Annotated in this window: 118 protein-coding genes and 3 tRNA genes (2 of these 121 only partly in view); 90 read left to right on the top strand and 31 right to left on the bottom strand. The window is 57.2% G+C overall.

The annotated features are described in order from the left end of the window. The 16 genes from dnaE to FGO67_RS13240 all read left to right on the top strand — a co-directional run. A protein-coding gene (gene dnaE, locus FGO67_RS13315) for a DNA polymerase III subunit alpha (RefSeq protein WP_203301115.1) crosses the window boundary here: on the top strand, positions 1-1741 show its final stretch. The gene continues 1742 nt to the left of window position 1, outside the view; the window shows 1741 of its 3483 coding nt (coding positions 1743-3483); its start codon lies off the left edge, out of view; the stop codon is at positions 1739-1741. A 178-nt stretch (positions 1742-1919) separates the two neighbouring features. Next, positions 1920-2873: an acetyl-CoA carboxylase carboxyl transferase subunit alpha gene (accA, locus tag FGO67_RS13310; RefSeq protein ID WP_041342683.1), complete on the top strand. Its 954-nt coding sequence runs from the start codon at positions 1920-1922 to the stop codon at positions 2871-2873. Beyond that, positions 2857-4221 carry a tRNA lysidine(34) synthetase TilS gene (gene tilS, locus FGO67_RS13305; RefSeq protein WP_203301114.1) on the top strand — a complete coding sequence of 455 codons (1365 nt, stop codon included), beginning with the start codon at positions 2857-2859 and terminating at the stop codon, positions 4219-4221. The genes accA and tilS overlap by 17 nt, the downstream gene beginning before the upstream one ends. Positions 4222-4308: 87 nt before the next feature. Next, a complete protein-coding gene (locus tag FGO67_RS13300) occupies positions 4309-5937 on the top strand; it encodes a CTP synthase (protein WP_203301113.1) in 1629 nt (542 codons plus the stop codon). A 2-nt stretch (positions 5938-5939) separates the two neighbouring features. Next, complete coding sequence (kdsA, locus tag FGO67_RS13295; protein ID WP_203301112.1) at positions 5940-6785, top strand: 3-deoxy-8-phosphooctulonate synthase; 846 nt, start codon at positions 5940-5942, stop codon at positions 6783-6785. A gap of 61 nt (positions 6786-6846) precedes the next feature. Continuing rightward, the gene (eno, locus tag FGO67_RS13290) at positions 6847-8142 is read left to right on the top strand and encodes a phosphopyruvate hydratase (RefSeq protein ID WP_203301111.1); all 1296 of its coding nucleotides are present in this window, start codon (positions 6847-6849) and stop codon (positions 8140-8142) included. Positions 8143-8343: 201 nt separating this feature from the next. Further along, on the top strand, positions 8344-8616 hold the full coding sequence (locus FGO67_RS13285) for a septum formation initiator family protein (RefSeq protein ID WP_203301110.1): 273 nt from the start codon (positions 8344-8346) through the stop codon (positions 8614-8616). A 150-nt stretch (positions 8617-8766) separates the two neighbouring features. Continuing rightward, complete coding sequence (ispD, locus tag FGO67_RS13280; RefSeq protein WP_203301109.1) at positions 8767-9468, top strand: 2-C-methyl-D-erythritol 4-phosphate cytidylyltransferase; 702 nt, start codon at positions 8767-8769, stop codon at positions 9466-9468. Positions 9469-9493: 25 nt separating this feature from the next. Then, entirely contained in the window at positions 9494-9973 is a 480-nt protein-coding gene (gene ispF, locus FGO67_RS13275; protein ID WP_203301108.1) for a 2-C-methyl-D-erythritol 2,4-cyclodiphosphate synthase, read from the top strand. Further along, positions 9970-11070, top strand: coding sequence for a tRNA pseudouridine(13) synthase TruD (gene truD, locus FGO67_RS13270; RefSeq protein ID WP_203301107.1), 1101 nt, complete (start codon positions 9970-9972; stop codon positions 11068-11070). The genes ispF and truD overlap by 4 nt, the downstream gene beginning before the upstream one ends. An 11-nt stretch (positions 11071-11081) precedes the next feature. Further along, positions 11082-11852, top strand: a complete 771-nt coding sequence (gene surE, locus FGO67_RS13265; protein WP_203301106.1) for a 5'/3'-nucleotidase SurE — start codon at positions 11082-11084, stop codon at positions 11850-11852. Then, a complete protein-coding gene (locus FGO67_RS13260) occupies positions 11849-12505 on the top strand; it encodes a protein-L-isoaspartate(D-aspartate) O-methyltransferase (RefSeq protein ID WP_203301105.1) in 657 nt (218 codons plus the stop codon). Before surE ends, FGO67_RS13260 begins: the two co-directional genes overlap by 4 nt. Further along, entirely contained in the window at positions 12502-13470 is a 969-nt protein-coding gene (locus FGO67_RS13255) for a polyprenyl-phosphate transporter (protein WP_476738612.1), read from the top strand. Before FGO67_RS13260 ends, FGO67_RS13255 begins: the two co-directional genes overlap by 4 nt. A 316-nt stretch (positions 13471-13786) precedes the next feature. Then, on the top strand, positions 13787-14563 hold the full coding sequence (locus FGO67_RS17310; protein WP_338039570.1) for a peptidoglycan DD-metalloendopeptidase family protein: 777 nt from the start codon (positions 13787-13789) through the stop codon (positions 14561-14563). Positions 14564-14760: 197 nt separating this feature from the next. Continuing rightward, positions 14761-15756: an RNA polymerase sigma factor RpoS gene (gene rpoS, locus FGO67_RS13245; RefSeq protein ID WP_203301103.1), complete on the top strand. Its 996-nt coding sequence runs from the start codon at positions 14761-14763 to the stop codon at positions 15754-15756. Positions 15757-15957: 201 nt separating this feature from the next. Continuing rightward, on the top strand, positions 15958-16533 hold the full coding sequence (locus FGO67_RS13240; RefSeq protein WP_203301102.1) for a chalcone isomerase family protein: 576 nt from the start codon (positions 15958-15960) through the stop codon (positions 16531-16533). Between the two features lie 83 nt (positions 16534-16616). On the opposite strand, the gene nth is transcribed toward FGO67_RS13240, so the two are convergent. Genes nth through metG form a run of 8 tightly spaced genes read right to left on the bottom strand, consistent with a single transcriptional unit; the run spans position 16617 to position 24870 of the window. After that, a complete protein-coding gene (nth, locus tag FGO67_RS13235; protein ID WP_203301101.1) occupies positions 16617-17255 on the bottom strand; it encodes an endonuclease III in 639 nt (212 codons plus the stop codon). A 28-nt stretch (positions 17256-17283) separates the two neighbouring features. Next, complete coding sequence (locus FGO67_RS13230; protein ID WP_203301100.1) at positions 17284-18000, bottom strand: electron transport complex subunit E; 717 nt, start codon at positions 17998-18000, stop codon at positions 17284-17286. A gap of 1 nt (position 18001) precedes the next feature. Beyond that, the gene (gene rsxG, locus FGO67_RS13225) at positions 18002-18703 is read right to left on the bottom strand and encodes an electron transport complex subunit RsxG (RefSeq protein ID WP_203301099.1); all 702 of its coding nucleotides are present in this window, start codon (positions 18701-18703) and stop codon (positions 18002-18004) included. 3 nt (positions 18704-18706) lie between these two features. After that, positions 18707-19759, bottom strand: coding sequence for an electron transport complex subunit RsxD (gene rsxD / locus FGO67_RS13220; protein WP_203301098.1), 1053 nt, complete (start codon positions 19757-19759; stop codon positions 18707-18709). Positions 19760-19780: 21 nt separating this feature from the next. After that, positions 19781-21619 carry an electron transport complex subunit RsxC gene (rsxC, locus tag FGO67_RS13215; RefSeq protein WP_203301097.1) on the bottom strand — a complete coding sequence of 613 codons (1839 nt, stop codon included), beginning with the start codon at positions 21617-21619 and terminating at the stop codon, positions 19781-19783. Further along, positions 21619-22197: an electron transport complex subunit RsxB gene (rsxB, locus tag FGO67_RS13210; RefSeq protein ID WP_203301096.1), complete on the bottom strand. Its 579-nt coding sequence runs from the start codon at positions 22195-22197 to the stop codon at positions 21619-21621. Before rsxB ends, rsxC begins: the two co-directional genes overlap by 1 nt. A gap of 14 nt (positions 22198-22211) precedes the next feature. Beyond that, positions 22212-22793, bottom strand: a complete 582-nt coding sequence (gene rsxA / locus FGO67_RS13205) for an electron transport complex subunit RsxA (RefSeq protein ID WP_041342626.1) — start codon at positions 22791-22793, stop codon at positions 22212-22214. Positions 22794-22830: 37 nt separating this feature from the next. Further along, positions 22831-24870 (bottom strand): methionine--tRNA ligase, encoded by a 2040-nt coding sequence (gene metG, locus FGO67_RS13200; protein ID WP_203301095.1) that lies wholly within the window; start codon positions 24868-24870, stop codon positions 22831-22833. A 140-nt stretch (positions 24871-25010) separates the two neighbouring features. On the opposite strand from metG, the gene apbC reads away from it, so the two are divergent. From apbC to FGO67_RS13180, 4 genes are all read left to right on the top strand, one after another. Continuing rightward, on the top strand, positions 25011-26111 hold the full coding sequence (apbC, locus tag FGO67_RS13195; RefSeq protein ID WP_203301094.1) for an iron-sulfur cluster carrier protein ApbC: 1101 nt from the start codon (positions 25011-25013) through the stop codon (positions 26109-26111). 241 nt (positions 26112-26352) lie between these two features. Next, positions 26353-26919 carry a dCTP deaminase gene (gene dcd / locus FGO67_RS13190; RefSeq protein ID WP_041342620.1) on the top strand — a complete coding sequence of 189 codons (567 nt, stop codon included), beginning with the start codon at positions 26353-26355 and terminating at the stop codon, positions 26917-26919. After that, positions 26916-27515, top strand: coding sequence for a YjaG family protein (locus FGO67_RS13185; RefSeq protein ID WP_203301093.1), 600 nt, complete (start codon positions 26916-26918; stop codon positions 27513-27515). The genes dcd and FGO67_RS13185 overlap by 4 nt, the downstream gene beginning before the upstream one ends. Positions 27516-27606: 91 nt before the next feature. After that, on the top strand, positions 27607-28884 hold the full coding sequence (locus tag FGO67_RS13180) for a valine--pyruvate transaminase (protein WP_203301092.1): 1278 nt from the start codon (positions 27607-27609) through the stop codon (positions 28882-28884). Here the strand turns inward: FGO67_RS13180 and FGO67_RS13175 are convergent. The 3 genes from FGO67_RS13175 to purM form a co-directional block, all read right to left on the bottom strand. After that, complete coding sequence (locus FGO67_RS13175) at positions 28881-29663, bottom strand: DUF3108 domain-containing protein (protein ID WP_203301091.1); 783 nt, start codon at positions 29661-29663, stop codon at positions 28881-28883. The genes FGO67_RS13180 and FGO67_RS13175 overlap by 4 nt on opposite strands. Positions 29664-29752: 89 nt before the next feature. Then, complete coding sequence (purN, locus tag FGO67_RS13170) at positions 29753-30415, bottom strand: phosphoribosylglycinamide formyltransferase (RefSeq protein ID WP_203301090.1); 663 nt, start codon at positions 30413-30415, stop codon at positions 29753-29755. Further along, complete coding sequence (gene purM, locus FGO67_RS13165; protein WP_203301089.1) at positions 30412-31476, bottom strand: phosphoribosylformylglycinamidine cyclo-ligase; 1065 nt, start codon at positions 31474-31476, stop codon at positions 30412-30414. The genes purN and purM overlap by 4 nt, the downstream gene beginning before the upstream one ends. A gap of 213 nt (positions 31477-31689) precedes the next feature. Between purM and FGO67_RS13160 the strand changes: the two genes are divergently transcribed. From FGO67_RS13160 to FGO67_RS13140, 5 genes are read left to right on the top strand one after another with little or no spacing between them, the layout of a single operon-like run. Further along, on the top strand, positions 31690-33069 hold the full coding sequence (locus FGO67_RS13160) for a DUF2066 domain-containing protein (RefSeq protein WP_238942361.1): 1380 nt from the start codon (positions 31690-31692) through the stop codon (positions 33067-33069). Positions 33070-33090: 21 nt separating this feature from the next. Further along, a complete protein-coding gene (locus FGO67_RS13155) occupies positions 33091-33651 on the top strand; it encodes a CDP-alcohol phosphatidyltransferase family protein (RefSeq protein WP_203301088.1) in 561 nt (186 codons plus the stop codon). Then, positions 33648-34346 (top strand): DnaA regulatory inactivator Hda, encoded by a 699-nt coding sequence (gene hda, locus FGO67_RS13150; RefSeq protein ID WP_203301087.1) that lies wholly within the window; start codon positions 33648-33650, stop codon positions 34344-34346. The genes FGO67_RS13155 and hda overlap by 4 nt, the downstream gene beginning before the upstream one ends. Before the next feature lie 45 nt (positions 34347-34391). Further along, positions 34392-35189 carry a ParA family protein gene (locus FGO67_RS13145; protein ID WP_203301086.1) on the top strand — a complete coding sequence of 266 codons (798 nt, stop codon included), beginning with the start codon at positions 34392-34394 and terminating at the stop codon, positions 35187-35189. 12 nt (positions 35190-35201) lie between these two features. After that, complete coding sequence (locus FGO67_RS13140) at positions 35202-35537, top strand: YqcC family protein (RefSeq protein WP_203301085.1); 336 nt, start codon at positions 35202-35204, stop codon at positions 35535-35537. Positions 35538-35558: 21 nt separating this feature from the next. Here FGO67_RS13140 and nadC read toward each other — a convergent pair whose 3' ends face one another. Then, a complete protein-coding gene (gene nadC / locus FGO67_RS13135; protein ID WP_203301084.1) occupies positions 35559-36398 on the bottom strand; it encodes a carboxylating nicotinate-nucleotide diphosphorylase in 840 nt (279 codons plus the stop codon). Between the two features lie 222 nt (positions 36399-36620). Between nadC and FGO67_RS13130 the strand changes: the two genes are divergently transcribed. The 4 genes from FGO67_RS13130 (at position 36621) to FGO67_RS13115 (ending at position 42681) form a co-directional block, all read left to right on the top strand. Next, positions 36621-38924, top strand: a complete 2304-nt coding sequence (locus FGO67_RS13130) for a DUF1631 domain-containing protein (protein WP_203301083.1) — start codon at positions 36621-36623, stop codon at positions 38922-38924. 136 nt (positions 38925-39060) lie between these two features. Then, on the top strand, positions 39061-39630 hold the full coding sequence (ampD, locus tag FGO67_RS13125; protein ID WP_203301220.1) for a 1,6-anhydro-N-acetylmuramyl-L-alanine amidase AmpD: 570 nt from the start codon (positions 39061-39063) through the stop codon (positions 39628-39630). A 6-nt stretch (positions 39631-39636) separates the two neighbouring features. Then, on the top strand, positions 39637-40524 hold the full coding sequence (locus FGO67_RS13120) for a histidine kinase (protein WP_203301082.1): 888 nt from the start codon (positions 39637-39639) through the stop codon (positions 40522-40524). A gap of 126 nt (positions 40525-40650) precedes the next feature. Further along, positions 40651-42681, top strand: coding sequence for a methyl-accepting chemotaxis protein (locus FGO67_RS13115; RefSeq protein ID WP_203301081.1), 2031 nt, complete (start codon positions 40651-40653; stop codon positions 42679-42681). A 28-nt stretch (positions 42682-42709) separates the two neighbouring features. On the opposite strand, the gene FGO67_RS13110 is transcribed toward FGO67_RS13115, so the two are convergent. From FGO67_RS13110 to FGO67_RS13090, 5 genes are all read right to left on the bottom strand, one after another. Continuing rightward, entirely contained in the window at positions 42710-43267 is a 558-nt protein-coding gene (locus tag FGO67_RS13110) for a cob(I)yrinic acid a,c-diamide adenosyltransferase (protein WP_203301080.1), read from the bottom strand. A gap of 13 nt (positions 43268-43280) precedes the next feature. Further along, on the bottom strand, positions 43281-44174 hold the full coding sequence (locus FGO67_RS13105; protein ID WP_203301079.1) for a ketopantoate reductase family protein: 894 nt from the start codon (positions 44172-44174) through the stop codon (positions 43281-43283). Positions 44175-44178: 4 nt separating this feature from the next. Further along, entirely contained in the window at positions 44179-47031 is a 2853-nt protein-coding gene (locus tag FGO67_RS13100) for a valine--tRNA ligase (protein ID WP_203301078.1), read from the bottom strand. A gap of 86 nt (positions 47032-47117) precedes the next feature. Continuing rightward, entirely contained in the window at positions 47118-47645 is a 528-nt protein-coding gene (locus tag FGO67_RS13095; RefSeq protein WP_203301077.1) for a DNA polymerase III subunit chi, read from the bottom strand. Then, positions 47632-49125: a leucyl aminopeptidase gene (locus FGO67_RS13090; RefSeq protein ID WP_203301076.1), complete on the bottom strand. Its 1494-nt coding sequence runs from the start codon at positions 49123-49125 to the stop codon at positions 47632-47634. Before FGO67_RS13090 ends, FGO67_RS13095 begins: the two co-directional genes overlap by 14 nt. Positions 49126-49394: 269 nt before the next feature. Between FGO67_RS13090 and lptF the strand changes: the two genes are divergently transcribed. Both lptF and lptG read left to right on the top strand, forming a co-directional pair. Further along, entirely contained in the window at positions 49395-50498 is a 1104-nt protein-coding gene (lptF, locus tag FGO67_RS13085; RefSeq protein WP_203301075.1) for an LPS export ABC transporter permease LptF, read from the top strand. Beyond that, the gene (lptG, locus tag FGO67_RS13080; RefSeq protein ID WP_203301074.1) at positions 50491-51552 is read left to right on the top strand and encodes an LPS export ABC transporter permease LptG; all 1062 of its coding nucleotides are present in this window, start codon (positions 50491-50493) and stop codon (positions 51550-51552) included. The genes lptF and lptG overlap by 8 nt, the downstream gene beginning before the upstream one ends. A 15-nt stretch (positions 51553-51567) precedes the next feature. On the opposite strand, the gene FGO67_RS13075 is transcribed toward lptG, so the two are convergent. Next, a complete protein-coding gene (locus FGO67_RS13075; RefSeq protein WP_203301073.1) occupies positions 51568-52101 on the bottom strand; it encodes an RDD family protein in 534 nt (177 codons plus the stop codon). A gap of 140 nt (positions 52102-52241) precedes the next feature. Between FGO67_RS13075 and alaS the strand changes: the two genes are divergently transcribed. From alaS to FGO67_RS13045, 6 genes are all read left to right on the top strand, one after another. Beyond that, positions 52242-54872, top strand: a complete 2631-nt coding sequence (alaS, locus tag FGO67_RS13070; protein WP_203301072.1) for an alanine--tRNA ligase — start codon at positions 52242-52244, stop codon at positions 54870-54872. Between the two features lie 108 nt (positions 54873-54980). Further along, positions 54981-56219 (top strand): aspartate kinase, encoded by a 1239-nt coding sequence (locus FGO67_RS13065; RefSeq protein WP_203301071.1) that lies wholly within the window; start codon positions 54981-54983, stop codon positions 56217-56219. 189 nt (positions 56220-56408) lie between these two features. Beyond that, positions 56409-56606 (top strand): carbon storage regulator CsrA, encoded by a 198-nt coding sequence (gene csrA / locus FGO67_RS13060; RefSeq protein ID WP_007155535.1) that lies wholly within the window; start codon positions 56409-56411, stop codon positions 56604-56606. Between the two features lie 126 nt (positions 56607-56732). Continuing rightward, positions 56733-56822 (top strand) — tRNA-Ser (locus tag FGO67_RS13055). 62 nt (positions 56823-56884) lie between these two features. After that, a tRNA-Arg gene (locus tag FGO67_RS13050) sits at positions 56885-56961 on the top strand. A 27-nt stretch (positions 56962-56988) separates the two neighbouring features. Next, positions 56989-57065, top strand: a tRNA-Arg gene (locus tag FGO67_RS13045). Between the two features lie 60 nt (positions 57066-57125). Here FGO67_RS13045 and FGO67_RS13040 read toward each other — a convergent pair. Continuing rightward, positions 57126-57626 carry a CHRD domain-containing protein gene (locus FGO67_RS13040; RefSeq protein WP_338039569.1) on the bottom strand — a complete coding sequence of 167 codons (501 nt, stop codon included), beginning with the start codon at positions 57624-57626 and terminating at the stop codon, positions 57126-57128. Between the two features lie 150 nt (positions 57627-57776). Beyond that, the gene (locus FGO67_RS13035) at positions 57777-58313 is read right to left on the bottom strand and encodes a DUF2058 domain-containing protein (RefSeq protein ID WP_203301070.1); all 537 of its coding nucleotides are present in this window, start codon (positions 58311-58313) and stop codon (positions 57777-57779) included. Between the two features lie 127 nt (positions 58314-58440). On the opposite strand from FGO67_RS13035, the gene dbpA reads away from it, so the two are divergent. The 4 genes from dbpA to FGO67_RS13015 all read left to right on the top strand — a co-directional run bounded on the left by dbpA (position 58441) and on the right by FGO67_RS13015 (position 63470). Further along, the gene (gene dbpA / locus FGO67_RS13030; protein WP_203301069.1) at positions 58441-59814 is read left to right on the top strand and encodes an ATP-dependent RNA helicase DbpA; all 1374 of its coding nucleotides are present in this window, start codon (positions 58441-58443) and stop codon (positions 59812-59814) included. 224 nt (positions 59815-60038) lie between these two features. Further along, the gene (locus tag FGO67_RS13025) at positions 60039-60290 is read left to right on the top strand and encodes an OadG family protein (protein ID WP_203301068.1); all 252 of its coding nucleotides are present in this window, start codon (positions 60039-60041) and stop codon (positions 60288-60290) included. A gap of 40 nt (positions 60291-60330) precedes the next feature. Beyond that, positions 60331-62121 carry a sodium-extruding oxaloacetate decarboxylase subunit alpha gene (gene oadA / locus FGO67_RS13020; RefSeq protein WP_203301067.1) on the top strand — a complete coding sequence of 597 codons (1791 nt, stop codon included), beginning with the start codon at positions 60331-60333 and terminating at the stop codon, positions 62119-62121. 14 nt (positions 62122-62135) lie between these two features. Next, the gene (locus FGO67_RS13015; protein ID WP_238942359.1) at positions 62136-63470 is read left to right on the top strand and encodes a sodium ion-translocating decarboxylase subunit beta; all 1335 of its coding nucleotides are present in this window, start codon (positions 62136-62138) and stop codon (positions 63468-63470) included. Between the two features lie 221 nt (positions 63471-63691). Here FGO67_RS13015 and FGO67_RS13010 read toward each other — a convergent pair whose 3' ends face one another. The 3 genes from FGO67_RS13010 to imuA are packed head-to-tail and all read right to left on the bottom strand — an operon-like array spanning position 63692 to position 68926. Beyond that, positions 63692-66811, bottom strand: a complete 3120-nt coding sequence (locus FGO67_RS13010; protein ID WP_203301065.1) for an error-prone DNA polymerase — start codon at positions 66809-66811, stop codon at positions 63692-63694. Continuing rightward, a complete protein-coding gene (locus FGO67_RS13005) occupies positions 66811-68229 on the bottom strand; it encodes a Y-family DNA polymerase (RefSeq protein ID WP_203301064.1) in 1419 nt (472 codons plus the stop codon). Before FGO67_RS13005 ends, FGO67_RS13010 begins: the two co-directional genes overlap by 1 nt. Positions 68230-68236: 7 nt before the next feature. Further along, entirely contained in the window at positions 68237-68926 is a 690-nt protein-coding gene (gene imuA, locus FGO67_RS13000; RefSeq protein ID WP_203301063.1) for a translesion DNA synthesis-associated protein ImuA, read from the bottom strand. Positions 68927-69174: 248 nt separating this feature from the next. Between imuA and FGO67_RS12995 the strand changes: the two genes are divergently transcribed. From FGO67_RS12995 to FGO67_RS12975, 5 genes are all read left to right on the top strand, one after another. Continuing rightward, positions 69175-70179: a DctP family TRAP transporter solute-binding subunit gene (locus FGO67_RS12995; RefSeq protein WP_203301062.1), complete on the top strand. Its 1005-nt coding sequence runs from the start codon at positions 69175-69177 to the stop codon at positions 70177-70179. 86 nt (positions 70180-70265) lie between these two features. After that, on the top strand, positions 70266-70760 hold the full coding sequence (locus FGO67_RS12990; protein ID WP_203301061.1) for a TRAP transporter small permease: 495 nt from the start codon (positions 70266-70268) through the stop codon (positions 70758-70760). Next, positions 70750-72054, top strand: a complete 1305-nt coding sequence (locus tag FGO67_RS12985; protein WP_203301060.1) for a TRAP transporter large permease — start codon at positions 70750-70752, stop codon at positions 72052-72054. Before FGO67_RS12990 ends, FGO67_RS12985 begins: the two co-directional genes overlap by 11 nt. Before the next feature lie 66 nt (positions 72055-72120). Continuing rightward, the gene (locus FGO67_RS12980; protein ID WP_203301059.1) at positions 72121-72465 is read left to right on the top strand and encodes a 4a-hydroxytetrahydrobiopterin dehydratase; all 345 of its coding nucleotides are present in this window, start codon (positions 72121-72123) and stop codon (positions 72463-72465) included. Positions 72466-72536: 71 nt separating this feature from the next. Next, positions 72537-72812: a YrhK family protein gene (locus FGO67_RS12975; protein WP_203301058.1), complete on the top strand. Its 276-nt coding sequence runs from the start codon at positions 72537-72539 to the stop codon at positions 72810-72812. On the opposite strand, the gene FGO67_RS12970 is transcribed toward FGO67_RS12975, so the two are convergent. Further along, entirely contained in the window at positions 72809-73801 is a 993-nt protein-coding gene (locus tag FGO67_RS12970) for an integron integrase (RefSeq protein ID WP_203301057.1), read from the bottom strand. The genes FGO67_RS12975 and FGO67_RS12970 overlap by 4 nt on opposite strands. A gap of 388 nt (positions 73802-74189) precedes the next feature. On the opposite strand from FGO67_RS12970, the gene FGO67_RS12965 reads away from it, so the two are divergent. The 12 genes from FGO67_RS12965 to FGO67_RS12910 all read left to right on the top strand — a co-directional run bounded on the left by FGO67_RS12965 (position 74190) and on the right by FGO67_RS12910 (position 81436). After that, on the top strand, positions 74190-74846 hold the full coding sequence (locus FGO67_RS12965) for a hypothetical protein (RefSeq protein ID WP_203301056.1): 657 nt from the start codon (positions 74190-74192) through the stop codon (positions 74844-74846). Between the two features lie 89 nt (positions 74847-74935). Continuing rightward, positions 74936-75334, top strand: a complete 399-nt coding sequence (locus FGO67_RS12960) for a GFA family protein (protein WP_203301055.1) — start codon at positions 74936-74938, stop codon at positions 75332-75334. Between the two features lie 830 nt (positions 75335-76164). Further along, positions 76165-76389 carry an addiction module protein gene (locus tag FGO67_RS12955; RefSeq protein ID WP_075196060.1) on the top strand — a complete coding sequence of 75 codons (225 nt, stop codon included), beginning with the start codon at positions 76165-76167 and terminating at the stop codon, positions 76387-76389. Beyond that, positions 76386-76679 (top strand): type II toxin-antitoxin system RelE/ParE family toxin, encoded by a 294-nt coding sequence (locus FGO67_RS12950; RefSeq protein WP_203301054.1) that lies wholly within the window; start codon positions 76386-76388, stop codon positions 76677-76679. Before FGO67_RS12955 ends, FGO67_RS12950 begins: the two co-directional genes overlap by 4 nt. Before the next feature lie 87 nt (positions 76680-76766). Beyond that, complete coding sequence (locus FGO67_RS12945; protein ID WP_053114992.1) at positions 76767-77117, top strand: hypothetical protein; 351 nt, start codon at positions 76767-76769, stop codon at positions 77115-77117. A gap of 87 nt (positions 77118-77204) precedes the next feature. After that, the gene (locus tag FGO67_RS12940) at positions 77205-77660 is read left to right on the top strand and encodes a DUF6998 domain-containing protein (RefSeq protein WP_203301053.1); all 456 of its coding nucleotides are present in this window, start codon (positions 77205-77207) and stop codon (positions 77658-77660) included. Between the two features lie 82 nt (positions 77661-77742). Next, the gene (locus tag FGO67_RS12935; protein ID WP_203301052.1) at positions 77743-78210 is read left to right on the top strand and encodes a hypothetical protein; all 468 of its coding nucleotides are present in this window, start codon (positions 77743-77745) and stop codon (positions 78208-78210) included. A 128-nt stretch (positions 78211-78338) separates the two neighbouring features. Beyond that, positions 78339-78701: a hypothetical protein gene (locus FGO67_RS12930; protein WP_203301051.1), complete on the top strand. Its 363-nt coding sequence runs from the start codon at positions 78339-78341 to the stop codon at positions 78699-78701. Between the two features lie 439 nt (positions 78702-79140). Next, a complete protein-coding gene (locus FGO67_RS12925) occupies positions 79141-79566 on the top strand; it encodes a hypothetical protein (RefSeq protein ID WP_203301050.1) in 426 nt (141 codons plus the stop codon). Positions 79567-80006: 440 nt separating this feature from the next. Further along, positions 80007-80285: a type II toxin-antitoxin system RelE/ParE family toxin gene (locus FGO67_RS12920; RefSeq protein ID WP_203301049.1), complete on the top strand. Its 279-nt coding sequence runs from the start codon at positions 80007-80009 to the stop codon at positions 80283-80285. Beyond that, positions 80285-80578 (top strand): HigA family addiction module antitoxin, encoded by a 294-nt coding sequence (locus FGO67_RS12915; RefSeq protein ID WP_023012140.1) that lies wholly within the window; start codon positions 80285-80287, stop codon positions 80576-80578. The genes FGO67_RS12920 and FGO67_RS12915 overlap by 1 nt, the downstream gene beginning before the upstream one ends. 3 nt (positions 80579-80581) lie before the next feature. Then, positions 80582-81436 (top strand): hypothetical protein, encoded by an 855-nt coding sequence (locus FGO67_RS12910; protein WP_203301048.1) that lies wholly within the window; start codon positions 80582-80584, stop codon positions 81434-81436. An 84-nt stretch (positions 81437-81520) separates the two neighbouring features. Here the strand turns inward: FGO67_RS12910 and FGO67_RS12905 are convergent, their stop codons facing one another. Beyond that, a complete protein-coding gene (locus tag FGO67_RS12905; protein WP_203301047.1) occupies positions 81521-81775 on the bottom strand; it encodes a Txe/YoeB family addiction module toxin in 255 nt (84 codons plus the stop codon). Then, a complete protein-coding gene (locus FGO67_RS12900; RefSeq protein WP_012137510.1) occupies positions 81772-82023 on the bottom strand; it encodes a type II toxin-antitoxin system Phd/YefM family antitoxin in 252 nt (83 codons plus the stop codon). Before FGO67_RS12900 ends, FGO67_RS12905 begins: the two co-directional genes overlap by 4 nt. Positions 82024-82158: 135 nt before the next feature. On the opposite strand from FGO67_RS12900, the gene FGO67_RS12895 reads away from it, so the two are divergent. Together FGO67_RS12895 and FGO67_RS12890 are read left to right on the top strand one after the other, a co-directional pair. Continuing rightward, positions 82159-82437, top strand: coding sequence for a type II toxin-antitoxin system RelE/ParE family toxin (locus tag FGO67_RS12895; protein WP_203301046.1), 279 nt, complete (start codon positions 82159-82161; stop codon positions 82435-82437). Between the two features lie 10 nt (positions 82438-82447). Next, complete coding sequence (locus tag FGO67_RS12890) at positions 82448-82762, top strand: HigA family addiction module antitoxin (RefSeq protein WP_106670515.1); 315 nt, start codon at positions 82448-82450, stop codon at positions 82760-82762. A gap of 66 nt (positions 82763-82828) precedes the next feature. Here FGO67_RS12890 and FGO67_RS12885 read toward each other — a convergent pair whose 3' ends face one another. Together FGO67_RS12885 and FGO67_RS12880 are read right to left on the bottom strand one after the other, a co-directional pair. Continuing rightward, positions 82829-83146: a CcdB family protein gene (locus FGO67_RS12885; RefSeq protein ID WP_203301045.1), complete on the bottom strand. Its 318-nt coding sequence runs from the start codon at positions 83144-83146 to the stop codon at positions 82829-82831. Next, the gene (locus tag FGO67_RS12880) at positions 83146-83391 is read right to left on the bottom strand and encodes a type II toxin-antitoxin system CcdA family antitoxin (protein ID WP_036149681.1); all 246 of its coding nucleotides are present in this window, start codon (positions 83389-83391) and stop codon (positions 83146-83148) included. Before FGO67_RS12880 ends, FGO67_RS12885 begins: the two co-directional genes overlap by 1 nt. 498 nt (positions 83392-83889) lie before the next feature. Here FGO67_RS12880 and FGO67_RS12875 point away from each other — a divergent pair, with 498 nt between their 5' ends. From FGO67_RS12875 to FGO67_RS12865, 3 genes are all read left to right on the top strand, one after another. Next, entirely contained in the window at positions 83890-84630 is a 741-nt protein-coding gene (locus FGO67_RS12875) for a type 2 periplasmic-binding domain-containing protein (RefSeq protein ID WP_203301044.1), read from the top strand. Between the two features lie 210 nt (positions 84631-84840). Beyond that, positions 84841-85242, top strand: coding sequence for a hypothetical protein (locus tag FGO67_RS12870; RefSeq protein WP_203301043.1), 402 nt, complete (start codon positions 84841-84843; stop codon positions 85240-85242). A gap of 160 nt (positions 85243-85402) precedes the next feature. Then, entirely contained in the window at positions 85403-86731 is a 1329-nt protein-coding gene (locus tag FGO67_RS12865; RefSeq protein ID WP_203301042.1) for a sensor histidine kinase, read from the top strand. Here FGO67_RS12865 and rlmF read toward each other — a convergent pair. Further along, positions 86724-87656, bottom strand: coding sequence for a 23S rRNA (adenine(1618)-N(6))-methyltransferase RlmF (gene rlmF / locus FGO67_RS12860; RefSeq protein ID WP_203301041.1), 933 nt, complete (start codon positions 87654-87656; stop codon positions 86724-86726). The genes FGO67_RS12865 and rlmF overlap by 8 nt on opposite strands. 151 nt (positions 87657-87807) lie before the next feature. On the opposite strand from rlmF, the gene FGO67_RS12855 reads away from it, so the two are divergent. The 7 genes from FGO67_RS12855 (at position 87808) to FGO67_RS12825 (ending at position 92916) form a co-directional block, all read left to right on the top strand. Next, positions 87808-88158 carry a RidA family protein gene (locus tag FGO67_RS12855; protein ID WP_203301040.1) on the top strand — a complete coding sequence of 117 codons (351 nt, stop codon included), beginning with the start codon at positions 87808-87810 and terminating at the stop codon, positions 88156-88158. A gap of 65 nt (positions 88159-88223) precedes the next feature. Further along, the gene (locus FGO67_RS12850; protein ID WP_275297948.1) at positions 88224-88886 is read left to right on the top strand and encodes a glutathione S-transferase; all 663 of its coding nucleotides are present in this window, start codon (positions 88224-88226) and stop codon (positions 88884-88886) included. A gap of 45 nt (positions 88887-88931) precedes the next feature. After that, positions 88932-89855 (top strand): M14 family metallopeptidase, encoded by a 924-nt coding sequence (locus tag FGO67_RS12845; protein ID WP_203301038.1) that lies wholly within the window; start codon positions 88932-88934, stop codon positions 89853-89855. Positions 89856-90420: 565 nt separating this feature from the next. Continuing rightward, on the top strand, positions 90421-91194 hold the full coding sequence (locus FGO67_RS12840) for a substrate-binding periplasmic protein (RefSeq protein ID WP_203301037.1): 774 nt from the start codon (positions 90421-90423) through the stop codon (positions 91192-91194). A gap of 198 nt (positions 91195-91392) precedes the next feature. Continuing rightward, entirely contained in the window at positions 91393-91572 is a 180-nt protein-coding gene (locus FGO67_RS12835; protein ID WP_203301036.1) for a hypothetical protein, read from the top strand. Positions 91573-91680: 108 nt separating this feature from the next. Beyond that, complete coding sequence (locus FGO67_RS12830; RefSeq protein ID WP_203301035.1) at positions 91681-92226, top strand: type 1 glutamine amidotransferase domain-containing protein; 546 nt, start codon at positions 91681-91683, stop codon at positions 92224-92226. A gap of 432 nt (positions 92227-92658) precedes the next feature. After that, the gene (locus tag FGO67_RS12825) at positions 92659-92916 is read left to right on the top strand and encodes a hypothetical protein (RefSeq protein ID WP_203301034.1); all 258 of its coding nucleotides are present in this window, start codon (positions 92659-92661) and stop codon (positions 92914-92916) included. Positions 92917-93021: 105 nt separating this feature from the next. On the opposite strand, the gene FGO67_RS12820 is transcribed toward FGO67_RS12825, so the two are convergent. Continuing rightward, positions 93022-93699 (bottom strand): DUF4396 domain-containing protein, encoded by a 678-nt coding sequence (locus FGO67_RS12820; RefSeq protein ID WP_238942358.1) that lies wholly within the window; start codon positions 93697-93699, stop codon positions 93022-93024. A gap of 229 nt (positions 93700-93928) precedes the next feature. Here FGO67_RS12820 and FGO67_RS12815 point away from each other — a divergent pair, with 229 nt between their 5' ends. The 15 genes from FGO67_RS12815 to FGO67_RS12745 all read left to right on the top strand — a co-directional run bounded on the left by FGO67_RS12815 (position 93929) and on the right by FGO67_RS12745 (position 103961). Continuing rightward, on the top strand, positions 93929-94276 hold the full coding sequence (locus FGO67_RS12815; protein ID WP_203301033.1) for a DUF488 domain-containing protein: 348 nt from the start codon (positions 93929-93931) through the stop codon (positions 94274-94276). Between the two features lie 71 nt (positions 94277-94347). Continuing rightward, complete coding sequence (locus tag FGO67_RS12810; RefSeq protein WP_338039568.1) at positions 94348-94809, top strand: methyltransferase family protein; 462 nt, start codon at positions 94348-94350, stop codon at positions 94807-94809. A gap of 133 nt (positions 94810-94942) precedes the next feature. Then, positions 94943-95311 carry a VOC family protein gene (locus FGO67_RS12805; protein ID WP_203301032.1) on the top strand — a complete coding sequence of 123 codons (369 nt, stop codon included), beginning with the start codon at positions 94943-94945 and terminating at the stop codon, positions 95309-95311. After that, complete coding sequence (locus FGO67_RS12800) at positions 95275-95382, top strand: TfoX/Sxy family protein (RefSeq protein ID WP_203301031.1); 108 nt, start codon at positions 95275-95277, stop codon at positions 95380-95382. The genes FGO67_RS12805 and FGO67_RS12800 overlap by 37 nt, the downstream gene beginning before the upstream one ends. Before the next feature lie 249 nt (positions 95383-95631). Beyond that, positions 95632-96072 (top strand): hemerythrin domain-containing protein, encoded by a 441-nt coding sequence (locus FGO67_RS12795; protein ID WP_203301030.1) that lies wholly within the window; start codon positions 95632-95634, stop codon positions 96070-96072. A 92-nt stretch (positions 96073-96164) separates the two neighbouring features. Continuing rightward, on the top strand, positions 96165-97016 hold the full coding sequence (gene osmF / locus FGO67_RS12790) for a glycine betaine ABC transporter substrate-binding protein OsmF (protein WP_238942357.1): 852 nt from the start codon (positions 96165-96167) through the stop codon (positions 97014-97016). A gap of 33 nt (positions 97017-97049) precedes the next feature. Further along, entirely contained in the window at positions 97050-98207 is a 1158-nt protein-coding gene (locus FGO67_RS12785; protein WP_203301215.1) for an ABC transporter permease, read from the top strand. A 21-nt stretch (positions 98208-98228) separates the two neighbouring features. Continuing rightward, complete coding sequence (locus FGO67_RS12780; RefSeq protein ID WP_203301029.1) at positions 98229-99176, top strand: ABC transporter ATP-binding protein; 948 nt, start codon at positions 98229-98231, stop codon at positions 99174-99176. Then, a complete protein-coding gene (locus FGO67_RS12775) occupies positions 99176-99919 on the top strand; it encodes an ABC transporter permease (RefSeq protein WP_203301028.1) in 744 nt (247 codons plus the stop codon). Before FGO67_RS12780 ends, FGO67_RS12775 begins: the two co-directional genes overlap by 1 nt. A 95-nt stretch (positions 99920-100014) precedes the next feature. Next, the gene (locus tag FGO67_RS17240; RefSeq protein ID WP_203301027.1) at positions 100015-100269 is read left to right on the top strand and encodes a cupin domain-containing protein; all 255 of its coding nucleotides are present in this window, start codon (positions 100015-100017) and stop codon (positions 100267-100269) included. A 145-nt stretch (positions 100270-100414) separates the two neighbouring features. Further along, positions 100415-100864 carry a cupin domain-containing protein gene (locus FGO67_RS12765; protein ID WP_203301026.1) on the top strand — a complete coding sequence of 150 codons (450 nt, stop codon included), beginning with the start codon at positions 100415-100417 and terminating at the stop codon, positions 100862-100864. Between the two features lie 173 nt (positions 100865-101037). Further along, a complete protein-coding gene (locus tag FGO67_RS12760) occupies positions 101038-101442 on the top strand; it encodes a VOC family protein (RefSeq protein WP_203301025.1) in 405 nt (134 codons plus the stop codon). Positions 101443-101508: 66 nt separating this feature from the next. Beyond that, positions 101509-102153, top strand: a complete 645-nt coding sequence (locus tag FGO67_RS12755; protein ID WP_203301024.1) for an FMN-binding negative transcriptional regulator — start codon at positions 101509-101511, stop codon at positions 102151-102153. Between the two features lie 342 nt (positions 102154-102495). After that, on the top strand, positions 102496-102654 hold the full coding sequence (locus FGO67_RS12750; protein WP_203301023.1) for a YqaE/Pmp3 family membrane protein: 159 nt from the start codon (positions 102496-102498) through the stop codon (positions 102652-102654). A 56-nt stretch (positions 102655-102710) separates the two neighbouring features. Next, a complete protein-coding gene (locus FGO67_RS12745; RefSeq protein WP_203301022.1) occupies positions 102711-103961 on the top strand; it encodes a DUF2254 domain-containing protein in 1251 nt (416 codons plus the stop codon). 9 nt (positions 103962-103970) lie between these two features. On the opposite strand, the gene rrtA is transcribed toward FGO67_RS12745, so the two are convergent. Beyond that, on the bottom strand, positions 103971-104579 hold the full coding sequence (rrtA, locus tag FGO67_RS17380; RefSeq protein WP_203301021.1) for a rhombosortase: 609 nt from the start codon (positions 104577-104579) through the stop codon (positions 103971-103973). Between the two features lie 188 nt (positions 104580-104767). On the opposite strand from rrtA, the gene FGO67_RS12735 reads away from it, so the two are divergent. The 5 genes from FGO67_RS12735 to FGO67_RS12715 form a co-directional block, all read left to right on the top strand. Further along, entirely contained in the window at positions 104768-105364 is a 597-nt protein-coding gene (locus FGO67_RS12735) for a hypothetical protein (protein ID WP_203301020.1), read from the top strand. A gap of 28 nt (positions 105365-105392) precedes the next feature. Continuing rightward, complete coding sequence (locus FGO67_RS12730) at positions 105393-106241, top strand: hypothetical protein (RefSeq protein ID WP_203301019.1); 849 nt, start codon at positions 105393-105395, stop codon at positions 106239-106241. A 195-nt stretch (positions 106242-106436) separates the two neighbouring features. After that, on the top strand, positions 106437-108623 hold the full coding sequence (locus tag FGO67_RS12725; protein ID WP_203301018.1) for an OsmC domain/YcaO domain-containing protein: 2187 nt from the start codon (positions 106437-106439) through the stop codon (positions 108621-108623). Positions 108624-108880: 257 nt separating this feature from the next. Continuing rightward, positions 108881-111790 (top strand): bifunctional diguanylate cyclase/phosphodiesterase, encoded by a 2910-nt coding sequence (locus FGO67_RS12720; protein ID WP_203301017.1) that lies wholly within the window; start codon positions 108881-108883, stop codon positions 111788-111790. Continuing rightward, a protein-coding gene (locus tag FGO67_RS12715) for a biliverdin-producing heme oxygenase (RefSeq protein ID WP_203301016.1) crosses the window boundary here: on the top strand, positions 111787-111935 show its start. The gene runs 475 nt beyond the window's last position; 149 of the gene's 624 nt are visible here — the first part of the coding sequence; the start codon lies at positions 111787-111789; its stop codon lies off the right edge, out of view. The genes FGO67_RS12720 and FGO67_RS12715 overlap by 4 nt, the downstream gene beginning before the upstream one ends.

The following is a 111935-nucleotide window of genomic DNA, read 5'->3' as shown; positions in this document are numbered from 1 at the left end:
GCTGACGGAGCTGGATATCAACGAGATTCCCCTCGACGATGTTCCCTCCTTCGACATGCTCAAGAAGGCCGAGACCACTGCGGTATTCCAGCTGGAATCCCGAGGGATGAAAGACCTGATCCGGCGCCTGCAGCCGGACTCCCTGGAAGACATGATCGCCCTGGTGGCCCTGTTCCGTCCGGGTCCGCTGCAGTCGGGCATGGTTGATGACTTCATCGACCGGAAGCATGGTCGCCAGCCTATGTCCTTCCCGCATCCGGATTACCAGTACGAAGGCCTGAAACCGGTGCTTGAGCCCACTTATGGGGTCATCCTGTACCAGGAGCAGGTCATGCAGATTGCCCAGGTGATGGCGGGGTACAGCCTGGGTAACGCCGACATGCTGCGTCGTGCCATGGGTAAGAAAAAACCCGAGGAAATGGCCAAGCAGAAAGAGTTCTTTCTTGAGGGCTGTAAACAGAATGGCATTGATGCCACCCTCGCGGAGAACATCTTCGACCTGGTTGAGAAGTTCGCCGGTTACGGTTTCAACAAATCTCACTCCGCCGCCTACGCCCTGGTGTCCTACCAGACCCTGTGGCTGAAAGCCCATTACCCGGCCGAATTCATGGCTGCGGTACTTACCGCCGATATGCAGAACACCGACAAGGTGGTCACGCTGGTGGAAGAGTGCCGAAACATGAAGCTGGACCTGCTGGTCCCGGACGTCAGCCGCTCGGATTTCACCTTTACGGTGAACGACGAGGGCCAGATCGTTTACGGCCTGGGCGCCATTAAGGGCCTGGGTGAAGGGCCGATCCAGAGCGTGGTTGAAGGCCGCGGTGACGGCGAGCCTTACCAGGACATCTTCGATTTCTGCCGTCGCATTGATCTGAAAAAGGTCAACAAGCGGGCCATGGAAGCACTGATCCGCTCCGGCGCCATGGACAAACTAGGCGCCAGCCGGGCCCAGTTGATGGCCAGTATCGACAAGGCCGTTCAGCAGGCCGGCCAACAGTCCCGGAACGAATCCGTGGGCATGACCGATATGTTCGGCGAGATGCTGGAGGGTGGTGAAGGCGAAGATGTTTACGCCGACGTTGCCGGTGTCCGGGAATGGCCCGAAAAGCAGCGGCTGAAAGGGGAAAAAGACACCCTGGGCCTGTATCTTACCGGGCACCCGTTTGACGAATACGAGAAAGAGGTGCGCCGTTTCGTGCGCTCCTCCATTGCTGACCTCAAGCCTAACAAGTCACCGCAGCGAGTGGCGGGGCTGGTGGTGGCCCAGCGCACCATGAAGACCCGGACGGGTTCCACCATGTGCTTCATCACGCTGGATGACCGGAGCGCCCGCATCGAGGCTACCCTGTTCTCGGAGGCCTTTTTCGAGAACCGCGAATTGCTGCAGTCGGATCAGGTGATCGTGGTGGAAGGGCAGGTCAGCCACGACGATTACTCCGGGCAGATGAAAATGCGGGTGAGTTCGGTGATGGACGTGGGCAGTGCACGTCAGCAGTTCAGCCGGGGGTTGAAGCTGGCCTTGCGTTCGGATCAGCTGCAGAACGGCTTGCTGGAGAAGCTGGACAGCACCCTGAGGCCGTTCCGCTGTGAAGGCAGCCCGGTCTGGATCGAATACAGCAGCGACGAGGCCAAGACCCGTATCGAGCTGGGTGATTCCTGGCGTGTGCAGCCAGACGATAACCTGTTGCTGGAGCTTCGGTACCTGGTGGGCGACCACTCTGTGGAACTGGTCTATGATTGAATGAGTCCGGCAAGGTTCTGGGCGCTGATACGGCTGACATATTGATAAATTACGGTTTTGTCAGAATGCGGACTCATACCAATGTCCGCTTTAGCCGTGTTGCGGGCGCTGCTATCTTTGTCCCAAATTCTGGTTTGGCGGAGTGTTTCTCCACCTGGCAATCAAATGATGGAACATCATGAACCCTAATTATCTGGATTTCGAACAGCCCATTGCCGACCTGGAAGCCAAGATTGAAGAGCTTCGCATGGTCGGCAACGACACCGACATTAACATCAGCGATGAGATCACCCGGCTGAAGAAGAAGAGCGTCAGCCTGACCGAGAGTATTTTCTCGGATCTCAAGCCGTGGGACGTTGCGCGTCTGGCACGCCATCCGCGCCGACCCTATACCCTTGATTACATCGAATCGATGTTCGAGGATTTTGACGAGCTGCACGGCGATCGTCGCTACGCTGACGATCTGGCCATCGTGGGCGGCACCGCCCGCCTGGACGATAAGCCGGTCATGGTGATCGGTCATCAGAAAGGCCGGGAAGTGCGGGACAAGGTCAAGCGCAATTTCGGCATGCCGCGACCGGAAGGCTACCGTAAGGCCCTGCGCCTGATGGAAATGGCCGAGCGGTTCAATATGCCAATCCTCACTTTCATCGACACTCCGGGTGCCTATCCTGGCATCGGTGCCGAAGAGCGTGGGCAGAGTGAAGCCATTGCGTTCAACCTGGCGGTGATGTCACGGCTGAAAACTCCGATCATCTCCACCGTCATTGGCGAGGGTGGCTCTGGTGGCGCCCTGGCTATTGGTGTGTGCGATCAGCTGAACATGCTGCAGTACTCCACCTACGCTGTCATTTCACCGGAAGGTTGTGCCTCCATTCTCTGGAAGAGTGCCGAGTTTGCCGCCCAGGCTGCAGAAGCCATGGGTGTAACGGCTGACCGGCTCAAGGACCTGGGGCTGGCGGACAACGTCATCCAGGAGCCCTTGGGTGGTGCACACCGGAATCCGGACAAGATGGCGCAATCCCTGAAAGACATTCTGGCCAAGGGCGTGTCTGAGCTGTCCCGCCTGCCCAAGGACGAACTGGTCGCACGCCGCTATGAGCGGCTGACCCGCTATGACACCGGGCGCTAAGCCCGAGAACGGCGTTGCCTGGCCGGACGCCCTGTGTGCTCCGGTCAGGTCACTTCCCGAACACGCCCGCCTGTGGGTCGCCGTCAGTGGTGGCCTGGATTCCGTCTTGCTGCTCCATGTGGTCGCCCATTGCCACGCTGCCCGGGTTCCGGTTGGCGCTATCCACGTTAATCACCAGTTGCAATCAAATGCCAGTGACAGCGAAGCCCTGTGCCGTGGGTTGTGCGATCGGCTGGGCGTGCATTTTGTCTCCCGTCGGGTGTCGGTGCAGACCGACAAGGTAAGTGGCGAGAGTGGTGATGTAGGCGGTATTGAAGAAGCTGCGCGCAAGGCGCGCTATTCGGTGTTTGAGCAGGTTCTGGAACCGGGCGACCTGTTGCTGATGGCACATCACGCTGACGACCAGGCGGAAACGGTTTTGTTTCGGCTGTTACGTGGCAGCGGCGTTGCCGGATTGGCCGGTATGCCCCGCAGCCGGGCGCTGGGTGCCGGTCAGCTAGTCCGACCCTGGCTGGATCTGGAGCGGGCAGAGCTTGAGCGTTGGGCGCGCCAGGTGTCACTCGATTGGGTGGACGATCCGAGCAATACCGATCAGGGCTACGATCGCAATTACCTTCGCCACAGCATGCTGCCGGGCCTGAAAGCCCGCTGGCCGAATCTGAGCCAGAGGCTTCGGCACAGTGCCGGCGCCTGCGCGGATAGTGCGTTTCTGAATGACCGGCTGGCGGAACTCCAGTGCGCCGAGGTGGCTGATGCCGGGGGTCGCTTGTCGGTGCCAGCTTTGCGGGCGCTGACGGTGGCTGAACAGACCAATCTGGTGCGCTGGTGGATTGGCCGGCAGGGTTTTGAGCCGCCTGCGATCTCGGGCTGGCAGCAGGTGCTGCATGAGTTGCTGGAAGCCGGTCCAGACCGTGAGCCCGAGTTGCGGGGTGAGGGTTTCAGCTTGCGTCGGTTTCAGGGCCGGATTCACCTGGTGCCGGAGCAAGGGGAAAATCCGGTTTCGCCTCAGGAGATATTGTCTGGGCAATCCATAGTGTGGGGAGGCTGGACGCTTGCCCTGGAGTCCGCCGCTAACCCGGAATCGGTGTTGCCGCCAATACGGGTATCTACGAGGCAAGGGGGTGAACGCATCCGGATGCACCTGGACGGGCACTCGAAATCCCTGAAAAACTGGCTCCAGGAACAGGCTGTTCCGCCCTGGGAGCGGGCCCGTCTTCCGTTGGTTTTTGCGGGTTCAGGGGATGATGCCGAGCTCATTGCCGTAGGCGATCTGTGGTGTTCGGGCCAATACTCGGGAAGCGCTCCTGCCGCTGGCTGGCGGCTCATCGTGAAGCGGGAAGGTGATTGAGTCAGTGGGGGGTTTCTGGTAGTCTGGCGTCCCATCTTGAGATGACAATCTCCCTCCTTCACCGAACCAGACAATCATGGAATCTGCATGACGCGTTATATTTTCGTCACCGGCGGTGTCGTGTCCTCCTTGGGGAAAGGTATCGCATCAGCCTCACTGGCTGCGATCCTCGAGGCACGCGGCCTGAAGGTCACTATTCTCAAGCTGGACCCGTACATCAACGTGGACCCCGGCACCATGAGCCCGTTCCAGCACGGTGAGGTATTTGTCACCGACGACGGCGCGGAAACGGACCTGGACCTGGGACACTACGAGCGGTTTATCCGCACGCCCATGACCCGTCGCAACAACTTCACCACCGGTCGCGTCTACGAAGAAGTCATTCGTAAAGAACGCCGTGGCGATTATCTCGGCGGTACCGTGCAGGTCATTCCTCACATCACCGACGAGATCAAGCGTCGTGTGGTCGAAGGCGCTGCCGGTGCCGATGTGGCCCTGATCGAAGTAGGCGGGACCGTGGGTGACATCGAATCTCTGCCGTTCCTCGAAGCCTGCCGTCAGCTGAAGGTGGAAGTCGGTGCCCAGCGTGCGCTGTTCATGCACCTGACCCTGGTGCCCTACATCGCCACCGCCGGTGAGATCAAAACCAAGCCGACCCAGCATTCCGTCAAGGAAATGCGCTCCATCGGCTTGCAGCCGGACATTCTCCTGTGCCGTTCCGAGCACGAGGTGGATGCCAGCTCCCGTCGTAAGATCGCCCTGTTTACCAACGTGGAAGAGCGTGCAGTTATCCCGCTGCAGGACGCCAAGTCCATTTACGCCATTCCGCGTATGCTGCACGAGCACGGTCTGGACCAGCTGGTCATCGAGCGCTTTAACCTGGATGCCCGCGCCGCCAACCTGAGCGAGTGGGACAACGTTGTCGAATCCTTGCTGAATCCGGAGGGCGAGGTAACCATCGCCATGGTCGGCAAGTACATGGAGCTGCTCGACGCTTACAAGTCGTTGATCGAATCCCTGCTTCACGCCGGCATCAAGACTCGCACCAAGGTCAATATCAACTACATCGATTCCGAAGACATCGAGCGGGACGGCACCGGCGCACTCGAGAGTGCCGACGCGATTCTGGTGCCCGGTGGCTTTGGCGAGCGCGGTGTCGAAGGCAAGATCCGTACAGTGCAGTTCGCCCGTGAGAACCGGGTGCCGTATCTGGGCATCTGCCTGGGTATGCAGGTGGCCGTTATCGAATACGCGCGCAATGTTGCGGGCCTGAAGGATGCGCACAGCACCGAGTTCCGCGCCCATACTCCGGAGCCGGTTGTTGGTCTGATCACCGAATGGCTGGACGCCAGCGGCGAGAAGGAAGAGCGTACCGACGATTCTGACCTGGGTGGCACCATGCGCCTGGGTGCCCAGGATTGCGTGCTGACCGAAGGCAGCACCATCGCCAATTGCTATGGCCGCAAGACCATTCGCGAGCGTCATCGTCATCGCTACGAAGTGAACAACCATTTCCTGCCCAAGCTCAAGGAAGCGGGCCTGCGGATTTCCGGCAAGTCCTCCGATGACAAGCTGGTGGAAGTGGTGGAAGTGGCTGACCATCCCTGGTTTGTGGCGTGTCAGTTCCACCCCGAGTTCACCTCGACGCCTCGTGACGGCCATCCGTTGTTCAAGGGCTTTGTTTCAGCGGCACTGGCTCGCAAACAGGGAGACTGATCATGGCGCGGCACACTGTGAACGTTTCGGATATCGAAGTTGCCAACGATCGTCCGTTCGTGCTGTTTGGCGGCATGAATGTGTTGGAATCCCGGGAGCTGGCCTTTGAAGTGGCCGAGGCCTACGTTGAAGCTTGTGGCAAGCTGGGAATTCCTTATGTCTTCAAGGCATCGTTCGACAAGGCCAACCGGTCGTCGGTGAATTCGTTCCGTGGTCCCGGTCTGGATGAGGGCCTGCAGATTCTGGCCGACATCAAGAGCAAGTTCGGTGTGCCGATCATTTCTGATGTCCACGAGCCTGCCCAGGCTGCACCGGCAGCAGAAGTGTGTGACGTTATCCAGTTGCCGGCTTTCCTGAGCCGACAGACCGATCTGGTAGTCGCCATGGCGAAAACCGGCGCGGTTATTAATATCAAGAAAGCCCAGTTCCTGGCGCCCCAGGAAATGAAGCACATCATCACCAAGTGTGAGGAAGCCGGTAACGACAAGCTGATCCTGTGCGAGCGGGGCAGCAGCTTCGGCTACAACAACCTGGTGGTCGACATGCTGGGCTTCGGCATCATGAAGCAGATGGATGTACCGGTGCTCTTTGACGTGACCCACGCCCTGCAGATGCCGGGCGGTCGTGCGGACTCCGCCGGTGGCCGTCGCGCCCAGGTGACGGATCTGGCGCTTGCCGGCATGTCCCAGGGGCTGGCCGGATTGTTTCTGGAGGCTCATCCGGATCCGGACCAGGCCAAATGCGACGGCCCCTGTGCCCTGCGTCTGAGCCAGCTGGAACCGTTTCTGGCACGGGTCAAGGCCGTGGATGACCTCGTCAAAAGCTTTAAACCTATCGACACCGCCTGATTGGCGGTGTTCTTCGTTTCGTCCCTCTTTGATTACCTGAAAACTTTGGAGATGCATCACAATGACCAAGATTGCCAACATCAAGGCGCGCGAAGTGCTCGACTCCCGCGGCAACCCGACCGTTGAAGCCGACGTAATCCTCGAAGATGGCACCCTGGGCCGCGCCTGTGCGCCTTCCGGTGCCTCTACCGGGTCCCGCGAAGCGCTGGAACTGCGTGACCAGGACGCCTCCCGTTACCTGGGTAAGGGTGTTCGCAAGGCGGTTGATGCGGTAAACAGCAAGATTCGTGATGCCCTTTTGGGTAAGGATGCTGCGGACCAGCGTGGCCTCGATAACCTGATGCTGGAACTTGATGGCACCGACAACAAGGCCAATCTTGGCGCCAACGCCATCCTGGCTGTATCCCTGGCAGCCGCCAAGGCTGCAGCCGAGTCTCTGGGCAAGCCTCTGTACGCCCACATTGCCGACCTGAACGGCACCTCTGGCAAGTTCAGCATGCCGGTCCCGATGATGAACATCCTCAACGGTGGCGAGCACGCCGACAACAACGTTGATATCCAGGAATTCATGGTGCAGCCAGTGGCCGCCAAGAGCTTCGCTGAAGCACTGCGCATCGGTGCTGAAATCTTCCACAGCCTGAAGAAGGTGCTCAAGGCCCAGGGCCTGAACACTGCCGTGGGTGATGAAGGTGGTTTTGCTCCGAACCTGCCGTCCAACGAAGCTGCTCTGGCAGTTATCAAGGAAGCGGTTGAGAAGGCCGGCTACGCGCTGGGCACCGACGTAACCCTGGCTCTGGACTGTGCGTCGTCCGAGTTCTATAAGGACGGTCAGTACCAGTTGTCCGGCGAGGGCAAGAGCTTCGATTCTGCAGGTTTCGCCGATTACCTGGCTGGCCTGTGCGAGCGCTTCCCGATTGTGTCCATCGAAGACGGCATGGACGAAAGCGACTGGGACGGCTGGAAAGTGCTGACTGATAAGCTGGGCAGCAAGGTGCAGCTGGTGGGCGACGATCTGTTTGTGACCAACACCCGCATCCTCAAGGAAGGCATTGAGAAGAGCGTGGGTAACTCCATCCTGATCAAGTTCAACCAGATTGGTAGCCTGAGTGAAACCCTGGATGCCATCAAGATGGCACAGGATGCCGGCTACACCGCCGTTATCTCGCATCGCTCTGGCGAAACCGAGGACACCACTATTGCCGATCTCGCGGTTGCGACCTGTGCCGGCCAGATCAAGACCGGCTCACTGTGCCGTTCTGATCGCGTTGCCAAGTACAACCAGCTGCTGCGTATCGAAGAAGAGCTTGAAGGCAAGGCACCGTACCGTGGTCTGAGCGAAATCAAGGGCCAGGGCTGAAGCCCATCCTTCCATTTTGAACCACAATCTTTATGATTGTGGCCACAAAGTGATTAAGGCCATCCCGCTCTGGAAGAAAATCCAGGCGAGATGGCCTTTTTACACAAGCGGTTAGAAGAAGTTGTTGTTAATCTACTCCAAGGTCTATACTCGGCAAACGTCGTTTACTTTTTAATCGGTTAATCCGGAACGGGCTCGGCAATGAAGTTGCTCTGGACCACAATGATTGTGCTGATACTCCTGCTGCAGGTGCGCCTGTGGGTCGGGGAGGGCAGCTTTGCGCAGGTCTGGGCGCTGGAAAAGTCTATTGCTGAGCAGCGTGAGGAGAACTCCGACCTGGCGACCCGTAACGAGCGTCTCTACGCGGAGGTTCGTAACCTGCGTAATGAGCAGAGCGCGGTGGAGGAAAGAGCCAGAATGAACCTTGGTTTGATTCGCGAAGACGAAACCTTCTTTCTTGTCGTAGAGAACTAAGCTCCTTCTTCGGAGTATAGATCGACGAGGCTACCTTTCCCGGGAACCGCTACGAGCACATCCATGTGCGCTTGACTGTGGCCATCCATGGCCGCAGACATTCCCGGAAAAGGCAGCCTCGCCGATCTTCCGACCTTGTACGGGCGCCCCATGACTGAATCCAACCTCTGGCTTATTGTTCCTGCTGCTGGGATTGGCCAGCGAATGCAGGCTGAATGCCCCAAGCAGTACCTTCGTATTGATTCCCGTTTTATTCTCGATATCACCCTCTCACGTGTGCTGAATGCTGCCCAATTTGCCGGCTGTATGGTTCCCTTGAATCCCACGGACCACTGGTGGCCGACTACCGAGTCCAGTCAGGATGAGCGTATTCAGACGTGCCTGGGCGGTGCCGAGCGCGCGGATTCGGTGTTGGCGGCGCTGCGTGCGTTGGCTGGCCAGGCTGGGGACGATGACTGGGTTCTGGTGCACGATGCGGCGCGGCCGTGCGTGCATGGTGAGGATCTGAGCAGGCTTATCGACACCCTGTCCGACCACCCGGTTGGCGGACTGTTGGCGGCGCCGGTTGCGGACACGCTGAAGAAAGCGGGCCCGGGTGAGAATCCGGAAGTTCAGGAGACCGTGGACCGGCGCCCGCTGTGGCGGGCGCTAACACCGCAGATGTTTCGCTATTCGTCGCTGGTGGCTGCGCTCGAAAAAGCCCTGGAGGCTGGGTTACCGATCACGGATGAGTCCTCTGCCATGGAGTTTTCCGGTACCATGCCGGTACTGGTTGAAGGCCGGCCTGACAACATCAAGGTCACGGTTCCTGCGGATCTGGATCTTGCTGGTTTTATTCTCAGCCGTTTCTGAATTTTCTCGTTTCCCGGAGTAGGTTATGCGTATTGGTCAGGGCTTTGACGTCCACGCCTTTGGTCCAGGCGATTCAGTTATTCTTGGCGGGGTGTCTATTCCCCACAGTCAGGGGCTGAAGGCGCACTCGGATGGCGACGTGCTTCTGCACGCGCTGGCGGATGCCCTGCTGGGTGCCGTTGCTCTGGGGGATATCGGGCACCTGTTTCCGGACACCAGCGACGAATGGGCCGGCGCCGACAGTCGCGATCTGTTGCGCCGTGTCATGCAGAGGGTGCGGGAAGAGGGCTATGGTGTGATCAATATCGACAGCACCATCATCGCCCAAGCGCCAAAAATGGCGCCGCACATCGAGGCTATGCGCCTGAACATCGCTGAGGATCTCGGTATTCCGGCGAGTCGTGTGAGTGTGAAAGCCACCACCACCGAAAAGCTGGGCTTCACTGGCCGCGGTGAGGGTATTGCTTGCCAGGCCGCGTGTCTGCTGGAGCCAGTGTCCTCGTGAGTAACAACGACGAATCCACGAGTCGCTGGCGTCTGGATTGGCCGACCTCTGCTGGTGGACGAATCGCCCGGGGTCAGTTGAAATCCTGTCCTGAAGACTTCCAGGTGGATGAGGATCTGCAGGGAGTACCCCCAGAGGCGTCGCCCGAAGACATTTCCGGGGACGGTGAGCATCTGTATCTGCGGCTTCGCAAAACCGGCGACAACACCGAGTTCGTGGCGCGGGACCTGGCCTTGCTTGCCGGCTGTCGGTCGTTTGATGTTGGCTTTTGTGGCCTCAAGGACCGTCATGCGGTGACCAGCCAGTGGTTCAGCCTCTACCGCCCAGGCAAGGCATCAGCAGATTCCGAGTTTATTGCAAGCGTGGCCGAGCGCTGGCAAGTGTTGTCGGCATGTCGCTCCAGCCGCAAGCTGCGTCGCGGTGATCATCAGGGCAACCGGTTTGTCATCGTCCTGCGGGATGTGGTTGGAGCCCGCGACGAGATTGATGAGGCGTTGGATCGGCTAAAAGGGCAGGGGGCGCCCAATTATTTTGGTCCTCAGCGCTTTGGTCATGGTGGTGGCAATCTGGATCAGGCCGCTGCGATGGATCCGTCCGCCATGGACAGCCGGTCCCGTTCTGGTGGCCGCGGTCGCAAAGGCAAAAACCGCGCTGGCAGAGAGGCCTCGAAAAACGTATTGTACTTTTCGGCGGCACGTTCGTGGCTGTTCAATGAGGTGCTTGCCCACCGGGTATCTGAGGGTAGCTGGCTCACGGCAATGGACGGTGAGCCTGGTTTTTCTGAGGGTGACTCGGTACCAACGGGACCGCTATGGGGTGATGGCGGGACTGTTGCCGAAGGGGGACAGGGCGAGTTGGAGCGCCGGGTGGTCGAGCAGGCGCCGGATCTCGTCCGGGTATTCTCGACCACCCGAATGAAACCTGAGCGGCGTGCCCTGGCAGTTTTGCCCGATGAGCTGGCGTGGCACTGGCAGGATGACGGCAGTCTCCAGCTTGAGTTTTCGCTGGCACCCGGCCAGTACGCCACCACACTGCTGAATGATGTATTCGAGCTTGAGGACATGAGCCTCGGCCGCCATAACAAACAACAAGGCTAGCGGAGAACACAGTGCGTATTCTGTTGTCCAACGATGACGGCGTTCACTCACCAGGATTGGTTGCCCTGTTCGAGGGCTTGAAGGGCCTTGGTGATCTGGAAGTCGTGGCTCCGGATAGGGACCATAGCGGGGCCAGTAATTCCCTGACCCTGAACCGGCCGTTAACGGTTGAACAGCATCCCAACGGTTTTCGTTCCGTGGATGGTACTCCCACTGACTCCGTACACCTGGCGGTCAACGGGTTGTTCAGCCAGCCGTTCGATCGGGTTGTCTCGGGGATTAATACCCACGCCAACCTCGGTGACGACATTATCTATTCCGGTACTGTGGCCGCCGCTACCGAGGGCCGTCACCTGGGGCTGCCGGCAATTGCCGTGTCACTGGTGAACAACGGCCATTTCCATTACGAAACCGCTGCGCTTGTAGTGCGCCGTCTGCTCGAGAGCAGACGGCCCTTGGTGCTTGGCCCGCGTTCGATCCTGAATGTGAACGTGCCCGACCTGCCTTGGGAAGAACTGAATGGCTTTCGGGTTACCCGTCTGGGTCGTCGTGAGCGGGCTGAGGGCGCTGTTCCCATGACCTGTCCGCGGGGCAAGGAACGCTTCTGGATTGGCGCCGCCGGCGCCGGTGGGGATGCCGGCCCGGGTACCGATTTTCACGCCGTGCGCGAAGGCTATGTGTCCATCACGCCGGTGCATATCGACATGACCCGACACGACGCACTGGCCTCCCTTCGGGATTGGGTCGAGGGGCTGGGCGATTCCGGGGAGGCCGAAGCATGACCGCTCAACTTCAGGGCATTGGGATGACGTCCCGGCGCACCCGAATGCGCCTTGTGCAGCGTCTTCGAGAGGCCGGCATTGAGTCGGATCGAGTGCTTGATGTCCTCGGCGAAGTTCCCCGCCATATTTTCCTGGATGAGGCGCTTTCTCACCGCGCCTATGAGGATACATCCCTGCCCATCGGCTATGGCCAGACCCTATCCCAACCCTACATTGTGGCCCGTATGACCGAGCTGATGCTGGCGCACGAACCTGAGCGGGTGCTTGAGCTGGGCACCGGTTCCGGCTATCAGACCGCTGTGCTCGCTCGGCTTTTTGATGAAATCTACAGTGTTGAACGAATCAAGCCCTTGCAGGATCGGGCTCGTGACCGGTTGCGCCAGCTTCATGCCCGTAACGTGCTCCTGAAGCACGCGGACGGCGGCATGGGGTGGCCAGACCGTGGTCCGTTCGATGGCATCATTGTCACTGCAGCCCCGGTCGAGATACCTCAGGAGCTGTTAATGCAGCTGCGGGACGGCGGCGTGCTGATCGCCCCTGTGGGAGAGGAAAACCAGATTCTGGTGGAAGTGACCCGCCGGGGCGACCGGTTTGACCACAAGGAACTGGAACCTGTGCATTTCGTACCGCTGCTCGGCGGGGTAGTCCGGTGACCGGCAGCGACCAAACCAGTTCCGAGGGTGAGCGCCAACACCATCCGGCCGCGGTATTTGTCCGGGGTATGGCCATGGGCGCTGCGGACATAGTGCCCGGTGTATCCGGTGGTACCATTGCCTTTATTACGGGTATTTATTTTCGCCTGCTTGAGGCCATCAACGCGGTGCCCGGTGCGGTCGTGCGTGATCTGTTTCGGGGCCGGGTACAGGCATTCTGGCGAGCCTGTGATGGCACTTTCCTGGTGTGTCTGCTGGCTGGGGTTCTGACCAGTATCCTCACGTTGGCATCCCTGATCAGTTACGTTCTGGTCACGTACCCCATTTTGATCTGGAGTTTCTTTTTCGGGCTGATTGTTGCCTCGGTCTGGCACGTGGGTCGTCAGGTCCGGCAATACAAAGCTTTCCTATGCTTGCCCTTGGTTGCTGGCATTGCAGTGGCGTGGTGGATATCCACCTTATCCGCAGTGCAACCAGCGCCATCGTCCCTGACTTTCCTTCTGGCCGGTGCGCTGGCCATCTGTGCAATGATTTTGCCGGGCATTTCCGGGAGCTTCATCCTGGTCATTATTGGCATGTACGCACCGGTTCTAGAGGCCATCCAGTCCGCCAATATCACGCTGCTGGCGTTGTTCCTGGTCGGGTGTGTGCTGGGCCTGCTTTCCATCGCACGGGTAATTACCTGGGCGTTTCATCATTTTCACGATGTAGTCCTGGCTGTGCTTACAGGCTTCATGATTGGGGCGTTGAACAAAGTATGGCCCTGGAAACAGACCCTTAGCTGGCGGTCCAACAGTGCCGGTGAACAGGTGCCGCTGAATGAAGCGAGTGTCAGTCCGTTCACCTTTGCGGATATAACCGGACAGGATCCGCAGGTGGCTTTCGCGTTGCTGGTGGCGCTGGCGGGCTTTTTATTGGTGCTGGCCGTCGAGTGGGGCGGTGGGCGCCATCAACGTAACGGTTAGTGTGCGGTTCACTTTGGAAGAATCTTCAAAGTGTTACCTGATGCACATTTTGACTGTTCCCCCCGGTAACAGATGTGGTCAGTCAGTAACTTGGATTCCAGATTGAATTGTGCAATATATTAGCAAGTTACTCATAAAACTTTAGAAAGTTGTTTGGCACGCCGTATGCGTTATACGGATTATTTATAACTGGGTCGTTTTTATTCTTGTGAGATTTTTTCGTGGGTTAATCAATGCCGCCTGGCCGGCTTCCCCGCGGTTCCCTTCCGGTGCCCAGGCCTCCCGTTGTGCGCCAAAACGTCTCAGCAAGCGGTCAGTGTCGGCGGCCATCCTCCTATTTGTAGCGCTCCTCTCCGGCTGTAACACCTCCGCACTCTACCGTGATGACATTTATAACCCGCCGGTGTACTGGGGGCGTCATGTGGTGCAACCGGGTGAGACGCTTTATGGCATTGCCTGGCGCTATGGCCGTGACTATCGCGAACTGGGTGACGCTAACGGACTGGCACCGCCCTGGAATCTGAAAGCAGGCCAGGTGTTGCGGCTCGACTTACGCGGAACGGTAACATCCAGCAGCCAGACTAAGGTTGCGGCCAGTAAACCAAAGGCCTCGTCGAGCAAACCCCGGGCCTCTGCATCAGCTCGGCCGGCAACCAAGCCGACGGTAACTCGGACACCAAAGAAAGGGGCTCCATTGAAGTCCCAGAGCCAGACGGTGGCCCGCGTAGACTGGCGTTGGCCGCATGTTGGCACCGTAATTGCTGGATATTCATCATCCGGAAAAGTCAACAAAGGTATTGATATTGCCGGGAAAGCCGGAGATGCTGTGAGAGCAGCAGCGCATGGAAATGTGGTCTACGCCGGCAACGGTTTGCTTGGTTATGGCAACCTGATTATCGTGAATCACAATGAGCACTATTTGAGCGCATACGCACACAACCGGAAGATTCTGGTGCAGGAAGGGGAGGACGTTAAAGCCGGTCAAGTGATCGCAGAGCTTGGTAGCAGTGGCACCGAACGACCCATGTTGCATTTTGAAATTCGAAAAAATGGCAACCCGGTTGATCCCTCCCACTACCTCCCAAGACGCTAATGAGCAGACGGCCCGGATGCTGTCGCTCCTGATCCTCCGGCACTGACAGACAAACCACTAAAAACAACAACGGTCACCACTGTGACCGGCCAACCAGCAGATGTCCTGAAGAAGAAAAGAAGCAGTACCAAGAACGTTCGCAATAACAAGAAAGACCGAACGAACATCCAGGATGATTGAGAGGCGGGGCAAGAAAAATGTCAGCAGACCAGGAAGATATGATTGTTGATCGTGTCGTGGACGAGGATGAGTCCGAAGATCAATTGCTTGCAGAAGAGAAGGTGGAGAAAACGTCGGCCGGTAGTGACCGTTCCGATAGCGAAGACATTCCTACCCAGGGGCGTTATTTCACCAGCCAGAAACAGCTGGACGCCACTCAGCTTTACCTCAATGAAATTGGCTTTTCCCCCCTACTGACACCGGAAGAAGAAGTGTATTTCGCCCGGCTGGCACGCAAGGGCGAGGAATCCGGCCGCAAGCGCATGATTGAAAGCAATTTGCGCCTGGTGGTGAAGATTGCGCGGCGCTACGTTAACCGTGGCCTGACGCTGTTGGATCTGATTGAAGAGGGCAACCTCGGGCTGATCAGGGCCGTGGAGAAGTTCGATCCGGAGCGCGGTTTCCGCTTCTCGACCTACGCCACCTGGTGGATCCGACAGACCATTGAGCGGGCCATCATGAACCAGACCCGCACCATTCGCCTGCCGATTCACGTGGTCAAAGAGCTGAACCTGTACCTGCGTGCCGCGCGAGAGCTGACCCAGAAGCTGGATCATGAGCCCTCGGCCGAGGAAATCGCGCGCTTGGTGGATAAGCCGGTCGCCGACGTGAAACGCATGCTCGGACTCAATGAGCGCGTAGCGTCCATGGATACACCGATTGGTACGGGCGGGGAAAAGTCTCTGCTCGACACGGTTGCCGACGAAGGTGCCTCGGACCCGGCCGATCTGCTGCAGGACAACAACATGTGCTCCTGCCTTGAGAAGTGGATTGATCTACTCAGTGATAAACAGCAGGAAGTCCTGTCGCGTCGGTTTGGCCTGCGGGGCTATCCGGTGAGTACGCTGGAAGAGGTTGGACAGGAAATTGGGCTGACCCGGGAGCGGGTCCGGCAGATTCAGGTGGAGGCGTTACGTCGCCTTCGTGAAATTCTGGAAAAAGAAGGCCTGTCCGGAAACCTGCTGTTCAAGTAATCTCTTTTTGATCGTTCTACGTTAAACCGGCTGGGGCAACCCTGCCGGTTTTTACGTTTCAGTATCGCCGCAAATGAGAACCACGTTTCGTAAGACCGCCCTCTGTCGTTGCTAGAATGCGCGGACCGGGCGGGGATAAGGGTGTCGAAACCTGGTGGACGAATGAAACGAATCAATAATAACGATCAAAAGGAAAGGACTATGAAGACGACTCTCTCAACCGGTTTTATGTCGCTGGTCATGGCTGCTGCTCTGTCGGCCCCGGCCTCAGCACTGACCGTGGAAGGTGTGGATGTACCGGACACCTACTCAGCCATGGATACTGAGCTGAAGCTCAACGGCGCGGGTACGCGTTCGAAGTGGTTCATGGATCTGTACGTGGGCGGTCTGTACGTGCCTGAAACCATTAATGATGGCCAGGCCATCATTAAAGCCGACGAGCCCCAGGCCATCACCCTGCACATCATCTCCGGTATGATCACCAGTGAGCGGATGACAGAAGCTACCCTGGAAGGCTTCAAAGCCTCCACTGAGGGCGACATGGCGGCGATCCAGAACGACGTCAATCAGTTCATGGGCGTGTTCCAGGAAGAGATCAAGGAAGGTGATGTCTTTGATCTGGTGTACCTGCCTGGTGAGGGCGTAAAAGTGCTGAAGAATGGCAAGCACAAGGACACCTTGGGTGGCCTGGCGTTCAAGAAAGCGCTGTTTGGCATCTGGCTGTCTGATAAGCCTGCCCAGCAGGATTTGAAAGAAAAGATGTTGGGCCAGCGGTAAACATCGCTGTCTTAGTAAAAAGCCGGCTCTGAGTGCCGGCTTTTTCGTTCTGATGCAGTCAGATTTGGCCCCGATCTGGTCTGCTACAGGTACTCGCGCTTGTCCTTGAACTCGCACAGATCCTCAATGCTGCAGGCCCCGCACTTGGGCTTGCGGGCAGTGCAGGTATAGCGTCCATGCAGGATCAGCCAGTGGTGGGCGTCCAGCAGGAATTCCTTTGGCACCAGCCGCATTAGGCGTTGTTCTACCTCCAGCACATTCTTGCCGGGGGCAATGCCAGTTCGGTTGGAAACCCGGAAAATGTGGGTGTCCACCGCCATGGCCATGTGCCCGAATGCGGTATTGAGCACCACGTTCGCGGTCTTGCGGCCGACACCGGGCAGGGCCTCCAGGTCTTCCCGACGCTCAGGCACCTGGCTGCCGTGCTTCTCGATCAGAATGCGGCAGGTTTTGATGACATTTACGGCCTTGCTGTTAAACAGGCCGATGGTCTTGATGTACTCCTTCAGCCCATCCACGCCCAAGGCCAGGATGGCTTCTGGTGTGTTGGCGACCGGGTACAGTTTGTCGGTGGCCTTGTTTACCCCAACGTCGGTAGCCTGGGCCGACAGGATCACCGCAATCAGAAGCTCGAACGGTGTGTTGTAGTTAAGCTCCGTGGTGGGGTTGGGGTTTGCATCTCGCAACCGGGTAAAGATTTCGGTTCGTTTCTGTTTATTCATAGGAGCTGAGTTTCACCTTACCTGCGAATCAGGACACGTTGCCGGTTACCCGGACCCGCTTGCTGCCGCTGGCGGTTGGGGTGGGTTCGGCGAGCTTACGGCGGGCTTCCAGGTGGTTGTCGATGCCGTTCTTGAGTGCGATCAGCAGGCCAAGGCCAACAAAGGCACCGGGTGGCAGCACCATGAACAGGACATCCGGATAGCTCTCGAATGGGCGAATAACCCAGTCTGCGGCCGCCGGACCTAGCAGCAGGTTCATGTCCACGAACAGGGTGCCCTGGCCAATCAGCTCGCGCATGCCGCCAAGCAGCACCAGCACAACCAGGAAACCCAGACCCATCATGACGCCATCAAGCAGCGCCGGTCCCGGACTGGTTTTCGAGGCAAAAGCATCGGCCCGGCCCAGAATCGCGCAGTTGGTGACGATCAGCGGAATGAAGATACCGAGAATCTGGTACAGCTCGTAGGTGAACGCCTGCATCAGCAGCTCGGCGCAGGTTACGAAGGAGGCGATGATCATCACGAAGGCCGGTAGCCGCACCGACTCGCCAACAAAGTTGCGGATCAGGGACACGGCAAGGTTCGAGCCCATCAGCACCATCAGCGTTGCCAGACCCAGGCCAATGGCGTTGACGACGGTGCTGGTGACTGCCAGCAGGGGGCACAGGCCCAGCACCTGAACCAGGGCCGGGTTGTTGGTCCATAGACCGTCACGGATGATCTCGCGGGAGGTTTTGCTGGCCATGTCAGGAATGCTCCGCTGTGGTGGCTTGTCCGGCGATGGCTTCCGGTGTCAGGGCTTTGTTTCGGGGCGAGGGCGCTGCGTTGACCCGCGACCGGATCACCTCCTGATTCAGGCGGAAATAAACCAGTGCCTCTTTCACCGCCTTGACCACGGCTCGTGGCGTGATGGTGGCGCCGGTAAACTGGTCAAACACGCCGCCGTTCTTTTTGACGGTCCAGTCACGGAGCGGGGGCTCGCCCAGGGCGCGGCCATCGAAGCTGGTAATCCAGCCTGATTTCTTCAACTCAATCCGGTCGCCCAGGCCCGGGGTTTCCTTGTGGCTGGTAACGCGGACACCCAGCACGGTTCCCTGCAGGTCGATGCCCACCAGCAACCGGATATTCCCGGAATAGCCGTCCGGCGCCACAATTGGCAGGATCAGGCCCGTCGGCTCGCCGTTCTGGCGTGCTACCCACGCCGTCATCTCACCGTCGGTGGCGAGGATGTCACTCGATGGAAGTGCAATGGTATCCCGCAGTAACTCGTTATCGTGGGCACTCTCGGGAATAATCTCGAACAGCGCCTTGGCTTCGGCTCGTGCCGCCTGCTCCTGAATCCGCTCAGAAGTAAGTGCCTGAGTCACCGCGATGGTGCCGCCGGTAATCACCGCAAACAGCCCAAGACCCACGGCGCTGCGGCGTACGGAGTGTGCCAGTGAAGCCATGATTTACCCCTGAGTCCTGCCGGGCACACCGCGCCTGGCCTTGTGGTGGCCATAGGTGCGGGGCGGCGTGTAGTGATCGATGAACGGCACCGCGAAATTCATCAGCAGCACGCTGAAGGCCACGGCATCGGGATAGCTGCCCCAGGTGCGGATGAGGTAGATCAGAACGCCAATGCCCGCACCGTAGATCAGTTTGCCCTGGTGGCTGGTGGCGGCCGAGACCGGGTCGGTGGCGATGAAGAAGGCGCCCAGCATGGTGCCGCCGGCCAGCAGGTGCAGCGACAGCGGCGCATACTGGTCGGCGTTGCTGCCGAACGCCAGGCTCATGATCGCCAGCCCGGCAAGAACGCTGACGGGAATGTGCCAGGTAATGATCCGCAGGCCAATCAGCACCAGGCCGCCGGCCAGAAAGGCTGCATTCACCCACTCCCAGCCCCGGGCAACGCCGTCACCGAAACTGGGGTGGCTGGTTACCTCTGCGGCAGTGAGGCTGCCGATCTTGTGTTTGTATTCATCCAGCGGGGTTGCCATGGTCCAGCCATCAACAACGGTCTGCTGGACCGATGCGATGGCACGCAAAGTGTCGGTGAAGCTTGGGGCGCCTTGCCAGAGCAGGGCGGGATCGGCCCAGTTGGTGGTCATGGCCACCGGGAAGGAGATCAGTACCAGCGCGTAGCCCACCATCGCCGGGTTAAACGGATTGGAGCCCAGGCCGCCATAAAGCTGTTTGGCCATCACGATGGCCGAGATAACGGCAATGCCCGACACCCACCAGGGCGCAAATTGGGGCAGCGAGAGCCCCAGCAACAGGCCGGTCACCGCAGCGGTGTTGTCTTTCAGGAAGAACGCTATGGGCTTGTTCCGGAGCTTCAGGATTGCCGCTTCACTGGCCAATGCGACGGCAATGCACCACACCACGTTGATCAGGTTGCCCCAACCAAAGAACAGTGTCTGCGCGAGCAGGCCGGGCAGCGCCGCCAGGATCACCCAGAGCATGACCTGTGAGGTCGACCGGGCGCGGCGGGCATGGGGTGAGGACTGTTGCGCAAATGCCATGAATAGTGAGCCTGAGATCGGTTAGTCGGGTGATTGGGTTTCGGTGTTCCGGGCCAGCTGCTCGCGGGCTTCGGTCAGCGCTTTTTGCGCGCGGTCTACCCGGTCGTGATTCTTGGCAACGGCCCGTTCCAGTTTGTCCACGTTGTCGGCCTGCTGAGCCTTGGCGTCTTCCAGCATGCCCTGCATGGTTTCAAGTTTTGCCTGGGCCTGGGTTAACTGTTTTTCCAATGCCTCAAGATCTGGCTTCTCCACCGCCGGCTCCGAAGGGGCAGCGGCAGGTTCCTTGGCGGTCGCGGCAGCCTCGGTCTTAGCCTTTTTGCGAGCGAGGGCCTGCTGCACCAACGCCGCCTTGGCGGATCGTTCGTCCACAGCCTCGCCCTCGGCAGCTGCCTTCTCGGCTTCGGCCTTTTTCTTCGCCTGGGCTTCGGCTGCAGCCTTGGCGCGCTCTTTGCGCCGTTGTTCTTTTTCCTGCTGTTCCCGTTCCAGGCGCTCCTGGCGCGCTTCGAAACGCTCTCGGGCACGGTCGGCCTTCAGCTGCTCCGCCCGCTGCACGCGGATTTCACCCTTGGCATAGCGGTAATACTGGACCAGCGGAATGGAGCTGGGGCAGACGTAGGAACAGGCCCCGCACTCGATGCAGTCGAACAGATTGAGGTGTTCAGCCTTTTCAAACTCGGTGGCCTTGGAGTACCAGAACAGTTGCTGCGGCAACAGTTCCATGGGGCAGGCCTCGGCACACATGCCGCAGCGAATGCAGGCCTGCTCCGGTGGTGGTGCCGGCAGCTCGCTGGCGGTGGCGGCGATGACACAATTGCTGGTTTTAACGATGGGCACGGCGGTGGTGGTCAGGATGTAACCCATCATCGGACCGCCCATCACCAGCCGGTTAACCTGATCCGGCTGCAGACCGGCTTGCTCCAGCAGGTGCTGGACCGGCGTGCCGATAAGAGCCTCGAAATTACCGGGCTCGCGCACCGCCTCACCGGTGATGGTAATGGTGCGTGAGATCAACGGCTTGCCTTCAACGATCAGCTGGGAAATCGCCACCGCTGTGCCGATGTTCTGGCACATCACCCCGATATCCGCGGGAATGCCTCCGCTGGGCACTTCCATACCGGTGAGGATCTGTATCAACTGTTTTTCGCCACCCGAGGGGTACTTGGTCGGAATGACCGCCATTTCTATCTGGGTGCCTTCTGTGGCGGCCCTGAGCGCGGCAATGGCCTCAGGCTTGTTGTCTTCGATGCCAATCACGCAGCGTTCGGGCCGCAGCAGCCACGCCATCACCTTAAACCCAGCCAAGACCTCCCCGGCCCGCTCGCGCATGGTCATGTCATCAGCTGTAATGTAGGGCTCGCACTCGGCACCGTTCAAGATCAGCGTTGCCACCTTACGATCCCGGGGCGGTCGCAGTTTGATGTCGGTGGGGAAGCCGGCGCCGCCAAGGCCTGCGATGCCGGCGTCGCGAATCATATCCAGGACCTGATCCCGTTCCAGGCTGCGGTAGTCGGCAACCGGTTGCAGCTCAACCCACTGATCTTCGCCGTCGGGGCGAAGGGTAATGCACCAGTCGGTCATGCCGGACGGGTGTGGCACCGGCAGCTGGGCAATGCTCTCAATAATCCCGGAGGTCGGGGCATGCACCGGCACGCCCAGGCCATTGGTGACGTCGGCAATCTTCTCGCCTTTCAGCACCCGGTCGCCAACCTTGACCAGGGCGGTGGCCGGCTCGCCGATATGTTGCTGCAGGGGCAGAATCAGGTGCTCAGGCAGAACGGCTGCCCGGATTGGCCGGGCAGTGGACTGGTGCTTGTTCTCGTCCGGATGGATGCCGCCACTGAAATCCCATAATTGCGTCATCAGGCACTGGCTCCCTGGCGATCGGTGGCAATCACGCCATTGGCGGGTGGTGTCCAGGTCCAGGTCCGAATGTCGGGCTCGATGGTGATCATATCAATGCAGTCGACCGGGCAGGGATCGACGCACAGGTCGCAGCCGGTGCACTCGCTCTCAATGACCGTGTGCATGTGCTTGGCGGCGCCAAGGATGGCGTCAACGGGGCAGGCCTGGATGCACTTGGTGCATCCGATGCATTCGTCTTCGCGAATCACCGCCACACGCTTGGCCTGTTCGACACCGTGTTCGGCATCCAGGGGCTGGGGCTCGACATCGAGCAGGTCGGCCAGCGCCTTGATGGTGGATTCACCGCCGGGAGGACACTTGTTGATGGCATCGCCATCGGCAATGGATTCGGCGTACGGACGGCAGCCGGGAAAGCCACACTGGCCGCATTGGGTTTGAGGCAGTAGCGAATCAATCTGCTCCACCAGGGGATTACCCTCAACCCGGAATCGCTCCGCGGCAAAGCCCAACAGGCCACCAAAGACCATGGCCAGAGCCAGCAGAACCAGAACAGCAATGATAATGCCCGTCCACATACAACCCGTCTCCGTTACACGCTGACCAGGCCGGTAAAGCCCAGGAACGCCAGCGACATCAAGCCTGCGGTTACCATGCCAATGGCGGCGCCCCGGAAGGCCACCGGTACATCAGACACTGCAATGCGCTCACGCATGGCCGCGAACAGCACCAGTACCAGGGAGAAGCCGGCGGCAGCGCCGAAGCCGTACAGGACCGACTCAACAAAGTTGTTGTTCTTGTTGAGGTTCAGCAGTGCCACACCGAGTACCGCGCAGTTCGTGGTGATCAACGGCAGAAAAATGCCTAGCACCCGGTACAGTAGCGGGCTGGTCTTGCGCACCACCATTTCAGTGAACTGGACTACCACCGCGATCACCAGAATAAAGGTGATGGTTTTCAGGAACGCCAGGTCCAGCGGTGCCAGCAGATAGGTGTAGGCGAGGTAACTGCACACCGATGACAAAGTCAGCACAAAGGTGGTCGCCAGCGACATGCCCATGGCAGTTTCCAGCTTGCCCGAAACCCCCATGAAGGGGCACAGGCCGAGAAACTGCACCAGCACGAAGTTGTTGACCAAAATGGTGCTGACCAGAATCAGCAAATACTCTGTCATCGGAGCGTCTCCGCCGTTGTCAGTGCGTGCTCAGCACTTACATAATCCGCATGCCGGGCGTGGCGCCGGAATCAGGCGAGAGGATGAAGATGTCCTCACCACCTGGCCCTGCGGCCAGTACCATGCCTTCGGACATGCCAAACTTCATCTTCCGTGGCTTCAGGTTGGCGACCATCGCAGTCAGTCGTCCTTCCAGATCCTCGGGTTTGTAGGCCGACTTGATGCCCGCAAACACATTGCGCTCACCTTCGCCAATGTCCAGGGTCAGGCGCAGCAGCTTGTCGGCACCTTCAACGTGTTCTGCTCTGACAATCTTGGCGACCCGAAGGTCCACTTTCGCGAAATCGCCAAATTCAATCTCGTCCGCCACGGGCTCCAGATCTGCCTTGGCCTCTGGCGCAGGTTTCCCGGTTGCCGCCGGCAGCTCTTCCTTGGAAGCGTCGAGCATTTTCTCAATCTGTGCCATGTCCACCCGGTTCATCAGTGGCTTGAACTTGTTGATGCCGTGATTCTCCAGACGCTGCTCCCGGCCATTCCAATCCAGTTTGGCATTCAGGAAGGCTTCGGAGGCCTTGGCGGTTTCCGGCAGCACCGGCGCCAGGTAGGTCATCAGCAGGTGGAACATGTTGATGGCGTTGGTGCAGATGGCCTGCAGGTTCTCGTCCTGGCCTTCCTGCTTGGCAATCACCCAGGGCTGCTCGTCGTTGACGTACTGGTTGGCGATATCCGCCAGTTCCATGATCCGACGCATGGCGCGGCCGAATTCCCGGGCCTCAAAAAAGTCCTCGATTTCCTTGCCGGCGTCCACGAACTCGCGGATCTTGTCGTGTTCGGTGACTTTGCCCAGCTGTCCGTCGAAGCGCTTGGTGATGAAGCCGGCGCTACGGCTGGCAATGTTGACCACCTTGCCGACCAGATCCGAGTTCACCCGGGCCGCGAAGTCTTCCAGGTTCAGGTCCATGTCATCCACACCACCGGTGAGCTTGGCGGCGAAGTAGTAGCGCAGGTACTCCGGGTTCAGATGGTCCAGGTAGGTGCGGGCCATGATGAAGGTGCCGCGGGACTTGGACATCTTCTTGCCGTTCACGGTTACAAAGCCGTGGGCCCAGACCGCGGTGGGCGTCCGGAAACCGGCGTCGTGCAGCATGGACGGCCAGAACAGTGCGTGGAAGTTGATGATGTCCTTGCCGATGAAGTGATACACCTCGGCGGTGGAATCGGCCTTCCAGAAGTGCTCGAAATCGATGTTCTCGCGGTTACACAGGTTTTTGAAGCTGGCAAGGTAGCCAATAGGCGCGTCCAGCCAGACATAGAAGTACTTGCCCGGTGCGTCTGGAATCTCAAAGCCGAAGTAGGGCGCATCCCGGCTGATGTCCCATTCCTGCAGACCGGCGTCCAGCCACTCGGCGAGCTTGTTGGCAACCTGGGGCTGAAGTGTGCCGCTGCGGGTCCAGTTGGCCAGGAAATCGGCGAAATCGGGCAGCTTGAAGAAGTAGTGCTCGGACTCTTTCTCAATCGGCGTGGCACCGGATACGGCCGAACGCGGGTTGATCAGCTCGGCCGGGGTGTAAGTGGCACCACAGGCCTCACAGTTATCGCCGTATTGGTCCTCGGTCTTGCACTTCGGGCAGGTGCCCTTGATGAAGCGGTCGGCCAGGAACATGTTCTTTTCCGGGTCGAAGGACTGGGTAATCTTGCGCGTGGCAATGTGCCCGTTTTCCTGCAACTGACGGTAAATGTACTCGGAGAACTGACGGTTCTCCTCCGAGTGGGTGGTGTAATAGTTGTCGAACCGGATATGGAAGCCGGCAAAGTCCTGCTGGTGCTCATCGCGAATGCGGTCAATCAGCTCCTCGGAGGTGATGCCTTCGCGCTCGGCGCGGAGCATAATGGCAGTACCGTGGGCATCATCGGCGCAAACGTAGTAGCAGTTCTGGCCCCGCATATTCTGGTAACGCACCCAGATGTCGGTCTGAATATACTCCAGCAGATGGCCCAGATGAATGGGGCCGTTGGCGTAGGGCAGGGCGCTGGTGACCAGGATATCGCGCTGTTGCTTTGGACTCGCTTGCGTCATGGTGTGTCCGAACCTTTCTTCAGAATAGGGGTTGTGTGGTCAGAAACGGGCACAGATGATACCTTCCGAGCAGATATTTTTCACCCGAATCCCCTGTTTCCATGCTTAAAATGAAGCATGAGCTTATTCCGGAGAACCCGATGACACAGATTTCAGAGCAGGCCCTGCAAACGGCGATTCGCGAATACCGCGATCCGTATCTCCAGAAGGACCTGTACGAACTGGATGCCGTAAAGGCCCTGAACACCGATGAGGCGGGCAAAGTCACGCTGATGGTCGAGTTGCCGTACCCGTCCAAAGGTATTGCTGGCGCACTGAAGCAGTTGGTGTCGGTGGCTTTGGAAAACGTGGACGGCGTTGAAAGCGCCGAGGTTCACGTGGGCCAGAAGATCCACTCGTACAAAGTGCAGAAAGAACTGCCATCGGTGCCGGGTGTGAAGAACATTATTGCCGTGGCCTCCGGCAAGGGCGGCGTTGGCAAATCCACCACCGCCGTCAACCTGGCCCTTGCCCTGCAGGCCGAAGGTGCTCGCGTGGGCATCCTGGACGCCGACATCTACGGCCCAAGCATCGGCATGATGCTGGGCGTGCCCGAAGGCAAGCGCCCGGACACCCGTGAAAACAAATACTTCGTGCCCATGGAAGCCCACGGCCTTCAGGCGAACTCCATGGCCTTCGTGGTCACCGACAAAACCCCCATGGTCTGGCGTGGGCCAATGGTCAGCGGCGCGGTCATGCAACTGCTGCAGCAGACCCTGTGGAACGAGCTCGACTACCTGATCGTCGACATGCCCCCGGGCACTGGCGACATCCAGCTTACCCTGGCCCAGAAAGTCCCGGTCACCGGCGCGGTAATCGTCACCACACCCCAGGACATTGCCCTGCTGGACGGCAAGAAAGGCATCGAGATGTTCCGTAAAGTGGATATTCCGGTGCTGGGTGTGGTCGAGAACATGAGCGTGCACATCTGCAGCAACTGCGGCCACGAAGAGCCCCTGTTCGGCCACGGTGGCGGCGAGCGCATCGCCGACGAATACGACACCACCCTGCTGGGCCAGCTGCCCCTGCACATGACCATCCGCGAACAGACCGACGGCGGCCAGCCCTCGGTGGTGGCCGAGCCGGATTCCGAAGTGGCGCGCCGCTACCGGGACATTGCCCGCCGGGTTGGTGCGGAGCTGTCCACCCGTGAGCGTAACCTGTCCGGTTCGATCTCCAGCGTGTCCGTTACCGAACACTGATTGAGAGAGGCTTCGGGTCAGAGGTTCCAGCTTCGATCGCGGGCGCAGGATAAGCCGATCAAAAATCTCGTAGGCCATGGAAGGCCGGAGAGAAGCACACAGGGACGTGCTCGTCGCGGTTTTTGGTCGGCTTATGCTGTGCCTGCAGCCACCGAAACACAGATGCCATAGGGCTTCGACACAACTCCGAGTAACGGGTAAACTACGCCCCAATTTTTCCAGTGAACACGAGACGTCACCCATGAGCATCAAATCCGACAAGTGGATTCGCCGAATGTCCGAGCAGCAGGGCATGATCGAGCCGTTCGAAAGCGGTCAGGTCCGTGAATCCGAAAAAGGCCGTGTTATCTCCTACGGCACCTCCAGTTACGGTTACGACGTACGCTGCAGCAACGAATTCAAAATCTTCACCAACGTTCACTCCGCCACCGTCGACCCCAAGAACTTCGACGAAAACAGCTTCGTGAACTACACCGGTGACGTCTGCATCATTCCGCCGAACTCCTTCGCCCTGGCGCGCACCGTCGAGTACTTCCGCATCCCGCGCAGCGTACTCACCATCTGCCTGGGCAAATCCACCTACGCTCGCTGCGGTATCATTGTGAACGTCACGCCGCTGGAGCCGGAGTGGGAAGGCCAGGTGACCCTGGAATTCTCCAACACCACCAACCTGCCGGCGAAAATCTACGCCAACGAAGGTGTGGCGCAGATGCTGTTCTTCGAATCCGATGAAGTCTGCGAAACCAGCTACAAAGACCGGGGCGGCAAATACTTGGGCCAGACCGGCGTGACCCTGCCCAGGACATGAACGCCAACCAGTTTCTGAAAGCCGTTTCCCAGCTGCAGGGATGGCGCGAATGCGCCTTCCTGCTGTCGCTCGCCGAGCGCTCATTCCCCAACTACGCCCTGTTTGCCGATGCCGTTGGCCTGAAAACCGGCGCCAAGATGCGGCAGATGCTGGATCAGGGCTGGGGCATGCTGCAAGAGGATGTCGCCGAATCCGCCATCCCCCAGCTCCTGGCCAAGCTTGAGGCCCTGTCTCCGGATGTGGAAGCCTACGACGCCTATGGCGTGTACCCGGCCTTCGATTTTTGCCAGCTGCTGGAGCAGGCCCTGCTGAATCGCCTGAACCCGGCCAAGCATCGCGCCACCGAAGCTTCCCAGATAGCCACCGGCACGGTGATGAGCTTCATCGAGATGTCCGAGGGCGACGAGCTCGATGAAGACGGACTGGTGCGCCTGCTGGAGGTGCACCCGTTGATGAAAGAAGACAAAGCCTTTCAGCGTGAACTGGTGCTGGCCCTGAAGCGTCAGCGCACGCCCACGCAGCAGTTTACCGAAGGCCTCCGCATCGACGCCGCCAACGACGGCATCAGCAATCTTGGCATTTCCCTGACCGAATAACGGCACAGCAAGCCGCTCGCCAAAAGAGCGGCTAGACTGTCGCTGCCACAGAACGATAAATTTACCGGGTGTGCATAACGGATTTTTCGCCATGAAGCTCTCTGCATTTGGTCGCAAGTTCACCGCCGATGCCGGCATAACCTCATTGATGGATGATCTCGGAAACGCCATGGCGTCCGGTGACGACATGATCATGATGGGGGGCGGCAATCCCGGGCACATACCGGAAATCCAGGAGCGCGTGCAGGAAATTCTGGCCAACATCAGCCAGAGCGAATCCGACGTCCGTCGTTTGGTGGGAGTCTACGATCCGCCCCAGGGCGAAAAGCAGTTTGTTGCCGCGCTGGCAGAGCTGCTCAGCCGGGAATACGGTTGGGATCTGGAGCCTGAAAACATAGCCCTGACCAACGGCAGCCAGGCGGCCTTCTTCATGCTGTTCAACATGTTCGGGGGCGACTACGGTAACGGGCAGCACAAACATATCCTCTTGCCGCTGGCGCCGGAGTACATCGGTTACGCCGATGCCGGCATCGAACCGGGCCTATTCCGCGCCGTTCAGCCGGACATCTCCTTCACCGATGCCCACGAGTTCAAGTACCGGGTTGATTTCGACGCCGTGGAAGTGACCGGTGAAACCGGCGCCATTTGCGTGTCCCGGCCCACCAACCCCACTGGCAACGTGATCACCGACGACGAACTGGCGCGGCTGGAAGTTCTCGCTCGCGAGCACGACGTGCCGCTGATCGTTGACGGCGCCTACGGTATGCCATTCCCAAGCCTGTTGTTTGTAGACGCCGAGCCGACCTGGAATGAGCAGATTATTCTCTGCCTGAGCCTGTCCAAGCTGGGTATGCCCGCTGCCCGCACCGGCATCGTGATTGCCGCCAAACCGGTCATCAAAGCGCTGTCAGGAGTGAATGCGATCATGAACCTGGCTACTGGCAGTTTTGGCGCCATGCTGGCGGAACCGCTGGTTCGCTCCGGAGACCTGCTGTCACTGAGCCGCGACGTGGTGTGTCCGTTCTACAAGGCGAAGATGGAAAAAGCGGTGGCGGCGTTCCGTGACGCCATGGGCGAGGACAGTTGCCGCTGGTACATCCACAAGCCGGAAGGGGCCATGTTCTTGTGGCTGTGGTTCCCGGACCTGCCCATCACCAGTCTTGAGCTGTACGAGCGGCTGAAGGCGCGTGGTGTTCTGGTGGTGTCCGGTCACTATTTCTTCCCCGGCCTGCCCGAGGACGACTGGAGACACCGGCACGAATGCCTGCGGGTTACCTATTCCCAGGACGATGAACGGGTGGCAGTAGGGCTCCGGATTATTGCCGACGAGGTCAAGGCAGTCTGGGCGGAGGCGGGGAAGAGCGCCTAGCCGCCCAGGTCTGACCGGTTAAGCCGGAGTTCGTAGCGACTGCCGTCGGGTTCAGTCTGGAGCAGTCGCACCAGCAGGAAGTCTTCGTCCGGCGCAAACCACATCAGGGTTTCGCGCTTGGAACCTTCATCCCGTACTTTCTCGGCTTTCAACGTGGTGATGGAGCCCCGATTGGTTTTCATCGGCTCCTGATCGAGTACGGCGAATCGGTCTTCATCGTAATCGTCGCCATCAATCACCAGATAGGTGATGTCGCGCTTGCCGGATTTGATGTCCTGACTGAGCTGCAGTTGGAACCCGAGCGGGTCCAGCGCGCCTTCGCGTAGCTCCAGTTTGAACGGCTTGCCCTCATCCTTGCCAGTGGCGACTCCGGCATCCCAATCAAAATCAATGCTCTGTTCGCGATCCTTGATCAGGAAGCCCGATAGCCGGTAACGGTAGCGCAGCGGGATAACCTGGTTGTTTTCCCATTTCAGGATCAGGGATTCATCGATATTGGCGATGAACGAATCCACATCGGTCCGGTACAGCCAGACGTTCCCGTCTTTTCTGGTCAGTGTCCGCTTGGCGGTGCCGTTCAGGGTGATGCCCTTGTCCATGGCCGCGGTGTAGGTAACCTCATAGGGAGCAAGTTCGGCGCCGGGTTGCTGGGCGTCCTTGGGCGGCTGGTTGTCGGCAGAAGGCTGGCTGGCCAGAGTGGGAGCCGAGAACAGCGCAAGGGCCAGCAGGATGGCGGTTCGGCGGGTAGGAGGTTTTGTGGTCGTTCGATTCAAATGCATATCGGGTAACCCTAGAAAAGCTGTCTTTTATGGCGACAGTTTAGCGGGTTGCCCGATAGTGCAAGATGACAATACGTTCAGGGTGCGACTCAGTTATCAGGCAACCGCATCGGTTTTTTCAGTAATTCACCGTCGAAGGTCACGTAATCGCTGCCCAGCTGAATGCGGCCTTCGCAGAACCAGCGTACAACGATTGGGTAAAGGATGTGTTCCTTCTCCTGAACTTTTTCCGCCAGACTCTCGGCCGTGTCATCCGGTGCCACGGCCACCTCTGCCTGGGCAATAACCGGGCCGCCATCGAGCTCTTCGGTGACAAAGTGCACTGAAACGCCGTGCAGGGTGTCGCCGGCATCCAGGGCTCTCTGGTGGGTGTTCAGGCCGGTGTATTTCGGCAGCAGAGATGGATGGATGTTGAGCAACTGGCCGCGGAAGGCACGAACAAAGTCCGTGGTCAGGATCCGCATGAACCCGGCCAGGACCACCAGATCGGGGTTGTGGCGCCGGATTTCCTGCATAAGTGCACCATCGAACGCCTCCCGGGAGTCGTACTTGGTGTGGTCCACCACGAAGGTTTCGATGTGAGCCTTGGCCGCGCGTTCCAGTGCGAAGGCGTTTGGCCGGTTGCAGCCAACCGCAGCGATCTGGCCCGGGAAATCCCGCTCCCGGCTGGCCTCAATCAGCGCCTGCAGATTGGTGCCGCTGCCGGAAGCCAGAACGAGAATGGTGGGCAGGGGGGGCTGATCTGCATTCATGCCGACACAAGTCCCGGTGCGTAGCGCACAGTCGGTTCGTCGTCGAGGTTGTCAGCGCTTTCAACCACGCCGACCTGCCAGGCGTTTTCGCCCAGTGCTTTCAGGGTGTCCAGCGCCAGGTCTTTCTGCTCGGCCGGCACGCAGACAATCATGCCAATGCCGCAGTTAAAGGTGCGGTACATTTCTTCGTCAGCAACACCGCCGGCTTCCTTGAGCCACTGGAAAACCGGGGGCAGGGTCCAGCTGGCGGTGTCGATCGCCGCCACGCAACCGTTCGGAAGTACCCGGGGGATATTTTCTGGCAGCCCGCCGCCGGTGATGTGGGACATGGCGCGGACATCCACCTGACGGATCAGCTGCAGCAGGTTTTTAACGTAAATTCGGGTTGGCGCCATCAGGGCATTGGCCAGGGTAGTATCGCCCATGGGCTGGTCCAGATCGGCGTTGCTGACGTCAATGATCTTGCGAATCAGGGAATAGCCGTTGGAGTGGGGGCCGGAGGAACCCAGCGCCAGCAATACGTCGCCGCTCTGGACTTGGCTGCCGTCGATGATGTCAGCGCGTTCAGCGATACCAACGCAGAAGCCGGCCAGATCGTAATCGTCGCCTTCGTACATGCCTGGCATTTCCGCGGTTTCACCGCCTACCAGGGCGCACCCGGACTGTTCGCAGCCCTCGCCAATGCCTTCTACAACCTGGGCAGCAACGTCGACGTTGAGCTTGCCGGTTGCGTAGTAGTCCAGGAAAAACAGAGGCTCGGCACCACCCACGATCAGGTCGTTCACGCACATGGCCACCAGATCGATGCCGATGCTGTCGTGCTTTTGCAGCTGCATGGCCAAGCGCAGCTTTGTGCCCACGCCATCGGTTCCGGATACCAGCACGGGCTCCTTGTATCCAGCAGGGATGGAGACCATGGCGCCAAACCCGCCCAGGCCGCCTAGCACTTCGGGGCGTTTGGTGCGCGCGGCCGTCTGCTTGATGCGGTTTACGAGTTCGTTGCCTGCGTCAATGTCAACGCCGGCATCGCGGTAGGTCAGGGAGGGCTTCTGTTCGCTCATGGTGTGCTTTCACCGTTGGCCAATGGGTAAGGCGGCGGATTTTAACAGGTGAGGTGAGGCGCTCCAACCTGTTATTCCCCCTATGGTGTCTGCGGCAGAACGAGGCGTGGGCAAGGCTTTGGCATTATTGCTTTTATGAAACTCGGGGCCGCTACTCACACTTCTGGCCATGGTGTATCCTATGCGCCATTCATGCGAACTGCAGGGTGTTTCATGTCAGTATCAAGACGAAAATCGGCACGCCAGTCCGGACCGGTAGCGTGGCTTGCATTGCTGGGCCTTATGGTTGCGTCTTTGTGCGCCCCCGTCTCGGCGGTGACCGTATCAGGGCTCTATAACGTGGAGGTTCCGGTTGCTGGCTCCTCCCCAAGCGAGCTGGCGGTGGGCTACGCTGATGGTTTGGCGCGAGTGTTCGTGCGAGTGTCCGGCACCCGGGAGGTGCTGGAGCAGGAAGGTGTTGAGGCGCTGCTTGCCGACGCCGAGTCGCTGCTGCTGTCGTACCAGTACCTGCGCGGAGAGACCGGCGAAAACCGGCTTCGCATGGCATTTGGCGCTGTCGGGGTTAACCGTGCCCTGGCGTCAATCAACGCGCCGGTGTGGGGCGCCAATCGCCCTCTCACATTGGCCTGGGTTGCGGTCGAAGACCGCGGCACGCGCACTCTGATTACCGAGCAGGCGTCTGGCACCGGTGCCAGCCGTCAGGTGTCCTCTATCTGGCAGCAGGCGTTTGACCAGGCTGCGCAGGAGCGTGGCCTTCCCGTGGCCCTGCCGCCTGCAAAATTCAGCGGCGACCGGGAACTCCTGTCGGATCTGTGGGGCCAGTTTATCAACCGCATCCGCAACGCCTCAGGAGATCTGGATCAGGATGTCATGGCGCTGGTGCGGGTCAATCGCAGCGGCGGTCAATGGCGCGCGGGCTGGGTTTTTGACGGCATGGCCATGGACGGTGGTGAAGAGTCGGTTACCGCTGACAGCCCAGAGGCCCTGGCGCAAACGGTAATCAACCGCTGGGCCGAACGGTACGCCGATCGCTATGCCGTGGCGGCAGGCAAGGTGGCCGAGTCGCCTCAGGTCGATATCGTGCTGAAGGGCGCCTCTTCCCTGGCGGACTATGGCAAGGTCACCAAGGTGCTCGAAGGTCTGACTCCGGTGCTCAGTGCCGGTGCCACCCGGGTTAAAGGCGACCAGCTGACGCTTCGCGTCGCCTTCTCCGGCGAGCTGGACCAGCTCAAGGAATACATCGCATTGGATCCCCGTTTCGTGCCGCTGGAAGCCGAGCCGGCGACGTCGGCGCCAGCGCAAGAGGCTGCCGAGTCAGGATCGGGTCAAGCTGAAGCCTCCGCAGCAGAGCAGGGCGCCGAAACCGGTGGCCAGTCCGAAGGTGGTAGCGAGGAGTCCACTCAGTCAATGTTTACCTATCAGCCTATGCCGGTGGATGAGCAGGAGGCTGAACAGGCGTTCGAATCCCTCTATCAGGTGCTGTATTATCGGTGGCAGTCAACGCCCCGGATCAGCAATGGTGCTGGAGAGGGTATTGGCGAGAGTGCTGGAGAGAGCGCTGGAGAGAGCGCTGGAGAGAGTGCTGAAAAGTAAGGCGCTACCGGAGGGAGCCTTGTGAGTTTGGAACGCTGGCGCTGGATTCCCAATGCCCTGACGTTTTTGCGCATCCTGCTGATTGCTCCTTTTGCAAGGGGCCTGCTGACCGAAAATTATCGGCTCGCACTGCTCATCTTCGTTGTCGCGGCTGCCACCGATGCCTTCGATGGCTTCCTGGCGCGCCACTTCAATTGGCGCTCACGGTTTGGAGCGGTGGCCGACCCGCTGGCGGACAAGGCCCTGTTGCTGACCGCCTACCTGATGCTCACGCTGACCGAGGTGTTGCCGGTCTGGTTATTCATTCTGGTGCTTGGCCGCGATCTGCTTATCGTTGGCGGAGGCCTGGCTTATCACTACGGTATCGGACGCTTTGATATGGAGCCCAGTCTCCCGGGCAAACTGAACACCTTCATCCAGATTCTGGTGGTGCTGGCCATCATCGTCCTGTTGGCGGGGCTGCCGATGCAGCCCTGGGTCATGGACGCGGGCATATTGTTGGTGGCCGTTTCGGCGATCTTCAGCGGCGGGCACTACCTGATGGTTTGGGGCCTGCGGGCCTGGAGGGCCAGGCGGTCGTGAGTGCGTCACAGCTACCCCTGGGTATCAAACTCCGGGACGATGCCCGATTTGGCAACTTCCACGGTGATCGTAACGCCGATTCTGCCGCACGTCTGAAGGCGGTCTGCAGCCAGCCCCGGGGGATTCCGGTGGTGGTCATCTGCGGCGATTCCGATACCGGTAAAAGCCATCTGCTGCAGGCTGCCTGCCACGATGCCGAGCATCGGGGCACTCTGGCCGTGTGCATCAGCATTGCCGAACTGGAGCCCTTCGGCCCCGAGGCCTTGGCCGGACTCGATGGCGCCGACGTTATTTGCCTCGACGACCTTGACCGCATTGCTGGTCAGCCGGCCTGGGAAGAGGCGGTCTTTCATCTTTACAATCGGGTTCAGGATCGCGGTGGGCTGCTCATTGTGAGCTTGTCCGAGGTGCCATCAGCAGCGCCATTCAAACTTCCTGACCTGGTGTCCAGACTTTCCCACGGATTGCTGATCCAGCTTGGCATATACCGTGATGGTGACCGTCTGCGCATCCTTATGGCCCGTGCAGAGCAGCGCGGCCTGGTCATCGGGGACGACGTTGCCACCTTCATTATGCGGCGCGCACCGCGCCGGCTTGGAGATTTGCTGGCAATTCTGGATACTCTGGATGAGAATTCGCTTCAGGCTCAGCGCAGGCTGACCATTCCGTTCGTGAAGACCGTGATGGGTTGGTAAACGGAAGATCGCCCACAACTACAAAGCGTGCAAGGGAGAGACTAAATGAGACGGGTTGTATTCAATCAAAAAGGCGGCGTTGGTAAATCCAGCATCACCTGTAATTTGGCTGCAATCAGTGCAGCCCGTGGCAAACGGACGCTAGTGGTGGATCTCGATCCCCAGGGCAACTCTACCCACTACCTGCTGGGCAAACCCGCCAGTGAGCTTAGGGATACCGTGGCGGACATGCTGGAGCAGACGGTAGCGTTCACGGTCTTTAACCGTCGTCCGGACGAATTCGTGCACGCGACACCCTATGACAACCTGTTTGTTATGCCGTCCAGCCCGGAACTGGACTTCCTGGAGCGAAAGCTCGAGGCCAAGCACAAGATCTACAAACTGCGCGAAGCACTGAAAAAGCTGGGTGAGACCTTTGATGCGATTTACATCGATACCGCTCCGGCCCTGAACTTCTACACCCGGTCGGCGCTGATCGCCGCCCAACGCTGTCTGATTCCGTTCGATTGCGACGATTTCTCGCGTCAGGCGCTGTACAACATCCTGAACGAAATCCGTGATCTGCAGGAAGACCACAATGAAGACCTGGTGGTGGAAGGCATTGTTGCCAACCAGTTCCAGCCCCGCGCCAGTCTGCCCAAACAGCTGGTTCGTGAGTTGACGGAAGAAGGCCTGCCGGTTCTGCCGGTGCGCCTATCAAGCTCGGTCAAGATGAAAGAGTCGCACCAGGCCCGTCAGCCGCTCATTCACATGGCGCCCAAACACGCCCTGACTCGCCAGTATGAAGACCTGTTCGGTGTACTGCACGGCGAGAAGGTGGAGCTGGCGCCCCTGGCCGATTAGAGAAGACCCGCCATGACCGAACCGCGAGACGACATAGGGCAGGTTGCCGACAGCCTGCTACAGATCGAGATGGAGCTGCGACAGCTTGGCCTGTGGGAGGCCGAGTGGCCATCTCAGGAAGCGTTGCAGAGTACCCAGCCGTTCTGTATCGACACTCTCGAATTTACCCAATGGCTGCAGTTCGTGTTTGTGGTGCGGATGAAGGTGATCATCGAGCAGGGGCACCCGCTGCCGGCAGTGTCCGGCATGGCGCCCATGGCTGAAGAGTATTTTCGGGCTCGGCCTGAATCCGGTCAGGGCCTGATCCAGGCTCTTGAAGAAATCGATCAGCTTCTGTCCGGAGGCTGATCGCAGCAGGTGCATGGCCAGTTAGTCCAGACGCATAGAAAGATCGGTGGCCTTGATGTCTTTGGTCAGGGCGCCGATCGAAATGTAGTCCACCCCGGTTTCCGCCACCGGCACCAGGGTCTGTTCGTTGATGCCCCCAGAGGCTTCCAGGCGTGCCCTGCCTGCAGTGAGGGCCACTGCCGCCCGCATGTCTGCCAGTGAAAACTCATCCAGCATGATCACATCGGCGCCCGCCGCCAGTGCCTGGTTCAGTTCGTCCATGTTTTCCGTTTCCACTTCCACTAGCCGGCCAGGCGCAATGCGTCTTGCTTCTGCGACGGCTTTGGCGATGGAGCCACAGGCTGAGATGTGGTTTTCCTTGATCAGGAAGGCGTCCCACAGGCCAATCCGGTGGTTGAAGCAGCCTCCGCAGGTAACCGCGTATTTCAGGGCCAAGCGGAGGCCCGGCAGGGTCTTGCGGGTATCCAGCAGGCGCACACTGGTGTGTGCGACCTTGTCGGCATAACTGGCGCAGACAGTGGCCACGCCCGAGAGGGTTTGTAGCCAGTTCAGAGCTGCGCGTTCTGCAGTCAGCAAGCTCCGCGCCGGTCCGCGCATCTGGAACAGCACCTGATCCGGCACCACCTTGTCGCCATCGTGAGCCTGCCATTCCAGCACTACGCTCGGATCTACCTGGCGGAATACTTCGTCCACCCAGTCTTTGCCTGCCACGGTGGCATGTTCACGGGTGATGACCCTGCCTGAGCCCTGGGTGTCTGCGGCAATCAGCTGAGCGGTGATGTCGCCGTCGCCAATATCCTCACGCAGGCTCTGGGCGACAGTTTCAACTCGGGATTGGCGTAGCAGTTCAGCAGGGATCATGGTGTCGGGTCCGTTGGAGTCTGGGTGGAACATGAATTTAGGTGGGGATTCTATAGGCCTTAAGGGCATTCGCCAATCGGGTGGTACCGAACTGCTAAACTGTGAACAGCGTCTGATCTAAACAAAAGGTGACAAAATCTGACACAAGCTGACGTGGCCAGCTCGTAAGATGAAGTGACAGTACACGTTACGCACTCGCGCGATCAGACCCGGAGCAGTTCAATGGCGCAGGATAACAAGATTGTCAGTATGGTTGGCCAGAAGCCGCTGCAGCGATTTTCGTTGCCGCCGGCGTTGATTCGATTGCGTGACGCATCGGGTCAGTCGCTGCAGAAAGTCCTGGCAAATTTCTTCGATCGCGCAGACGATGCCCTGTTTGAGCTGGCCGATCGAGCCGCCACCAACGTTGATCAAAGCGCCTATTTTGATGCCATGCGTGAACTCCGGCTCCAGCGCAAGGCAATGGTCGTCTCCGTTTTGCAGCACGTCAGCCAGGCCTTCAATGATATTGGCAAGTTTAAACCGCGCCAGGCCTCTGGTTCGCTCGGTGGGGTGGATCAGGATTCCCTCAGCCTGGTGGATCATTCCCAGCTCGAACAACAGGTTGCCGTCGACAATCTGGTCAACAAGTTACGCAATCGCTATGCCGAGCAGATTCGCTTGCTGTTGGTGCGGGTTAGCCATCTGGTTCCCAGAGTGGATCTGGCAGACAACCAGATGCCATTGAGCCCGGAGGTGATATGCGGCGGCGTGGCCGAAGCTTGTGCCGATCTGGACATTGATATCCGGGCCAAGCTGGTCGTGCTGAAGATGTTCGATCGCCTGTTGGCCGATACCCTGGGTGATTTTTATCAGGAAGCCAATCGCACCCTGGTGTCGGAAGGCGTTCTGCCGGATATGAAGCGGCCACCGGTGGGGTCGTCTCGTTCAGGTCAGGGCGCGGCTCCCAGTGGCAGTGCTCAGGCTGGTGTGGCCCCAAATGGCGGGATGTCGGGTGTCGGACAGCAAAACGGCGTGGCGCCCCCGAGCGGTGGCAATGCGCCTCGTGTTGACATGGGCGGGTACAGTGAACAGTTTGCACCGCGGGCGACCTTCTCGGAATTGAGCGCACTGTTGCATCAGGGCGGCGGCTCCTGGGCGAACCGTACACAGGGAGCGAGCGAAGGGCATCTGGACACCGATGGTTTGATGGCCCGGCTCAGCGAGGTCCAGGTCACGTGTGGCCAGTGGGGCGAGGGCCAGGTCGTTGCGTTGAATGATCAGCTGGCGCCGGTGCTCACAGCCAGTAATGGCAATTCCTACGAAGTCGGGCAGGTCGACAACGATGTCATCAATCTGGTGTCCATGCTGTTTGATTTTATTCTGGAAGATCGCCAGCTCCATCCGGTGATGAAATCCCTGATCGGGCGATTGCAGATTCCGGTGTTGAAGGTTGCCCTGAGAGACCGGAACTTCTTTAACCGCGGAGGTCATCCGGTTCGCAAGCTCCTGAACGAGCTCGCTATGTCCGCCATTGGCTGGGCCGAGAAACGCTCCGGGCAGCGCGATCCGCTGCGGGACAAAATTGAATCGGTGGTCGAACGGATCCTGAACGACTTCACCGACAACGTCGGCTTGTTCGAGGAGCTGCTGGATGAATTCAGCCATTTCATGGATCTCGACCGTCGTCGACGTGAGCTGGTGGAGCAACGGCTGCGCGATGCCGAAGAGGGACGTGCCAAGCAGGAGCAGGCCGCTGACGCCGCCAACGGTGTGGTGGATGCTTTGCTTGCTGAACGAGACGTGCCGGCACCAGTCAGTGAGCTCTTAAAGGATGCCTGGAACAAATACCTGCAGTGGGTAGTGCTGCGTGAGGGGGTCGAAAGTGAGCGCTGGACCGAGGCCCGGGCACTGACCGAGCGCCTGGTTTGGAGTGTGGCCCCCCATCCGGTTACCGAGACCACCCGCGGTGATTTGCTGCGGGCCATTCCGACCATCGTTGATGATTTGCGCCAGGCACTGCAGGAAATATCCTGGGATCCGTTTGCCACCGATTCGGCGATTCGTGACCTGGAGTTGGTGCACGTGGATGTGTTCCAGCAATTGGTCACGGCGCCTGCCCGGTCGGAAGCGGCGTTAGTAACGCCGGTAGAACCCGAATCTTATTCAGCGTCTGAACCCCTGCCGCAGGCAACACCCAGCCCGGTGACTGAGGCCGACAAGGCACCGGTTACACCAGAAGTGGCCGAGCCTCAACCGGAGGTGGCCGAGGAATGGCTCAAGCGTGCGGATGGCCTGACAGTTGGCTCCTGGATTGAACTGTCCAGAGACGGCACTAAGGTGCGCTGCAAGCTGGCGGCGTTCATCAAGGCCACCGGCAAGTACATTTTCGTCAATCGCAGCGGCGCCAAGGTGGCGGAGTATCATCGTGAGAACCTGGCAGCGGCCTTGGCTGCCAGCGAGATTACCCTGCTGGATGACGGCCTGATTTTCGACCGGGCCCTGGAATCCATCATCGATAACCTGCGCAGCAGCCGCAAGGACTGAAGTCGTCCTGCCAGTCGTAGCCAAGCCGGCGTCTTTGTGCTTCAATCAGGGCATTCTGTAATGCCCTGATACCTTTGGATTTACCTTGCCGCACTCAGACGCCAAACCAGCCAGACAGGTCTTTTCCGACCACACCATCACCACACTCCGCGAGACCGGGAAGCTTCCTGAGGCCCGCTGGTGCCCCTCTCCCAATTTTGGCCCACGCCCCGATAATGCCTCGGTCTCTCTTCTGGTGGTGCATAACATCAGCTTGCCACCGGGTCAGTTTGGCGGGCCAGAGATAGAGGACTTTTTCTGCAACCGGCTGGACCACACGGCCCATCCCTACTTTGAAACCATCGCCGGTATGCAGGTGTCGGCTCATGCCCTGATTCGCCGGGATGGCTCGATGGTGCAGTTTGTCAGCCTGCTTGATCGCGCCTGGCACGCAGGCCGCTCCAGCTTCCAGGGCGAGGAAGAGTGCAATGACTTCTCCATCGGCATCGAGCTTGAGGGCGCTGACGACGTGCCCTACACCGAAGACCAGTATCGTCAGTTGGCCGCCACGGCCGACCTGATCATGACCGCCTGGCCTGCAATCACGCCGGAGCGCCTGACCGGGCATTGCGACATTGCCCCGGGCCGCAAGACCGATCCGGGTCCGGCCTTTGACTGGTCCCATTTTCGCGCCGTTCTGGCTAACGCTGCAGTCGCCGGGGAGTGACGCTTCATGGTTTTGATCGTTTTTCTGCTTGCCTACCTGATTCGACGCCAGCTCGACGCCACCAACCGGCTGTCTGGTGACAAACTCTGGCGGCACTGGTTCCGTCGTGCCAACACGGTGAAGGCGGGGCACGAATCCGGCAACGGTGTGGGGCTTACGCTGATTCTCCTGCCGGCGCTGGGGGCAGGGCTGGGCATTTTCGCGCTGGGCGCGATTGGCTGGCAAATTGCGGGCTACCCCCTGGAAATCCTGGTTCTGGTGTTGCTGATGGGCGCTCCGGGCTGGAACACCGTGCTTCGCGCTTATTCCATGTCCTGGCGCCGAGGTGATATGCAGGCGGCCTGGCGCAATGTTGAGGATCGCCTGCCAGCGGACGAGCGGGGTGCAGCCTTGTCACCAGATGCCTTGCACCTCTCCGTTGCGCGGGTGTTCATGGTCACCGTGTTCCAGCGCTTTTTCCTGGTTGCCTTCTGGTACGTGGTTGGTGGCATAGGGCTGGCGGTCTTGGCCCGGGGCATGGTGGCCCTGGCTGAGCAGTGGCCACGGGCAGCAGCGCGGCCGCGGTTTCAACGCTACGCGGAGATTCTGGCCTGGATTCCGGTGCGGTTGTTGTCGGTGACCTTCGGGATCGCAGGGGATCTGGCCGGCTGGCTCAGGGAATCGCCGGATGGCGCGGGGCGATTGCGCAAAAATGTCGCCGACACTCTCATGATTTCTGCCAACGGGTCGTTAACCAGGTATGCGCTGGATCCGAATCGGTTCTCGCAGATGCATCCGGAGGAGTGGGCCGATTTCGGCGGCCGGAGCCTGAGTGCCATCCGCGATTTGCTGAACCGCAGCATGCTGGTCTGGATTTGTGCGCTGGCGTTGCTGGTGATTTTTGGCATCGTCTGACGGTAGTAGGGTCAAAGACATAACATTTTAAAACAACAAATAATGCTCAAGGTTTTAGATCCTTAGGCGATAATACTAAATAAGAATCAATGTTCATTTGTTGAACAGCCAACAAGAAGAGTGACCATGAAGCAACTCATTTATCCCGCCATAGCACTGATGAATCGGCTGCCCATGGTGTATAAATTCAGCCTGATCAGCATTCTTTTCCTGTTGCCGATCGGAGGGTTGTCCTGGCTGGTCATGTCGCAACTGAATCAATCGGTGCAGACCATGACCCGCGGGGTTGAGGGGCTTGAGCAGCTGCGCAAGGCTGAACAATTACTCTCTTCTTCGATGGCGTATCGGGATTACCGTGCCCCCGGCATCCTCAAGAACGAAGACGAGCTGATTGCCGCCTCCGAAGAAGCCGCCGACGAGGTCGACGCCATCTTTGAGTCGCTGCTGGCGGAAGAGCGCTCTTTTGATGCCTCTGGTTCCTGGGCGGAGCAGGTTACGGCCCTCCGGCAGGACTGGGAAGCCCTGCGCGCCGATGATAATTACCAGGGCAACATTGATCCCCAGTTCAAGTACTACCAGGAATTTGTCCAGAAGGTGGTGGCCTTGCTGCCGGCTACCGTCGAGATTTCCGGTCTGGGGCAGGACTCCTCCCGACAGAACCAGTTGCTGCTGGGACTGGTCCGCGAGGCGCTGCCCGAAGCGCGCAGTGTCATCGGCCAGGCCCGTTCCTATGGCAGCTTTGCTCTGGTGGAAGGCCAGGTCGGTTACGCCCTGAGCGAGGTTCTGAACAGTATCTACGATCGCCTGACCAACCGTGCGTCCCTGCTTGAACCGGCGTTGTCGGTGGCCTCCGAGGCCTCGGACCAGTTGTCTGAAGACGCCGGCAACAGCATCGATCAGGTCAACGAGAGCCTGATTGTGGTGCGCGACCTGCTTGAGCTGAACGTGATTTCACCCATGCGCCTTGAAATGCCCTGGCAGCAGTACGACAGCCGGATTCGTGCCCAGCTTGATAGTTACAACGAGCTGACTCTGGCGATCTTTGATGTGATGGAGGCCAATCTGTCCTCGCGTTTGGAACAAGAGGTCAATCAGCGTCGGCTGATTGTGGTTGCCCTGATCGCGATCTTGCTGGTGGTGGTCTACCTCTATGTGGGTTTCTTCATGTCGGTGCGCAACGCCATCAACCGCTTTACTGAGGCGGCCCGGAGTGTGGCAGCGGGCGATATGACCACACACATCCAATTGCGCAATCAGGATGAACTGGGCGAGCTGACTGACGAATTTAACAGCATGACCGACCGCATTGCGGAGCTGATTCGCTCGGTCAGCCGCACCACCGGCGACGTCGATCAGCAGGCAAGACGGGTGAACGATACCGCCGCAGCCAACAGCAGCGCCGTGGCTCGTCAGATGGAGGAAAGTGGTCAGATCAATGAGGCCATGAACCAGATGGTGAGCGCGGTCAGCGAAGTGACCGAAAGCGCACATCGCGTGGCCGACAGTGCTGGTACCGCAGAAAGCGATACCGACACCGGGCGCAAGGTGGTGGCCGACACCGTTGAAACCATCAACCGGTTGGCGGCGGAGATTTCCGGAGCGGTTGACGTGATCAACCGGGTCAGTCACGACAGCGATAACATCAGCCAGGTGCTGGTAGAGATCAAGGCGATTGCCGAACAGACCAACCTGTTGGCCCTGAACGCCGCAATCGAGGCGGCCCGGGCTGGCGAGCAGGGCCGTGGTTTCGCGGTGGTTGCCGACGAGGTTCGCTCACTGTCCCAGCGTACCCACAAGTCCACGGAAGAAATCGAAGGCATGATCTCGCGCCTGCAAAGCGGCGTGAAGGACGCGGTGTCCGCGATGACCAATAGCCGGGATGTGACCGAGAAAACCGTGACCAAGTCCGGCGAGGTCACCCATGCGCTCGATCGCATTGCTCAGGGCATTTCAACCATCGTGGACATGAGCCATCAGATCGCCCAGGCGGCGGAAGAGCAGTCGGCGGTGGCCAAGGATGTGAACACCAGCGTTGAACAGATTGGGGAACTGGGTCAGACCACGGCCGCCAACGCCGAGGAAACCTTGGGCTCATCCCGGGAGATGTCGGAGCTGACCGCTTCACTGCAGCGCCTGGTGGAAACGTTCAAGGTATAAGTGAGCTGCGGCAATAAAAAATCCGGCCTTAAAGGCCGGATTTTTTTTGTTCCCACAAAATCTCTTCCCCGTTTTCCCGTCGTGCCAATACCCGGGCGACAACGAACAGCAAGTCCGAAAGCCGGTTCAGGTAGTGTCGGGAGGCGGTGTTGATGGAATCCTCGTGTCCCAGGGCAACCACGATGCGCTCGGCGCGGCGGCACACGGCTCGGGCCAGGTGACACTGGGCCGCGGCTGGCGAGCCACCGGGCAGCACGAAGTTCTTAAGCGGCGGCAGGCCCTCGTTGTAGGTGTCCAGGGTCTGTTCCAGCCAGTTGATATGGTCCTCGCCAATCACCGTGCTGCCTGGAATGGCAAATTCGCCGCCCAGGTCGAACAGGTGATGCTGAATTCGGCGCAGGCTTTCAATCAACTCATCGTCACTGTCGAGGGTTTCGATCAACAGGCCAATGTGGCAGTTGAGTTCATCGGCGGTGCCCATGGCATCAACCCGTTGGGCGTTCTTGGCAATCCGGTTGCCATCGGCCAGGCCGGTCGAGCCGTCGTCTCCGGTTCGGGTGTAGATCTTCGAAAGGCGATTGCCCATGGGCGTGCTCCTGTTAATTTAGTGACAGATGATGTACCCGCTCCGCCAACATTTGGTTCACCGGTGTGGCGATTCCTTTTGACCGGCCCAGCCGCACCAGGAAGCCATTGATGTAATCAATCTCGGTGGCGCGTCCATTTTGCACATCGCTGCGCATGGACGAGGTGTTGCGAGCGGTATTTCTGGCAACGGTTTCGATGCGTTCTCTCAAGGTTGCCGGTGCTTGCCGTGGCTGACCTGCCGCCACCATCAGGCTGGCGATCTCCTCGCACAGGCCATCAATGTGGTTCTGGAACAGCTCGGCGTGAAGAATGTCGCCGTTGGGACAGTCAAGCAGGGCGGTGAACGGGTTGATACCGGCGTTAACCACCAATTTCTGCCATAACCGGCCAAGGATGTCGGCTTCCGGATGCACGGTGAGGCCACTGTTGGCCAGGGCCGTAGTGCAGTTGGCCAGGACCGCATTGGCCGGGCCGGTCATCGGGCCAAGCCAGGTGGCGCCGGCACCGGCATGCACCACCCGGTCGGGCGATGGCCGGTTGGCGCCTTCGGTGGTACTGGCGGCCAGTATGGGTCGTTCCGGCCAGCGCTCGGCAACCTGTTGCTGGCTACCCAGACCATTCTGGAACAACACGACAGGCACGGTGGGCGGAAGGGACTCGGCAATGCCCTTCAGGGCCGTCAGGGTGTCGCCTGCTTTGGTGGTAACCAACACCAGCTCAGGCATCTGTGAGGGTGTAAGCCAGGGTACTGTGACCGCGCGCTCGGTGCCATCCAGGGCGCGGAAGTTGTAGCTAAGGGGTGTGCTGGGGCTGTGCCCGGGGCGGGCAATGAAGGCGGGCTCATCGGCGGGCAATGAGGCGGCCCATAGCCGCCCCATTGCACCTGCGCCAAGAATGGCAATCATGCCGTTACATGGCCTCGATGTCGGCCCGTTGCTCACTGAGACGGGACAGGCTGCTCTGGGCATCCCGGAGCTTGTCCTGTTCTTTCTCCACCACTTCGGCGGGCGCCTTGGCGGTGAACTTCTCGTTGCCCAGCTTGCCTTCCAGGCGGCCAATTTCCTTCTGCAGCCGCTCCAGCTCCTTGTCCAGGCGCTTGAGCTCAGCGTCCTTATCAATCAGACCGGCCATGGGTACCAATACTTCCATCTCGCCAACCAGTTGGGTGGCGGACATCGGGGCTTTTTCACCGTCAAACCAGTCCAGGCTGTCCAGCTTGGCCAGTGACGCCAGGAACTGACGGTTGTCGTCCATGCGGCGCTTGTCGTCGGCACTTTGGCCACGCAGCAGCACCGGTACCTTTTTGGCCGGAGAGATGTTCATCTCGCCGCGGATGTTGCGCACGGCCAGAATCACGCCTTTGAGCCACTCGATGTCGGCGGTGATGGCACTGTCCTGCTTGCCGCTGTCCGGTTGCGGGTAGGGCTGCAGCATGATGCTGTCGCCGGATTTGCCCGCCAGCGGGGCGATCCGCTGCCAGATTTCCTCGGTGATGAACGGCATGATCGGGTGCGCGACTCGCAGCACGGCTTCCAGTACCCGGACCAACGTGCGGCGGGTGCCACGCTTGGCTTCGGCACTGGCGCTGTCGTCGCTCAGCACCGGCTTGGACAGTTCCAGGTACCAATCGCAGTATTCATTCCAGATGAATTCGTACAGCGCGTAGGCGGCCAGATCGAAGCGGTACTGGTCCAGGTGACGAATCACCTCCTGTTCGCAGGTCTGCAGCTCGCTGATGATCCAGCGGTCTGCCAGGGACAGCTCGACTGGCTCGTCGTTGACGCCGCAGTCTTCGCCTTCGGTGTTCATCAGCACATAGCGCGCGGCGTTCCACAGCTTGTTGCAGAAGTTGCGATAGCCCTCGAGGCGCTTCATGTCCCAGTTGATGTCACGGCCGGTGGTGGCCATGGCCGCCAGGGTAAAACGCAGGGCATCGGTGCCGTGAGCGGAGATGCCTTCCGGGAATTCTTTCTGGGTGCGCTTGTCAATCTTCTCAGCCAGTTTCGGCTGCATCAGATTGCCGGTGCGCTTCTCCAGCAGATCATCCAGGCCGATGCCGTCGATCATGTCCAGGGGGTCAATCACGTTGCCCTTGGACTTGGACATCTTGTCGCCGTGCTCGTCCCGGATCAGGCCGGTCACGTACACGGTGTGGAAGGGCACCTGAGGCGTGCCGTCTTCGTTCTTCATGAAATGCATGGTCATCATGATCATCCGGGCGACCCAGAAGAAGATGATGTCGAAGCCGGTGACCAGCACATCGGTGGGGTGGAATTGCTTCAGGCGTTCGGTGATCTCGGGCCAGCCCAGGGTGCCAAAGGTCCACAGCGCGGAGCTGAACCAGGTGTCCAGCACGTCGGCGTCCTGGGACAGTTCCAGATCGCCGTCGAGGTTGTGCTTCTGGCGCACTTCTTCTTCGCTGCGGCCCACGTAGATGCTGCCGTCGGCGTCGTACCAGGCCGGGATGCGGTGGCCCCACCAGAGCTGACGGGAAATGCACCAGTCCTGAATGTCACGCATCCAGGAGAAGTACATGTTCTCGTATTGCTTGGGCACGAACTGGATACGGCCGTCTTCGACCGCTTCAATAGCGGGCTTGGCGAGGGTCTTGGCGTCGGCAAACCATTGGTCGGTCAGCATCGGCTCGATGATCAGCCCGGAACGGTCACCCCGGGGCACGCTCAGAACGTGATCTTCTTCCCGCTCAAGCAGACCAGCTTCGTTCAAGTCAGCCACGATGGCTTTGCGGGCCGCTTCGCGGGTCAGACCGGCGTAGGCGCTCGGCAGCTGGCCATCGATCTCGGTGTTTTCGGTGCCGTCGAAGTTAAAGACTTCGGCGATGTCCCGGATGTTGGCGTCCTGGGTCATCACGTTGATCATCGGCAATTCGTTGCGCTTGCCAACGGCATAGTCATTGAAATCGTGGGCGGGGGTGATTTTGACGCAGCCACTGCCTTTTTCAGGGTCGGCATGGTGGTCGGCCACGATCGGGATACGACGGTTTACCAGCGGCAGCATCACGTGCTTGCCGATCAGGTGCTGATAGCGCTCGTCGTCCGGGTGCACGGCAACGGCGGTATCGCCGAGCATGGTTTCCGGGCGGGTGGTGGCGACCACGACATAGTCTTTGCCGTCCTGGGTCTTGGCGCCGTCAGCCAGCGGGTAACGCAGGTGCCAGAAGAAGCCCTTTTCTTCCTTGTTCTCCACTTCCAGGTCGGAAATGGCGGTGTGCAGTTTCGGGTCCCAGTTCACCAGGCGCTTGCCGCGATACACCAGGCCTTCGTCGTACAGACGGATGAACACTTCCTGCACGGCTTTGTAAAAACCGTCGTCCATGGTGAAACGTTCGTGGTCCCAGTCCACGGAGTTGCCCAGGCGACGCATCTGGCGGGTGATGGTGCCGCCGGATTCTTCCTTCCAGTCCCAGATCCGCTTAATGAACTCGTCGCGGCCCAGGTCGTGGCGGGTCTTTTCTTCTTCTGCGGCCAGCTTGCGTTCCACCACCATCTGGGTGGCGATGCCGGCGTGGTCGGTGCCTACCTGCCAAAGGGTGTTGTGGCCTTGCATGCGTTTGTAGCGGGTGAGCGTGTCCATGATCGTGTGCTGGAACGCGTGGCCCATATGCAGGCTGCCGGTAACGTTGGGTGGCGGAATGGCGATGCTGTAGGACTCGCCTTCACCGGAGGGGCGGAAGTAGCCCTTGGCTTCCCAGTTTTCGTACCACTGGCGCTCGATGTTTTCTGGCTGGTAGGTTTTTTCCATGGGATTCTGCAGGTGACCGTTGGTTAGTTCGCAAGGGAAAATTCAGGACGCACGATTATACATGCTCGCCTTGTTTGCGGCGAACCTCAGCGCTTTCGTTGATCGTGGACTTTCGGTTCGATACCGAGGGCCCGGAGCTGCTTAAAGTGTGATCGTGCCTGGTTCAGAACCGCGGGGTCGTTATGGGCGACCAGGGCAAGCCGTTTGAAACGGTCGGCGTCGGCCGGCAGGGTGGCCGACAATATGACCACGGTGTCCCAGTCCTCGGCCACGGGTGGGCACAGGAGGATGCCAACGGGCTCGGAACAGGTGGTGGCGGAATCGGGCACTAAGCTGTGCGGGATGAACGCATCCGGGCTGAAGTTCCAGAGCAGGTCGTCCAGTTCTTGAGCCTGCTGCATGGTATCGCACACCACGCAGACGCGATCGCCTTGTTGCCAGGCCTTGTCCACCAGTTTGGCGGCGTGCAGGTTGCGGGCAGCGGGCGTGTTCTGGGCCAGGATGTGGAACCAATAGCGTTGATTGGCGTCGCTCTGTCCGGTTCCTTTTTGGCCGGGAGCCGAGGCAGCGGTGCTGCCCGGCTCCGGGTGTCCGTCGGTGTTATTTGCCGACATGAGACATCAGGTAGTTAACCAGCAGGGGTACCGGGCGACCGGAGGCGCCTTTGGCCTTGCCGGAATGCCAGGCAGTACCGGCGATATCCAGGTGCGCCCAGCGGTATTCCTTGGCGAAGCGGGACAGGAAGCACGCTGCGGTGATGGTACCGGCGGAGCGATCACCGATGTTCTGCATGTCGGCGAAGTTGCTGTCCAGCTGGCTCTGGTAATCGTCCCACAGCGGCAGGCGCCAGGCGCGGTCGTCGGAGCGTTCACCGGCGGCCAGCAGCTCATTCGCCAGTTCGTCGTTGTTGGCAAGCAGGCCGGAGGCGTGGTGGCCCAGGGCAATGATGCAGGCGCCGGTCAGGGTGGCCATGTCGATCACCGCTTCCGGATCGAACTTCTTGACGTAGGTGAGGGCGTCGCACAGAACCAGGCGGCCTTCGGCATCGGTGTTCAGAATCTCGACGGTCTGGCCCGACAGGGTGGTGACGATGTCACCCGGGCGGCAGGCGCCACCGTCCGGCATGTTTTCAGCGGCCGCGATTACCGCAACCACGTTGATCTTGGGTTGGGTTTCCGCCAGGACCTGCATGGTGCCAAAAACACTGGCAGAGCCGCCCATGTCGTACTTCATCTCGTCCATGCCGGCGCCCGGCTTCAAGCTGATGCCGCCGGTGTCAAAGGTGATGCCTTTACCGACCAGCACGTACGGTTTGTCCTTCGGGTTGCCGCCGCGATATTCCATCACGATCAGGCGCGGCGGCTGGGTGCTGCCCTTGCCGACGGCAAGGATGGTGTTCATGCCCATCTTTTCCATCTGCTTTTCGTCGAGCACTTCGGTCTTGATGCAGTCGTTCTCTTTGGCCATCCGCTTCGCTTGCTGGGCCAGATATTCCGGGTGACAGATGTTGGGCGGGGTGTTGCCCAAATCGCGGGTAAAGTTCATGCCGCGACCGGTCGCCAGACCCAGATTGAAGGCGTCTTTCAGGCCCTTGCCGCTGCCGGAGGCGGTAACCACAAGCTTGTTGAGCTTGCGCGCGGCCGGCTTGTCGCTCTTGTAGTCGTGGAAGGTGTAGAGCTGTTCTTCCAGGGTGCGACCGATCAGGTTGAGGCGAGCCTCTTCCGAACTGACGGCGTCGGTGCCGGTTACGGCGGTGTCGGTCAGCGTGATCAGCGCGGATTTGGAGGGGCCGTCTTTCAGAGCGCCGACCATGGCAATCAGGGCCTTGCGGTAGGTGGCCTGGGTGCGCTCGCTGTCATTGCCGGTGCCCACAACCACAACCCGGCTCCAGGGCTGGTTGCTCAACGGTACGGTACGGGTGGTGGCGTTTTTGCCACTGATGTCGCCGTTCTTCTGGAGTGTCTTGATCAACCCGTCCAGCGCTTCATCGGCCTGAGTCGTGGATTCTGGCCAGGTGCCTTTTTCGGGCAGGCCAATAACAAGACAGTCGGCTTTGGTGCTGGCAATGGCTTTACTGCTCAGGCTGAAATTCATGGCAACTCCTGTTGATTCTTTTGAAGAACTCACCGCCGAGGGCGGAAGCGATTTCCGATCTAGTCTAGCATTGGGGCTGGCCGCGGATTTATCAAGCCGTGGGGCTACTTACGTGAGAGATGCGTGAGAGATGCGTGAGAGTTGGGCGAGAGCCAAGCGCCAGGATTGTCCGTATGGTCCCGGCTCTGTCATTCGGCCCGAAGGTTACATAGAATACGCGCAGTTACCTGTTTCCTCCATGATTTACCGGCACCGGCAGAGAGATCCTTTTGACCATTATTTTCCGTTATCTAATTCGCCAGGTGATGATCAGTATGGTGGCCGTCTCCGGCATTCTGTTGCTGGTGTTCATGAGCGGCCGGTTCCTGAAGTACCTGGGCAGCGCCGCGGAAGGCGAGATTGCGGCCGATGTGCTGTTCTCGATTATGGCGTTCCGCTTTCCCGGCTTCCTTGAACTGATCCTGCCGCTGGGCCTGTTCATCGGCATTCTGCTGGCGTACGGGCGCATGTACCTCGAAAGCGAAATGACGGTGCTGTTCGCCTGTGGTGTGAGTGACCGGCAACTGCTGACCAAAACGCTGCTCGGCAGCCTGCCGGTGATGGTCGTGGTCGGAGTCATGAGTCTGTATGTATCGCCCTGGGGCATGAAGCAGGTGGAGCAGATCTTCAACGAGCAGCGCCAGGCCACCGAATTTGAAATGCTGGCGCCCGGTCGTTTTCAGGATTTCAGTGCCGGTAACCGTGTGACCTATACCGAAGGACTCAGCGACGACAAGCGGGAGCTGCGCGGCGTATTCATTGCGGAGTACGGCAAGGATGGCGAGGGCATCACCATCTTCACCGCCAATTCCGGATCCCAGCTGATCGATGGCGAGACCGGCAGCCGGTTTCTGATTCTGGAAGAAGGGGGCCGTTTTAACGGCGAGCCCGGCCGGCTGGATTACAACGTCACCGGCTTCGAAGCCTACGGTCTTAAAATCGAGAGCGGGGAAAAAGGCACCCGAGAGCTGGAGGAAGGGCTCAGCACCCTGGCCCTGATGAAGTCGGACAACCTTGAGGATCGTGCGCTCCTGCACTGGCGCTTCTCGTTGCCATTGATTGTGCCCATCGTGACCCTGCTGGCGGTTCGTCTGAGCCGGGTTAATCCACGCCAGGGCCGGTTCTTTCACCTGCTGCCGGCGATGCTGGTGTACATCACCTACCTGGGTCTTCTGATCGTTGCCCGCGATGCCCTCGCCGATGGCAAGGTGCCGGAGTGGATCGGGATGCTCTGGGTGCACGCGCTGTTCCTGGCGTTTGGGCTCTGGCTGCAATTCGGGCCGGCGTGGCTGCATAAGCGCAGGGCACTGAAGGAGGCGCGTACCCATGCGTAGGATTGACGGTTATGTCATGCGCACCGTTGGCGGTGCCATGTTTCTGGTTATGGTGGTGGTGTTGTCGCTGGACCTGATCTTCGGGTTCATCGCTGAGCTGGAAGACACCCGCAACAACTACCAGACCCTGGAAGCGCTCTGGTACGTGGCCCTGACCTTGCCGCGGCGTATCTACGATTATCTGCCGCTGGGCGCCTTTATGGGCTGCCTGGTGGGGCTTGGCTCCATGGCCAGTTCGTCTGAACTGACGGTCATCCGCGCCGCTGGTGTTTCACTGAAACGCATCGTCTGGTCGGCCATGAAGCCGGCTTTGGTGGTTGTTGTTCTGGGTGTGCTGATCGGCGAATACGTGGCGCCGCCGGCTGAACGCCTTGCCCAGAGCGAGAAAGCGGTGGCTCTCGGTGCCGGCAGCAATGTCGCTTCGGCGGAAGGGTTATGGCACCGGGAAGGCGATGTCTTTATTCATCTGAACGCCGTGCAGCCCAATGGCGTGCTGCACGGCGTGTCACTGTTCCGGTTCAACGAGGCGCGGGAGCTGAAATCGGCCAGTTTCGCCAAGCGCGGTATTTTTCAGGGTGATCACTGGCGCCTGGAGGATGTTCGCCGAACGCTGATTGAAAAGGAAGGAACAGAGCTGGAAACCGAGCAGTCCATGCGTTGGGAGACTGGGCTCTCGCCCCAGGTGCTGAGCGTGCTGATCGTAAAACCGGAGAATCTCTCGATGTCTGGCCTGTACACCTACGCCAGCTATCTGGAAGAGCAGGACCTGAGCGCGTCGCGGTACTGGCTGGCATTCTGGAAAAAGACCCTGATGCCGCTGGGAACCGGGGTGATGGTGCTGGTGGCGATTTCCTTTATTTTCGGCCCGCTGCGGTCGGTGACCATGGGGTTCCGGGTGTTCACCGGTTTGCTGGTGGGCCTGCTGTTCAAGTACATGCAGGATCTGCTCGGGCCGATGAGCCTGGTGTATGGCTTTAACCCGATGCTGGCGGTGCTGATCCCGATTGCCATCAGCGCGGCGGCCGGCGCCATCCTGATGCGCCGGGCCGGTTAGTCGAGCTGCTGGCGGTTATGTGCTTTCTTTCGGAACCTGCACCACCACGCTGCCGGACAGGCGATCGGTGACTGACAGGCCATTGATCGGGAAGAACAGGGCGAGCAAGGCGGGCAGGGTAATGATCAGGGTGATCGCGCCGACATAGTAGCTTGCCAGCAAGGTCAGAAAGACCACCGCGGCTGCGGTCACATAGCGGCGAAGAGCCTGGCTCCAGCTCACTGAGGTGCCGTCCAGATTCTCGATGCGGATGCGCCAGACCTGCATGCCCAGTGTCTGGCCGATGCGAGTCCAGAAATACGCGAAGAACAGGTACAGGGTCAGGAACAGGGCAAAGGTGAGACCGGGATCTCCGGACAGCTGTCCCGCTTCCGCCATCGACTCAAACTTGTCCCAGCCGGTAATCCAGCCGCCAATCATGGTGTAAATCCAGGTCGCCACGAGCAGAACCGCGATACTGATCAGGCCGTCATAGATAATGGCTAGTGCACGCTTCAGAAAGGTGGCCGGTGGCAACAGTTCTTCGGCATCATGGAAGCGTCGGGGCATGGGGTCTCCTGTGCGGTTTCACGTTTTTCCCGTTCTCGGCGTGTGCTAGAGTAGCCGATTTGCACACGCATGTAAGTATTCGTATTCAATCGCGGACGCGCCGGATTTACGGCAAGTTTCTGGAAAGGTATCAAAGGGCTATGAAAACCGCTGAGTTGCGACAGGCATTTCTCGAATATTTCAAACAGCAAGGTCACACCATTGTTTCAAGCAGTTCGCTGGTTCCGGCGGACGATCCCACGTTGCTGTTTACCAATGCGGGAATGAACCAGTTCAAGGACGCATTCCTTGGCCGGGAAGAGCGTGACTACACCCGCGCCACCACCTCCCAGAAGTGTGTTCGTGCCGGCGGCAAGCACAACGACCTGGAAAACGTGGGTTACACCGCGCGCCATCACACCTTCTTTGAAATGCTGGGCAACTTCAGCTTTGGCGACTACTTCAAGCGCGAAGCGATCAACTACGCCTGGACCTTCCTGACCGGTGATGAGTGGCTGAAGCTGCCCAAGGAAAAGTTGTGGGTGACCGTTTACGCCGAAGACGATGAAGCCTTTGATATCTGGAACCAGGAAATCGGCGTTCCGGCCGACCGCATTGTCCGCATTGGCGACAACAAGGGTGCCCGTTACGCGTCTGACAACTTCTGGCAGATGGGCGACACCGGCCCCTGTGGCCCGTGCACCGAGATCTTCTACGACCATGGCCCGGATGTGGCCGGTGGGCCTCCGGGTAGCCCCGAGGAAGACGGCGACCGCTATATCGAGATCTGGAACGTGGTCTTCATGCAGTACAACCGCACCGCTGATGGCGAGATGCTGAACCTGCCCAAGCCGTCCGTAGACACCGGCATGGGGCTGGAGCGTATTACCGCCGTGCTGCAGGGCGTACACAGCAACTACGAGATCGATCTGTTCCAGAACCTGCTGAAAGCAGCCTCTGACGTGCTCGGTGGTGTGGATGCCAGCGAGGCCAGCCTGCGCGTGGTGGCCGACCACATCCGTTCCTGCGCCTTCCTGATTTCCGACGGCGTTATGCCCTCCAACGAAGGCCGGGGCTTTGTACTGCGTCGCATCATCCGTCGCGCTGCCCGCCACGGCAACAAGCTCGGCGCTACCCAGCCGTTTTTCTACAAGCTCGCCGGGCCCCTGGCTGACCTGATGGGCGAGGCTTACCCGCAGCTGGTCAGCAGCCTGAAGCAGATTGAAAAGGTATTGCTGCAGGAGGAAGAGCAGTTTGCCAAAACTCTGGACAAAGGCCTGCGTCTGCTGGAGCAGGACATCGCTGAACTGAAAAGCGACGTGATTCCGGGCGAAACCATCTTTACTCTGTACGACACCTTCGGTTTCCCGGTCGACCTGACCAACGACATTGCCCGCGAGCGTGGCCTGACCCTGGATTACGATGGCTACGAGAAAGCCATGGAAGCCCAGCGTGACCGCGCCCGTGCCGCGAGTAAGTTCGGTATCGATTACAACGCCGCCGGGCTTAAGCTTGAAGGCAAGACCGAATTCACCGGTTACGACAACATTGATGGCCACGAGCGCATTCGCACCGTGATTGTCGGTGGCGAAGAGAAGAACGCCGAGGCGGGTGACGAAGCGGTTGTGGTACTGGAGCGCACGCCGTTCTACGCGGAATCCGGCGGCCAGGTGGGTGACACCGGCCTGCTGACCTGGAGCGGTGGCCGCTTCAAGGTTACCGACACTCGCAAGGAAGGCGAGAACCACCTTCATGTAGGCACGCTGATCGAAGGTGAGCTGTTCCCGGGTCTGGAGGTGGATGCGCGGATTGATCACGCCCGTCGTGAGCGCACCAAGCGCAATCACTCCGCCACGCACCTGCTGCACGCGGCACTGCGCAAGATTCTCGGTGAACACGTTAACCAGAAAGGCTCGCTGGTGGATCCGGACAAACTGCGTTTCGATTTCTCGCACTTCGAGCCAGTTACACCAGAGCAACTGACTGAGATTGAGCGCAAGGTGAATGAGCTGATTCTCGACAACACCCCGGTGCAAACCGAAATCACGGATATGGAGCAGGCCCAGGAAAAAGGCGCCATGGCTCTGTTCGGTGAGAAATACGGTGACACCGTGCGGGTGCTGAGCATGGGCACCGACAACTACTCGGTGGAACTGTGCGGCGGCACCCACGTTGGTCGCACCGGTGACATCGGCCTGTTCCGCATCACTTCTGAAAGCGGCATCTCCTCGGGCGTTCGCCGTATCGAAGCAGTGACTGGCATGGGCGCGCTGGAGTGGGTCGACAGCACTGAACGTACTCTGCGCGACACTGCCGGCCTGGTGCGGGCGACTCGTGACACGGTCGTTGAAAAAGTGCAGCAAACCCTGGATCGCAGCCGTCAGCTCGAGAAAGAAGTGGATGCCCTCAAAGCCAAGCTGGCAAGCTCCGCCGGTAGTGACCTGGCGGGTTCCGCTGTCGACGTGGCGGGTCTCAAAGTAGTGGCCTCCGAAATGGAAGGTGCTGATCGCAAGGCCCTGATGGAAACCGCCGATCAGCTTAAGAACAAGCTGGGTGAGGGCGTGGTTGTGCTGGCCAGTGTGGAAGACGGCAAGGTCACGCTGGTGGCCGGTGTGACCAAGTCTGCCACCGGCAAGATCAAGGCCGGTGACCTGATGAAGCATCTGGCGGCCCAGGTTGATGGCAAGGGCGGCGGCCGACCTGATATGGCCCAAGGTGGTGGCAGTGATCCGAGCAAGCTGGCGGATGCGTTGGCCGGCGTGCCTGAGTGGATTGCGAAAAATATAGCTTAAGCAACTGTTTGTGAGGTGGGTCAGGAGGGTATACTCCTGCCCACGATCTCTTACGACTGGCGAGGCGCTGCCTCGCTGTGAGTCACCGTTTCGGATATTGGGAAAAAAATGGCTCTGTTGGTTCAAAAATTTGGTGGCACGTCGGTTGGCACAACCGAGCGTATTGAAGCGGTTGCAGATAAGGTCGCCCGCTTCCGGAAGGAAGGTCACGATGTAGTGGTTGTGGTCTCGGCCATGAGCGGTGAGACCAACCGATTGATTGGTCTGGCCAACAGCATCATGGAGGAGCCGACGCCCCGGGAAATGGATGTGCTGGTGTCCACCGGCGAGCAGGTCACCATTGCCCTGCTGTCCATGGCATTGCAGAAGCGCAATTGCTCCGCCCGTTCTTACACCGGCTCCCAGGTGCGGATCGTTACCGACAGCACCCACACCAAGGCGCGCATCAAGCAGATTGATGAGCAGCGGATGCGGGAAGACCTGGATGCAGGCCGGGTTGTGGTCGTGGCCGGGTTTCAGGGCATTGATGAGTGCGGCAACATCACTACGCTTGGTCGTGGCGGGTCAGACACCACGGCCGTTGCCCTGGCAGCTGCACTGAAGGCAGACGAATGCCAGATCTATACGGACGTGGACGGTGTATATACCACCGATCCCCGTGTGGTCGACAGCGCTCGTCGCCTGGATCGCATCACCTTTGAAGAAATGATTGAGATGGCGAGTCTGGGGTCCAAGGTTCTCCAGATTCGGTCAGTCGAATTTGCAGGCAAATACAACGTTCCATTACGGGTTCTTTCCAGCTTCCAGGAAGGTGAAGGTACCCTGATTACTTTTGAGGATGAAAACGCCATGGAGCAACCGGTTGTTTCCGGCATCGCCTTTAACCGCGACGAAGCAAAACTGACCATTGCCGGCGTTCCCGATACGCCGGGGAGTGCACTTCGAATTCTGAAGCCGGTGAGTAATGCTAATATTGAAGTAGACATGATCGTTCAGAATGTGGGCGAAGATAATAAGACCGCGTTTACCTTCACCGTGCATCGCAACGATTTCAAACGCGCGAAGGAAGTTCTGCAAGGTGTTGCAGATGAGCTGGGTGCCCGTGAAGTCAGCGGCGACAGCAAGATTGCCAAGGTCAGCATCGTGGGTGTTGGCATGCGTTCACACGCTGGTGTGGCCACCCGGATGTTCGAGGCATTGTCCAACGAGGGCATTAATATTCAGATGATCTCCACGTCAGAAATCAAGATTTCCGTGGTGATTGATGAGAAGTATCTCGAGCTGGCGGTTCGTGCTCTGCACAGTGAGTTCGAGCTGGATAAGCTTGCGGTAAAGGAAGAAGGTTAAAGGGGGCAGTTGCCAGGGTTAAGTGGCAGGCCCGTTAAATAAGAGAATCATTTGCTGGCCCTATCGCAAAGTGCATTCGTATAAAGGGATGCGCGTCTTTAGGACAACAAGTGGCCTCACTATAAAATTGTGGTATATCAAGAATAACCATTTGTCGAAACAGGTAGCTCTGTAAAGGGAGTAAGGGATATGTTGATTTTGACTCGCCGAGTTGGCGAAACCTTGATGGTCGGTGACGAAATCACAGTAACCGTCCTAGGTGTGAAGGGGAATCAGGTGCGCATCGGCGTCAACGCGCCAAAGGAAGTTGCGGTTCACCGGGAAGAGATCTATCAGCGTATACAGTCGGAGAAGGGCTCTGAGGAGCCAGAACCGGGCAACAGCTGACAGAGAAAAAGCCGTTCAAGGGAAACCTGAGCGGCTTTTTTGTTTTCTCGGCAAATCGAAGCCAAAAAAATTGGTGTCAACCCTATGAAAACAGAAATCTTATGGTAGTATACGCCCCGTTCTCAAGGAGAGGTGGGTGAGTGGCTGAAACCAGTTCCCTGCTAAGGAACCGTACGCGAAAGCGTACCGAGGGTTCGAATCCCTCCCTCTCCGCCATTTTCCTTTTTGGAAACGAGAGCAGGTTGACGTAGCACTCAACCACAGCAAGTGATGAATGCGCGGCTGTAGCTCAGCTGGATAGAGTACCTGGCTACGAACCAGGCGGTCGGAGGTTCGAATCCTCCCAGCCGCGCCACTTCTTCAATATCTTGCCCAGTTTTAAGCGGCTGTAGCTCAGCTGGATAGAGTACCTGGCTACGAACCAGGCGGTCGGAGGTTCGAATCCTCCCAGCCGCGCCATATAAAATAAAGAACCCCGCCAAGAGCGGGGTTTTTTATTGCCTGCAGAAAAGTCCCGTCTTACATGCCGTGAGGGCCCATCAGCTGGCCGCGTACCGCACCCTTGGGAAATTCGGGGTTGTGCACGTTAATGTAGAAGTCCGACGGATTCTCCAGAATGCGTTGAACAATGCCGGCTTCGCCGGTGGGGAACTTGCCTTCCTCGCCTTCGGTCAGGCAATCAGCGGCATCGCCATCTTCCGGGCCTGCCAGCATTGCCACCGGGGCGCCATTCATGCCTTTGCCCGCTTCGTGGATGTGGGCAGCCATGCCTTCCTTGACGGGTACGGTCTGGATGTTTTGCACCTGCACCACATAGCACAGGGTGGTGGGGTCGCCGTCGATACCGAAGACGTGGGCGTAACCCTTGCCGTCGCTGTCGCCCATGGAGCCGATCATCTCTGCTCCGCTCAGCTTGGCGTCGAGTACGTGATTGGTGTGGCCCGCATAGGCGGTAGAGGCGAGGCCCAGTGAGGTTGCGGCGATTGCTGTAAGCAGGGCGTTCATTGTCAGTTTTTTCACGATGTATCTCCTGTCGGTATCTGCTTTAAAAAGTCTGGAGCAGAACAAAGGGTTGGACTGCCTAGGAGATGCGTTTCAGACGGGTAAAAGGTTGCAGGCAGGGATAAATAATTTTGGTCGGGCAGTTGATGGGCTGCCCGACCCAGGTGATTACCACATCAAATCGTCGGGAATCTCGTACCCGGCATAAGGGTCGTCCTCACCGGTGTCATCGGTCTTTCGGTCGTGCAGGACCACTACAGCGGTTTCGTCCCGCTCCTGGATTTTCCGGGCCACTCCCTCGGCAACCAGCTCGTAGTTGTCGTTCACGAACACGATAGCCAGTCGGCCCCGGGACAGTTGGTCCACCATGGTGTCGTCGACAAAGATCTTCTTGATCTTCTTGTCGTGCACGAACTGGTAGGAGGTTTCGCCCCGGCTTCGATCCAGGCGGTTGGTGCTTACCAGCTGGCGGATCTGGGCCTGGATGGCCTTCTTGTTGGCCTCTTGCTGGCGTTGCCGGTTCAGTTCCCGGTCTCGCTCGGCTTTTTCTTCACGGGCCTGGCGCGCCCGAATCTCGGCCTCGTTTTCCTGCACCGCACCCTTGGGCTGGGCCTTGCGCTTTTTGCGTTTCTCGGTGCGAATAGCCTTGGCCTTTTTCTCGTCGGCCAGGCCGGCTTTCAGTAGCTGGTCCTGCAGGGAAGGCATTGGTAACTCCTCGTGGCTCCCGGTAACTCAGTTAATTGGTGACAAACTCTGGTATCCTGATGCGGTAGTATACGCCCTCACTAATGTGCCTCCACAATTCGCAGCCCCGATTTCAGGATTTTCCCGTATGCCTTCCTTTAAAGAGTTTGGTCTTTCCCCGGCTATGGCCTCCAACCTAGAGCAGCTTGGATTCGAGCAGCCTACCGAAATTCAGGCGAAAGCCTTGCCCCCATGCTTGGCGAAAAAGGATGTCATTGCCATGGCCCAGACCGGAAGTGGCAAGACCGCAGCCTTCGGGATTGGTCTGATCGAGCACCTCAATCCGCGCCTGTTTGCGGTTCAGGGCCTGGTACTGTGCCCGACTCGGGAGCTGGCGGACCAGGTGGCCAAGGCGCTCCGGGAACTCGCGCGCGCCCGGGATAATGTAAAGATCCTGACTCTGTGCGGTGGGGTATCGATTGGGCCCCAGATTGGCTCTCTGAGCCACGGCGCTCACATCGTGGTGGGCACTCCAGGACGCATTCAGGATCACCTGCGCAAGGGCACCCTGACACTGGACCGGGTAAATACCGTAGTTCTGGATGAGGCGGACCGGATGCTGGACATGGGCTTTGAAGAGGCCATGGAAGACATTCTGGGGCAAACTCCCGATTCCCGTCAGACCCTGATGTTTTCCGCCACCTGGCCTGAGACGATTCGCGCGCTCAGTGGCCGCTATCAGCGTGAACCAGAGGACGTTCGGGCCGAGGCCAAGAAGGGCAATCCCGATATCCAGGAGCTGTTCTACGAAATCGCCCCTGGCACTGCCCAGGATGCGGTGATGGCGCTGTTGTCGGAGCGGCAGCCGGCGTCCTGCATCGTGTTCTGCACCATGAAGCAGCAGTGCGACGAGCTGGCCGAGGCATTGCGCCAGCGCGGGTTTTCGGCGCTGGCGTTACACGGTGACCTGGAACAGCGGGACCGCGACAGTGTGCTGGTGCGCTTCGGCAATCAAAGCTGTTCGGTGTTGGTGGCGACGGATGTGGCGGCTCGTGGGCTTGATATCAAATCCCTGCCGCTGGTGATTAACGCCGAGCCGGCGCGTGACAGCGAGGTTCATACCCACCGGGTAGGGCGTACCGGACGCGCGGGTGAGCAGGGCCTGGCGGTGACCTTCTGCACTCCCTCGAAGGGCCACAAGATCAACCGTCTGGAATCAGACCGTGGCCAGGCGGCGGAATGGGGCGATACCGAGGCGCTGATGGCGGTACCGCTGCAGCCGGTTAAACCTGCCATGGCAACCCTATGCATCGCCGGCGGCCGCAAGGAGAAAATTCGTCCGGGTGATGTTCTGGGAGCACTCACAGGCGAAGCCGGGATTCCGGGCAAGGCGGTCGGGAAAATCGACCTGTTCGATTTTCAGTGTTTTGTGGCCGTAGAGAGAAGTGTCGCCGATAAGGCGCTGAAGCGACTTGAGAGTGGGCGAATCAAGGGCCGGAAAATACGCGTTCGATATGCGTGAAATGGGGCGCTGTGGCCCCGGTTAATGCAGTATGAAATTCAGGTGAACGGCTCGGAAACCCCGTATAGTAATTTGCATTTAGGTTGCTCATGGCAGGCTAAAACGGTAAATTACGCAGGATTTTGCCTCCCGAACTGTCTTGGTGTGGCCTAAGACTTTAGTAGAACTGGTCTAACCAGGCAATTCGGGGAAATCAACAAACCAGAAACAGGTAGCTATTCGATATGAATGACCTGATGTCACAAGCCGCGGATCTGATGATTGCCGGCATGGGATTTGTGTTTGCATTCCTGGTAGTGCTGGTGTTCGCAACGCTGCTCATGTCCAAGCTGATTGCCCGGTTTGCGCCGCCAGAGCCGGCAACCCCGGCGAAAACACCACGTGCCAAGCCCAAGGCGCCTGCGTCGGTTGATCCGGACACCGCCGAGGCCATCAAGAAGGCAATTGCACAATTCCGGTCACGCCACAAGAAGTGACCCGGTACTAGATAGAACCTTTAAACAGAAGGCTGACACGATGACTGACACTAAGAAACCGCTGGGGATTACGGACGTTATCCTGCGTGACGCCCACCAGTCCCTGCTTGCCACCCGCATGCGACTTGATGACATGCTTCCCATTGCCGAGAAACTCGACAAGGTTGGTTTCTGGTCTTTGGAATCCTGGGGTGGAGCTACCTTCGATTCCTGCATCCGTTACCTGGGCGAAGACCCCTGGGAGCGCATTCGTGAACTGAAAAAGGCGATGCCTAACACTCAACAGCAGATGCTGCTGCGTGGCCAGAACCTGTTGGGCTACCGTCATTACGCGGACGACGTCGTCGACCGTTTCTGTGAGCGTGCCGCCGAGAACGGCGTAGACGTGTTCCGGATTTTCGACGCAATGAACGATCCGCGTAACCTGGATCGTGCCATCAAGGCCGTTCGTAAGACCGGCAAGCACGCCCAGGGCACCATTGCCTACACCACAAGCCCGGTGCACACCATCGACATGTGGGTAGAGCTGGCGAAAGAAGTTGCCGACATGGGCGCGGACTCGATCGCCATCAAGGACATGGCGGGTATCCTCAAGCCGTATGTGGCCTTTGATCTGGTCAGCCGCCTGAAGAAAGAACTGGATATCCCGATTCACATGCAGTGCCACGCGACTACCGGCATGTCTACCGCCACCGCCATCAAGGCCGCGGAAGCCGGCATCGACAACGTGGATACCGCCATTTCTTCCATGAGCATGACCTATGGCCATTCGCCCACCGAGGCGGTTGTGGCGATTCTTGAAGGCACAGACCGTGATACCGGCCTGGACCTGAACCTGCTTGAAGAAATTGCCAGCTACTTCCGCGAAGTTCGTAAGAAGTACGCGAAGTTTGAGGGCAGCCTCCGGGGCACCGATTCCCGCATCCTGATTGCTCAGGTTCCGGGCGGCATGCTGACGAACATGGAAAACCAGCTGCGCGAACAGAACGCGAGCGACAAGTTTGACCAGGTTCTGGACGAGATTCCCAAGGTTCGTGAAGATCTGGGCTTCATCCCGCTGGTAACGCCAACCTCCCAGATTGTCGGTACCCAGGCGGTACTGAACGTGCTGACCGGCGAGCGTTACAAGTCTATCTCCAAGGAAACCTCTGCAATCCTTAAAGGCGAGTACGGTGCGGCACCGGCTCCGATGAACAAGGAGCTGCAGGAGCGTGTTCTCGATGGCAAGGAAGTGATGACCTGCCGTCCGGCGGACGTGCTTGAGCCTGAGATGGACAAGCTGACCGACGAGCTGAAGAAGCTGGCGGACGAGAAAGGCATCAAGCTGGCCGACAATGTTGAGGACGACGTGCTGACCTACGCACTGTTCCCGCAGATCGGCCTGAAGTTCCTGGAAAACCGTGGCAACCCGGACGCGTTTGAGCCGGTACCGACTGCTGAAGACGCCGCACCTGCCAAGAAGGCTGGCGGACCCGAGACTTACACCGTTGATGTTAACGGCAAGAAGTTCGTGGTTGCGGTATCTGAAGGTGGCGAGATCACCCAGATCCAGGGCGAGGGCGGTGCTGCCTCAGCTCCGGCTGCAGGGTCTGCTGCGCCTGCACCTGCTGCAGGTGAAGGTGAGCCGGTTGTTGCGCCTCTGGGCGGCAACATCTTCAAGGTTCTGGTCTCACCGGGCGACGTTGTGGAAGAAGGTGACGTGATGATTATCCTCGAAGCCATGAAGATGGAAACTGAGGTTCGCGCACCCAAGGCCGGTACTATCGGCGAAGTCTTCATCAAGGTCGGTGATGCCGTCTCTCCTGATGATGAAATGCTGACAATCGCATAAAGGGCCAGCATTCCATGGATAAAATTATGACGCTCTGGACAGGCAGTGGCCTGTTCAACATCGAATTGGGCCAGGTGATCATGATCGCCATCGGTCTTCTTCTTCTGTTCCTTGCGATTCGCAAGGGGTTTGAGCCACTGCTGCTGGTACCCATTGGGTTCGGTGGCATTCTGGCGAACATTCCGGAGGCAGGGCTGGCCCTGACTGCGGCGGAAAATGCCATCCACTTTGGCCTGAAGAGCGAGGCGACTCAGTTGCTGGCCGCTCTGGCGGCGCAGCTGGATGTGGCTTACCAGGCTGGCCAGGCGATCACGCCTGAGCTGAAGGAAGCCTTTAAGGTGGCGGTGAAAGAGGCTAATTATTCCGAAATGGCGATGGCGAATGCTGTGGCCCAGGACGCCGGTTATGGCAATGGCATGCTGTATAACTTCTACTCAGTGGTTATCGGCAGCACCATTGGTCCTCTGTTGATCTTCATGGGTGTGGGCGCGATGACCGATTTCGGTCCTCTGCTCGCAAACCCGAAGACCATGCTTCTGGGTGCGGCGGCACAGTTCGGTATCTTCGGTACTGTTATTGGTGCGGCGCTTCTGGACTGGACCGGTGTTCTGGACTTCAACATCCTGGAAGCTGCGGCCATCGGTATCATCGGTGGTGCGGACGGCCCAACGTCTATCTATGTGGCTAGCGTGCTGGCACCGCATCTGCTGGGTGCAATCGCTGTCTCGGCCTACGCTTACATGGCGATGGTTCCGATGATTCAGCCGCCGATCATGAAGGCGCTCACCAACAAGGATGAGCGGGCCATCAAGATGACTCAGCTTCGTCCGGTCAGCAAGAAGGAGAAGATTGTCTTCCCGCTGGTCGTACTGATTGCCGTCGTTCTGTTCCTGCCTGATGCAGCGCCGCTGCTGGGTATGTTCTGCTTCGGTAACCTGATGCGTGAGTGTGGCGTGGTTGAGCGTCTGAGCGACACTGCCCAGAACGCGCTGATCAACATCGTGACGATCTTCCTTGGCCTGTCGGTTGGCTCCAAGCTGATGGCCGACAAGTTCCTGGATGGCCAGACTCTGGGTATCCTGGGTCTGGGTATCGTTGCCTTCGGTGTGGGCACCGCCTCTGGTGTTCTGATGGCGAAGCTGATGAACAAGTTCAGTAAGGATCCGATCAACCCGCTGATTGGTTCTGCCGGTGTATCTGCGGTGCCGATGGCGGCGCGGGTTTCCAACAAGGTTGGTCTGGAAGCCAACCCGCAGAACTTCCTGCTGATGCACGCCATGGGTCCGAACGTGGCTGGTGTTATCGGCTCTGCAGTTGCTGCGGGTGTGATGATCAAGCTGCTTAGCTGATCTTCGTTCCTTCAGTACCGAAAACCCCGCTTGGCTTCTGGCTTAGCGGGGTTTTTCTTTTTCTTGGCTTCGAATTTGGTGGTGGCTCCTGTGTGAAAGCCCTTTTCAGGAACCGCTACGAGCACATCCATGTGCGCTTGTTTCCGGCCGTCCATGGCCTCCAACATTCCTGAAAAGGGCTTCCACACAGGCGCTCGCAGCCACGGTTCAGGCTTCTAAAACTAATGAAAATCCCGGGAGTCGACCGGGAGGGTCTTAATCAAGTGGCTCAGGTCGGACAGCTTTCCGGCCATCACGTGGATGATATTGCCCTCTCTTTCCAGTACCCCTTTCACATGCAGCAGCCGTGCAGTTAGCAGCGGTTTGCGCTGGCGGCGGGCGGTTTCGAGCCAGACCACCACGTTCACGTTGCCGGTTTCGTCTTCCAGGGTCACGAAGGTGACGCCGGAGGCGGAGCCGGGGCGTTGGCGGCCGGTGACCAGACCGGCGACCTGGACTGGGCGGCCGGCCTCGGTTTGCTGGAGTTGTTCGGCGCTCAGGCAGAACTGCAAATGGCCTTGTTCCCGGAGTAGGGCAAGGGGATGGCGCTGCAGGGTCAGGCCCTGGCTGGCGTAATCGGCGAGTACGTTCTGGCCTTCGGTGGGCTCCGGTAGTTGTTCGCAGGCTTCCTGCGTGTAGGTTTCGGCCGCTTCGGCGGCGAAGAGTTCGGCGGGTTGTTCGTGGCCGAGTAGTTGCCAGTAGGCCTGGTGCCGGTTGTCTGTGAAGCCGGGCATGGCGTTGGCGCCGGCGAGCAGTTCCATGTCGCGCTGGTTCAGGCTGGCGCGCTGGCGCAGTTCGCTGGTGGAGCGGTAGCCCTGGGCCGGGCGCTGTTGGCACAGGCGTTCGGCGCCTTTGGCGGATAGGCCCTGGACTAGTCGAAGGCCCAGGCGCAGTTGGCGTTCGGGGCCTTCCAGGGTGTGGTCCCATTGGCTGTGGTTAACATCAATTGGCAATGCAGCAACGCCATGGCGGCGGGCATCCTGTACCAGTTGTGACGGTGAGTAAAAACCCATGGGTTGGCTGTTGAGCAGGGCGCAGTAGAAGGCAGCCGGGTAGTGGCATTTTATCCAGGCCGAGACGTACACCAGCAACGCAAAGCTGGCGGAGTGGGATTCCGGGAAGCCGTAGCCGCCAAAGCCGCAGATTTGCTCATACAACCGTTCGGCGAAGTTGGCATCGTGGCCGCGCTCGAGCATGCCGGTGATGAGTTTTTCCCGGAACTGGGTGAGATCGCCGTGGGATTTCCAGGCCGCCATGGCCCGGCGTAGTTGGTCGGCCTCGCCGGCGGAGAAGCCGGCGGCGACCATGGCCAGTTTGATCACCTGTTCCTGGAAGATGGGTACGCCCAGGGTGCGTTCCAGCACTTTTCGGATGGCGTCGTTAGGGTAGTTCACCGGTTCCAGCCCGTGTTTGCGGCGCAGATAGGGGTGCACCATGTCACCCTGAATCGGGCCGGGGCGGACAATGGCGACTTCGATCACCAGGTCGTAAAAGGTTTCCGGTTTCAGTCTCGGCAGCATGTTGATCTGGGCGCGGGATTCCACCTGGAACACGCCGATGCTGTCGCCTTTCTGGAGCATGGCGTAGGTGGCGCGGTCTTCCTGGGGGATGTCCTGCATCTGGAAGGTTTGGCCCTTTTGATCACTGATCAGCTCCAGCGCCTTGCGGATGGCGGACAGCATGCCCAGGGCGAGTACGTCGACTTTCATCAGGCCCAGGCTTTCCAGATCGTCTTTGTCCCACTGGATCACGGTGCGGTCAGCCATGGCGGCGTTTTCCACCGGCACCAGTTCGGCCAGCGGGCCGGAGCTGATGACAAAGCCGCCCACGTGCTGGGACAGGTGGCGGGGAAAGCCGAGCAGGGTATTCACCAGGGTAAAGAACTGGTCCGCTACCTTGGGGTTGCGGGTCAGGCGTTTGTCGAGTACCTGCTGGCGCCAGCCGGTGGCTTTGTCGCGCCAGTCGATGCCTTCCAGCAATTGCTCTACCTGAGCCGGATCAAAACCCAGAGCCTTGCCGACATCGCGGATGGCGCTGCGGGGGCGATAGCGGATGACCGTGGCCGCCAGGGCCGCCCGTTCCCGGCTGTAGCGCCGGTAGATGTACTGGATGACTTCTTCCCGGCGTTCGTGTTCAAAGTCCACATCGATGTCGGGTGGCTCGTTGCGATCCTTGGAAATAAAGCGTTCGAACAACAGTTCAACCCGGGCCGGGTTCACTTCGGTGATGCCCAGGCAGTAACAGACCGCCGAGTTGGCGGCCGACCCCCGGCCCTGGCAGAGAATGCCCTGGCTGCGGGCAAAGGCCACGATGTCGTGAATGGTGAGGAAGTAGTGCTCGTACTTCATCTCCGAGATCAGGTCCAGCTCTTTGCGGATCAGCGCCTGCACGGTCAGCGGGGTGCCCTCCGGGTAGCGGCGGCGTTCGCCTTCGCGGGTCAGGCGTTTCAGGTAGCCGGCCGGGGTTTCTGCTTCGGGTACCAGGTCCGGCGGGTATTCGTAGCGCAGGCTGCCGGGTTGGAAAGTGCACTGGTCGGCAATCCGCCGGGTTTCCCGCAGCCAGGTGTCCGGGAACAGGCGTTGCAGCACCGGTACCGGGCGCAGGTAGCGCTCGCCATTCTGGAACAGGCAATGCCCGGCCTGTTCCAGGTTGGTGTGGTTGCGCAGGGCGGTGAGTACGTCCTGTAGCGGCTGGCGTTCACGGCTGTGCATGTGCACCTCGCCGGTGGCGGTGATGGGGCAGCGTAACTGGTCGGCCAGCCAGCGGGCCCGGGCCAGTTGCTGTTCCTCGCCCGATTCCAGGGTGCGGGCCGCCGCAAGCCATAGCCTGGGCTCAAACAGGCGTTGCAGCCATTCGCCACAGGCCAGGGCCTGGTCGGCGTTAGCTTCAGCCAGGGTGGGCGGTAACCACAGGCACAGGCAGTCATCCAGCTCGTGGGTTTCCACGTCTCGGAACAACAGTTGGTACTGGCCTTTCTCCGCCCGGCGCCGGCCGGTGGTGATCAGCTGGCATAGCTGGCCATAGCCCCGGCGGGTGCGGGCCAGCAAAATGAACCGGGGCAGGCTGGCGCCGGGTGGGGCATCGTCCAGTTCGAACCAGCTGCCGGTAATCAGTTTCACCGGGCTGTCTTTCAGGGCGGCCCAGGCCCGGGGAATACCGGCCACCGAACAGGCATCGGTGATGGCCAGGGCGGCATAGCCCAGCTCTGCCGCTCGCTCCGCCAATTCGTGGGGGTGGGAGGCGCCGGTCAGAAAAGTGAAGTTGCTGAAGCAGAACAGCTCGGCGTAGGCGGATTCCGTCATCAGCCAAACCATCCATGCACAAACCAGCCGTCGCGGACATCCCGGAACACCCAGGCCAGTTGGCCATTGTGCAGTTGGGCGATGTAGTAATCCCGGTGTACCCGCTGGCCGTCCCACCAGCCCCCGCTTATCCGTTCCGGGCCGGCAAACCAGGCGGTTGGCGCTTCCGTGAGCGGTTGTGGCCCCTGCAGTAACCACAGGGGGCGGCGCGGCAGTTGGTCATTCATAGTGGCCGCCGGCCGGTTGTTGCGTTGAACGCCGGAAGCAGTCCAGGCCCGTTCCGGGCGGTGGTCGGCCTGGGGCGACAGCTGTTGCAGGGCCTGGTCGCCCAGCCGGGCCTGTAGCCGGCTCATCAGAGTGTGCCAGGCTTCGTTCAGATCCTGGGATTCGCCGAGAAGATCCTGCCCGGTGTCTGCCTCCCGGCCTAAAAAGCGTTTTACCGACAACTGCAGCGACATGACCGGCGCCCGTAAGGGGTGCTGCTCAAAGCGCAGGCGAACCAGATTCAGGAATGCCTCGGCCCGATGCTCCGGGCCAGATGTGCGGATGCGCAGGCGGGAGGGTTCTTCGTGCCGGTGTTGAAGCACCAGCAACAGGCTGTCGGTTTCCTGCTGGCGCCAGCACAGGTCTTCCTCCAGTTCCGCCAGGATACGCTGCAGCGGGAACAGCAGCCCCTGGGACTGTTCGATTTCCTGCACAAAATCCGCTTGCTGGCGAAAGTGGTGCGGCGGCTGCCAGGGCGCTTGTGGGTCAGGCCGGGTGCCCTGGATTTTCTGGACGCGGGCCAGGGTTTCCGGGGACAGCCGGCGCGCCAGTTCGGCCGCCGGCAGGGCAAAGACTTCCCCCAGGGTGTTCAGCCCCAGCCGTTGCAGGCGGGTACAGGTGCGGGCATCAAACTCCGCCGCCAGTAGCGGCATCTGGCCCAGGGTGCGTTGAATGTGGCCCTTATCATCGGTGCATTCACCCTTGCCGGCACGGGCAATCAGGCGGGCCGCCAGGGGCGTGTGGCCAAGGCCCGGCCAGGCGATGAGCTGCCGCTCGTCCAGGGCCTGCTCCACGGTTTGCCAGGCCGCTGGCAGGCCGCCATACAGCCGCTGCAGGCTGCCGATTTCCGCCATCAGGCCATCCGGTGGCACCAGCACAATGTGGGCGGCGTAGCGATACAGCCAGCGGGCCTGATCTTCCAGAATGCGGGCTTCCTGTTGCTGGTCGGCACGCACGGTGCCCAGCTCTGGCACCAGGCTGATGGCGGTTTTCAGGCGCATGCCGCCATGCACGCCCTGGTCCCGGGCTTCCGGGCAGGCCTGTATCACTTTTTGCCCGGACCCCTCGACAATCACCAGCGCGCCGGTTTCCTCGCGGGTGCGGCGAATGTGGTCCAGCAGCAGGTGCGGGAAGTGCAGATACAACCAGAGCATCGCGAATTTACCGGGTAGAGGTGGGCCAGGGGCCCTGAACCACGCGGGGCGCCTCGCGGAAGGCCAGATCGGCCCGGTGCGCCATGGCCAGGGCACAGCGTTGGCCGGGCCAGCTGCCGCGGCGTTTCACGATGTTGATCTTCAGCTCCTGGTTGTCGCCGGGTTCCAGTTCCAGGCGCAGGGCGGCGGGCGAATTCTGCTCGGCATAGCGGCGTTCGCGGAAGAGCACGCACACGTTGCTGCCGGCTTCTGCCGCTAGCTGCAGGCGCCGGATATCCCGGGACGCCAGCTTGCCGGGCCAGGCCATCACCAGACCGGTCACCGGCGAGCGCAGGCAGTTTTCCAGGGTCCACAGGAAATCGCCGGCTTCTTCGGTGTGGATCATCACCACCTGATCCAGATTCACGCCTTCCCGGGCCAGCGCCGGGGCATAGGGTGTGTGCGGCGGATTCAGCCAGAATATGGTTTTACCGTTGTGGGACAACCGCTGCATTAACGGCAGCAGCAGGTGCAGCTCGCCAATGCCGGGTGCATCCAGCAGGCATTCACTCAGCGCACCCCGGGGCCAGCCGATGCCACCGAGCTGGTTATCCAGCACCTGGTAGCCAGTGGGCTCGGCCGGTTGGGTGGTTTGCTGGTGCTTGTGCCCCTGCCAGACACGGGCATCTTGCATCAGTGTGTTCAGAAGCTCGCTCATGGGAAATATCTCAGAATACTGTTTAAATATACAGTATTCTGAATAGGGGCAGATTTCAAGGCATGGGTGAGGGGAACAGTGGGGGGAGGAAGGAGTAATTTGTAAAACTGATTTTCATATATTCTATATAGACTTTTTATTTTTGCGTCTCGTTAAAACCCCCTTCTATAATCGCCTGCTGGTGCTGTAGATTTACGCTGTTACAGCGTGACCAGCTGGATATTCATAACCATAAAAAGGAAAAAGACATGTTGAAACGCCGGATCCTCCTGGCTACCACAGCCGCAACCCTGCTGTTCAGTGCTGCGGCGACCGCCCAATACAAGGATGAATACACCGTTTCCACCGTCCTGCCGTCTGCGTTTCCGTGGGGCCAGGCTGCCGACAAATGGGTTGAACTGGTGCGGGAGCGCTCAGACGGGCGTATCAACATGAAGATTTACAGCAACTCCCAGCTGGTTTCCGGGGACCAGACCAAGGAATTTTCCGCCATGCGTTCGGGCCTGATCGACATGGCGGTTGGCTCCACCATCAACTGGTCGCCCCAGGTGCCGGAGCTGAACCTGTTTTCTCTGCCGTTCCTGATGCCGGATTACGAAGCCATCGATGCCATTACCCAGGGTGAGGCCGGTGAGGCTATTTTCGAGGCAATCAAGAAGCGCGGTGTTACCCCGCTGGCGTGGGGCGAGAATGGCTTTCGCGAGCTGTCTAACTCCAAGCGCAAGATCACCGGCCCCTCGGATGTTGAGGGTCTGAAAATCCGGGTGGTTGGCTCTCCGCTGTTCCAGGATACCTTCACCACACTGGGCGCGAACCCGACCCAAATGAGCTGGGCCGACGCCAAGCCTGCGCTGACCACCGGCGCTGTGGATGGCCAGGAAAATCCAATTTCGGTGTTTGACGTTGCCCGTATCGACCAGGTTGGGCAGGAGCATCTTACTCTGTGGCACTACATGGCCGATCCCCTGGTGTTTGCGGTGAGCAACCGGGTGTGGAGCCAGTTCAATCCGGAAGACCAGGCCCTGCTCAAGCAGGCGGCCATTGATGCCGGCCAGTGGGAGATCGAAAAATCCCGTGGTGAACTGGAAGCGACCCTGGCGGCCATCAAAGAGCGTGGCGTGCAGGTGGTTGAACTGACCCCGGAGCAACACGCTGCCTTTGTTGAGGCAACCCGCCCCGTGTACGACAAGTGGACCGACCGCATTGGTGAGGATCTGGTTGAGCAGGCTCAGGAAGCCGTGGCTAACCGCTAAACCCTTACCCCTAACCCCTAACCCCAGGCGCTGTCTGTGAAAGCACCCGCCCGCTGGCGGGTGCTGTTATTGAATCCGGAGTTTTCATGTCTGCTCGCCCCCCGAAGTTCAGGCCTGACGCCTGGCTGGCCGCCCTGGCTTTGATTGGAATTTGTGTCATCAGCTTGGGCAATGTGATTGTCCGCTACGCCACCGATGCCTCGTTTGCCTTCACCGAAGAGTATTCCGTGTTCCTGCTGGTGGTGCTGACTTTTGCCGGGGCCGCGGTTGCCGCCCGCCATAACCAGCACATCCGTATCGAGCTGATCGAAGACTTCCTGCCACCACGCTTCAGGAAGGTTGTGTTTGTGCTGCAGTGGCTGGCCGGAGTTACCGTGCTGGGCATCACCGTGTGGTACGGCAGCAAGTTTGCGCTTGAGGAGTATCAGTGGGAGTCGCTGTCGCCGGGGCTGGGACTGCCGAACTGGATTTACGTGATCTGGCTGCCGGTGCTGTCGCTTGCCATCATTATCCGGATGACCCAGAACCTCATTGATCGCCTGCGCGGCAAGGTTGATCCGGAGGTTATCCATGAGTCCTGATCTGCTCCTGATCGGCAGTTTCTTGTTGGCGCTCTTACTGGGCGTGCCGGTGGCGATCGCCCTTGGCCTGGGCGGCGTGGTTGGTATTCTGGCGGGCCTGTCACCGGACATGCTGGCAACGCTGGGCACCAATACCTACAACAGCGTGGCCAAATACCCCCTGATCGCAATTCCGCTGTTCATCCTGACCGGTCTTATCTTCGAGCGGGCCGGGGTGGCGGCCAGCCTGGTGCGCTTTGCCCAGGCCATCATTGGGCCCCGCCATGGCGGATTAACTGTGGTTGCCGTTCTGGTCTGCCTGATCATGGGTGGCATGAGCGGTTCCGGGCCAGCAGACGCCGCCGCGGTGGCCATGGTGATGCTGCCGAGCATGCGCAAGGCCGGTTACCCGCAGCCGTTCTCCGCAACACTGATTGCGGCTTCATCTTCCACTGCCATTTTGATTCCGCCGTCCATTGCGTTGATTCTCTACTCGATCGTGGTGCCGGGCGTGGACCTGCGTGCGCTGTTTGCCGCCGGTGTCTTCCCGGGCATTCTGGCTGGGTTGTCTTTGCTGGTACCGGCACTGTTTCTGGCCCGCAAGTACCGCTGGGAAGACCCGAAAGACTCCGAGCGGCCGCCATTCTGGCCCAGCTTCAAGGCCGCGCTGCCCGCGCTGTTCGCACCGGTGATCATTCTGGGCGGGCTGCGGTCAGGGTTGTTTACTCCCACCGAGGCCGCCGTGGTGGCGGTAACTTATGGGGTAATCGTGGGCTGCCTGGTGTATCGCAACCTGAGCATCCGGAACCTGTTTGACCTCGTTACCGATGCCGCGGTTACCTCTGGCGTGGTAATGCTGATCATCGCTTTGGCCGGCATTTTTGCCTGGGCCGGAACCACCTTGGGTACCTTCCAGCATCTGGCCGATGCCTTGCTGTCGCTGTCTGACAACGGCTGGGTACTGCTGGGGCTGGTGATGGTGCTGGTGCTGATTGCCGGCATGCTGCTGGATGCGGTATCGATTTACCTCATCCTGATTCCCATTGTGTTGCCACTGATGAATCACTTTGGCTGGAACCCGGTGTGGTTCGGCATCCTGCTGGCCATGAACATTGCCATCGGCCAGTTCACACCGCCGGTGGCCGTCAACCTGATGGTGACTACCCGCATAGCCAATATTCGACTGGAACACACCCTGGGTTGGGCCCTGGTGTTCATTGCGGCCATGGGCGTGAGCTTGCTGCTGGTGATGCTGATACCGGGCATTGCCCTGTGGCTACCGGACAAACTCGGGTTTGTGGTGGGGCAGTGGTAGCGGGGTTGATAATACCCGTGCCGGCACCCACGCTAGTAATACAGTCATCAACCAGGGAGTTTGGTCATGAGCGAGTTAACCCAACAGCACTGCGTGGCGTGCCGTAAAGACGCGCCAAAGGTAACCAGCGACGAGAAGCAAACGCTGCATAAGGACATCCCAGACTGGAAGATTGTTGAGACCGATGGGGAAGAGCAGCTGCACAAAGTGTTCAAGCTCAAGAACTTCGCCCAGGCCCAGGCCTTCACCAACAAAGTGGGTGACCTGGCCGAGGCGGAAGACCATCACCCCGCCATATTGCTGGAATACGGCAAGGTGACCGTCAGCTGGTGGACCCATGCCATCGGCGGCCTGCATCGCAACGATTTCATCATGGCGGCGAAGACCGACGCGGCTTATCGCGACATGTAACCATCTGCGGTGGCGGAGCCGAGCCTCCGCCACATAACCCTTTCCCCCAGCCATCAGCAACAGGACGAGCCATGGTTGAAGACCGCAGCGATAGCCCGCTTACACTGAAGTTTGGCCACGAAGAGCTGATCATTCGCCGCCGGTACGAAGTGATCAGTATCGTGAACGATTTCTTTATCGCTATCTGGTTTTTGGTTGGCAGTATCCTGTTTCTTTTCCCCGAGTATGAAAAAGCGGCCATCTGGCTATTTATCATCGGCAGCTTTCAGTTTCTGATACGCCCCACCATCCGGTTGGTTAGCCATATCCACGTCAAGCGGATTCCTGCAAGCCACTGGGACAACTAGACCGCATCATCGATGGGGCTACGCACGCCAAAGCCACCTTTGCGCACCACGTGGGTGTAGATTTCGGTGGTACGTACATCGGCATGACCCAGCAGTTTCTGAATGGTGCGGATGTCATAACCGGCCTCAAGCAGACGAGTAGCAAAGCTGTGCCGCAACGCGTGGCTGTTCGCCTGCTTGTAAACGCCCGCTTCGCTGATGGCGGCACCAATGGCTCGCTGGACACTTCGATCCAGCAGGTGGTGCCGGCGGAGCACATCACTACGCGGATCCTTGGATAATTTTGTGGCGGGAAACACATACTGCCATGCCGGTTCCCGACCTGCGCTGGGGTATTTTCGATCTAAAGCCGTGGGCATATAGACCTCACCGAGACCTTGAGCAAGATCTTTCCTGTGCTGGGCCAGACAGCTTTCCATCTGCAACGTCAGTGGTTCAATCAGTGAGTCTGGGAGCAGGGTGGTTCTGTCTTTGTTGCCTTTGCCGCTGCGAACGATGATTTGCTGCATTCCGAAATCCACGTCTTTTACCCGCAACCTCAAGGCCTCGTTGATTCGAAGCCCCGCACCGTACATCAGCCGGGCGACTAGCTGGGCTTCACCGTGCAGGTGACCAATCACCGCCCGGGCTTCATCGTGAGTGAACACCGTAGGTAACCGCCGAGGCTTGCGCGCCATCTCAAACGACAGCTCCTCCAGCGGCTGCTGAAGGAATTCCCGAAACAGGAAAACAATGGCGTTCAAAGCCGTGCGCTGGGTACTCACACTGTTATTACGCTGTACCGCAAGGTGGGACAAAAACTTCTCTACGTCTTCTGCGGAACAGGTGGACGGATGCTTCATGCCATGAAAGCGGATGAAGCGCCTGATCCAATGACAGTAAGTTTGTTCGGTTTTGTAGGCCATATTCCGGCTGCGGATAAGCACCCGAAGCTGATCCATGAAGCGGGTAGGGTTATCCGGCAGTTTTGGTGGTACATCCAAAATCATGCGCACAGCCTCCATACTGTTCTTATATACAGTATTTTAAGACTGAATTCAAAGAATGCCACGGTAAAAAGCGGAGATATACGACAACTGTCGCAAAACTTCGTAAATTCCGCCCCATCTGGCTTACAACTCTATGAAAGGTATGGAATAGTCAGTGAATAACGAAAACAGATAAACGAATGGGTACGCTTGGGAAAATCCGACAATTGACGCTTATTTCCAGGCTAGCTTGTTTTTAGAATTCGTAGTTTTCTGAAAATAAAAGAATTTATGGTGGGTAATGTCTGGACCGCGCGGAAATAAGCGCGTTCGTGATATACGTCATTTGTCGTTGAATTAGCTGTTAGATTTAAAGATGATCAGGCTACGATAAGGAGGCGTTGATCCGATGTGGTTGTCCTTGGAAGTTGCTTCAAAGCTGTATCACTGGGCAAATATCGGTTTGATTGCGTCTCTAGTCGGAGGGGCTGTCTCCACAGTCTTTGTCGTCTGGATGGGTAATATAAAAGAGGAATACTTGAACCGGGATTTGGGTGCAGCTCAAGAGCGCTCCACGCTTCTTGAAAGTCAAATCACGGAATCTCAAAAAGCTATTTCAGAAGCGAATGCGCGAGCAGCGGAAGCTAAGCTTGAACTGGAAAGGCTGAAAGCTCCCCGCATTTTGGATGAAAGCCAAAGACAGGCTCTGGTAGAAGCGACAAAGGCGTTTGTTAACCAAGAATACTGTGCCCTTCTGCCACCCGCCGGTTTAGACACAGAATCGTTTTGGGCGATTCTCAACAAGACGCTGTCAGATGCTGGCTGGAAAAGAGTCGATCCTCCCGGTCTTGTTGTTGGAGAGCCGCCTGCGGGCGTCGCAATTAACGCTCCGCCAGGGGTTTTCCTCGGTGTCGCACCAAGTCAAAAAGATAGAATAGGAGCTGCAGCAGTTGCACTGGCTAAAGCTCTAAACGATGTTGGAATTATGGCCGAGGCCGGTCTAGATAACGAAGCGGAAAAGAAGCCTGGGGTAATCAGGATTGTCATTGGCCTCAAACCACGATAATGAAGGTCTAAAATCTAACAAAAGCGGTCAAGGGACGCTCCTGACGTCGCGCCCCTGCCGCTGGCGTTATCACACAAGGAAGTGCATCAATGAAGCAAACGGGTAGTTGTCTCTGCGGAGGCATCCAATACGAAATCAACGGTCCACTGACCGATGTGCTGAACTGTCACTGCTCAATGTGCCGGAAGCTACATGCTTCAGCGTTCAGAACCCGAGCCAAGGTAAAGTCCTCTGACTGGCATACCGTTCATGGTCAGGAGTTGATGAAGTTCTACGAATCTTCTCCAGGTGAGCATAAGGGCTTTTGTTCAAACTGCGGTTCCAGCCTTTACACAAGATTCGATGCAAACCCTGATATTTATGGTTTTCCCTTTGGAACACTCGATACCGACCCAGGAGTAAAAGCCGAGCGCCACGTGTTCGTTGCCAGCAGGGCTCCTTGGTTCGAGATTACGGACGATCTGCCTCAGAATGCGGAGTATGACTGAGACAGTGATAACAAGCCGCGTCACTCGGACGGCCTTGTCAGGCCGCCGGTGCGCTCAGCGTTATACACAAGGAGTAGTCACGGAAAATGGCAAGGAAGCGTGGCCAAGGTGGGCCAATCGAGTCAAGGTTGATAAGTCTCTTTGCATCTCTGTTTTTTTCGGTCCCGACCGCAGCCTTCATCTGGCCTGGGGTTAATAAAGAGCTCTCGTTTTGGGGCGGCTTTCTCAGCAGTACCTATCTGGTCGCCTGTATCATCGTCTTTGCTGTGCTGGCATTGCTGCTCCCGCAACTGTTTCCATCTATTCTCGGGGGCATCTGGCGTGGCATTGTCAGGATTGAACGTTGGTGGGGCTGGTAGCCTTATGTATAACAAGGCAATTAAATACGTTCCGGCCTACGGCCTCCACCGGACGCCCTTTTCAGTGCGCCGTTTATTGCAGCGTTAATGGCCAAGGCCACGGAAGGATTCAGGCAGTAGAGCAGGGAGTTGCTTTCAAATTATCACGTAAGTTCAACCCTTCTCCCCGCAAAACACTGCAAAATCCGAGAGTTTCGTGTTCTGGTTCCTCGCGTCATGGGCTAGGGTCAGTGCAAGCTGTTTGGTAAAGGGCATTCGGGTTCGGGTGCCAGGAACGAACCGCCGGGTAACCGGCCATTAACAAGCCACTGTAGTACGCGGCCGATGGCCGCCGGACGCCCTTTTCATTTCGGCTTCGCCTCCATTACAAGGTCGCCGCTAAGCTCAGCGTTAAAGCTGGAAAGCCGAGTCGTGGCACCAGATACCCATCCGTGTCAAAACTGAACGATACGCGAACGAGAGGTTTCTTCTATGAATCTCCAGAAAATTGAAGACGAGGCGCTCCACCTTCCCAAAGAGGAGCGAGCCCAATTGATCCAGCGACTGGTATTGAGTCTGGAGTCTCCCTCAGAAGAAGAACTCAGGTCCGATTGGTTGCTTGAGGCCCGCCGTAGAGGCGAAGAGCTAGATAATGGTTCAGTTCAGGCCGTGTCCGGTGAAGATGTCATGAGGAAGGCTAGAGCACTGATCAAATGAACTATTCTTTTCACCCGGCAGCGGAAGCCGAGTTCCTGGAGTCAGTTGGTTATTACGAATCAAAAGTTCCGGGATTGGGTGGTGCCTTCATAGAGGAATTTGAGGCCCTGGCCAATTTAGTTGGCGAGTCACCAAAAGCCTGGCAAGTTGAGTTGCAGCCAGATATTCGTAGAGCGCCCCCTCACAGATTTCCGCTATCCATCGTTTACCGAGAGAAACCTGACGGTTTTCAAGTTCTGGCGGTTGCCCACGACCGGCGACGTCCGCAGTACTGGCTTGGCAGGCTTTAACAAGCGGCTGCACAGCGACCGTTTTTCCGCCGCTTCGCGGCTCTAAACCGGCGCGTGAGCCGGGAGTTATGACCACAAGGAAGTCGAGTGAAGAAGAAGGTTTATCTGTCCATTTTTGCCAGCCTAATTTTGGCAGTGTTTGTCAGCGCCGCAGGCGGAAGTTATGGGCGAGCACTGACAGAGCACGTTAATAAAGAGGCTATTGAATTAGCGTTAGATGGCAGGTCCATATCAGATCTTTCCCGAGAAGAGGGCAATGCATTGAGGCGCTCTCCGGAATTTTTGGACCGCTTGGTCGCAGCTAAGGAAGAGGTATCTGACCAGTACTGGTGGTATTTCGCCGCGAACCTCCCCATCCAAATTTTACTAATGCTCGTCATTTGCTTGGTTTGCGGAAAATTTGTAATTCATACGGTGACTAAGCATGCGAGGCCATAACCAGGCGGTCAACCGGACGCCAAAAGCGTGGCGCTTTTGGTTCCCTCCGCTACGCTCCGGCGCCGGTTACCTCAGCGTTAAATGCCTATGATCGATCACGATAAATTCCGGACCTTGGTCAAGCAACTCTATGCCACGGTCAATGAGTTGGAGACCATGTTCCCGGGCAGGCACTTCACCCCGGATGGTCACATGGTTGGCAGTCTGGGTGAGTGCATCGTGGCCGACGCCTATAATTTGGAGCTGAAGATAGCTTCCAACAAAGGCTATGACGCTGTCACCGAAACCGGCTTGGAAGTTGAGATCAAAGCTACGCAATCCAAATCTGTAGCATTCCGGAGCCAGCCGCAGCATACGATCATCATCAAGATCTTGCGTGACGGAACATTCGAAGAAATTTATAACGGGCCAGGAGCCCTTGTTTGGGATCAGTTCACAGGTAAACGGCTACCGAGTAATGGCCAGTTTCAAATCTCTCTCAACAAGCTCCGGCAACTCAATCAAACAGTGGCTCAGTCGGACCGTGTGCCCAGGGCCATTTAACAAGGCGCATCAGTACGCGGCCGGTGGCCGCCGGACGTCCCTGACGGGTCGCCGCTGTGCTTCGCGTTAAGCGAGTCTAAGAATGAACCGAAAGAAAATCGCAGAAAAACTTGTAAGGTATTCGGTGCTTGGTTCATCGACGTGGGTCTGCTTTCAGCTGATTCTGATGTTTGGCGTAGAGAAAAAGTCATTTTTCCAAATGTTCGCCGATATCTTAGGTGGGGGAACCGCTGGTGCTCTCGCTGGTTTGGCATTTTTCGTGGTGTTTGGAGCTATAGGTTGGGTATCGGGAGCAATCTATGGAGCGCTTGGTCTATTTTCGCTCATGCTGGGAGGGGCGCTAGGCGGTTTAGGGCTTGGTTCGTTAGTGCACATTTTCAGAAACCCGGATCAATACAACTTCAATTGGTTGGTAATTCTTCCCGGGGTTTTTATTTCCTATTTTGTGGTCCGGTGGGTAACTCGTAAGGCTATGGAGCTTTACCATCAATATGGTCCTTCGATAGTAAACCATTTCCTAAAAAAGGATGAGGAGCCAGATCCCGCTTAACAAAGCAATGCAGTCGACGTCTTACTCTGTGCATCTTTTACACGGTCGCTGCGCTCCCATTTTCGTGCAAAAGGCACACAATGTAAGCCGCGGCTGATTGCGGCGTTATCGAAATAGAGGAGTCAACTTTGAAAATTTCTATCAAGAACCGTTCTGACATTTTTACTTATGATATTACTAACGCTGACGACAGAGGGTACGACAACACTCCTCCAGAGGTTGTTTCCGGCGAATATCATGTAAATCTCAATGCTATCTCAAGCCTCAAATTTCACGACAACTTCGATTTTTTCTTTCGTGGCCCCGAACCAACTCCTGAGCTTGGGGGCTGTAAAAAAGCTATTGTCCTTTCGTTTGCTGACAAGCATGAGGTTATTGCCTTCGAAGAGAGTGCAGTCGGTGAGTACCAAAGGTTCAAGAGAGAGCTGGAAAGCTTGTTTGACGAAAAGGTCCCCGAGAATAAAACGTTGGTGATTGAAGACGCAGACTAATTCGATAACAAGTCGCGTAAGGCGGACGGCTTTCAGCCGCCGCTTCGCTCAGCGTTAGCTGGGTAGTGCTTCGGTCTTTTGGGTGGCTTGGTGCCCATTCCGACAAATCCGCCAGAGGTTTGGTAGCTCGGTTTGTCAGCGGCGTTCTACTGAGATTGGGTGTTCACCTTGTGGGGCAGTCCACCGAAAATTCGGTTGCGCTCTGCTACTCTGAAGTTCAGGTTCATTCACCGCAACAAAGGCGGTGGTATTAATCACCGTGCATCAGCGAGTGGCGGTGCCAGGGCAGCGGAGCATGCCGTCGAATTGTTAGCCAGGGATTGGTCTTCTTCGTTACCCCCAGCTAACCAGGCAATCAAATTCGTTCCGGCCTACGGCCTCCACCGGACGCCCTTGTCAGGGCGCCGTTTATTGCAGCGTTAAATGTAAGTAGCGAATCATGGCACGGAAGCAGTTCCTAGATGGAACAATAAGGCTTGGTAATATTTCGAAAATCACTGGTTTGCGGATAACACAAATCGCAACTGGAACAGGCAGAGGTTTTCGAGTGATTGCATTACCAGGTGAAGAAATTGTTTACTGGTCGCTCTGGCGTGGAAAAGTAAACCGGTTCGCTATTAAGCAGGCGGAAGAGCTGAACGTCCCCGTCGATTTTGACCCAGACCTTTATGGGCAGTCCCTGAAGTTTAAATATCGCTATGAGCCTAACGAGTACATTTTTGGCGGGCTTTTTTGTGTGGCGACTGCTGGCCTGTTACATGGAGATGCTGACATCTCAAATGCAGTGGTTGCGTCGTTCATTGGGTTGGGCCTCTTTCAGTTCGTGCAAGCATACAGGGCAAAAACAGCCCTCAAAAACCTTTAACAAGTCGCAGCAGTACGCGGCCGATGGCCGCCGGACGCCCTTTACGTGGCTCCTTCGTCGCCACTCCAAGGTCGCCGCTGTGCTCAGCGTTAATGGCCAAGGCCACTGAAGGATTCAGGCAGTAGAGCAGGGAGTTGCTTTCAAATGTTCACGTCCGTTCAACTCTTCTCCCCGCAAAACACTGCAAAATCTGCGAGTTTCGTGTTCTGGTTCCTCGCGCCATGGGCTAGGGTCAGTGCAAGCTATTTGGTAAAGGGCATTCGGGTTTGGGTGCCAGGGAGAAACTGCCGGGTAACCGGCCATTAACAAGCCGCTGTAGTACGCGGCCGATGGCCGCCGGACGGCCTTTTCATTGCGGCTTCGCCTCCATTACAAGGCCGCCGCTAAGCTCAGCGTTAAGCTCTATTGTTGCGTGGTGCGCAACATGCTAGCATTCCCTCATGATTAAATCATTCCGTCACAAAGGACTGAAACGGTTCTACTCGACTGGCAGCACGTCCGGCATACAGCCAGATCACGCCAAGAAGCTGCGCATGCAGCTGGCTGCTCTGGATACGGCGACTTCAGTGGAAGACATGGATATCCCTGGTTTTCGGCTTCATCCACTGAAGGGCAAAGACAAAGGCCGGTGGTCGATTAGGGTTAACGGAAATTGGCGCATGACGTTCGAATTCCAGGACGGCAACGCCTACATTCTTGATTATGAGGATTATCACTAATGACTATGCATAATCCGCCGCATCCTGGTGAATTCATTCGCGAGGTGTACCTGGAGCCTTTTGGTATCAGCTCTCGTCAGCTTGCTTCCAGTCTGGGCGTTTCACCTTCTACTTTGTCTCGGCTGCTCAAAGGGGATAGTGGCATTAGCCCTGAAATGTCTTTGCGGCTGTCCAAGGTTCTCGGGCGTACTCCTGAGAGCTGGTTGGCGATGCAAGATATGTATGACCTATGGGTGGCTCGCGGCACAGTCAATCTGGATGGTATTCATCGCCTGGACTTCGAAGCAGCTTAACCAGTGGCTGTTGTCGGACGCGCCTGCGCTGGCGCTCCGGCACGCCGCAAAGCCAGGGCGTTAGGCAAGGAGAGTGAGTTGTTCTTTCGTGCTCTGAACAAGGCATTGGAGAAGCCGGCCCCTGAGCGTATTACGCTTAGCTCGCCAGGGGCAATGGATAACGACTTCTACTCAGTCAAACTGGAAGATACTGAGTCAAACACACGCATATTGATCCGGAAACGTAAAAAGGCCGGGTACGAGGCGTTGGTTTGGAAAGGTGAGGAGTCCGGGAAGGAGAAAACCCTTTCAGAAGAGGATATTGACCCAGCAAAATTTGATCTGAGAATAGAGCACTATTACCAAGGGTACCAGTTCGACTATACCGACCCCGGTAAATTTCTGCTGATGGATCTTGCCTGTTGGCACAAAATTGTTAAGTACCGAGACCGGGTAAGCCAATCCTTATACAACAAAAAGCGCCTGGTTCGTGAAGAGAGAATGGAACTTCTTCGTCATCTCGTAGAACGTAAAATCGATAACCCACGAGATGAGATATATCCGCTTATGCTGGCAGTGCAGAAATATTCGCGTAAGTGGCTCTATCATCCAGATAAAGATAAGCACAAAGCCCACCTTGAACTTGTACTTGAATCATTTGTGGATTCCGGAGAGCTGACTAAGAAAGGTACGAACTATGTCGTGACCGGTAAAGCTCTGGTTACCCTCTCGGAATTCGAGCTGAACGTTCAGCGCCACCAAGATCAGATCAAAACGGCCAAGGTAGGTAATCGATTAACTTGGGCAATCGTCTTTGTGGGTATAGCAGGGATCTTGTCTCAAGCGTGGATGTGGGCTATCGAACAAGGGGTAGTCTGATGCCTAACCAGTGCAGGCACGGCGACGCCCACTACATTGCGCCTTCGGCTCCATTCCGTGGGCGCGCATGCTGCAAGCGTTAAATCAGTAGTGGTACCGAAGCTGAGCAATGAGCAAAGCGTCATCCGTGACCTTGTAAACGATGCGGTGTTCTTCGTTAATTCGGCGGGACCAGTAACCAGCGAGGCTGTGTTTGAGGGGTTCCGGTTTGCCCACTCCATCGAATGGTTCTCGTTCGGTCTCCTTGATGAGCTTGTTGATTCGGTTCAGAATTTTTTTGTCGGTTTTCTGCCAGTACAGATAGTCTTCCCAGGCGTTCTCGGAGAAGATGAGTTTCATTCAAGAAGTTCCTTTTCCTGACCACCGCCTTGCTCAAGCTCGGCAACAGATTCCAGCAAACGACGGGCGTTTTTGGGTGCGCGCAGAAGGTATGCGGTCTCTTGCAATGCCTCGTAGTCCTCAAGAGAGATCATTACCACGGATTGCGACTTGCTCCGGGTGATGATCACAGGAGAATGGTCTTCACAGACCTGCTCCATGGTTTTTGCTAGATTGGTTCTAGCGGCTGTGTAGCTAATTGCATCCATAATGCTGCTCCTGTACAGGATATTGTTCGTGTGCAGAATAGCGTACATGTAAGGATTTAACAATCGGCTGCACAGCGACCGCTTTTCCGCATACTAACGCTTGACGTTAATAACGCACTGCGTCATCATTTCCCTATGATCATATCGTTCAAGTGTAGGGATACCGAGAAGCTGGCAAGTGGACGCCGCGTCAGACGCTTCGTCAATTTTGAGCGAGTTGCCTTGAGGAAAATTCGGCAACTCCAAGCTGCAAGTCAGTTGGATGATCTTAAAGTACCGCCCGGGAATATGTTGGAGCCATTGCATGGTAACCGCCAAGGTCAGCACAGCATTCGAATCAACAGGCAGTTCCGGGTTTGCTTCCGTTGGACCAAAGCTGGTGCGGAAGATGTCGAAATTGTTGATTACCAGTAGGAGGTAACTCATGCGCAACATTGAAGCCGTAACGCCAGGCGAGTTACTGAAGGAAGAGTTCCTCGAGCCGATGGGTATTTCTCAATACCGCTTGGCTAAAGAGATTGGGGTGCCTGCTCAGAGGATCGGCCAGATTATTGCGGGAAAGCGTTCGATAACCGCAGACACGGACCTGCGACTCTGTCGTTTCTTTGGTTTGTCCAATGGCTACTGGTTGCGAGCTCAGGCAGCCTACGACACTGAGATTGCGGAAGATGCGCTAGAGGATCAGCTGAAGAATATTCGTCCGTGGAATGCTGTATCCGAAATCGGGCACAGGGCATAACAATCGGCTGCACAGCGACCGATTTTCCGCCGCTTCGCGGCTCCAAACCGGCGCGTGCGCCGGGCGTTAAATGCCGGTGATAGCGAGGTCCAGAGCTCCAACAATCTGGTCTCTGAAATGTGAGAGAGAGCCAATAGGGCTCTTGAGATGTTTTTCAGGCACGGAGGAAATTTGCGGAGTTAACAGCAACAGCTCTTGATCGGCAAAACTGATTTCGGGAGTGAGGCCTTGCATGGCTTCGCCACCGAAGGCAGAACGTTTGCCCAAAGGGATAACAATGCGAGTTGCCAAATCGCTCAGAAGGCTGCTTTGAATATCCACAAGGTAAGGATAGTGAGCCTTGCTGATTTTGCTCGGGTTGGGGTACACATCGAACTGTGCCATCAGAACTCCCGGAATTCGTCGCCGAAGCATCCATGTTGTTCGACGAAATCGTTGTAGCTTTTTATCGCAGCGCGATTATCTTCAACCCATTGTGCGGCTTCGCGTTTCGAAAGCTCTTCTTTCAGGGCTCGTTCCAGGGTGGCAGACAAGTTAATGTTCAGTTCCCGAGTTTTACGCAGAAGATCGCTATTGATTGAGAGATTCGCTGCTTTTTTGGGGGCGGCTGAGTTATAGAGTTCGGCCATGAGGGCCTCCCAGAAGATATCGAATACAAAGTTTGATCTTATGCGCATAGCCATGCGCATGCAAGCATTTAACCTATGGCTGTTGTCGGGCGTGCTTACGCTGGCGCTCCGTCACGCCGCAAAGCCAAGGCGTTAATGGCCAAGGCCTCGGAAGAATTCAGGCATTAGAGCAGGGAGTTGCTCTCAATTGATCGCGTCAGTTCAACGTTTCTCCCCGCAAGACACTGCAAAATCTTTTAGTTTTGTTTTCTGGTTTCTTTCGCCATAGGCTAGGCTGGGTGCAAGCTACATCTCCGCAATTTACGCATGCAACTTTGTGATTATTGGGGGATGTGCTGCGACGCACTACAGCAGGCATTGGACTGCAGAGTGATATGGCACAACGGAACTATTCCTTAAACGGTTTGCACAAAGTCGTGTGCAGGTTGTCTTTAGCTGGCCGAGGCAACCTCGAACAAGCGACGACCTATCCCGATCGATCACTGGGGGGATGATCCAATGAGAATAGGCCTGCTGATCATCGCAGCATTCTGGGTCCTTCCAGTCTCGTCCCAAACGCTTCAGATTATGGGGTCGGACCAGGGCTTTGTGCCGTTTTATTACGGTAACAACCTTAATAAGGGCATTCTGGTCGAGGTGATCAATGAGTTCACCATCAAGACCGATATCGAAGCCGATTTCCGCCCAATGGCGCGCAAACGCCATGCCTGGGCCTTGGAACAAGGACTAGCTAACGCGGTTTTCGCCAACCCGCGGTGGATGCCGCTGCCGGATCGGATGCACGCCGTCGGACCGGTATTAACCTGGCGTGACCGCGTGTTCGCGCAACCTGAACGTCAACCGGACTCCTTCGATGGCCTAAAGGGCAGCATCTGTCTGCGCCGATGGTTTGTCTACAGTGATCGACTCGAGCGGCGGATCGGCACGGATCTGGTCCGCCATGACGCGTACAATGCCCAACAGATGCTGGGCATGTTTCTGCGCAAACGGTGCGATTACATTGTCATGAACGAAATGGAGTTCCAATTTTTTGCATTGTTGGCGGAAGTCGATTCGGACCGTTACAGCACGCCGCTGATCGATGCCGAATGGCCGGTCTATCTTGGTATCCTCAAAACCGAATCGGTTCTGATTGAGGCTGCGGAAGCTTTTTTCGCTACCCACAAGGTTGACGTGGAGGCCATGCTATCCGAATTGCCGCCGCCGGACCGGCACATCTCGATTCAGCCGGACAAGTAGGAGAGCTGGCGGCCAAAGATCGATTTGCCAGGCACCTAAACAGTTTGATCAGTGGTATGAGTGGCGGTGCCGATAGTCGGGTTGGTTTGGGAGATTCTGGTGGCGAATTCTTTACTGATTGAACTTAACAAGTGGGTCCAGCCGACCGGTGCTAAGCTGCGCCTTGGCCCGGCGGCTTACCCACGGCATTAGGCGCTATGGAGGCAGTCAATGCTGACGGTAGTCGCTTTAAAGGCTTTAGCAATCTGGGTTGGCATCCTGGTCCTAGCTGTTGCCAATGGAGTGTTGCGTGAATCGGTATTTGTGCCAGAGTTCGGAATTCCGGTCGCGCTCGTGCTAAGTGGTTTGCTGCTCTCAGCCTCAATCATTGGCGTAGCGTATTTTTCGCTTCCTTGGCTGCAAATTAGTCGCCCCGTTGGGTTCTGTGTCGTCGGGGTGGGCTGGCTCGTTCTTACTCTCGTTTTTGAGTTTTCGTTCGGGCTTTGGCAAGGCAAGTCGTGGTCCGAGTTGCTTGAAGCGTACACATTCAAGGGTGGCAACATCTGGCCCGTTGTTCTTGCGGCAACGGTTCTTGCACCATACATCGCTGCTAAGCTGAGAGGGCAGGTGTAATGCGCCTAACCAGGCCAGTTACGGCGATGTTTACTGCTCAGACCCGCATCGCGATTTCATCCTTCTTGGGGTGTCCAGGTGATTAAATAGATGAGAACGGGAAGTTAGTCTCGGGTAACCTCCACTACAGAGCTTGGAACGTCAAAGAGGCATCGGCGAGTTGGACCATCTACAGCATCCCAATAAAACTGATAAGCGCGGTGTCGCAGTTGCCTATTTTGATGCCCAGAGGCGTTTTCTTGACCTGTTTCTCAGGCGCCACCTGTCGCGCTTGTCCCAGCAGGAGTTACGTCGTGGTCGGGTGATGGTGGCATTGTTGATTTTCGGTGTTCTGGCAATGTCCGCCATGGCATTTGTGCGCTTGTCGACCGAAGGTATTGGGCCAGTCTCCCTGGTAGCGTGTTTGGGGGTGTTTGCCATCGTTGCCAGCCTCGTTTTTTTCGTCCGGACAGGCAAGAGTGGGGCAGCGGGCGATCTGATGATTCTTAGCGTTGTTGCCGCTATTTTCATGACTGCTTTTAACGACAACGGGCTGTATTCCCGGGTACTCACCTGGCTGCCGTCGTTGCCGCTGATTGCCAATTTCACCTCAGCCAGACTGACTGCCCTTCGAACGACCTTCCTGGTGCTGGTTGGGTTGTTGATGCTGTTGGCGGCCCATGAAATGCAGTGGATTACTACCAGCTACCCGGACGAATCGTTGGTCGGGCGGCTTGCAGCCGGTTTTGGTTCCATGCTGTTTGTCTCGGCCATTGCCTATGCCTACGAGGATTCCCGGCGCCAGGCCGATAAGGAAAGAGACGCCCTGAGTCGTACCAGGAGTGACTGGGTAAGCATGGTTAGCCATGAGTTGAGAACGCCCCTTACTTCCCTTTACGGCGGCCTCAAACTGCTGGCCAATGGCAATCTGAACGAGCAGCCGGAAAAACAGCAAGCATTGCTGAAGATGTCGACCCGCAATACCGAACGGCTCATTGGTCTGGTGAATGATGTTCTGGACATTGAGCGATTGTCCGAAAGCCGCTTCGAGCTGAACCTGCAAATAATTGATCTGGCGGACGTCATCGACGAAGCAGTGAAAATCCAACAATACCTGGCCGACGAGCGGGGCATTGCATTGAGCACCCGGCTTGAGCCCGCGCCGTCGGTCATGGCCGATCCTGATCGCCTGTTGCAGGTGGTGCAGAACCTCTTGTCCAACGCTATCAAGTTCTCTCGTGCCGGTGGTGAGGTGGTGGTCCATCTGGCACCGTCAGAGGAAGGGGTTATGTGCACCGTACAGGATGAAGGGGAGGGCGTGTCGGAGGAGTTCAGCAACCATCTGTTTGAGCGCTTTGCTCAGGAGACGTCCGACACCCGTCGACGCTCTGGCGGCTCCGGGCTCGGTCTGTACATCTGCAAGGGCATCATTGAATTACACGGTGGTCAAATAGGTTACCGTTCCAGAGCCACGGGCGGCAGCGAGTTTTTCTTCACCCTGATCAGATGAACGTCCAGGCCAATATCCTGGTGATCTTTTTACCCTGCTTCATCTCTATTTCCCGAACATCAACGGCACCGAGTTTTCGAATCAACTTCTTCGCAGGCTTAACATTGTCGGCTTTTGAAACCAGGCTGGTGAACCAGCGGCATTGAGTTGAATACTGCTGGCTTTCTCTTATGAGCTTTTTAAGGAACAGCTGCTCGCCGCCCTTGCACCAAAGCTCTGCTCCCAGCCCACCAAAATTTAGGGTAGGGGATGTGGTGTTTGCGTTTCGTTCACCGCGACTACGGGCAAGGTTGTCGAGCTTGAGCTGGCTACCTTTCAGTGCTTCATCGAGTGAGGCATGAAACGGTGGGTTGCACACGCTGACGTCAAAGAACTCCCCGGCCTGAATGATCCCTTCAAAAATGTGGTTTTTATCGTGCTGGGTGCGCAGCGTGAAGCGGTCTTTGAGTGTGGGGTTGTTGGCGATAATCGTGGCTACGTTCTCCAGCGACTCAGTGTTAATGTCACTTCCCACGCACTGCCAGCCGTAGATCTGGCAGGCCAGTAGCGGGTAGATTCCATTGGCTCCCGTCCCTATGTCGAGCAGTTTGATGTTGGCTTGGTCAGGCTTGAGCAAGTCAGCCATGTAATGGATGTAATCCGCTCTGCCTGGGATTGGGGGGCAAAGCGCGCCCTCTGGAATATCCCAATCGACAATGTTGTAGTATCGGTTCAACAACGCGGCGTTGAGCGTTTTTACCGCCAATGGGTCTGCGAAATCGATGGACAGGTTGCCATGAGCGTTCGGTTTCACATGAGGGGCGAGCGCTGGGTGGCTATTCACGAGGCCTTGGAAGTCATAGCCCTGGTTGTGTAAATTCCTCGGGTGCAGACCTTTGTTCGCAGGCTTGGCTTGTTTTTTTTCACTTCGATACGGGGTGCTCACAGTAATAGGCCCGAGGCTTGGAATTCTGAAGTAGAGAAGGTCTGGCTTGGCCCGTGATTATATTCTTAATGCAGGTGTTGGGCATACCCGGCAATTCGGGGGTCGCATGAGCCCTCTGACTGTACATTCATTTTCCCAAAAGGCGACAGCAATGACTATTGAGCGCATTTCCACCAATAACCGCATGAGCAAGATCGTAAAACACAATGGTACCGCTTACCTATGCGGCCAGGTGGCCAAGGACAGGAATGGTGACATTCATACCCAGGTAACCGGGATGCTGGAGAAAGTGGACGAGCTGCTGGAGAGCATCGGTTCCGGCCGGGATAAAATTCTGTCTGCAACCATCTACCTTGCTGATATGGCTGACTTCAAAGCCCTAAACGAAGTGTGGGATAACTGGGTACCTGAAGGCGCAGCTCCAGCCAGGGCTTGTGTGCAAGCGCAGATGGCGTCTCCTGAGTTGAAGGTCGAAATCTCGGTAGTTGCTGCGACGTCCTGACCGGAAAGCGCCGCCCGATTTATACCTCAGTCAATTCAGCCAGGAGGCTCGCCATCACTGTTGCACTGCATCGTTTGTACTCCTTCCGTCGTTGCCCCTACGCCATGCGCGCTCGCCTCGGTATCTTGTTTGCCGAGCTGAACGTGGAGCTGCGGGAGATCGTGCTGAAACACAAACCGGCGCAGATGCTGGCAATCAGCCCAAAAGGCACGGTTCCTGTTCTGGAGCTGGCCGAGCGTGATAGCTCCGGGAGTCTCGTGATCGAGGAAAGCAGGGAAATACTGGAGTGGGCGCTGCAGCAGAGCGATCCGCACGGTTTGTTAAGCGTCGATTTAGCACGCGCCGATGCCCTGATTGAGCGTAACGATAACGAATTTAAACACTGGCTGGATCGCTATAAATACGCTGATCGCCACCCAGAACTCACACAGCTGGAGTACCGGCAGAACGGCGAGGTGTTTTTACAGGAGTTAGAGAGCTTGTTAGCCAAGAATCGGTATCTCCTGGGGGAAAACATCAGCATTGCTGATATTGGCATCATGCCGTTTGTAAGGCAGTTCGCCCATGTCGATCGAGAGGTGTTTTACAGCCTACCTTATCCGAAACTACAGCAATGGCTGAGGGATTGGTTGGAACACCCAATATTCCAGAAGGTCATGGTCAAGTACCAGCCCTGGCAGGAAGGTGATGACTTGGTAGTGTTTCCAGGCGACAGCCGCTACATCTAAACACTTCTGCCCGCCGGCATCTATTTTTACTGGAGAAAAAGCAACATGAACACGGCTCTTACGCCCTATCCAATTGGTACGTCAGGCACTCCCTGGGGCGACGCTGAACGCGCAGAGTGGTTGTCACGGCAGACTCGTCAACGCAGCTACGAGTCGGAGGTGTTGAGTGTGATCGAGCGCTTGCGCTCGTGCTTCGACGTGCAAGAGTATGGCCATCTCGACTACGGCTCCGATGGCTATCCGTTGATGGCGATCAGGAGCCGCGACTGGCGTGACGAGTTGCCGGTTGTACTGATAACCGGGGGAGTGCACGGCTACGAAACCAGCGGTGTGCACGGCGGGCTGCAGTTTCTCGATCAGCATGCAGAAGCATACGCGGGCCGCGCTAACCTGTTGGTCGCACCCTGTGTCAGCCCCTGGGCTTACGAGCGCATTCACCGCTGGAACCCGAACGCGGTGGACCCGAACCGTTCGTTCCGCGAAGACAGTCCGGCTGAAGAGTCGGCCGCACTCATGCGCCTGGTCGCGCCCGTGCGTGATCGTGCGCTATTGCATATCGACCTGCACGAGACCACCGACACCGACGAATCCGAATTTCGCCCTGCGCTGGCGGCCCGAGATGGCAAGCCCTTCGAGCCGGGCGGGATTCCCGACGGTTTTTATCTGGTCGCTGATACCGAGAACCCGCAGCCTGAATTTCAGCAGGCGATAATTGAAGCGGTGGAGCGGGTTACGTATATCGCTCCTGCCGATGACCGCGGCGAGATCTTCGGCTCACCGGTGGTCGCCCGGGGCGTGATCCAGTACCCGCTCAATGAGTTGGGGCTGTGTGCCAGTGTCACCAGAGCGCCCTACAAAACGACCACTGAGGTTTATCCTGACAGCTCCCGTATAACCTCCGAGCAATGCGATGCCGCGCAGGCTGCTGCGGTGTGTGCGGCGATCGACTACGCGCTGGCGCACCAATAGGGCAGGTTAATTTGGGGCAGGGAAAAGTCCCTTTAACAAGAGACCATTTTGGACTGCCGGTGATACGCACCGTCAGTCTCAAAGATCAGCTTTGGTGCCGGCCAGCCAATTAAAACCAATCTGTTTTGCGTTTTGCACCTATACTTCTTGTATTGCTTCGATGGCCACGTCATGAGGCCCATTATGCTTACGACTAGTTGCCGTGCGGTTTCTCTTGGGTGAGCACTTTCGAGTTGAAGCTGCCCGAGGTTTTCACGAGGGAGCTGCCTGAGTCCCATATCCTTACATGTCTTGCATCTGGAGGTGCGCCTTACGCGTGTCTGAAACCTGTAGGCTTCGATCTTGGTTCAGCCACTCTCGCCTTTACCCATGCACTTGATAGTCGCTCGATAGAAGCTGTTGATAAGTTGACTGCCGAAGCATTCGGCAAGCGCCGGCTTGACCATATTTATGCTGTGATGAGCCAGAATACGTCCGCTCCCGTTTTCGGCGGTCGCTGCGCGGAAGTGTTCGTTTATTATTTCCTTTCTTGCGATATATCATATAAAGCTTCACGTGGTGATATATGAATAGAATATTAGCTTTTTTTGTGATTTTGTTTTTTTCTAGTTTAGGTCATGTGAATGGAAGTGGTGAATTTCCAAAGCTTGATATTTACATGGAGGAATGGGATCCATTCCAATTTGAAGATGAGAGTGGAGAGGTAAAAGGATTTGCTGTTGATCTTCTGGACATGATGTTAAAAGACGTAAACTCGATGCAGTCTAAGAGTGACTTTAAGTTTATTCCGTGGGCAAGGCTTGTCGCTAATCTGAAAAGAAAAGACACGCTTGGATTTTCAATGTTAAAGACACCCGAGAGAGAGGGGATGTACCAATGGATTGGTCCATTTCATACGATAAATAACTATGTGATAGTTAAAAAATATAGCGCGTTAACTAAGGAGAGCTTTAATTCTGGTAACAATGTTACTGCTGCCACTGTGATTGGAGATGCAAGCGTTAATAATATTAGGAGTCTTGGGGTAAACGAAAAAAACATCTATAAAGTTTCTAATATTGAATCAACGATTCGTATGCTAGATAGGGGGCGAGTGGATATAATTGTTGATAACTGGGAAAACTTCAGAGCCTTGGCGATTAAGCTTGGTATTGATTTTTCAAAATACAAGAGGCTAATTAATTTTGGTGGCAATGATATTTACTTTGTTTTGAGCAGAAATACCGATCCAGAAATAGTGGGAAAGCTTCAGCTTAGCTTTGAAAAAATAAAAGTTAGCAGCCAGTTTAAAGATCTATTAAAAAAATATAAGTTGGGTTTGCAAAGGAGTTCAAAGTAACACTTTCTATCAGTATCCGTCCATTTCGTAATCTGCTCCAGGTTGAAAGAGCCTTGTTCATCCTTAAGGTGATGGTTGGTGTAGTGGAAAACACACCAAGCAATGACACGCATCAGAAGGAGGCAAGTAATGGAAAACGTGCAAGACTGGAAGTCTGAGCGGGAACGGTATCAGGCAGCGTGGGCCAAGTACTAGAACGTGGCAGAGCGGATAGATGCCAAGTACGAAAGCCTTGATGGCGGTACCAAGGACCAGGCGCCCGCCGAGGAAGACTTGGCTGAGTTGCAGGAAGCCTGGAAGAAGCTTGAACATGCTCGTGAGCGCCTTGGCGAGTATAACAATGAGCTCCATGAGCGGTATATTCCGTTCTCCGTTTGAACCTGTCAGGGATGTCCATCTGTTCATCTTTAGCTTTCACCAAAAAAAATACGTTAGGGTATTTCGTGCCTGCGAAGGTACGAACATTTGGTCATAAGGAGGTTGATGATGAGTGCACCATTAAATGGAAAAAGAATTGCGTTTCTCGCGACCGATGGTGTCGAACAGGTTGAGTTGACCCGACCCTGGAAAGACCTGCAGGGCGCTGGTGCCGAGTTGCATCTGATCTCGCTGGAAGAAGGTGATATCCAGGGTTACCACCACCTGGATAAAGCGCATACCTTTCCGGTGGATAAAACGGCAGCGAATGCCGATGTAAACGATTACGATGCACTGATTCTACCCGGCGGCGTCGCCAACCCGGATGCGCTGAGAATGGATGAAAGCGCTGTCTCGCTGATCAAGCAGTTCTGCAACAAGCATAAACCGGTGGCAGCGATATGCCATGCACCCTGGACGCTCATTGAAGCGGAACAGGTTCGTGGCCGCACCCTGACATCGTTCCCGAGCCTGAAAACCGATATTCAGAACGCCGGCGGCCACTGGGTCGACGAGCAGGTTCATAACGATAATGGCTTGATTACCAGCCGTGTTCCCGATGATCTCGACGCCTTTTGCGCCACGATTATTGAGGTTCTGTCTCCCGTCGGCTGATAGCCGCACTGGCAGTATTCGCTAGAAGCACAGGCCAGGACTGGTTTCGGCTCAGGGTCGAACCAGTCCGCCCTATACCTCCCGAACAACTCCGCCAGTTTATCGCCATTCTCCGATTGCCCGCCTTATGCGATCCGTTGCACAGCCTTGCTGTCAGCGCTTTTAACCGTTTGACAGATCAGCATAGAGAGGTGGAAGTAGGGTTGTGCTCTGGTTGAATGGGGTCTGCGCCGTTGCCTTTGAACTCATTCATCTATTCATTGGTAAGCTCACCGTTATCAACATACTTGCTCTTGCCCTCTGCGTTGGGCACTGCCTGTAATCCAGTCGCACTCGTCTCGACCTGGTTGAACAAACAACCGCTTCGTCCCTTCTTTGTTGTCCTGCTATCAGTTAACTTGAATGTTAGCCATAAACAATAAGGACAAAAAATTGGACACAGAGCTTTATGATTTCAGGCAGCATTTGGATTCAATTGAATGGATTTATAGTTTGCCCAATGGACTGGTCAGCGAAAAAATTGATATCAGATATAGTGTTGTCACCATCACTGAGCTGGAGGATGGCTACGAGATTTATATTGGACCTAAAGAGATGGAACTAGGTGGGGATGCTATTCAGGTCATACTTAGTGACGACTTTCAGTTGAAGGACTATCTAATTGAACGGATAGAGCCATCTCCTTACTAGTGCCAACCCGGCTAACAGGCCAGCCAGCGGCGCTCTTGCAGAAACGCATAAGGTGTCCGCCGGTTTTCTGGCCAATCTCATCAACCTCGTGTTCAAGTAGGGCGCTCAGTGACAGTGGGCGTGTTGACCGTGTTCATCACGGGGGTCCCCCATGCCACCTTTCAAGCCATATCTAATCAATAAGAGATTAGCGGGCCAGGCAGCGAACAGGCCCAGAGACAGGGAAACATAAAGAGAGCTCCAAAACAGGGCATCGCTCATGGTGGCTTGGCCACCTAAATAAAGGTCCGTGGTGATCGCAACAGACTCCATGACCACGATGCTGATTGTTTCAGCTAGGAAGGCTCCCTTAAAGGCTTCTCTGAACGCCATGCCATTTTGCATCATTGGCCCGATGTTCAGGGCAAAACCGAAAATATAGGCCAGTGAAAAGGTGACGACAGCGGCCCAAAAGTTTCCCAGCGCAAATAGCCCGACGGAAATCAGAACTCCCAGAATCTCACCGATTCCGCAACCGGAGTAACAATGCGCCACAGAACGAAAACTTTTGCGTGAAAGGCTGTCGGTGGCTATCTGTTTACGCCCGGAATACCGATAGATTAATAAGCCGATCGGTCCAGAATAGAAGCCTGTGAGTATCCATACCCATTGCATGATAGAGGGGATATGGCTGTTGTTGGTTCTGAGGTCATGGATCATCCAAGCCACGCTGGCGACAACTAATAGAAGCCAGCCCGCCAATAGAGTCCAGCTGTCAATTGTTGACTGTATCTGCTCAATCATTATGAAATGAAGCACCCTTTGATTAGTGAAAAATCTCATTACCTGCGGGCCTAACATTAGACCCGAGGTTGTTTTTTTCAACCGGTTGTCTTGTTCAAGTCGCTTTTCCCAGGGGATTCAGCCCCATAGACAATTGTGACCCTCCACTGAACGACCTTGTCAGGCGTGCGTCAGCAGCGTTAGTTTGTAGGGTATTTTCTGACGAGTGAAGCAAGGGAACGGAGGCGCAATGAACATCAGAATTTATCGCATTTATGATGATGATCTGCCGCAGGGATATCATGCTCTTGTGGATCGCTTGTGGCCTCGTGGTATATCCAAAGCTGAGGCTGATCTTGATGGTCACTGGAAAGAGTTGGCGCCCAGCAATGATCTACGGAAGTGGTTTGATCATGATCCAGACAAATGGGGCGACTTTAGAAAGGAGTATTTGAGTGAACTGAGCGATCATAAAAAAGACGCCAAAGAGCGCCTTGAAGAAGTGAGCCGGAAGAACCTCATTCTGCTGTATGGGGCGAAAGACAAGAAACACAGTCACGCCCATATCTTGAAGGAATACTTGGAAAAGTTGGTCTGAAAGCAATCAGGGCGCATGCTCGGACGCGGTGCTTTGGGCGTCGGGCACTGACCTCACTGAGAGAATATTTCGTGAAAGCACTTGAGCTTAAAGTTCCGCCCGCTGCACTGGTAGTCGTGGTCATTGCCGCTATGTGGGCGATTTCAGGTATCGCGCCGAATCTATACTTTTCGATTCCTGGAGTGGCCTGGTGGTCGGCCGGCCTTGCAGTCGTCGGTATTGGCATTGCCATTCTTGGTGTTCTTCGGTTCAGAGCCGCCGGTACAACGGTAGATCCGAGGGTGCCGGACCAATCTGCAAACCTGGTCGTTAGCGGTGTCTATCGGTACAGCCGAAATCCGATGTATTTCGGTTTCTTTCTGGCCCTATGTGCGTGGGGTTTGTACTTGGGCAGTGTTGTTTCTCTGCTGTTCCTTCCCGGATTCATCGCGTATATAAACCGCTTTCAAATCGTTCCGGAGGAGCGATTTATGCACGATCAGTTTGGTGAGGTGTACGACAAGTACAGGTCTGAAGTACGCCGGTGGATTTAAGGCCCCAACAAGGCGCCCGTGGCTGGAGAATTTCTTAACCGCTTTGCGGTCCCAATGGAAGCAACGCTCTGCGCAATGCAGCTTTATTCCGTCATACGGCAGGTTTAACCAAGACTACGGAGGCGATGAATCCATGGACGTAGAATTTCAGCCCGGTCGCAACATTGCGATGAAGATCCCGCCGCACGAGCATCAGAATACGGTGCGCTTTTACAGAGATATTCTCCGCTTCAAAGAGATGCCTGCCACTGGGGGAGATGACACTCCTCGGTTCGACTTCGGGGACAAGGTCCTATGGCTCGATAAGGTGCCTGGCTTGAGCCAAGCCGAGATCTGGCTGGAAGTCATCACCAGCGACATTGGCAATGCGGCCGAGTATCTCAAGGAGCAGGGCTGTCGCCGCCGAGATGAAATTGAACCCCTCCCGGATGGCTTAAAAGCCTTGTGGATATCGAGCCCAAGCGCATGTTTGGAGGCTATGGCATCTATTACGACGGGCTGATGTTTGCGCTCGTCGCCGATGATGTTCTGTATTTCAAAGCGGACGGTACCATTTCTTCGCCTAATTACTAATGCGAGCCAGCTCGTATTTGAGGACAAGCCTGATGAATTTTTTTGGGCTTTTTTCCAGATTTGTTTAAATCTGGAAATTGCACAACCATGTCATCCAGCGAGGCGCTATTAAGAACATTTAGCATCAGCGTTGAACTAATGTAGGTAGGGTGGCGTAGGGACGTTGAGTTGAAAAGATTGAATCGCGCCTTGGCCACCATCAGCAACAGGTAGGCAAGGCTTAATCCAGCTTGAGAAAGGAAATTCAGGATGACTATTTTTGAGGAGCTTCGGGCAGACCACGACAAGCAGCGAGAGATGATCGACCAGGTACTTGCAACCAGTGGCGCCAGCGAAGAGCGTGATCGCCTGTTTTTGAACTTGAAAAAGCAGCTAGAAGACCATGCGCTCGCCGAAGAACGCTACTTCTATGTCCCGTTGATGAAGTTTGATGAAACCCAAGAGAAAGCCAGACACAGTGTCGCTGAGCATCATGAGCTCGATGAGTTAATCGAAGCCCTGTCTAATGCTGAGCAGGACTCTCCAGCATGGCTTGCTCACGCAAAGAATCTTGCCCACAAGCTACTGCATCACCTTGAGGAGGAAGAAAAAGAAGTGTTCCCCTACGCAGGCAAATTTCTTGGTGACGATGAAAAGTCGTCGCTAGGGTCAGATTATCGAAAGGAGATGGACAAGAGGACGTCCCCCTAATGAACCAACGACCAAGAGGAATGGCCGTGTCCCCAATTTCCCGCATTCGCCGCGCTGCGGCTTTAACCCTTCTGTTATTCGCCGGGTCAACAATGGCTGCTGAGTCGGTGGTTGTATCGTCCAAGATCGATACCGAGGGCGCCGTGCTGGGCCAGATGGTGCTGCAGTCCCTGGAAAAAGCCGGCATTCCGGTGCAGAACCGGATCCAGCTGGGGGCAACCAACATTGTTCGCAATGCCATCAAGGCGGGTGAAATAGACCTCTACCCGGAGTACACCGGCAACGCCGCTTTCTTTCATGATCAGGCGGATCGGGATATCTGGAAGGATGCCGATAAGGCCTACGAGCATGCGGCCAGCCTGGATAAAGAGGCGCACAACATCGTCTGGCTTAAACCGGCCAGAGCCAACAATACCTGGGCCATGAGTGTGCGTGGGGACCTGGCGCGAGCGAACAACCTGGAGACGCTTGAGGATCTCGCCTGTTACATCAACAACGGTGGCGACTTCAAGTTTGCGGCCAGTGCCGAGTTTGTTGAATCCGCCAGTGCGTTGCCGGCGTTCCAGAAGGCCTACGGCTTTGCGCTGAATTCCGACCAACTTCTGGTCCTCTCAGGTGGCAACACCGCCGCGACACTCCGGGCTGCAGCGTTGAACAACAACGACGTTAATGGCGCTATGACCTACGGCACCGACGGCGGCCTCAACGCGCTTGACCTGAAGGTGATGGAAGACACTCTTGGCGTTCAGCCGGTGTACCAGCCTGCGCCCATTGTGCGTGCCGAGGTTCTGGAGGCCTATCCGAAGATCCGTGAGGTTCTTGAACCCCTCTTTGAATCACTGGATCTGGAAACCCTTCAACGCCTGAACGGCTTGGTTGCGGTAAACGGTGTGCTGGCCGAGCAAGTGGCACGGGACTACCTGGAATCCCTGGGCCAGGACTGAGGTTTGCTTGTTACCAAACCTGCTTCCAACGTGATGGTGCCGAATAGGGTCATTCCAGCCTTGGGTGTGCTCGCCCTCGTGCTGGTCTGGCTTCTGGATCTTGGCGCCATACAACCTAACCGTATTGTCCCCGGCACTGGCCATGGCCTGCTGTCAGCCGTTGGATGGCTGGGGGCAGGGATGGTCACCCTGACGCTGGCTGCGTCCATTTTGCTTTCCCTTTTTCCTTTGCGACTGCGATACCCACTGCTTCTTGGCCTCGTTGGTTTCTCGTTGGCCGCCCTGCCTCTTTTGCTTGATGTTTTTGCCGGTCGCCATCTGCCAGAGGCATCGCCCTATGCGCGCTCGACCATTGGTGCGGGTTTCTGGAGCTTGCTGTTCCTGTTGTCATTGATGCTGATTGAGATCGTTGGACGGCTTCGGGCCGGGCGAGGGCTGCAGCTCGTGCTGTTGGTGGTGATTGTGGGTAGCTGGCTGATGTTATTGCGAGGCGAGGGCCTGGCGAGCCTTTCGCTGGTGCGGGAATTCAATGCCCGGCCTGATGAATTCGAGCAGGCGCTGTGGACGCATCTGGCGCTGGCCTTTGGTGCCGTGACGTTCAGTGCTGGCCTCGCCTTTGTGCTGGCGCTGAAAATGATTCGCAGCCCGGCCTGGCAGAGGCCAGTTCTTGGCGCCGTGAGTTTTCTACAAACCATCCCCAGTCTTGCAGTGTTTGGCCTTTTGATCGCACCTCTCGGGGCGCTGTCGTCGGCGTTCCCGGCTTTGCAGTCGCTCGGCATTCGGGGTATTGGCTGGGCGCCGGCTCTGCTGGCGCTCATCGCTTACAGCCTGCTGCCCATGGTGCGAAATACCTTCGTCGCGATCACGGAGGTTCCGGAGAACCTGGCCGATGCTGGCCGGGGGATGGGCATGACCGAGCGGCAGCTGTTCTTCAAGCTGAAATTACCCTTGGCACTGCCGGTAATCATCGAGGGTGTGCGCATTACCACTATTCAGGCCATCGGTCTGACAGCGGTGGCGGCCTTGATCGGCGCTGGCGGCTTCGGAGCCTTTATCTTTCAGGGGCTGGGGCAGGCGGCAATGGACTTGGTGTTGCTGGGTGCCTTACCCACCATCGCGCTTGCGCTGCTGGCGGATGCTTTGTTCACGATGGTCGGTGACAGTCTCAAGCCGACGCCGGCGACAACCTGATATGAGAAAGGAATTGCCTGGATGATCGAACTGAAAAATGTCACCCGGCGCTTCGGCAATACGGTCGCGGTGGACAACATCAACTTGACCATCGAGACCGGCGAGGTCTGTGTGCTGGTGGGCAGTTCCGGTTGTGGTAAATCGACCACGCTGCGCATGATCAATCGCCTGTTGCCTCACAGTGCCGGAGAGATTCTGGTGGATGGTGAGGACGTGAACGCCATGAATCCGGAGCAACTGCGCCTCAACATGGGCTATGTGATTCAGGGTACCGGGCTGTTTCCCCATTGGACTGTGGCTCGCAACATCGCCATGGTGCCTCATCTGTTGAAGTGGCCAAAAGAGCGAATCGACGCGCGTGTTGAAGAGCTGATGACCCTCCTGGACCTTGACCCGGCCACTCACGCCAGCAAATACCCCCAGCAACTCTCCGGTGGTCAGGCGCAGCGGGTAGGTGTGGCCAGGGCGCTGGCGGCAGACCCCAACATTTTGCTGATGGATGAACCCTTTGGCGCGCTGGATGCGATTACCAGGGAGAACCTGCAGATGGAGATGCTGAGAATTCAGAGGCAGGTGCGTAAAACCACCGTGTTCGTGACCCACGATATCGATGAAGCCCTGAAGCTGGCCACTCGGATTGCGGTGATGGACCAGGGCCGCATCATTCAGCACGATACGCCTGAAAATATTCTCCGGCATCCCGCCTCAGACTTTGTTGAAAACCTCGTGGGCAAGCAGGATCGCGGCCTGAAACTGATGAGCTTGCGGCCGGTGCGGGACCTGATGTCGCCCCATGCTGAACCAAGGCAATCGGTCGCCGGGGAGGGCGCGATCAGGGAAGAGGACAGCGTGCGATTGGCGCTATCAGTCATGCTCTGGAAAGATCTGGGTGAGGTTGCGGTGTTCAACGCACGCGGACAGGAAACCGGTGTCATCACCCGCGAACGCATTATTCAGGAAGGCGCCTGATGCGCATCTGGCTACCTCCTGTATTACTGGCGGCTCTTCTGTACGGGCTGAGCGTAGGGATGCCTGTCTTGGAACCGTTGTTTCAGTGGCTGCAGCCAGACAAACAAACGGTGATTTACGACCGTGAGAGCTTCTTGTTTCTGCTGCAGAATCACCTGCTGTTGGTGGTTGTGTCTGCAGCGGTCGGCACCTTCATGGCGGTTACCGGCGGTATTTTTGCCACCCGCCCGTCGGGCCGAGATTTCCTGCCCCTGGTTAGTCAGGTGGCCTCCATTGGGCAGACCTTCCCTCCGGTGGCTGTCTTGGCGCTGGCGGTGCCGGTTCTTGGTTTCGGCGAAGCGCCAATCCTGATTGCCTTGATCCTGTATGGCTTGCTGCCGATCTTGCGCAATACCCTGGCGGGCCTGGAAGGCGTTGATCCCACCGTGCGGGAAGCGGCAAGAGGTATGGGCATGTCACCGGGGCAGATACTGTTCCGGGCAGAACTGCCTTTGGCGGGGAGGGTGATCCTGGCCGGCATTCGGACGTCAGTCACCATTAACATCGCCACTGCGGCTATCGGCTCCACTATAGGCGCGCGCAACTTGGGCGATCCCGTCATTGCCGGTCTGGTGAATGGCAACACAGCCTACGTGTTGCAGGGGGCAATTCTGATTGGGCTACTCGCGCTCACCACTGACAGCTTGTTTGAAGCACTGGAGCGGATCTGGGACCGTCGGTTTTCGCCTCAGGCAGCCGTGTGATCGGCGTTTTCAATGTACTAAACCGCCCGGATAAGTACTTTTGCTTTACTGGCCTGCCTTGCTAGCTCGGGCATTTTGATCAATATTTAATCAGAGTGGCGGCGTATCGTCACGAGTGTGAGGAGGTCATTCTTGTCCTCTCCGGCTCCGGAACCTGCACGGTTGGAGGCGAAACCTTTAGCTTTGGCCCTGACTCGACCCTGGTTCTCGAATCCGACACCGTCCACCAGATTGTGAACACATCAGATGAGGAAATGAAGTTGGTTGCCGCCCTGGGCATGGCCCCGGTGCGCGTTAAGACCGGCGATGGAGAGCCGCTTCCGGTCCCTTGGCAGGCACCTGCTGCCTGACCTTTCCTCCCTCAACGGAGGACAACTGTACCACCCGCGCAGACAGCTCAGGCTTGCTGACGAGGGTGGGGCAGTTCTTTGGTATGGAGTAGAGATATCTGTGGAAAATCAACGTTGAACACAGAATCATAAGAGGGATCGGGCTATGAAACTTACTTCGTTAGTTCTCGCTTTAATTTCGTTATCCTTTTTCGGCTACGCAATCGCGGCCGAGAAGGCACTGGTGATTTCGCATGAGGATGAGAATCTTCAGTGGATGCCATGCCCTGACTTCATTCCTAAGGGGTGTGAGATTGCGGTTCTGAATGGGGACCCGGCTGAAAACAACCTGGACATCTACTTTAAGGTTCCCGGTGACTTTGAGATACCACGGCACTTCCACACCTCCCAGGAGCGGATGGTACTGGTGTCTGGGACTCTGGATGTCACCTACGACGATCAGAGTAAAGAGACGATACAGGTTGGGCAGTACGCCTATGGTCCGGCGAAACTGCCTCATTCAGCGTACTGCCAGAAAGGAGATGACTGTGTTTTGTATATTGGCTTTGTGGCGCCGCTGGATGCCATTCCCATTGAAAACGGCGAGGTTAAGTAGTTGATCAGGTTGTTGAAGAGTTGGTTGCCTATGCGGGTGGCAGTTGTGACCCCGTGAAGTCTGCTTTGCGCCCGAAGTGGTGAGTGAACTTATCTCTTTGAAGGTTGCTTAAACCTCTACGTATCGATGCCAGTTAAACCCCGCGGCTGAACATCCGCACAAGGACGGCAAGCATGAAACCAAAGATCAGCCTCGTCACACTGGGTGTTGACGACCTGGACCGGGCCACCCGTTTTTACGGCGAGGGGCTCGGGCTGCCAAGGCATGAGTTTGACGGTGGTGGAGTCTCTTTTTTCAGCCTGAAGGGAACCTGGCTGGCTCTGTATCCCCGCGAGGAGTTGGCCAAGGACATTGGCTTGCCGGTTCCTGTTGAGGTTGCATTCTCCGGAATTACCCTCGCCCATAATGTGGCCAGCAAGTCAGAGGTGGATGCCTTGCTACAGCAGGCGATTGAGGCAGGCGCCACTCTGATCAAGCCGGCGCAAGAGGTGTTCTGGGGAGGGTACTCCGGGTATTTTCAGGATACCGAAGGGCACTACTGGGAAGTGGCGTACAATCCCTATCAGGACCTGACGTGAGTTCTGGTTTTAACCTCGTTAGGCTGAGGCCGACCCAATAAAACCCGGTAGAAAGGCATCCTCAGAATGTATGTGCCCAAGCACTTTAAGGAAGATGACACAGAAACGCTGCATCGCTATATCCGCGATTACAGCTTCGGACTGTTTGTGATTGCCGACGACGATGGCATCGAGGCGAATCACGTACCATTCCATTTCCAGGTGGACTCAGACAATTCGCTCGGCACTTTGCAGTGTCATTTGGCGCGAACCAATCCGGCGTGGCAGCGTATAGAGAAGAGCGGTTCTGTGTTGGCCATTTTCCAAGGGCCAGATGCCTACGTCTCTCCATCCTGGTATGCCACCAAGGCCGAGACCGGCCGGGTGGTACCAACTTGGAATTACCTCGCGGTGCATGCCAGGGGCGCAGCCCGGGTAGTGCAGGACCCAAGCTGGCTCAAAGAGCACCTCCATAACCTCACTGACCGACACGAACGCGACCGTGCCCAGCCCTGGTCCGTGGACGATGCGCCGGAGGAATACACGGAGCGCTTGATGCAAGGAATCGTGGGCATTGAGATTCGCATTGAAGAACTGTCGGGGAAACTAAAGGCTAGCCAAAACCAGCCGGAGGCCAACCGGGCGGGCGTTAAAGCCGGTCTCAAGGCCGAAGGCGTTACACACGCCGCAGCCATAGCTGACTTGATCAGCGAGCCGGATACCAAGGGGTGATGTCCGGCTTCGTCCGGTAACGCTTCTGCAGTCTCAGTTCGCAACCGTCATCGGATTGGTTCTGGGAGCTTTATGGTATTCACCTGTACTGTTCGGGAATTGACGGATTCGGGGCCAGGGTAATACCAGAGAGACCCTCCGCAGTGTATGTTTGCCCGAATGGCCTCAGTAAAGGAGCTGGCCTGGCTGATGGTGTGGAAGATCATCGGAATACGCGATTCACCGGTAGTTTGGTTCGATCGATCGGAGTATGGCACCTACTATTTAAAAGCGTTGGTAAGACATTGAGGTTGTTGTCGGCCATAGTTCAGCCGCCCAAATTCAAAATGAGGAAGGACTAATATGGACATTATTCGAATAGTTATCGCCATTCTGCTACCGCCGCTTGGCGTGTTTTTACAAGTCGGCATTGGTAAGCATTTCTGGATTAATATTGTGCTGACCCTTTTCGGGTACTTGCCGGGAATCATTCACGCGGTTTACATCATCGCCAAGAAATGACGAAAACGAGCTAGAGCAGCGGCTCAGAAGCTCTTGCAGAGCCAAGGAATCGCAAGATGAGAGATCGCATCAGGTTCTTCCTGAGTAGACTTGGTGAACGGCTGTGGGTGAAACCGTTATTTAGCTGTGTGCTCTCCATTGCCGCCGCATTCTTGGCCCGGGTAGCGGATAACGCTTTCCCCGAAAGTGGCTTACCCGACATCAGTGCCGATTCCCTGGAAACGTTATTAAGCATCATTTCAGCAAGCATGCTGGTGATTGCCGTGTTCGCAGTTGGGTCCATGCTTTCCGCCTATGCATCCGCCAGTGGTTCGGCTACGCCTCGGGCGTTCCCCGTGGTGGTTGCTGATGATGTCTCTCAGTACGCGCTTTCCATTTTTGTAGGGGCTTTCATCTTCAGTATTGTTGGCCTGATTGCTCTTATGAATGGGTATTACGGATCAACCGGTCGGTTTGTGCTGTTTGCAATTACGGTGACGGTGTTTGGGATTGTCATTATTGGGTTTGTTCGCTGGGTGGACCGGATAGCCCGGCTAGGTCGCCTTGGGACTACGATTGGCAAAGTCGAGGCCGTCGCTTGCTGTTCTCTGTTACGAAATCGCCGATTACCCACGCTTGGAGGGCGACGACTGGACGGTCCGGTTCAGGGTGAGCCAGTGTATGGTGACACTGTTGGCTATGTGCAGCGTGTAGACGTTGATGAGTTGCAGGCTTTTGCCGAAAAGAATGACCTCCAGGTCTATGTGGCTGTGTTGCCGGGCGCGTTCATAACCCCTGGGCAACCCTTAGCCCACGTTACCAGAGGCGCTGACAGTAAAGACGTTGAAGGCGGAGGCATCGCCCAGGCGTTTCGGATAGGAAACGAACGGACCTTTGAAGAGGATCCCCGGTTTGGCCTCAATGTGCTCTCAGAGATCGCCAGCCGGGCGTTATCGCCTGGTATTAACGACCCGGGCTCGGTCGTGGAAATCATCGATTCGTTCGTTCGGATCTTTGCGAAATGGAGTGCCACTGAAGAGCAGGAGCCTGAGGTGCAGCGGGATCGGGTCTGGGTGCCGGAGGTCTCTTTGGACGGTATGTTCGATGATGCGTTCAATGCCATTGCCAAGGATGGTGCGGGCACCATTGAGGTGATGCTCCGGCTGCAAACCGCCTTGGCCTCACTCCATTCCCTCGGTAACGGGCAGTTCAAGTCGACGGCTTCCAGTCACGCCCGATTGGCATTGAAGCACGCAGAATGTGCGCTCAGGTTGCCTGAGGAAGTCGAGCTTGTTCGCAAGGCGGCCCAGCGCATATCGGCCGGGTAAGAGACACACTCAATTCTTACGAGATCGGAGGTGGGCTGTCAGTGCGAAAATCGCAGCACAGAGGCCCCCTCCCAGCGTGCCACAGAGGTGGCCCTGTACAAGTATCGGCCCACCGATCATTGCTTCAACCTGGCTACTCCCACCATTCAAAAGTTCAACGCCAAGTTTGCCGACCAGCACGAGAAGCACGAACCAGGAAGTGACCTGGTCTGTGCGCAATGACAGCAATGCCCCTGCCGCGAGCAGACCATGCAGTAGGCCAGATAGGCCTACGTACCATTCGATTTGAGGGTGGAAGAGAAGTAGGCAGAACGAGGTAAACAGGGCGATTCCACCAGTGACCACCCAGGCTTTTAGCCCACTTAATACCTCGCCAAACAATAGCCAGATTACGGCTAACCCGCCCAGGTTCATCGCCAGATGTTGCCACCCCAGATGGACCCAATGGGCTGTTAGGAGTCGCCAGTGTTGCCCGTCAAGAACTGCATCGCGTTGGTACCGGAGTAGATCTGCGGTGTCGGGTCCCAAGGCCCATACTAAAAGTGCGATCGAGCCCAAGGTGACAGGCAATACGGGTTTCGTAATTCCAGCGCTGGGTTTGAGTGCTAGATCATTCATTCGTAGCGACTTTTATGGGGTTTTCCTCAAAATTAGTGAATGTTTCATATTGTTTTTGTTGTTTTATTAACTTTTTGACATAAACTCAGTCGGTTCGCTGGCGTTGGAACTAGCGAGGATGGAACGACAGCCGGAGGTTTTGTTACCGGCCATCATAAGTGGTTATTCGATTAAATAGGGAATATTGAATGCGAAGCTTCTTTTTTGTGGTGCCGGTTGTAGCGCTAGCTTTACCTCTCAGTGTACACGCTGACGAAGTCATCCTGGATGACCTTATTGTCGATGGCAGTCTTTGTGTCGGCGAGGATTGTGTTGTCGATACTGAGTTTGGGTTCGATACACTTCGCCTGCAGTCACCAACGCCGCAGATTTTCTTCCAAGACACCAGCACGTCCGCGAGCTTTCCTACTCAGGACTGGCTAATGGGTGTTTCCGACGACGGCACCGCAATGACTTCGTCGTTTTTTATCAAGAATCTGACAACTGAACTTACCACGTTGATGATTTCGCCCGAGGGTGATGTAGCCATAGGCGCGGGCGCAGAGGTGGTTGAGGGGGCAGTGTCGGTTGGGGACCTGGGGATGGAAAGAAGGGTCACGTCCGTAGCTGATGCGATAGACGACTCCGATGCCGTGACTTTGAGTCAGTTCAACGCGTTCAAAACCACAGCTACGGCTTCGGTTTCTACGGAAGTGGATGCACTTGAGGCTCGCCTTTCGGGGCTGGAAACACGTCTAACCAATCTGGTTGAGCGCCTTGAGGCCGTTGCGGCCCAGGTTAACTAAAACGTCGGCTCAGCCAGGAAATCAGATTATGAGATTACGTAACTACGCCCTGAGTGTGATGTGCGTTATGGCTACGTCAGCGGTTGTCGCTGATCAGGTCATTCCGGATGACACTATTGTTCAAAGTAACCTGTGTGTCGGCTTTGATTGCGTCAATGGTGAAGACTTCAGTGGTGGCGCGCTCAAGCTCAAGGAAAATAACGCCAGAATTCGGTGGTACGACACGTCCGCAGTCCCGGGCGAATTGATTCGCCATAACCTTCTGAATACGTTTGTGTATGGCGTCGTGGGTCAGTCCTGGCGGATGGATGCCAACCAGTCCGCTAACGAGGGCAACGATTACTTTTACCTCAGTCAGCATAGCCTCGAGGATTATCTGGTCTACAGCGACGGCACGGCGCCGGACTACGACTGCTCCACTCCGTCTTCGGATCCGAAGCCTGTCATAGGAGTAATCCCTGAGGGAGTGCCCGCTGAAGATGAGTTTCTTTGTCAAAACTACCGTAGCTTTATTCAGCGAGATGCTCTGGTAACTGCGGGCGGCGTGGCCTCGGGTGTGGCGATTGGCATTGGCTCATCGGTGGTTGATGGTGAGGTCAGTCTTGGCAACGCTGAGCTGAAGCGGCGTCTGGTGCATGTCGCCAGTGCTATTGCAGAGTCTGATGCTCTGATCAAAGAGCAATTGGATCTGGGTTTGTTCCAGGCACAACTCACCCGACTCAACGAAGTCGAATCGTTGGTCAACATGGCCGAAAAAGAGCTGGAAGTTCTCGAAGCTGCGGTGAAACCAAAAGGCGGTGGAGGTGCAGCCGGATGGCTGATGCTTTTGCTTCCGTTGGTTGCGCTTAAGCTCCGCAATCGAAAGTTAGTTGCGTAAAAAGCAAACCAGTCTGCTGATTGGGATTAGGTTTCCCAATCAGCAGACGTTTGCAGTACCTCAGTTCAAGGCGTTTCTTTCGTCGAAGGCTATTGGCTTTTCGCCACTGCCCAAGACGAACGGCATCAAAAACTGGATAATGGCGGGAATATAAGGCCACGGCGCGCCAAATTCTCCAATTCCGGTACCCTCGTAATGGAAATCAACGTCAACTTTCTCGACAATCTCAGACTTGAAGCCAAGTTTGACGATTTCACCGTCGTTACTGACCAACCTATCCGCTACAAGGGCGACGGCTCCGCCCCCAGTCCTTTCGATTACTTTCTGGCATCCTCGGCGCTGTGTGCGGCCTATTTTGTGCGGGTGTACTGCAAGGCGCGGGACATCCCCATGGATAACATCCGCCTGTCGCAGAACAACATCGTCGATCCGGAAAACCGCTACAACCAGATCTTCAAGATTCAGGTTGAGCTGCCGGAAGACATTTCCGACAAAGATCGTCAGGGCATCCTGCGGTCGATTGATCGCTGTACCGTCAAGAAGGTGGTTCAGACCGGCCCCGAGTTCCAGATTGAGCAGGTCGATAACCTGGATGAGGATGCCCAGGCTCTGCTGATGGTAGAGCCAGACGGCGATGCTCGCACCTTTATTGAGGGCAAGGACCTGCCGCTGGAGCAGACCATCGCCAACATGACCGGCATCCTTGCGGATCTGGGTATGAAAATTGAGATCGCAAGCTGGCGCAACATTGTGCCCCACGTGTGGTCGCTGCACATTCGCGACGCGGCTTCGCCCATGTGTTTCACCAATGGCAAGGGCTCCACTAAGGAGAGCGCCCTGTGTTCCGCGCTGGGTGAGTTCATTGAGCGCCTGAACTGCAACTTCTTCTACAACGATCAGTTCTTCGGCGAAGAGATCGCCAACGGCGAGTTTGTCCATTACCCCAATGAGAAATGGTTCAAGCCCGGGCCCAATGACGAGCTGCCTGAGGGGATTCTGGACGACTACAGTCTGGCTATATACAACCCGGACGGTGAGCTGGGTGGCTCCAATCTGATCGACACCAACTCCGGCAATGTGGAGCGGGGCATTGTGTCCCTGCCGTTCGTGCGCCAATCCGATGGTGAGGTGGTGTACTTCCCCTCGAACCTGATCGAGAACCTGTTCCTCAGCAACGGTATGAGCGCCGGCAATACCTTGTTCGAGGCTGAAGTACAGTGCCTGTCTGAGATCTTCGAGCGGGCGGTAAAGCGGCAGATCATCGAAGAGGAAATTGCGCTGCCGGACGTACCCCGCAACGTACTGGAAAAGTACCCTGACATCCTCGAGGGCATTGACGCGCTGGAAGCCCAGGGTTTCCCTATCCTCGTCAAAGACGCCTCGTTGGGTGGCCAGTTCCCGGTCATGTGCGTGACCCTGATGAACCCGCGCACCGGCGGTGTGTTTGCGTCCTTTGGCGCACATCCGAGCTTTGAGGTGGCGCTGGAGCGCAGCCTGACTGAACTGATGCAGGGCCGAAGCTTTGAAGGCCTGAACGATGTGCCGGCGCCCACGTTCAATAGCCTGGCGGTGTCTGAGCCCAACAACTTTGTTGAGCACTTCATCGATTCAACCGGTGTGGTGTCATGGCGTTTCTTCAGTGCCAAGCAGGATTACGAGTTCTGCGAGTGGGATTTCTCCGGCAGCAACAAAGAAGAATCCGAAGGGTTGTTCAATATCTTGAAGGAGATGGGCAAAGAGGTCTACGTGGCGGTTTATGAAGATCTGGGCGCACCCACCTGCCGTATTCTGGTGCCCGGCTATTCCGAGGTGTATCCGGTTGAAGACCTGATCATGGACAACACCAACATGGCCCTGGACTACCGTCAGGACATTCTCAACCTGCATTCCCTGACTGATGAGCAACTTGCCGATCTGGCGGAGCGCCTGGAAGCCAGCCAGCTCGACAACTACATGACGATCATCAGCCTGATCGGTATCGAGTTTGATGAGAACACCGTGTGGGGCCAGCTGACGATTCTGGAGCTGAAGCTGCTGATCTGCCTGGCGCTGGAGTGGCACGAGGAGGCTCTGGAGTTCGTTGACATGTTCCTGCAGTTCAACGATAACACCGTTGAGCGTAACCTGTTCTACCGGGCCGTAAACGCAGTGCTGGAAATCACCCTTGATGACGAGCTTGAGCTGGACGACTATCTGGCCAACCTCAAGCGCATGTACGGTGAGCAGACCATGGACGCTGTGGTTGGCTCGGTGAATGGCAGCACTCGCTTCTATGGCCTGACGCCGACCAATATGCAACTGGAAGGCCTGGACAAGCACCTGCGCCTGGTCGATAGTTATAAGAAGCTGCATGCGGCGCGTGCCGAGAGGGCAAGCAACTAAGTGGCAAGGACGAACGCCTAAGCAGGGTGAGGTTTGGTTGTTGCATCTCTTAGAAGGCAACCAAGCCGCGCCTTGTCGGGCAAATCCCGAAATACCCACCTCTCCAGCGGGGGTTAGCGACCCCAGCGACAACGACTCGCCTGCAACCTCTAATAGCGCCATATAAAAACAGGTTTTCAGAAGTATTCCTGATTTCATACCCGCTAATTGCCGCTTATACCTCGACACCCTGGGGCGCGGCCTACAGGGAAGAAGGAATGACGGATATGCCTCCAAGAGCTGAGCTTGTCGAAACCCGCACAATAACCCACGAGGAGGCCGAAGCGTGTGCGAGTGAGCGGGTGCAATATATCGGCTCCGTTCAGCCCCATGGTTTCGTCTTGGTGGTAGATCGAGAAAACAACCGCATCGTCCAGTACTCGGAAAACGCGGTTGCATTGATCAACAGTGTCACATCCACACCGTTACCCGAAGACACCCCTGTTTTAAACACACTCTTAACCGATTGGCTGGTGCCGGAAGAACAAGGTGGTGCCTTCGCCAATCTGGTGGCTGGTGCTTTACAGCTGTTCTCGTTCAGTTCCGAAGGCCGGATCTCGAGCCGGATTTGGGAGTCTTTGGGCGTTGTGGTCGAAAAGTACATCGTTCTTGAGTTCTTCCCAGCCACCCCCAAGCTGGATTCCTACGATTTACTGATCAACATTGACCGAATGGTGACGCGAATTCGAGGCAGTGCGTCTACGGAAGAGCTGTTTAAAGTGTTGGTAAACGAGTTCCAGAAGCATGCCGACTACGATCGTGTCATGTTGTACCGCTTTCTACCCGATTGGTCAGGGGAGGTGGTTGCCGAATCGGTGTCTGAGCGCGCGAGCATAGAATTCGTGGGTTTGCGTTTCCCGTCAGAAGATATTCCCAAGCAGGCACGGGAGCTTTATAAAAACTCCTCGCTACGGATTATGGCCGATGTCGACGCGGAGCCCGCCCCCCTGGTGCCGCAATTTTTGCCTTCGGGGAAACCTCTTGACCAGAGCCTCAGCGTCCTGCGTGGCATGTCTAAGATGCATGTGGCCTACCTGAGGAATATGGGCGTGAAAGCCTCCATGTCCATCGCGCTGATGTCCGGTCGTAAATTGTGGGGGCTGGTGGCCTGTCATCACTATTCGGCCAAGGTTCCGCCCAATCACCTGGTGTCGGAGATGAAGGCTTCCTGCGAGCTGTTTGCCGACATCGTGATTTCCCATCTGGACCCAGCCATTAATCTGGAAACCATTCAGCGCTCAGTGGCGAACAAGCACTTTATCGAAGAGCATTTCAGGCTTCTGAAAGATGTCGGTCACGACCTGCACGCATTGCAAGCTGCAATGGAGTCTGTTCAATCGCAGTTTGGCATTCGCTACATGGGATTGTGCTACGGCGATCAATGTTTTGTGGCAGGCGGGTCGTGGCAGGGGACCGAAGAGTTCGCCAACCGTTTGCACGATCAAATCAGCCGGGGGGGTGGCTATTCCTATGAATCAACGGATTTGCTGGACCCCTCGCGCTCCAATGATTTCCCCGCTGCGCCGGACATGGCCGGTATCTGCGCCTTGCGTTCCCGGAATTTGCCGGACCTGGTTGTTTTCTTGGGTGCGTCTGAGGTCGAGAAAGAAATCACTTGGGGGGGCAAGCCGGGCGCCGTCAACATTGTTATCAAAGACGGAGAGCGCCAGTTGGAGCCCAGAAGCTCCTTTGCGCTTTGGCGCCAGAAGGTTTTTGGACAGTCCGAATCCTGGACGGAAGAGGACAAGGAGCTGCTGTTTGCGCTGATGGTCTCCGTAGAGGGTTATGTGCTGCACTGCCAAAGTGAACAAACCAAGGTCACGCTGCACAGATCTTCCTATAACGACAATTTAACAGGGCTGCCAAATCGGCGATATCTTGAAGAGTATTTCCACAAGCTATCGGTGCTGGGCGATTATTGCCCGATGATCACGGTGTTGTTTCTGGATTTAGATAACTTCAAGCGTATCAATGACTTTATGGGGCATAGAGCGGGCGATTGCCTGCTCAAAGAGGTGGCTGCACGCCTGAAGAAATGTGTCAGGCCGGATGATTTGGTGACGCGTTTGGGGGGCGATGAATTTGTTGTCGTGGTGCAGCACAACAGCGACGAAAGATCGATTAATCAACTGGCTGCCTTGAGTATTGCGGAAAAGATCATCCACACCGTGGGTCAGCCGGTTTTCGATAATGATCAACCAATGGTGACCACGCCAAGCGTGGGTGCCGTGCTGTGCTTTCCCAGCCAGATCCCATTCGGCGAAATTCTCCAGCAAGCCGATATCGCCATGTACCGCGCCAAAAATGCCGGGAAAAATCAGGTGCATTTCTTCAGTTCGGAAGACCAGAACGAAGTGAATCAGGAAGTGCGTATGGAAATGGCGTTACGCGAGGCGTTGGAGCAACGACAGATCCACGTGCACTTCCAGCCCAAGGTCTCAAGGGGGTTGCGCGTTGTGGGCGCCGAAGCGCTGGCGCGATGGAATCACCCGAAGATTGGTTTTGTACCACCCGATGTGTTTATTCCACTGGCCGAAAAAAATAATTTGATCAATGAACTGGGATTACAGGTTTTCGATGAGTCCTGTCGCCAGTTGGTGCAGTGGCGTCGGAAAAGTAATTTGACGGACTTCGAAAGCCTTTCCATCAACATCAGCCCTGCTCAGTTGCTGAGTGAAAAATTTGAGTCGATGGTAAGAAATACGGTCGACCAGCACGGTCTTTCAATGAGCGATATCAGACTGGAAATCACAGAAACACTGTTCATGGAAAATTATGATCGCGCTAACAGCGTGCTTCAGTCATTGCGGAGTTCCGGCATGACGGTATCGTTGGATGATTTCGGTACAGGCTATTCGTCGCTCAGTTACCTGTGGAAGCTGCCCATAGACGAGGTGAAAATCGATCGCTCGTTTATCGAGAACATGGGCGAGAACGATGATTCGCTGACCATGGTAGAGGGCATTATCAGCCTCTGTTCGAGGATGAACCTGGAAGTGGTCGCTGAAGGGGTTGAGGAAAAGGTACAGGTGGCGGTACTGCGGGGACTGGGGTGCAATACTTACCAGGGGTATCATTTCGGAAAACCGGTAGCGGCCGACTGTTTCAAATTCAAAGTGTCCTCATGATTGGCCAGCTGCATCACCAGTTGAAAGAGGCAACCGCACCGATCCATCGGCGCCTGGATGCGCACAGTATTTTGACGCCGTTAACGGGGTTAGATCTCGACATTGAGCGGTATCAGCAGATTATGGTGCAACACTGGTGGGCCTA

Origin of the sequence: Marinobacter sediminum, from assembly GCF_016820575.1 — a bacterium.
Classification (GTDB): domain Bacteria; phylum Pseudomonadota; class Gammaproteobacteria; order Pseudomonadales; family Oleiphilaceae; genus Marinobacter; species Marinobacter sediminum.
This window is presented reverse-complemented; position numbering and strand designations above follow the sequence as displayed.

What these genes read in the sequence shown, in the direction of transcription:
- accA (WP_041342683.1), top strand. Translation starts at nt 1,920, where the DNA reads ATGAACCCTAATTATCTGGATTTCGAACAGCCCATTGCCGACCTGGAA.
- tilS (WP_203301114.1), top strand. Translation starts at nt 2,857, where the DNA reads ATGACACCGGGCGCTAAGCCCGAGAACGGCGTTGCCTGGCCGGACGCC.
- FGO67_RS13300 (WP_203301113.1), top strand. Translation starts at nt 4,309, where the DNA reads ATGACGCGTTATATTTTCGTCACCGGCGGTGTCGTGTCCTCCTTGGGG.
- kdsA (WP_203301112.1), top strand. Translation starts at nt 5,940, where the DNA reads ATGGCGCGGCACACTGTGAACGTTTCGGATATCGAAGTTGCCAACGAT.
- eno (WP_203301111.1), top strand. Translation starts at nt 6,847, where the DNA reads ATGACCAAGATTGCCAACATCAAGGCGCGCGAAGTGCTCGACTCCCGC.
- FGO67_RS13285 (WP_203301110.1), top strand. Translation starts at nt 8,344, where the DNA reads ATGAAGTTGCTCTGGACCACAATGATTGTGCTGATACTCCTGCTGCAG.
- ispD (WP_203301109.1), top strand. Translation starts at nt 8,767, where the DNA reads ATGACTGAATCCAACCTCTGGCTTATTGTTCCTGCTGCTGGGATTGGC.
- ispF (WP_203301108.1), top strand. Translation starts at nt 9,494, where the DNA reads ATGCGTATTGGTCAGGGCTTTGACGTCCACGCCTTTGGTCCAGGCGAT.
- FGO67_RS13260 (WP_203301105.1), top strand. Translation starts at nt 11,849, where the DNA reads ATGACCGCTCAACTTCAGGGCATTGGGATGACGTCCCGGCGCACCCGA.
- rpoS (WP_203301103.1), top strand. Translation starts at nt 14,761, where the DNA reads ATGTCAGCAGACCAGGAAGATATGATTGTTGATCGTGTCGTGGACGAG.
- FGO67_RS13240 (WP_203301102.1), top strand. Translation starts at nt 15,958, where the DNA reads ATGAAGACGACTCTCTCAACCGGTTTTATGTCGCTGGTCATGGCTGCT.
- nth (WP_203301101.1), bottom strand. Translation starts at nt 17,255, where the DNA reads ATGAATAAACAGAAACGAACCGAAATCTTTACCCGGTTGCGAGATGCA.
- FGO67_RS13230 (WP_203301100.1), bottom strand. Translation starts at nt 18,000, where the DNA reads ATGGCCAGCAAAACCTCCCGCGAGATCATCCGTGACGGTCTATGGACC.
- rsxG (WP_203301099.1), bottom strand. Translation starts at nt 18,703, where the DNA reads ATGGCTTCACTGGCACACTCCGTACGCCGCAGCGCCGTGGGTCTTGGG.
- rsxD (WP_203301098.1), bottom strand. Translation starts at nt 19,759, where the DNA reads ATGGCATTTGCGCAACAGTCCTCACCCCATGCCCGCCGCGCCCGGTCG.
- rsxC (WP_203301097.1), bottom strand. Translation starts at nt 21,619, where the DNA reads ATGACGCAATTATGGGATTTCAGTGGCGGCATCCATCCGGACGAGAAC.
- rsxB (WP_203301096.1), bottom strand. Translation starts at nt 22,197, where the DNA reads ATGTGGACGGGCATTATCATTGCTGTTCTGGTTCTGCTGGCTCTGGCC.
- rsxA (WP_041342626.1), bottom strand. Translation starts at nt 22,793, where the DNA reads ATGACAGAGTATTTGCTGATTCTGGTCAGCACCATTTTGGTCAACAAC.
- metG (WP_203301095.1), bottom strand. Translation starts at nt 24,870, where the DNA reads ATGACGCAAGCGAGTCCAAAGCAACAGCGCGATATCCTGGTCACCAGC.
- apbC (WP_203301094.1), top strand. Translation starts at nt 25,011, where the DNA reads ATGACACAGATTTCAGAGCAGGCCCTGCAAACGGCGATTCGCGAATAC.
- dcd (WP_041342620.1), top strand. Translation starts at nt 26,353, where the DNA reads ATGAGCATCAAATCCGACAAGTGGATTCGCCGAATGTCCGAGCAGCAG.
- FGO67_RS13185 (WP_203301093.1), top strand. Translation starts at nt 26,916, where the DNA reads ATGAACGCCAACCAGTTTCTGAAAGCCGTTTCCCAGCTGCAGGGATGG.
- FGO67_RS13180 (WP_203301092.1), top strand. Translation starts at nt 27,607, where the DNA reads ATGAAGCTCTCTGCATTTGGTCGCAAGTTCACCGCCGATGCCGGCATA.
- FGO67_RS13175 (WP_203301091.1), bottom strand. Translation starts at nt 29,663, where the DNA reads ATGCATTTGAATCGAACGACCACAAAACCTCCTACCCGCCGAACCGCC.
- purN (WP_203301090.1), bottom strand. Translation starts at nt 30,415, where the DNA reads ATGAATGCAGATCAGCCCCCCCTGCCCACCATTCTCGTTCTGGCTTCC.
- purM (WP_203301089.1), bottom strand. Translation starts at nt 31,476, where the DNA reads ATGAGCGAACAGAAGCCCTCCCTGACCTACCGCGATGCCGGCGTTGAC.
- FGO67_RS13160 (WP_238942361.1), top strand. Translation starts at nt 31,690, where the DNA reads ATGTCAGTATCAAGACGAAAATCGGCACGCCAGTCCGGACCGGTAGCG.
- FGO67_RS13145 (WP_203301086.1), top strand. Translation starts at nt 34,392, where the DNA reads ATGAGACGGGTTGTATTCAATCAAAAAGGCGGCGTTGGTAAATCCAGC.
- FGO67_RS13140 (WP_203301085.1), top strand. Translation starts at nt 35,202, where the DNA reads ATGACCGAACCGCGAGACGACATAGGGCAGGTTGCCGACAGCCTGCTA.
- nadC (WP_203301084.1), bottom strand. Translation starts at nt 36,398, where the DNA reads ATGATCCCTGCTGAACTGCTACGCCAATCCCGAGTTGAAACTGTCGCC.
- FGO67_RS13130 (WP_203301083.1), top strand. Translation starts at nt 36,621, where the DNA reads ATGGCGCAGGATAACAAGATTGTCAGTATGGTTGGCCAGAAGCCGCTG.
- FGO67_RS13120 (WP_203301082.1), top strand. Translation starts at nt 39,637, where the DNA reads ATGGTTTTGATCGTTTTTCTGCTTGCCTACCTGATTCGACGCCAGCTC.
- FGO67_RS13115 (WP_203301081.1), top strand. Translation starts at nt 40,651, where the DNA reads ATGAAGCAACTCATTTATCCCGCCATAGCACTGATGAATCGGCTGCCC.
- FGO67_RS13110 (WP_203301080.1), bottom strand. Translation starts at nt 43,267, where the DNA reads ATGGGCAATCGCCTTTCGAAGATCTACACCCGAACCGGAGACGACGGC.
- FGO67_RS13105 (WP_203301079.1), bottom strand. Translation starts at nt 44,174, where the DNA reads ATGATTGCCATTCTTGGCGCAGGTGCAATGGGGCGGCTATGGGCCGCC.
- FGO67_RS13100 (WP_203301078.1), bottom strand. Translation starts at nt 47,031, where the DNA reads ATGGAAAAAACCTACCAGCCAGAAAACATCGAGCGCCAGTGGTACGAA.
- FGO67_RS13095 (WP_203301077.1), bottom strand. Translation starts at nt 47,645, where the DNA reads ATGTCGGCAAATAACACCGACGGACACCCGGAGCCGGGCAGCACCGCT.
- FGO67_RS13090 (WP_203301076.1), bottom strand. Translation starts at nt 49,125, where the DNA reads ATGAATTTCAGCCTGAGCAGTAAAGCCATTGCCAGCACCAAAGCCGAC.
- lptG (WP_203301074.1), top strand. Translation starts at nt 50,491, where the DNA reads ATGCGTAGGATTGACGGTTATGTCATGCGCACCGTTGGCGGTGCCATG.
- FGO67_RS13075 (WP_203301073.1), bottom strand. Translation starts at nt 52,101, where the DNA reads ATGCCCCGACGCTTCCATGATGCCGAAGAACTGTTGCCACCGGCCACC.
- alaS (WP_203301072.1), top strand. Translation starts at nt 52,242, where the DNA reads ATGAAAACCGCTGAGTTGCGACAGGCATTTCTCGAATATTTCAAACAG.
- FGO67_RS13065 (WP_203301071.1), top strand. Translation starts at nt 54,981, where the DNA reads ATGGCTCTGTTGGTTCAAAAATTTGGTGGCACGTCGGTTGGCACAACC.
- csrA (WP_007155535.1), top strand. Translation starts at nt 56,409, where the DNA reads ATGTTGATTTTGACTCGCCGAGTTGGCGAAACCTTGATGGTCGGTGAC.
- FGO67_RS13035 (WP_203301070.1), bottom strand. Translation starts at nt 58,313, where the DNA reads ATGCCTTCCCTGCAGGACCAGCTACTGAAAGCCGGCCTGGCCGACGAG.
- dbpA (WP_203301069.1), top strand. Translation starts at nt 58,441, where the DNA reads ATGCCTTCCTTTAAAGAGTTTGGTCTTTCCCCGGCTATGGCCTCCAAC.
- FGO67_RS13025 (WP_203301068.1), top strand. Translation starts at nt 60,039, where the DNA reads ATGAATGACCTGATGTCACAAGCCGCGGATCTGATGATTGCCGGCATG.
- oadA (WP_203301067.1), top strand. Translation starts at nt 60,331, where the DNA reads ATGACTGACACTAAGAAACCGCTGGGGATTACGGACGTTATCCTGCGT.
- FGO67_RS13015 (WP_238942359.1), top strand. Translation starts at nt 62,136, where the DNA reads ATGGATAAAATTATGACGCTCTGGACAGGCAGTGGCCTGTTCAACATC.
- FGO67_RS13010 (WP_203301065.1), bottom strand. Translation starts at nt 66,811, where the DNA reads ATGACGGAATCCGCCTACGCCGAGCTGTTCTGCTTCAGCAACTTCACT.
- FGO67_RS13005 (WP_203301064.1), bottom strand. Translation starts at nt 68,229, where the DNA reads ATGCTCTGGTTGTATCTGCACTTCCCGCACCTGCTGCTGGACCACATT.
- imuA (WP_203301063.1), bottom strand. Translation starts at nt 68,926, where the DNA reads ATGAGCGAGCTTCTGAACACACTGATGCAAGATGCCCGTGTCTGGCAG.
- FGO67_RS12995 (WP_203301062.1), top strand. Translation starts at nt 69,175, where the DNA reads ATGTTGAAACGCCGGATCCTCCTGGCTACCACAGCCGCAACCCTGCTG.
- FGO67_RS12990 (WP_203301061.1), top strand. Translation starts at nt 70,266, where the DNA reads ATGTCTGCTCGCCCCCCGAAGTTCAGGCCTGACGCCTGGCTGGCCGCC.
- FGO67_RS12985 (WP_203301060.1), top strand. Translation starts at nt 70,750, where the DNA reads ATGAGTCCTGATCTGCTCCTGATCGGCAGTTTCTTGTTGGCGCTCTTA.
- FGO67_RS12980 (WP_203301059.1), top strand. Translation starts at nt 72,121, where the DNA reads ATGAGCGAGTTAACCCAACAGCACTGCGTGGCGTGCCGTAAAGACGCG.
- FGO67_RS12975 (WP_203301058.1), top strand. Translation starts at nt 72,537, where the DNA reads ATGGTTGAAGACCGCAGCGATAGCCCGCTTACACTGAAGTTTGGCCAC.
- FGO67_RS12970 (WP_203301057.1), bottom strand. Translation starts at nt 73,801, where the DNA reads ATGATTTTGGATGTACCACCAAAACTGCCGGATAACCCTACCCGCTTC.
- FGO67_RS12965 (WP_203301056.1), top strand. Translation starts at nt 74,190, where the DNA reads ATGTGGTTGTCCTTGGAAGTTGCTTCAAAGCTGTATCACTGGGCAAAT.
- FGO67_RS12960 (WP_203301055.1), top strand. Translation starts at nt 74,936, where the DNA reads ATGAAGCAAACGGGTAGTTGTCTCTGCGGAGGCATCCAATACGAAATC.
- FGO67_RS12955 (WP_075196060.1), top strand. Translation starts at nt 76,165, where the DNA reads ATGAATCTCCAGAAAATTGAAGACGAGGCGCTCCACCTTCCCAAAGAG.
- FGO67_RS12950 (WP_203301054.1), top strand. Translation starts at nt 76,386, where the DNA reads ATGAACTATTCTTTTCACCCGGCAGCGGAAGCCGAGTTCCTGGAGTCA.
- FGO67_RS12940 (WP_203301053.1), top strand. Translation starts at nt 77,205, where the DNA reads ATGATCGATCACGATAAATTCCGGACCTTGGTCAAGCAACTCTATGCC.
- FGO67_RS12935 (WP_203301052.1), top strand. Translation starts at nt 77,743, where the DNA reads ATGAACCGAAAGAAAATCGCAGAAAAACTTGTAAGGTATTCGGTGCTT.
- FGO67_RS12925 (WP_203301050.1), top strand. Translation starts at nt 79,141, where the DNA reads ATGGCACGGAAGCAGTTCCTAGATGGAACAATAAGGCTTGGTAATATT.
- FGO67_RS12920 (WP_203301049.1), top strand. Translation starts at nt 80,007, where the DNA reads ATGATTAAATCATTCCGTCACAAAGGACTGAAACGGTTCTACTCGACT.
- FGO67_RS12915 (WP_023012140.1), top strand. Translation starts at nt 80,285, where the DNA reads ATGACTATGCATAATCCGCCGCATCCTGGTGAATTCATTCGCGAGGTG.
- FGO67_RS12905 (WP_203301047.1), bottom strand. Translation starts at nt 81,775, where the DNA reads ATGAAACTCATCTTCTCCGAGAACGCCTGGGAAGACTATCTGTACTGG.
- FGO67_RS12900 (WP_012137510.1), bottom strand. Translation starts at nt 82,023, where the DNA reads ATGGATGCAATTAGCTACACAGCCGCTAGAACCAATCTAGCAAAAACC.
- FGO67_RS12895 (WP_203301046.1), top strand. Translation starts at nt 82,159, where the DNA reads ATGATCATATCGTTCAAGTGTAGGGATACCGAGAAGCTGGCAAGTGGA.
- FGO67_RS12890 (WP_106670515.1), top strand. Translation starts at nt 82,448, where the DNA reads ATGCGCAACATTGAAGCCGTAACGCCAGGCGAGTTACTGAAGGAAGAG.
- FGO67_RS12885 (WP_203301045.1), bottom strand. Translation starts at nt 83,146, where the DNA reads ATGGCACAGTTCGATGTGTACCCCAACCCGAGCAAAATCAGCAAGGCT.
- FGO67_RS12880 (WP_036149681.1), bottom strand. Translation starts at nt 83,391, where the DNA reads ATGGCCGAACTCTATAACTCAGCCGCCCCCAAAAAAGCAGCGAATCTC.
- FGO67_RS12875 (WP_203301044.1), top strand. Translation starts at nt 83,890, where the DNA reads ATGAGAATAGGCCTGCTGATCATCGCAGCATTCTGGGTCCTTCCAGTC.
- FGO67_RS12870 (WP_203301043.1), top strand. Translation starts at nt 84,841, where the DNA reads ATGCTGACGGTAGTCGCTTTAAAGGCTTTAGCAATCTGGGTTGGCATC.
- FGO67_RS12855 (WP_203301040.1), top strand. Translation starts at nt 87,808, where the DNA reads ATGACTATTGAGCGCATTTCCACCAATAACCGCATGAGCAAGATCGTA.
- FGO67_RS12845 (WP_203301038.1), top strand. Translation starts at nt 88,932, where the DNA reads ATGAACACGGCTCTTACGCCCTATCCAATTGGTACGTCAGGCACTCCC.
- FGO67_RS12840 (WP_203301037.1), top strand. Translation starts at nt 90,421, where the DNA reads ATGAATAGAATATTAGCTTTTTTTGTGATTTTGTTTTTTTCTAGTTTA.
- FGO67_RS12830 (WP_203301035.1), top strand. Translation starts at nt 91,681, where the DNA reads ATGAGTGCACCATTAAATGGAAAAAGAATTGCGTTTCTCGCGACCGAT.
- FGO67_RS12820 (WP_238942358.1), bottom strand. Translation starts at nt 93,699, where the DNA reads ATGATTGAGCAGATACAGTCAACAATTGACAGCTGGACTCTATTGGCG.
- FGO67_RS12815 (WP_203301033.1), top strand. Translation starts at nt 93,929, where the DNA reads ATGAACATCAGAATTTATCGCATTTATGATGATGATCTGCCGCAGGGA.
- FGO67_RS12805 (WP_203301032.1), top strand. Translation starts at nt 94,943, where the DNA reads ATGGACGTAGAATTTCAGCCCGGTCGCAACATTGCGATGAAGATCCCG.
- FGO67_RS12800 (WP_203301031.1), top strand. Translation starts at nt 95,275, where the DNA reads ATGTTTGGAGGCTATGGCATCTATTACGACGGGCTGATGTTTGCGCTC.
- FGO67_RS12795 (WP_203301030.1), top strand. Translation starts at nt 95,632, where the DNA reads ATGACTATTTTTGAGGAGCTTCGGGCAGACCACGACAAGCAGCGAGAG.
- osmF (WP_238942357.1), top strand. Translation starts at nt 96,165, where the DNA reads ATGGCTGCTGAGTCGGTGGTTGTATCGTCCAAGATCGATACCGAGGGC.
- FGO67_RS12785 (WP_203301215.1), top strand. Translation starts at nt 97,050, where the DNA reads ATGGTGCCGAATAGGGTCATTCCAGCCTTGGGTGTGCTCGCCCTCGTG.
- FGO67_RS12780 (WP_203301029.1), top strand. Translation starts at nt 98,229, where the DNA reads ATGATCGAACTGAAAAATGTCACCCGGCGCTTCGGCAATACGGTCGCG.
- FGO67_RS12775 (WP_203301028.1), top strand. Translation starts at nt 99,176, where the DNA reads ATGCGCATCTGGCTACCTCCTGTATTACTGGCGGCTCTTCTGTACGGG.
- FGO67_RS12765 (WP_203301026.1), top strand. Translation starts at nt 100,415, where the DNA reads ATGAAACTTACTTCGTTAGTTCTCGCTTTAATTTCGTTATCCTTTTTC.
- FGO67_RS12760 (WP_203301025.1), top strand. Translation starts at nt 101,038, where the DNA reads ATGAAACCAAAGATCAGCCTCGTCACACTGGGTGTTGACGACCTGGAC.
- FGO67_RS12755 (WP_203301024.1), top strand. Translation starts at nt 101,509, where the DNA reads ATGTATGTGCCCAAGCACTTTAAGGAAGATGACACAGAAACGCTGCAT.
- FGO67_RS12750 (WP_203301023.1), top strand. Translation starts at nt 102,496, where the DNA reads ATGGACATTATTCGAATAGTTATCGCCATTCTGCTACCGCCGCTTGGC.
- FGO67_RS12745 (WP_203301022.1), top strand. Translation starts at nt 102,711, where the DNA reads ATGAGAGATCGCATCAGGTTCTTCCTGAGTAGACTTGGTGAACGGCTG.
- rrtA (WP_203301021.1), bottom strand. Translation starts at nt 104,579, where the DNA reads ATGAATGATCTAGCACTCAAACCCAGCGCTGGAATTACGAAACCCGTA.
- FGO67_RS12735 (WP_203301020.1), top strand. Translation starts at nt 104,768, where the DNA reads ATGCGAAGCTTCTTTTTTGTGGTGCCGGTTGTAGCGCTAGCTTTACCT.
- FGO67_RS12730 (WP_203301019.1), top strand. Translation starts at nt 105,393, where the DNA reads ATGAGATTACGTAACTACGCCCTGAGTGTGATGTGCGTTATGGCTACG.
- FGO67_RS12725 (WP_203301018.1), top strand. Translation starts at nt 106,437, where the DNA reads ATGGAAATCAACGTCAACTTTCTCGACAATCTCAGACTTGAAGCCAAG.
- FGO67_RS12720 (WP_203301017.1), top strand. Translation starts at nt 108,881, where the DNA reads ATGACGGATATGCCTCCAAGAGCTGAGCTTGTCGAAACCCGCACAATA.